The sequence below is a fragment of the Streptomyces pimonensis genome, assembly GCF_041380215.1.
In the GTDB taxonomy this organism is placed as follows: Bacteria; Actinomycetota; Actinomycetes; order Streptomycetales; family Streptomycetaceae; genus Streptomyces; species Streptomyces pimonensis.
The window spans coordinates 1-81,398 of the sequence record NZ_JAHWZY010000032.1 but is presented as its reverse complement, the minus strand read 5'-3'; the positions used below and the strand labels follow the sequence as shown (position 1 = coordinate 81,398).

Genomic DNA, 81,398 nt, shown 5'->3' with positions numbered 1-81,398 from the left:
AATTCTTCAGAAGGGTTGGACCCGGAACTTCGGTTCCGGGTCCAACCCTTTTTTGTTCTGCGTCACTTGGTGTTCACGTGGCGCGACGACCATCCACCCATGAGTACTGCTGCACTGCTCAGGGCCGCCGGTGTCGGAGTGGGTGACGAGGTCGTCGTACCGGCCTTCGGGAACGCGGAAGTCGCCGCAGCCGTAACGATGGCAGGCGCACTGCCGGTGTTCGCCGACATAGATCCGGCGACGTACTGCCTGGAGCCGGCCGCGGTGGAGGCGGCCGTGACTCCGCGGACGGCAGCCGTCGTTGTCGTACACCGCTTCGGAATGCCCGCCGACGTCGGACGGTTGCACGCGCTCGGCCGCCGGCGCGGGCTGCTGGTGCTGGAGCACGGAGAGTCCGAGGCGCCGTACGACGAGATGGCTCAGCGGAGGGAGCGGGCGGCGTTCCTCGATGCCAAGTTGAGGGGTGTGCGGACGCCCGAGAGCGGAGTCGGGCACACCTATCAGCAGTACGTCGTGCGGGTACCGGGTAACGGCCGGCCCGACCGGGACGCCTTCGCGCGCGCCATACGGGGCAGGGGCGTTGAGTGTCGCGTGCCCGTGAAGACCCCCGTGCACCGGATGCCCGAGTTCCGGCGGTGCGTGTCCCTGCCCGAGACCGAGCGGGCCGCCGACGAGACGCTCGCGCTTCCCGTGGACGCGTCGCTGACCAAGCGGGACATGCAGCGGATCGCGGCGGCGTGCAATGCGCTGGGCGGGCTGCTCCAGCCGGTCGGCTGAGCGGCGGTTGGGAGCACAGCCCCGTTCGGGGTATGATCTATTCCGTTGCCGAGGGGGAAACCCCACACACGGCAACAGGCCCCTATAGCTCAGTCGGCAGAGCGTCTCCATGGTAAGGAGAAGGTCAACGGTTCGATTCCGTTTGGGGGCTCGGACAGAAAGGCCCCGCCCATTCGGGCGGGGCCTTTCTCATGTCCTGTGGGAGGACGCCCGCTAATCCGTGTGCAGGCCCGGTACGCGCATGGCGAGAATCGCCATGTCGTCGGACGGGGGCTCGGAGGCGAAGCGTTCCACGGCGCGCATGATGCGGGCCGCGACCGCGCCGGCCGTCAGACCGGTGCAGGTGGTCAGGACGTCGGCGAGGCCGTCGTCGCCCAGCATGCGGGGGCCCTCGCGGCGTTCGGTGACACCGTCGGTGACGCAGAGGAGAACGTCACCGGGATCGAGGGTGACCGTCTCCTCGTACAGCTCCAGGTCCTCGATGACGCCCAGGAGGGGCTGCGGCTCCGCCGCCGGTTCGACCGTGCCGTCCTGGCGCAGGCGGAGCGGGAGGGGGTGGCCGGCACAGACCACCTTCAGTTCCGCGCTGCCGTCGTCCTGCGGACGCATCTCGCCGTAGAGGAGGGTCAGGAAGCGGCTGCGGGCGCCCTCGTCGAGGATCGCGGAGTTGAGGCGCTCCAGGACCGCCGGACCGCTGAGGCCCTCACGGGCCAGCAGCCGGAGCGCGTGCCGGGCGAGGCCGGTCACGGCCGCCGCGTTGGGGCCGGTGCCGCAGACGTCGCCGATGGCGAAACCGTACGCGCCGTCACTGATCGGGAAGAGATCGTAGAAGTCGCCGCCGACCTCGTTGCCCTCGCCGGCCGCGCGGTAGATGACCTCGACCTCGACGCCGTCGATCGTCGGCAGCTCCGGCGGCAGGAGGCTGCGCTGGAGGGACTGGCTGATGGCCGTGCGCTCCGAGTAGAGGCGGGCGTTGTCCAGGGCCAGGGCGGCCCGTCGGGAGAGGTCCTCGGCGAGCTCCAGGACCTCCTGGCGGAAGTGCTCGTCGGACGGCTTGCCGAGCGTCAGCATGCCGATGACCCGGTTGCGGGCGACCAGGGGGAGGACCACCGTCTCGCCGCCGACCGCGGAGGCCGTCGCGAGGGTCGGACCGATGCCCGTGGTGACCTGGCGGGTCGGGCCGCCGCTGAGGCCGAGACTGCGCATGGAGGTGCGCAGGGCCGCCTGGTGGGCGACCTCCGCGGGCGCGGACCAGACGCGGGCGCCGGGGGCGGGGACCGGGTCGGGCGGGTCGATCTTCGACAGCAGGGACTTGATGCCGTCGATCAGCTCCTCGTCCTCGTGCAGCACGTAGGAGAGGTACGGCTCGGAGGACTGGTCGGCGATGGTGTAGACGGCACACCAGGTGGCGAGGGTCGGCACGGTCATCTGGGCCATCAGGGCCAGGGTCTGGTCCCGGTCCAGGGTGCCGGCCAGCAGGTCGGAGGCCTCGACCAGGAAGCTGAGCGAACCGCGGCGCAGGCGCTCCAGCTCGCCCAGGCGGGCCGACTCGACGGCGAGCGCGATGCGGTCCGCCGCGAACTGCAGGCGCAGCGCCTCCTCGTTGGAGTACCGGCCGGGTGTCTCGGCGGCGACGCCGAGGGAGCCGGTGAGGCGGCCCTCGACCTTCAGCGGGACGGTGACGACCGAGCGCATACCGGTGCCGTTGAGGAGGGGGACCGCGCCGGGGACGGCGGTGAGGTCCTCGTGGACGGCCGGCATGCGGGCGGAGCCGTAGCGGCCGGGGCCCGCCTCGACGGGGACGCGGGCGAAGCGCTGGCGGGCCGAGGGCAGGCCGGTGGAGGCGCGGACCTCCAGTTCCGTCTCGTCGTCGGTGGCCAGGAGCAGGAAGGCGGAGTCGCCGTCGAGCATGTCGCGGGCGCGTTCCACCGTGCGCTGGAGCAGGCCGTCGAGGTCGTCCGGGGCCGGGGAGCCGATGAACACCTCGAAGGGGTCGGTGCTCTGGCCCTCGGAGGTGCCGGACTTGTCGGGCGCGGGGCCGCGCGACGGAGTCTGCAGAACCGCCCGTTCGTGGTCCCGCACCAGGAGACAGACCGTTGACGGCTCGCCGTCGGTGTCCCGGACCCGCAGGTGGGAGGCGTACACGGGGATCACTCGGCCGTGGGAGCCCCTGATGCCGTAGCTGCCCTCCCAGCGGGAGAGCTGGAGCGCGTCGGCGATGCCGGTGCCGGTGCCGGGGGTGTGCGGCCAGGCCGCGAAGTCGGTCAGCGGCTTGCCGGTGACCTGCTCGGCGGAGTAGCCGAAGAGTTCCTCGGCGTCCTCGTTCCAGGCGGTGACGGAGCCGGCCCGGTCGATCTGGACGACGGCGACGCGGACCCGGGTGTCGGCGAGCGGGAGGAGGTGGGCCGGCAGGGAGGGGCCGGCGGTGCGGGTGCCGACCGGGCGCTCGGGAAGGTCGAGCCGGAACCAGACGGTCTTGTGGGTGGGGGTGTAGTCCACGCCCCAGTGACCGGCCAGGGCCGCGCACAGCTGGAGCCCGCGGCCGCCCTCGCGGTCGGGGTTGCCCATGCTGACGGCGGAGCCCTGGAGCGGGATCTCCCGCTCCGGATACCGGTCGGCCACCTCGATCCGTACGCCGTCGTCACTGCGCAGGCAGAGAAGGTCGGCGGAGGTGCCGGCGTGGACCACGGCATTGGTCACCAGTTCACTGGTGAGGACCACGGCGTCGTCGACGATGTCGCCGAAACCCCAGCCCTGCAGGGTGTCGCGGACGAAGGAGCGGGCGCTCGCGACCGATCGTCCCACGGGCTCGAAGCTGGCGGCCGCGCGCGCGGTGATCACAGAACTCCTCGACCGGTTCTCGACGGGCATGGCTTCCTGGCCGGCCGGCTCGTGCCGCTGCTGCGGCAGGCCGTCAGCCGGCCGTGGGTCCGGGGGCTGCTCCCCCGGGATCAGTCCCGTGGTCATGTGTGCGGCCGCCCTCCGATGCCCGCTCGTTCCCGTGCCACCGCCCAGGCCGGGCGGACCGGCGTGGCTGGACAGCCGGATGCAAGGTTACTTACCTTCGCGGTCCGAGCTAATGCCGGTCTGCTGTGTTTCCGTCCGTAGGTGTTCCCGGTCCGGCGGGGGCGCGGACGATGTGCGAAGCTGCCGGACTGTTATGGCCTGGTTCGGCGGGGGTGAAACACTGGGCAGGCTCGTAGTGAGGGTCCGGGCAGGCCGTGTGCCTTCCGCGCCGGGTGGGCAGCAGCCCCCTTGGCGGCGCCCCGGAACGTCGGGCAGGACATCGCAGCAGTACGGGAAGAGCACAGGAACATCGGGAACGCCCTTGACGGTGTGCCCAGGTACAGCGGTAACGGTCGACCCCTGCGGGAGGGACACAGTGGAGTCTGGCGCAGCGACGCGGGGCACGGAGACGACGCGCGCGAAAGGCGGACAGTCCCTGAGTAAGCCGGGAAGGGCGCGGGGCGGGACCACCGCGGTGGACACGGTGGCCCTGAACCGGCTGATGACGGCGCTGGTGGCGATGCGGGACGGGAACTTCCGCAAGCGGCTCACGGTGTCCGGCGACGGTGTGATGGCGGAGATCGCGGCGGTCTTCAACGAGGTGGCCGACCGCAATCTCCACCTGACGGGTGAGCTGGCGCGGGTGCGCCGCACGGTCGGGCGTGAGGGGAAACTCACGGAGCGGTTGGAGACCGGGGCCTGTGAGGGTTCCTGGGCGACCGCGATCGACAACTCGAACGCGCTGGTGGACGACCTGGTGCGGCCCGTGTCCGAGGTGAGCCGGGTGCTGTCGGCGGTGGCCGAGGGCGACCTGTCGCCGCGCATGGAGCTGCGGACGCAGACGGTTCCGGAAGGGGCGGGGCACCCGCTGCGGGGCGAGTTCCTCAAGGTCGCGCGGACGGTGAACAACCTGGTCGACCAGTTGTCGACGTTCACCGACGAGGTCACGCGGGTGGCCAGCGAGGTCGGGACCGAGGGCAAGCTGGGCGGTCAGGCCCAGGTGCGCGGCATGTCCGGTTCGTGGAAGGACCTGACGGACTCCGTCAACACGATGGCGGAGCGGCTGACGGCGCAGGTGCGCGACATCGCGCTGGTGACGACGGCCGTCGCGCGCGGTGACCTGTCGCGCAAGGTCACCGTGCACGTCGAGGGCGAGATGCTCGAGCTGAAGAACACCGTCAACACGATGGTGGACCAGCTCTCCGCGTTCTCCTCGGAGGTGACCCGGGTCGCCCGTGAGGTGGGCACCGAGGGCGCCCTGGGGGGCCAGGCGCAGGTGCCGGGCGTGGACGGGGTGTGGAAGGAACTCACCGACTCCGTCAACACCATGGCAGGGAACCTCACCGCGCAGGTGCGCGGGATCGCCGAGGTGACGACCGCGGTCGCCAACGGTGATCTGTCGCGCAAGGTGACGGTGCCGGCGCGCGGCGAGGTCGCGCAGCTCGCCGAGACGATCAACCAGATGACCGAGACGCTGCGGATCTTCGCGGACGAGGTCACGCGCGTCGCCAACGAGGTCGGAGCCGAGGGGCGGCTGGGCGGTCAGGCGAACGTGCCGGGGGCGGCGGGGACGTGGAAGGACCTGACGGACTCCGTCAACACGGTGTTCCGGAACCTGACCACCCAGGTGCGGGACATCGCTGCGGTGACGACGGCGGTCGCCAACGGTGACCTGTCGCAGAAGGTCACCGTGGATGTGGCAGGCGAGATGCTGGAGCTGAAGAACACCGTCAACACGATGGTGGACCAGCTGTCGAGCTTCGGCGCCGAGGTCACGCGCGTGGCGCGCGAGATCGGGGTCGAGGGCGAGCTGGGCGGTCAGGCGCAGGTGCCGGGGGCGGCGGGGACGTGGAAGGACCTGACGGACTCCGTCAACACGGCGTTCCGCAACCTCACCGGACAGGTGAGGAACATCGCCCAGGTGACGACGGCGGTCGCCAACGGCGACCTGTCGCAGAAGGTCACCGTGGATGTCTCCGGCGAGATGCTCCAGCTGAAGAACACCGTCAACACGATGGTGGACCAGCTGTCGAGCTTCGCCGACCAGGTCACGCGGATGGCCCGGGACGTGGGCACGGAGGGGCGGCTGGGCGGTCAGGCGCGCGTGGACGGCGTGTCGGGCACCTGGAAGGAGCTCACCGACTCCGTCAACTCCATGGCGTCGAATCTGACCGGGCAGGTGCGCAACATCGCCCAGGTCACGACGGCCGTCGCGCGCGGTGACCTGTCGCAGAAGATCGACGTCGACGCGCGCGGGGAGATCCTGGAGCTGAAGAACACCATCAACACGATGGTGGACCAGCTGTCCTCGTTCGCCGACCAGGTGACGCGGGTGGCCCGTGAGGTGGGTACGGAGGGCCGGCTGGGCGGTCAGGCGCAGGTGCCCGGGGTCGCCGGTGTGTGGCGGGACCTGACGGACTCCGTGAACGGCATGGCGTCGAATCTGACCGGCCAGGTGCGCAACATCGCGCAGGTGGCGACGGCGGTGGCGCGCGGTGACCTGTCGCAGAAGATCACCGTGGACGCGCGCGGGGAGATCCTGGAACTCAAGAACACGCTGAACACGATGGTGGACCAGCTGTCGTCGTTCGCCGAAGAGGTCACCCGGGTGGCCCGTGAGGTGGGTACGGAGGGAATCCTGGGCGGTCAGGCCGAGGTGCAGGGCGTCTCCGGCACCTGGAAGGACCTCACGCAGTCGGTGAACGGCATGGCGAACAACCTGACCCTCCAGGTGCGCAACATCGCCGAGGTGACGACCGCGGTCGCCAAGGGCGACCTGTCGAAGAAGATCACCGTCGACGCCAAGGGCGAGATCCTGGAGCTGGTGACGACCGTCAACACGATGGTGGACCAGCTGTCGTCGTTCGCCGAGCAGGTGACGCGGGTGGCCCGTGAGGTGGGCACCGAGGGCATTCTGGGCGGTCAGGCGAACGTGCCGGGCGTCACGGGCATCTGGAAGGACCTGAGCGACAACGTCAACCTGATGGCCAAGAACCTGACCACTCAGGTGCGGAACATCTCGCAGGTCTCCGCAGCCGTCGCCAACGGCGACCTGACGCGGCAGGTCAGCATCGAGGCGCGCGGTGAGGTGGCACAGCTCGCCGACACCATCAACATCATGGTGAAGACGCTGAGCGCGTTCGCCGAGCAGGTCACCAAGGTGGCCCGTGAGGTGGGCACGGACGGCATCCTCGGCGGGCAGGCGCACGTGCCGGGTGTGGCGGGGACGTGGAAGGACCTCACCGAGTCGGTGAACCAGATGGCGTCCAACCTGACCGGTCAGGTCCGCAACATCGCCATGGTGACGACGGCCATCGCCAAGGGCGACCTGACGAAGAAGATCGACATCGACGCGCGCGGGGAGATCCTGGAGCTGAAGACCACCATCAACACGATGGTGGACCAGCTGTCGTCGTTCGCCGAGGAGGTCACGCGCGTGGCCCGCGAAGTGGGCACCGAGGGGCAGTTGGGCGGCCAGGCGCGCGTGCGTGACGTCGACGGCACCTGGCGGGACCTGACCGAGTCCGTGAACGAGATGGCCGGGAACCTGACCCGGCAGGTGCGTGCCATCGCGCGCGTGGCGACCGCGGTGACCCGCGGCGACCTGAACCTGAAGATCGACGTGGACGCGTCCGGGGAGATCCAGGAGCTCCAGGACTACATCAACAAGATGATCGCCAACCTGCGCGACACCACGATCGCCAACAAGGAGCAGGACTGGCTCAAGGGAAATCTCGCCCGCATCTCGGCGCTGATGCAGGGGCGCCGTGACCTGGAGGACGTGGCGTCGCTGATCATGAGCGAGCTGACGCCGGTGGTGTCCGCGCAGCACGGCGCGTTCTTCCTCGCGATGCCGCTGGTCGACGGCGAGGACCTGAACGCCGCGGACGACGACCAGTTCGAGCTGCGCATGCTCGGCTCGTACGGCTACTCCATGGGCTCCATGCCGACGTCGTTCCGGCCCGGTGAGGGGCTCATCGGGACGGCCGCCACGGAGAAGCGCACGATCCTCGTGCAGGACGTGCCCAGCGGCTATCTGAAGATCTCCTCGGGGCTCGGGGAGGCGCCGCCGGCGCAGGTGATCGTGCTTCCGGTGCTGTTCGAGGGGAAGGTGCTCGGCGTCATCGAGCTGGCCTCGTTCACGCCGTTCACGCACATCCAGAAGGACTTCCTCAACCAGATCGCCGAGATGATCGCGACGAGCGTCAACACCATCTCGGTCAACACCAGGACCGAGCGGCTGCTCTCGCAGTCCCAGGAGCTGACCGAGCAGCTGCGCGAGCGGTCCGCGGAGTTGGAGCAGCGGCAGAAGGCGCTCCAGGCGTCCAACGCGGAACTGGAGGAGAAGGCCGAGCTGCTGGCCCGGCAGAACCGCGACATCGAGGTGAAGAACACCGAGATCGAGGAGGCGCGGCAGGTCCTGGAGGAACGCGCCGAGCAGCTCGCGGTCTCCATGCGCTACAAGAGCGAGTTCCTCGCCAACATGTCGCACGAACTGCGTACGCCGCTCAACTCGCTGCTGATCCTGGCGAAGCTGCTCGCCGACAACGCGGAGGGGAACCTCTCCCCGAAGCAGGTCGAGTTCGCCGAGACGATCCACGGCGCCGGATCCGACCTGCTGCAGCTCATCAACGACATCCTCGACCTGTCGAAGGTCGAGGCGGGCAAGATGGACGTCTCCCCGACGCGCATCGCGCTGGTCCAGCTCGTGGACTACGTGGAGGCCACCTTCCGGCCGTTGACCGCGGAGAAGGGCCTGGACCTGTCCGTACGGGTGTCGCCGGAGCTGCCGGCCACGCTGCACACCGACGAGCAGCGGCTGCTCCAGGTGCTGCGCAACCTGCTGTCCAACGCGGTGAAGTTCACCGATTCCGGGTCGGTCGAGCTGGTCATCCGGCCCGCCCGGGACGACGTCCCGCAGGCCATCCGGGAGCAGTTGCTGGAGGCCGGTTCGCTGACCGACCCGGACGCGGACCTGATCGCGTTCTCGGTGAGCGACACGGGTATCGGCATCGCGGCCGGCAAGATGCGGGTGATCTTCGAGGCGTTCAAACAGGCCGACGGCACCACCAGCCGCAAGTACGGCGGAACGGGTCTGGGGCTGTCCATCTCGAGGGAGATCGCGCAGCTGCTCGGCGGCGAGATCCACGCGCAGAGCGAGCCGGGCCGCGGCTCGACGTTCACGCTGTACCTGCCGCTGCACCCGAGCGAGCTGCCGCCGCACGGCTACCAGCAGCCCATGCCCGCGCTGGAGGCCGGTGACCTGGTGGCGTCGGCCGAACTGCCCCCGGCGGAGGCCGGGACGCCGGCGGAGGTGCAGTCGTACGGGGAGATCCGGAACGGGCCGGCCGCGCTGTTCCGGCGCCGCCGCAGGACCACGCTGGAACCGCGGCCCGCTCCGGAGCCCGAGCAGTGGGCGGGCGCGGAGCAGCAGGAGCCGGCCCCCCGGCCGGCGAGCCGCGGCATCCGCTTCGGCGGACAGAAGGTGCTGATCGTCGACGACGACATCCGCAACGTCTTCGCGCTCACCAGCGTCCTGGAGCAGCACGGTCTGTCCGTGCTGTACGCGGAGAACGGCCGCGAGGGCATCGAGGTGCTGGAGCAGCACGACGACGTGGCGGTCGTCCTGATGGACATCATGATGCCCGAGATGGACGGGTACGCCACGACCACGGCGATCCGCCGGATGCCGCAGTTCGCCGGGCTCCCGATCATCGCGCTCACCGCGAAGGCGATGAAGGGCGACCGTGAGAAGGCGATCGAGTCGGGCGCCTCCGACTACGTCACCAAGCCGGTCGACCCCGATCACCTGCTGTCGGTGATGGAGCAGTGGATGCGGGGGGAGTGAGGACGGCGTCCGGAGGGGACGCGAACGTGACGGGAAGCTTCGGTGTCCACACCTTGTCGCTGACGCGGTGTGCGCGAAGTCGTGTAGAAGCGCGGGAATCGGGGAACCTTCTGGTCTCCCGCCGCGTTTCTGCTACGTGCACAGTGACATCACGGTGACAGGGTGTGGCGACGGGCGGGGTGCGGCTACGATGACCGGCACAAGGACGGGCGGCGCAAGGGAGTCGTCCCCTGGGGCGGTACCCACGGGTACATCCCCAGGTCCTGAGGACAGGGGAGGCCCCAAGCCGGGGCGAGGAGGGCGGGCCATGGTGCAGAAGGCCAAGATCCTCCTGGTCGATGACCGGCCGGAGAATCTGCTCGCGCTGGAGGCGATCCTCTCGGCGCTCGATCAGACGCTGGTGCGGGCATCGTCCGGGGAAGAAGCGCTCAAAGCACTGCTCACGGACGACTTCGCGGTCATCCTGCTGGACGTCCAGATGCCGGGCATGGACGGTTTCGAGACCGCCGCGCACATCAAGCGGCGGGAACGGACCCGGGACATCCCGATCATCTTCCTCACCGCGATCAATCACGGCCCGCACCACACCTTCCGCGGGTACGCGGCGGGTGCGGTCGACTACATCTCCAAGCCGTTCGATCCGTGGGTGCTGCGTGCGAAGGTCTCGGTCTTCGTCGAGCTGTACATGAAGAACTGCCAGCTGCGGGAGCAGGCGGCGCTGTTGCGGCTCCAGCTGGAGGGCGGCGAGAAGGACACGGCCGAGTCCAGGGAGTCGGCAGGGCTGCTCGCCGAACTCTCGGCGCGCCTCGCGGCCGTCGAGGAGCAGGCCGAGGCGCTCACCAAGCAGCTCAACGACGAGTCGACCGACGCGGCCGCGGTGGCCACGGCCGCTCATCTGGAGCGCAAGCTCACGGGGTTGCGGCGGGCGCTGGACGCCCTGGAGCCCGGAACCGGCAGCGCGTCGTCGGTGCCGTCGCCGAACTGACGCCGGGAGGAAGGGCATTGACCGCACACCCGATGCTCCGTGGGCGTGCGGCCGGGTCAACTACGCGTCAATGTCACGTCTCGGCGAGAGCGACACGAACGGGTGAAGCGTCCGGCACGCGTGTTCCCCACCACCTCCACCGGTAACCTCACACCCATGGCCTCACGTCCCTCCGCAGCCAAGAAGCCGCCCGCGAAGAAGGCACCCGCTTCCGCGAAGGTTCCGGCGAAGAGGGCCGCTGCCAAGAAGGCCCCGCCGAAGAAGGCTCCGGCCAAGAGGGCCGCGGCGAGGAAGCCCGCACCCGCACCGGCCGCCCCGAATCCGACCAGCGGCGTCTACCGGCTCCTCCGCGCTCTGTGGCTGGGCCTCGCCCACGCCGTCGGCGCCGTCTTCCGCGGCGTGGGGCAGGGCGCCAAGAACCTCGACCCCGCGCACCGCAAGGACGGAGTGGCACTGCTGCTGCTCGCCGTCGCCCTGATCGTCGCCGCCGGTACCTGGGCCGATCTGAAGGGCCCCGTCGGCGACCTCGTGGAGGTCCTGGTCGCCGGAGCCTTCGGCCGGCTCGACCTGCTGGTGCCGGTCCTGATCGCGGTCATCGCCGTACGGTTCATCCGGCATCCGGAGAAGCCGGAGGCCAACGGACGGATCGTGATCGGCCTGTCCGCGCTCGTCATCGGCGTGCTCGGGCAGATCCACATCGGCTGCGGCTCGCCCGCGCGCAGCGACGGCATGCAGGCCATAAGGGACGCCGGCGGCCTCATCGGCTGGGGTGCGGCCACACCGCTGTCGTCGACCATGACCGATGTCCTCGCCGTGCCGCTGCTGGTGCTGCTCACGGTCTTCGGACTGCTGGTCGTCACCGCCACCCCGGTGAACGCCGTTCCGCAACGTCTGCGCCAGCTCGGTGTGCGGCTCGGACTCGTCCGCGAACCCGAGCCGGAGGAGTTCGGCGAGGACGACGAGCGCTACGAGCAGCAGTGGCGGGAGTCGCTGCCCGCGAGCCGCCGTGGACGGCGGCGGGCGCCCGAGGAGTACGACCCGGACGGCGCGGAGCCGGAGGCGCTGTCCCGGCGGCGGGGCCGCTCCCGCAGGCCCGCGGTGCCGCGGCCCCCCGTGGACCGGCCCATGGACGCCGTGGACGTGGCCGCCGCCGCGGCCGCCGCGCTGGACGGTGCCGTACTGCACGGGATGCCGCCCTCGCCGGTCGTCGCCGACCTGACCCAGGGCGTGAGCACCGGCGACCGTGAGCCGACCGCACCGACGCCGGTCCCGGCCGCCCGCCCCCAGCAGCGGAAGCCGAAGGCGGACAAGCCGCCGGCCGGCGTCCTGGACATGACCAAGGAGCCGCCCCGCGAACCCCGCGACCTGCCCGCCCGCGCGGAGCAGCTCCAGCTCTCCGGGGACATCACCTACTCCCTGCCCTCGCTCGACCTGCTCACCCGCGGTGGCCCCGGCAAGGCGCGCAGCGCGGCCAACGACGTCATAGTCGAAGCCCTGCGGAAGGTCTTCACGGAGTTCAAGGTGGACGCCGCCGTCACCGGCTTCACCCGCGGCCCGACGGTCACCCGCTACGTGGTGGAACTCGGTCCGGCCGTGAAGGTCGAGCGGGTGACCGCGCTGACCAAGAACATCGCGTACGCCGTCGCCAGCCCGGACGTGCGGATCATCAGCCCGATCCCCGGCAAGTCCGCGGTGGGCATCGAGATCCCGAACACCGACCGGGAGATGGTCAACCTCGGTGACGTCCTGCGGCTCGCGGAGTCCGCCGAGGACGACGACCCGATGCTGGTCGCCTTCGGCAAGGACGTCGAGGGCGGCTACGTCATGGACTCGCTGGCGAAGATGCCGCACATGCTGGTGGCCGGCGCCACCGGATCCGGAAAGTCGTCCTGCATCAACTGCCTGATCACCTCGATCATGATGCGGGCGACCCCGGAGGACGTCCGGATGATCCTGGTCGACCCCAAGCGGGTGGAGCTGACGGCGTACGAGGGCATCCCGCACCTGATCACGCCGATCATCACCAACCCCAAGCGGGCCGCCGAGGCGCTGCAGTGGGTCGTGCGCGAGATGGACCTGCGCTACGACGACCTCGCGGCCTACGGCTACCGGCACATCGACGACTTCAACCGCGCGGTGCGCGAAGGCAGGGCCAAGCCGCCCGAGGGCAGCGAGCGGGAACTCCAGCCGTACCCCTACCTGCTGGTGATCGTCGACGAGCTGGCCGATCTGATGATGGTCGCCCCGCGCGACGTCGAGGACGCCATCGTGCGGATCACACAGCTCGCGCGGGCGGCCGGCATCCACCTGGTGCTCGCCACGCAGCGGCCTTCGGTCGACGTCGTCACCGGTCTGATCAAGGCGAACGTGCCGTCCCGGCTGGCGTTCGCCACCTCCTCGCTCGCGGACTCGCGGGTCATCCTCGACCAGCCCGGCGCCGAGAAGCTGATCGGCAAGGGCGACGGGCTGTTCCTGCCGATGGGCGCGAACAAACCGACGCGTCTGCAGGGCGCGTTCGTGACCGAGGAGGAGGTCGCGGCCGTCGTCCGGCACTGCAAGGATCAGATGGCACCCGTCTTCCGGGACGACGTCACCGTCGGGAGCAAGCAGAAGAAGGAGATCGACGAGGACATCGGCGACGACCTGGACCTGCTGTGCCAGGCGGCCGAGCTGGTCGTCTCCACCCAGTTCGGGTCGACGTCCATGCTCCAGCGCAAGCTGCGCGTCGGCTTCGCCAAGGCGGGCCGGCTGATGGACCTGATGGAGTCGAGGAACATCGTCGGACCGAGCGAGGGTTCCAAGGCGCGTGACGTTCTTGTGAAGCCCGATGAACTGGATGGCGTGCTCGCGCTGATCCGGGGGGAGTCCGAAGGGTAGGCGAACCGGAGGCGGTCACCGCCTCCGGTCACCCGGATGGCCGATCGTGACCCACCTGTGAGCGATCATTGGGCAACCGTTTCCCGGCGACGTACGTCAAGTTGAGGGAAGCGACAAACTGCAGTCCCATCATCGGAGTGTCGGGCCATTCCGATGGCGTACAAAGTGCTACCGCCCGCTTGCCCCACCCTCTTGTACCCCTCCTAGACTGAACCTCCAGCACAGGCGGCTACACGCTCGAAAGGCGCCCCCGTGTCCATCGGCAACTCCCCTGAAGACGAGCGTCCGTTCGAAGACGTTTCCGAGGAAGACCGCCCTTCCGTCTCCGTCGGCCGAGCGCTGCGGCAGGCGCGCATCGCCGCCGGGCTCACCGTCGACGACGTCAGTACCGCCACCCGGGTCCGGATCGCCATCGTGCACGCCATCGAGGCGGACGACTTCACCCCCTGCGGCGGTGACGTCTACGCGCGCGGGCACATCCGGACCCTGGCCAGGGCCGTGGACCTCGACCCGGCACCGCTGATCGCCCAGTACGAGGCCGAGCGCGGCGGCGGCCGTCCGGCCCCGACCCCGGCCGCCCCGCTGTTCGAAGCGGAGCGCATCCGTCCGGAGCGGCGCGGGCCCAACTGGACCGCGGCCATGGTCGCCGCGATCGTCGTCGTGATCGGCTTCGTCGGGTTCACGATGGTCAAGGGCGACGACGGCGGCAAGGCGAACGTCGCCGACGGCGCCGAGCCCACCGAGTCGGCCTCGCCCACCCCCACGTCCCAGAAGCCCGTCGTGCCCGAGCCGGAACCGTCGGACAGCGCCATCGCCGCCGCACCGCAGGACAAGGTGACGGTCCAGGTCAGCGCCCCCGACGGGCGCAGTTGGATCTCCGCCAAGGACCACAACGGCCGACTGCTGTTCGACGGACTGCTCAAGCAGGGCGAGTCCAGGACCTTCCAGGACAGCACCAAGGTCAACCTGGTCCTCGGCGACGCCGGCGCGATCGACCTGTTCGTGAACGGCAAGAAGATCGAGGACGACTGGCAGCCGGGCGCCGTCGAGCGCCTGACCTACACCAAGGGCGACCCGCAGGCCGGATGATCCGGCGCAAAGGGTGCTTCGTCGACGGGGCTGGCCATGATCGGCCAACCCCGTCGACGTGGGGCGTCAGCGGGACGAAGTAGTCTTGAGCCCATGCCTGAACGCCGTACCGTCGCACTGGTCACCCTTGGCTGCGCCCGTAACGAGGTGGACTCGGAGGAACTCGCAGGCCGCTTGGAGGCGGACGGCTGGCAGCTCGTGGAGGACGCCGAGGAAGCGGACGTCGCCGTCGTCAACACCTGTGGCTTCGTCGAGGCCGCCAAGAAGGACTCCGTCGACGCGCTCCTGGAGGCCAACGACCTCAAGGGACACGGGAGAACCCAGGCCGTCGTGGCGGTGGGCTGCATGGCCGAGAGGTACGGCAAGGAACTCGCCGAGGCCCTTCCCGAGGCCGACGGCGTGCTCGGCTTCGACGACTACGCCGACATCTCCGACCGCCTCCAGACCATCCTGAACGGCGGCATCCACGCCTCCCACACCCCGCGCGACCGGCGCAAGCTGCTGCCGATCAGCCCGGCCGAGCGGCAGGACTCCGCCACCGCCGTGGCCCTTCCGGGACACGGCCCGGTGGACCTGCCGGAGGGCCTCGCCCCGGCCTCCGGTCCCCGTGCGCCGCTGCGCCGCCGGCTGGGCGGCTCCCCGGTCGCCTCGGTGAAGCTCGCCTCCGGCTGCGACCGGCGCTGCTCCTTCTGCGCCATCCCGTCCTTCCGCGGTTCCTTCATCTCGCGCCGACCCGGCGACGTGCTGAACGAGACCCGCTGGCTGGCCGAACAGGGCGTGAAGGAGATCATGCTGGTCTCCGAGAACAACACCTCCTACGGCAAGGACCTCGGCGACATCCGCCTGCTGGAGGCCCTGCTGCCCGAACTGGCCGAGGTCGACGGCCTCGAGCGGGTGCGTGTCAGCTACCTCCAGCCGGCCGAGATGCGGCCCGGCCTGATCGACGTGCTGACCTCCACCCCGAAGGTCGCCCCCTACTTCGACCTGTCCTTCCAGCACTCCGCGCCCGACGTGCTGCGCGCGATGCGCCGCTTCGGCGACACCGACCGGTTCCTGGAGCTGCTCGACACCATCCGGAGCAAGGCGCCCCAGGCCGGTGTGCGCTCCAACTTCATCGTCGGCTTCCCCGGCGAGTCCGCGGCCGACCTCGCCGAGCTGGAGCGGTTCCTGAACCACGCGCGGCTGGACGCCGTCGGCGTCTTCGGGTACTCCGACGAGGAAGGCACCGAGGCGGCGACGTACGACCGCAAGCTGGACGAGGAGGTCGTCGCCGAGCGGCTGGCCCGGGTCTCCCGGCTGGCCGAGGAACTGGTCTCGCAGCGCGCCGAGGAGCGGGTCGGCGAGACCGTGCACGTGCTGGTGGAGTCCGTCGACGAGGCGGAGGGCGTGTACGGCCGGGCGGCCCACCAGGCCCCCGAGACGGACGGCCAGGTGCTGCTCACGAGCGGCGAGGGTCTGGGTGTCGGCCGTATGGTCGAGGCGAAGGTGGTCGGCACGGAGGGTGTCGACCTGGTGGCCGAGCCGCTGTTCCAGGGCTCGCCCGCGTGCAGTGAGGAGGCGGGCAGATGACGGGTGTCCCGGCATCGGCGGCGGGCGGCCCCTCCGGCACGAGGAGGGCGGCGGGCGCCGTGCCCGGAGGGATGCCGGCGTCCGGCCGCGCGGTCGCACGGGGCGCGGCTCCGGGATCCCCCGGCGGCGGCCCGGCCCGGCGTGACGCGTCCGGCGGCGTCCGGGCACACGGTGACGAGACGGCGCCGGCCACCGCACCGCGCGACGGAGCCGAAGCCGAGGACGGTGCGAGGCCCGCGCGCGGCGCGAAGATCGCGGCGGCGGCCGTCGACCAGGCCGGCGTCTGGAACATCGCCAACCTGCTGACCATGCTCCGGCTCCTCCTGGTGCCGGCGTTCGTCATGCTGATGCTCGCCGAAGGCGGTCACGACCCGGCGTGGCGGTCGTTCGCCTGGGCGGCCTTCGCCGTCGCCATGATCACCGACCTGTTCGACGGTCATCTGGCGCGCGCATACGATCTCGTCACCGACTTCGGGAAGATCGCCGACCCCATCGCCGACAAGGCGATCATGGGAGCGGCGCTGATCTGTCTCTCCTTGCTGGGCGATCTCCCGTGGTGGGTCACCGGGGTCATCCTCGGCCGGGAACTCGGGATCACCCTGCTGCGTTTCCTGGTCATCCGGTACGGCGTGATCCCGGCCAGCCGAGGCGGCAAGCTCAAGACCCTCACCCAGGGCATTGCCGTCGGTATGTACGTCCTGGCGCTGACGGGGTGGCTGGCCACCCTGCGGTGGTGGGTGATGGCCGCGGCGGTCGTGCTGACCGTGGCGACCGGACTCGACTATGTGAAACAGGCCATTGTGCTGCGCAGGCGGGGAATCGCCGAGCGCAAGGCGGCGTTGGAGGAGACGGAAGCGTGAGTTCCGAGGCCACCGAGGTGGTACGACTACTCACCGTGAACGGGGGGACGCTAGCCGTCGCCGAGTCGCTGACCGGAGGCCTGGTGGCGGCGGAGATCACTTCGGTCCCCGGGGCGTCCAGGGTCTTCCGGGGGTCGGTGACGGCCTACGCCACCGAGCTCAAACAGCGGCTGCTCGGCGTGGACGCCACCCTGCTGGCGGAGCGCGGAGCGGTGGATTCGCAGGTGGCGGCCCAGATGGCGGCCGGCGTCCGCGAGGCGTTGGGTGCCGACTGGGGCATCGCCACCACCGGTGTCGCCGGGCCGGATCCCCAGGACGGCCAGGCCGTCGGCACGGTTTTCGTGGCTGTGGACGGCCCTTTGAGGACGGGCACGGGTGCTGTCCGCGGCGGAAAAGTGGAGCATCTGCGGTTGAACGGCGATCGCGCGGAAATTCGTATGAGGAGTGCACGGAGCGTACTCGCACTGCTTCTGGCGGAGCTTGCGGGCGAACAGACCGGGAATGAGCGGGCACAGGATACGGAACGGAACGGGGGGTTTGGATGTTTGCAGCCCTGAGTGAACACGACATCGCTCCCCGCACGGCCGCGGCGCAAGGCGGTACGGTGGGGCGAGAAGGATGCGGCTACGCGGTCCGAGGAGGGAGCCACCGATGATTCTGCTCCGTCGCCTGCTGGGTGACGTGCTGCGTCGGCAGCGCCAGCGCCAGGGCCGTACTCTGCGCGAAGTCTCCTCGTCCGCCCGAGTCTCACTCGGCTATCTCTCCGAGGTGGAGCGGGGGCAGAAGGAGGCCTCCTCCGAGCTGCTCTCCGCCATCTGCGACGCGCTGGACGTACGGATGTCCGAGCTCATGCGGGAAGTGAGCGACGAGCTCGCTCTCACCGAGCTGGCCCAGTCTGCTGCAGCGACCCCAAGCGAGTCCGTACCCACGCCGGTTCGTCCGATGCTGGGTTCCGTTTCGGTGACCGGTGTGCCACCGGAACGGGTGACCATCAAGGCGCCCGCCGAGGCGGTGGACGTCGTCGCCGCGTGAGCGTGGCGCTCCGCGCACGTGCGGTGTGAAGGTGTGAGATGCCCCGGTAGGGGCCCTCCCGGGAGATCCGGAGGGGTGCCGCCGGGGTTTTCGCATGTGTGGGGGCCTTCTCCTGTGCGTTTGCCGGTGCGGCGCGCGGCGGTCATCGTGGAGGGACGAGGCGGGGAGCCAGCCACGGAGGTGCGGATGTACGTCGTGAAGAGCCCGTTGTCCGACGAGAACCTGAAGACCGTGTCCGAGGCGCTGCAGGGCGCCCTGGTCGATCTGGTGGATCTCGCCCTGGTGGCCAAGCAGATCCACTGGAACGTGGTCGGACCACGCTTCCGCTCCGTGCACCTCCAGCTCGACGAGGTCGTGACCCTGGCGCGCACGCACTCCGACACCGTGGCGGAGCGCGCCGCGGCACTGGGAGTGTCGCCCGACGGGCGTGCCGCGACGGTGGCCGTCGGCAGCGGCATCGGGGTGACACCCGAGGGCTGGGTCGACGACACGGCTGCGGTGGGCGCGCTCGTGGAGGCGCTGAGCGCGGTGATCGCCCGCATGCGGGAGCGGGTCACGGCGACCGGCGAACCGGACCCGGTGAGCCAGGACGTGCTGATCGCGATCACCGCGGACCTGGAGAAGCAGCACTGGATGTTCCAGGCCGAGAACGGGTGACGTGGCCTTCGGGGGCCGTGGCGCCCTCGCACAACGGGTCGGCGGGGGCCCGGATGCGCCCGTGTGCCCTTGGCGCGCCCTGTGCGCGGGGGCGAGCGGTCCCATAGCGTCGGCCCGGGGGTGGGGGCCGTGACGACCGGGCGGGTGCTACGCCGGGGAGCCGTTCTGGGGTTCGGGGCGCTGTGGTGGTGGGCGGCGGCACGGCTGCTGCTGGTGCCTGGCGCCGGGGCGGTGGAAGGGGCGGTCGCGGCCGGCGGGTGGGGGCTCAGCCTGCTGCCGGTGCACTGCGTGCCCAAGGCGCGGGCGGAGGGAGCGCTCGCGGCGGGGCGGTGGCGGCGGGCCTGGAGTTCGGCCCGCCGGGTCCGTGTGCGGTCAGCGGGCGGTTCGGGGGAGGCCGCCGGGTGACCGGGCGGGGGCCGGGCCCGGCTGACAGGTGGGGCACCAGTACGTGGGGCGCTCGCGGGAGCCGTCGCCCTGGTCGGCGAGGTGGACGGGGGTGCGGCAGCGCAGGCAGGGGCGGCGGGCACGGCCGTACACGAACAGGTCCTGGCCGCGGCGGCCCGTGGTGTTGCGGACCGGGCGCTCGCGGTTGAACTCCAGCAGCTTCCTGGCGAGCTCCGGCAGCTTCGCGGACCGGTCGGCGGGCAGCTCGCCCACAGGGAGCCAGGGGGTGACGCCGAGGAGGAAGCAGAGCTCGCTCTTGAAGACGTTGCCGATGCCGGCGAGGTTGCGCTGGTCCAGCAGGGCCTCCCCGAGGGGACGGGCCGGGTCCTTCAGGAGGTTGGCCAGCGCCAGGCCGGGGTCCCAGTCCGGGCCGAGGAGGTCGGGGCCGAGATGGCCGACCGCGCGGTCCTCGTCCGCGGTGCGCATCAGTTCCAGGACGGGGAGCCGGTAGCCGACGGCCGTGCGGTCGGCGTTGCCGAGGACGGCGCGGATCTGGTGGGCGGGGCCGCCGTTCCAGCGCTGCCCTGGCGTGTACACCCGCCAGGAACCGTCCATCCGCAAGTGCGAGTGCAGCGTCAGGCCGCCTTGGACGCGGGTCAGAAGGTGCTTGCCACGCGGGGTGACGTCCAGCACGGCACGGCCGGTGAGGTCGGCCGTGGCGAACCTCGGCACCCGGAGGTCGCTGCGGGTCAGCACCTTGCCGGACAGGGCGTCGTGCAGCCGCCGTGCGGCCTGCCAGACCGTGTCTCCTTCGGGCATGCGTCAAGGGTGGCACGTCGGGCGGCCCGGGCGCCCGGACGGGCGTGGGCCGGCGAACAGATCAGGCGCGCAGGCGCAGGCCTCTGGGCGTGGCGACGAAGCCGACGGTCTCCAGGAGGGCGCCCAGGGAGGACGTCAGTGCCGGGGTGCCGTTGACACGCTCCACCGTGACCGTGCCGAGGGAGCCCGCGCGGGCGGCTGCGGCGAGGGCCTCGGCGGCGGCCGGGCGGCGCGGGTCGTCGGCGGGCTCGCCGTCGGGGCCGGCGGGCCAGGCCAGCAACGTCCTGCCGCCGCGCTCCATGTAGAGCGTCAACTCGCCGTCCACCAGCACCACCAGGGAGCCCGCCTTGCGACCGGGTTTGTGCCCGGCACCGGCCGGCGGCTCGGGCCAGCCCAGGGCGGCACCGTAGGCGTTCGCCGGGTCGGCGGCGGCCAGCACCACGGCGCGTGCGGCGCGGTCCGCACCGGTACGACGGCCGGCGAAGGGGTCGTACGCGGAACGCCCGCCGTTCCGCCAGGGCGGCGGGGACTGCGGGGCCAGGTCGCGCGGGGAGACGTAGTCGCCCGGTGAGAGGCGGGGGTGCGGCAGGTCGTCCGGGGCGGCGGAGCCGTCGTGGCCCGGGGAGGCCCCGAAGGGTTCCGGCCCGTCGTCGAAGGCCCCGGGCGCGTCCGGGGCCCGGAGGCCGTCACCCCGCTCGCGTGCGTTGGCCGCCGCGCGGAGGCGGTCCACGGCCCCGTCCATCGCGAACTGGGCGGCGCCCAGGCCCTCCACCACGTAGCCGCGACGCGCCTGCCCCGTCTCCTCGAAGGCGGACAGCACGCGGTACACCGCTGAGAACCCGCCCTCGACGCCCTCCGCGGAGACGGCCCCCCGGGTCACCACGCCGTGCCGGTCGAGCAGGGTGCGGGCCAATGCGTGGGCGCGGACCGTGGCGTCGGTGTCCGTGTCCGGGAGCAGGGACCAGCGGCCCGCGACGGTGGGCGGACCGGTGCGCGAGGCGCTGCGGGCGGCGGCTGTGAGCGAACCGTAGCGTCCGCGCGGGGCGGAGCGCTTCGCGCGGTGGGCGGTGGAGCCCGCGGTGCGGCCCGAGCCCAGCAGGGAGCGCAGGGGCGTGAGCGTGTCGTTGGTCAGCCGCCCGGACCAGGCGAGGTCCCACAGGACGTCGGCCAGTTGGGGATCGGTGGCCTCGAGGTGGGTGGTGGCACGGACCTGGTCGGCGATCTGGCGGAAGAACAGGCCGTAGCCGCCGGAGAGGACGTCCAGGACGGACCGGTGGAGGGCGGTCGGCTCCAGGGGGTGAGGGGGCGGCAGGAGCAACGGGGCCGCGTCCGCGAGGTAGAGGGAGACCCAGCCGTCCTTCCCGGGGAGCGAACCGGCGCCGGCCCACACCACCTCCCCGGCGGCCGTCAGCTCGTCCAGCATCGCCGGGACGTAGTCCCTCACCCTGGACGGCAGGACCAGCTTCTCCAGGGCGGACGCGGGTACCGAGGCGCCCTGCAACTGCTCGACGGCGCGCAGCAGGCCGTCGACGCCTCGCAGGGAGTGCCCCTTGCCGACGTGCTGCCACTGGGGGAGGAACTGGGCGAGCGCGGGCGGCGGTACCGGTTCCAGTTCGTGCCGCAGCGCGGCCAGGGAGCGGCGGCGCAGCCGGCGCAGTACGGCCGCGTCGCACCACTCCTGTCCGATACCGGCCGGGTGGAACTCGCCCTGGACGAGCCTGCCTGCCGACGAGAGCCGCCGCAGGGCGCCCTCGGTGACCGCCACGCCCAGTCCGAAACGGGCCGCCGCCGTCGCCGACGTGAACGGGCCGTGCGTGCGCGCGTACCGCGCGAGAAGGTCGCCGAGGGGGTCCTTGACCGGCTCGGTGAACGCCTCCGGCACACCGACCGGCAGTGCCGTGCCCAGCGCGTCGCGCAGCCGGCCGGCGTCCTCGACCGCCGCCCAGTGGTCGGCGCCGGCCACTCGCACCCGGATGGCGCGCCGCGCGGAGGCGAGTTCCCGTGCCCACTGCGGCGCGGCGCCCCGCTCGGCGAGTTCGGCGTCGGTGAGCGGACCGAGCAGCCGCAGCAGGTCGGCCACGCCCTCCGCGTCCTTGACGCGCCGGTCCTCGGTGAGCCACCGCAGCTCGCGCTCCAGGTCGGCCAGCACCTCGGCGTCGAGCAGTTCGCGCAGCTCCGCCTGGCCGAGCAGCTCGGCCAGCAGCCGCGAGTCCAACGACAGGGCGGCGGCGCGGCGCTCGGCGAGCGGGGAGTCGCCCTCGTACAGGAACTGGGCGACGTATCCGAAGAGGAGGGAGCGGGCGAAGGGGGAGGGTTCGGAGGTGGTGACCTCGACCAGGCGGACCCTGCGCGCCTCCAGGTCACCCATCAGCTCGACGAGCCCGGGCACGTCGAAGACGTCCTGGAGGCATTCGCGGACGGCCTCGAGGACGATCGGGAACGAGCCGAACTCCCCGGCCACCTGGAGCAGCTGGGAGGCGCGCTGACGCTGCTGCCACAGCGGCGTGCGCCGGCCGGGGGTGCGGCGCGGCAGCAGCAGCGCGCGGGCGGCGCACTCACGGAACCGGGACGCGAACAGCGCCGAGCCACCCACCTGGTCGGTGACGACCTGGTCGACCTCGCCCTTGTCGAAGACGACGTCGGCCGCGCCCACGGGGGCCTGGTCCGCGTCGTACTCCGTGCCGGCCCTGACCGGATCCTGGTCGAGGAGGTCGAGCCCCATCAGGTCGGCGTCCGGCAGGCGCAGCACGATGCCGTCGTCGGCGTGCATCACCTGGGCGTCCATGCCGTACCGCTCGGAGAGGCGGGCGCCGAGCGCGAGCGCCCACGGGGCGTGCACCCGGGCGCCGAACGGGGAGTGCACGACGACCCGCCAGTCGCCCAGTTCGTCGCGGAAGCGCTCCACGACGATGGTGCGGTCGTCGGGGACGTGGCCGCAGGCCTCGCGCTGCTCGTCGAGGTAGGACAGCACGTTGTCCGTGGCCCAGGCGTCGAGGCCCGCCGTGCGGAGCCGCAGTCGGGCGTCGTCCCGGGACAGCGAGCCCACCTCGCGCAGGAACGCGCCCACCGCGCGGCCCAGCTCCAGCGGGCGGCCCAGCTGGTCGCCCTTCCAGAACGGCAGCCGGCCCGGCACGCCCGGCGCAGGGGAGACCAGGACCCGGTCGCGCGTGATGTCCTCGATGCGCCAGGAGCTGGTGCCGAGGGTGAAGACGTCGCCCACGCGGGACTCGTAGACCATCTCCTCGTCCAGCTCGCCGACCCGTCCGCCGCCCTTCTTGGGGTCGGCGCCCGCCAGGAACACCCCGAAGAGGCCGCGGTCGGGGATCGTGCCCCCGGAGGTGACGGCCAGGCGCTGGGCGCCCGGACGGCCGGTGATCTCGCCCGTGACCCGGTCCCACACCACGCGCGGGCGCAGCTCCGCGAACGCGTCGGACGGGTAGCGGCCGGCGAGCATGTCCAGGACGCCCGTGAAGGCGGACTCGGGCAGGGAGGCGAAGGGCGCCGCGCGGCGGACCACGGCGAGCAGGTCGTCGAGCTGCCAGGTGTCCATGGCCGTCATGGCGACGAGCTGCTGGGCCAGGACGTCGAGGGGGTTGGCGGGGACCTTCAGGGACTCGATCGCCCCGGTGCGCATCCGCTCGGTGACCACGGCGGCCTGCACCAGGTCGCCCCGGTACTTCGGGAACACCACGCCCGTGGAGACCGCGCCCACCTGGTGTCCCGCGCGGCCGACGCGCTGGAGGCCGGAGGCGACGGACGGCGGTGACTCGACCTGGACCACCAGGTCGACGGCGCCCATGTCGATGCCCAGCTCCAGGCTCGAGGTGGCGACCACCGCGGGCAGCCGGCCCGCCTTCAGGTCCTCCTCCACCAGGGCGCGCTGCTCCTTGGACACCGAGCCGTGGTGGGCGCGCGCGATGACCGCGGGCGCGCCCTGGGCGGCCCCGGAGCCGCCCATCAGCTCGGCGGGGGAGTGGCGCTCGTCCAGCGGCTCGCCGGTGGCCCGCTCGTAGGCGATCTCGTTGAGCCGGTTGCACAGCCGCTCGGCGAGGCGGCGGGAGTTCGCGAACACGATGGTCGAGCGGTGCGACTGCACCAGGTCGGTGATCCGCTCCTCGACGTGCGGCCAGATCGACGGGCGCTCGGCGCCCTCCGGGCCGTCGGCGACCGGGGAGCCGCCCAGCTCGCCCAGGTCCTCGACCGGCACCACCACGGAGAGGTCGAACTCCTTGCCGGACTCCGGCTGCACGATCTCCACCTTGCGGCGCGGGGAGAGGAACCGGGCCACCTCGTCGACCGGACGCACCGTCGCCGACAGGCCGATGCGGCGGGCCGGACGGGGCAGCAGCTCGTCAAGCCGCTCCAGGGTGAGCGCGAGGTGCGCGCCGCGCTTGGTGCCGGCGACCGCGTGCACCTCGTCCAGGATCACCGTCTCCACGCCCGTCAGCGCGTCGCGCGTGGCGGACGTCAGCATCAGGAACAGGGACTCGGGCGTGGTGATCAGGATGTCCGGCGGCCGGGTGGTCAGGGCGCGCCGCTCGGCGGGCGGGGTGTCGCCGGAGCGGATGCCGACCTTCACCTCGGGCTCGGGCAGTCCCAGGCGCACGGACTCCTGGCGGATGCCGGTCAGCGGGCTGCGGAGGTTGCGCTCGACGTCGACGGCCAGCGCCTTCAGCGGCGAGACGTACAGCACGCGGCAGCGCTTCCTGGGGTCGGCGGGCGGCGGTGTCGAGGCCAGCTCGTCCAGGGCGGCGAGGAAGGCGGCCAGGGTCTTCCCGGAACCGGTGGGGGCGACCACCAGCACGTCCGAGCCCTCCCCGATGGCCCGCCACGCTCCGGCCTGGGCGGCGGTGGGGGCGGGGAACGCCCCCGTGAACCAGCCGCGGGTCGCGGGGGAGAAGCCGTCCAGGGCTCGGTGCGGATCGCTGACCATGCGTCCATCGTGCACCCGGCCACTGACAATCGGGCCGGGGGCCGGGCCGGCGCCGTCGGGGCCGCGTGACAATGGCCGCATGGCGGAATCGCGCGAGGAGCAGGCGCGGCACTGGCAGTACGACGAACTGCCCGGTGTCGATCTGCTGCGTGCCCGGTACATACGGAAGACGTTCGTCCGGCACACCCACGAGCACTTCGTGATCGCCGCCATCGCCGACGGCGTGGAGGTCTTCCACCACGGCGGCGGCGACCAGTACGCGGGCGCCGGGGCCCTCGCCCTGGTGAACCCGGACACCCCGCACACCGGCCGGGCGGGCGTTCCCGAGGGCTGGCGGTACGGGGCGGTGTACCCGTCGCCCGAGGTGGTGGCCGCCATCGCCGCCGAGACCACCGCGCTGCGCGGCACACCGGGGTTCGTGACGCCGGTGCTCGAAGATCCGTGCACCGTCCGTCTGGTCCACCAGGTGCTGCGCGCCACCGACGAGGGCAACGCGCTCGCCGCCGACACCCTGCTCCGGGTCGCGGTGACCCGGCTGCTGAGGCTGAACGGCGGGACGCTGCCGCGGCGCGAGGTGCGCACGGCGGGCGCCCGGATCGCCGTACGCGCGCGTGCCGCGCTGGAGGACCGGATGACCGACCCGCCGACCCTGGAGCGGCTGGCCGCTGAGCTGGGCACCGGCCCGTTCGCGCTGCTGCGTGCCTTCCGGGACACCTACGGGATGCCGCCGCACACCTGGCTCACCGACGCGCGCGTGCGGCGGGCACGGCGGCTGCTGGACGCGGGGACGGCGCCGTCGGAGGCGGCCCTCGCGGTGGGGTTCACCGACCAGCCGCACCTGAACCGGCACTTCAGCCGGATCGTCGGTGTGCCCCCGGGCGCCTATCAGCGCGAGCGCAAGAACGTACAAGACGCGCGCTGCGGTCCGTCCGTACCGTCCGGAGCGTGGCAGTGGAACGGACAGAAGCGCTCGCAGACGTACGGGACGACGGGGGAGGAAAGCCGGACGGCGCCGTCGTACGGGACGCCCTCGGCGTCGGGGTCGCCGTCGGACTCTCCGGGTTCGCCTTCGGTGTGACCTCGGCGGGCAGCGGGCTCACCCTGCTCCAGACCTGCGCGCTCAGCCTGCTGGTGTTCACCGGCGCCTCCCAGTTCGCGCTGGTGGGGGCGCTGGCGGCGGGTGGAGGGCCGTTCACGGCCGCCGCGGGGGCGTTCTTCCTGGGGGTGCGCAACGCGTTCTACGGGCTGCGGCTGTCGCAGTTGCTGGCGCTGCCCCGCGCGGTGCGGCCGTTCGCCGCCCAGTGGGTGATCGACGAGACGACCGCCGTCTCGCTCGCCCAGCCGGGCCGGCGCAGCGCGCGCATCGGTTTCGTGGCGACCGGGCTCAGCCTGTACGTCCTGTGGAACCTCACCACGCTGCTCGGCGCACTGGGCGCCGAGGCCATCGGGGACACCGACGCGTGGGGGCTGGACGCGGCCGGCCCCGCGGTCTTCCTGGCGCTCCTCGCGCCGATGCTGCGCACCGGCACCGAGCGGACCGTCGCCGGGGCCGCCGTCCTCCTGGGACTGGGGCTGCTGCCCGTGCTGCCGGCCGGGGTGCCGGTCCTGGTGGCCGCGCTCGCGGCACCGGCAGTCCTGTGGGGGCAGGGCCGCAGGAGTGCCTCGCGCGGTGACACGGCGGAGGAGGGCCGTTGAGCATCTGGATCGCGATCGGCGTGACCGCTCTCGGTTGCTACGCCGTCAAGCTCGTGGGGCTGATGGTGCCCGCCGGGGTCCTGGAACGTCCCCTCGTGCGGCATCTCGCCGCGCTCCTCCCGGTCGCCCTGCTGGCCGCCCTGACGGCCCAGCAGACCTTCTCCGACGGCCGGGTCCTGGTCCTGGACGCCCGTGCGGCCGGGGTGGCGGCCGCCGCCGTGGCTCTGATCCTGCGCGCCCCGTTCCTGCTCGTCGTCGGAGCGGCCGTCGTGGTGACGGCGGGGGTGCGGGCGCTGGGCGGGTGAGAGGGCGGTGCCGCACGAGGGGACGGGGGCACCGTGCGCCGCCCCGCGGCCGCGGGTGGTCGTGCCGCTGGGGCGATGGGGCCCCGGTCGGGCGGAGCCGGGAGTGGGGGAGGGCGGGCGCAGCAGCGCCCCGCGGGCGCGGGTGAGTGGAGCACCACCTCGGTCAGTGGTCACGCCGTCCGGGCGGAACCGTGCCGCCCGACCAGTCGGCGGTGCGGCCGTACGCCACCGGGGCGCGCAGGGACTCGGTCGCCACCATGGGGCGGTTCTCCACCGGTGCCGCTGCTCCGGGGGGCGGCGGGCGAAGGGGCGCCGCCCGAGCACCCGCGCGGTGAACCGGACGGACCGCTCCGCCGGTACGGGCGGGAGCGGCCCCGGTGCCGGCCACGGGCCCGGCCGTGCGCGGAGAGGGGGGTGCCGGCAGGCGCCCCGGTCCGGGGCCGCCCCCGCAGGCGGGATACTGGGTGCATGCGGTTGACGGTTTTCTGGGAGCGGATGACGGAGCACTTCGGTGCGGGCTATGCCGAGACCTTCGCGCGCGACCACGTCATGTCCGAACTCGGCGGACGCACCGTGCACGAGGCGCTGGCGGCCGGCTGGAACGCCAAGGACGTCTGGCAGGTGGTCTGCGCGGTCATGAACGTCCCCACGGAGAAGCGCTGATCGTCACGGAGGGCGCACGGGAGCGCATGGGCGCGGCCGGCGTGGGCGAGACTTGATCCGTGGCACCCACTGACGAGACCGGGCAGACGGCCCGGCACCCCACCATGCCCGGCGCGCCGCCGCCCGCCGGGCCCCCGTCGGCCCCCATATCCGGGCCGGGCGCCCGCATGCCGCGCTGGCTGCCGCGAGCCATGGTGCTCGCCCTCGCACTGTTCGCCCTGTTCCAGCTGGGCAGCTGGGTCTTCCACCAGCTCGTCGGTCTGCTGATCAACATCCTCATCGCGTTCTTCCTGGCGCTCGCCGTCGAGCCCGCGGTGAGCTGGATGTCCGCACGCGGGGTGCGCCGGGGTCTGGGCACCTTCCTCGTCTTCCTGGCCGTGCTGATCGCCGCGGCGGGCTTCGTCACGCTGCTCGGGTCCATGCTGGCGGGACAGATCATCAAGATCGTCGAGGACTTCCCGGACTACCTCGACTCCGTGATCAACTGGATCAACGCGCACTTCCACACCGAATTGCGGCGCGTGGACATCCAGGAGGGCCTGCTGCGCTCCGACTGGCTGCGCAACTACGTGCAGAACAGCGCCACCGGCGTCCTGGACGTCTCCGCGCAGGTCCTCGGCGGTCTCTTCCAGCTGCTGACCGTGGGGCTGTTCTCGTTCTACCTCGCCGCCGACGGCCCGCGGCTGCGGCGCACCGTCTGCTCCCTGCTGCCGCCCGCCCGGCAGGCCGAGGTGCTGCGCGCGTGGGAGATCGCTGTGAACAAGACGGGCGGCTACCTCTACTCGCGCGGACTGATGGCGCTGGTGTCAGGGCTGGCGCACTACGTGCTGCTGGAGTTCCTCGACGTGTCCTACGCGCCCGTCCTCGCCGTGTGGGTGGGCCTGGTGTCGCAGTTCATCCCCACCATCGGCACCTATCTCGCGGGCGCCCTGCCCATGTTGATCGCCTTCGCGGTCGACCCCTGGTACGCGTTGTGGGTGCTGATCTTCGTAGTGGTCTACCAGCAGTTCGAGAACTACGTGCTGCAGCCCAAACTGACCTCCAAGACCGTCGACATCCACCCGGCGGTCGCCTTCGGCTCGGTCGTCGCGGGCACCGCCCTGCTCGGCGCCGTCGGCGCGCTGATCGCCATCCCCGCCGTCGCCACCCTCCAGGCGTTCCTGGGCGCCTACGTGCGGCGGTACGACGTCACGGACGACCCCCGCGTCCTCGGCCACCGCGGGGCCGGCGGGCCGGGCGCCCTCGCCCGCGTCCGCCGGCTGTGGGTTCCCCGCCAGGCGGGCCCGGAACGGCCCCGCGACGGAGACATGGGGGCTTCCTGAAGGAGGGCGCCGCGCGCGACACACCGGACCGTGGTGTCGTGTGATGCGCTTGACACCAAAATCGAACATCCATTCTTATGGACGTGCCGGTGAGGCTCGGCGTCAGGTGCTCTGTCCCGGTTCGGTCGGGAATGAGCCCACGTTATCCACAGGCCGGAGGTGCGTCGGGGCGCGTTGTCAGTGGCAGGCGTTAGCGTCTTTGACGTGAAGCGATCGAATCAAGCAAATCGGGTGGAACCCATGGCAGGAACCGACCGCGAGAAGGCGCTCGACGCCGCGCTCGCACAGATTGAACGGCAATTCGGCAAGGGCGCGGTCATGCGCATGGGCGACCGGACGAACGAGCCCATCGAGGTCATCCCGACCGGCTCGACCGCGCTGGACGTGGCGCTCGGTGTGGGCGGCCTGCCGCGCGGCCGTGTGGTGGAGATCTACGGGCCGGAGTCCTCCGGCAAGACGACCCTGACCCTGCATGCGGTGGCGAACGCGCAGAGGGCCGGTGGCCAGGTCGCCTTCGTGGACGCGGAGCACGCCCTGGACCCCGAGTACGCGAAGAAGCTCGGCGTCGACATCGACAACCTGATCCTGTCCCAGCCGGACAACGGCGAGCAGGCCCTGGAGATCGTGGACATGCTGGTCCGCTCCGGCGCCCTGGACCTCATCGTCATCGACTCCGTCGCCGCGCTCGTGCCGCGTGCGGAGATCGAGGGCGAGATGGGCGACAGCCACGTGGGTCTGCAGGCCCGCCTGATGAGTCAGGCCCTGCGGAAGATCACCAGCGCGCTCAACCAGTCCAAGACCACCGCGATCTTCATCAACCAGCTCCGCGAGAAGATCGGCGTGATGTTCGGCTCCCCGGAGACCACGACCGGTGGCCGGGCGCTGAAGTTCTACGCCTCGGTGCGCATCGACATCCGGCGCATCGAGACCCTGAAGGACGGCACCGAGGCGGTCGGCAACCGCACTCGCTGCAAGGTGGTCAAGAACAAGGTGGCGCCGCCGTTCAAGCAGGCCGAGTTCGACATCCTCTACGGCCAGGGCATCAGCCGCGAGGGCGGCCTGATCGACATGGGCGTGGAGCACGGCTTCGTCCGCAAGGCCGGCGCCTGGTACACGTACGAGGGCGACCAGCTCGGCCAGGGCAAGGAGAACGCCCGCAACTTCCTGAAGGACAACCCCGACCTCGCCAACGAGATCGAGAAGAAGATCCTGACGAAGCTGGGTGTCGGCGTACGGCCCGAGGAGCCCGCAGCCGAGCCGGGCGCGGACGCCACGGGCACCGCTCCGGCCGAGCCGGACGCCGTACCGGCACCGGCGGCCAAGGCCACCAAGTCCAAGGCCGCGGCGGCCAAGAGCTGACCCGTGGCACGACGAACCGACTGGGCCGAGTACGAGTTCGCGGCCTCGGGTGCCCCACGGGGGAGGGGCACCGGGGGCGGCGACGACTCAGCCGTGGACGGTGACGCGGCGTACGGCGACACCGTCGGCGGGGACGGCCCCCGCAGCGGGGGTGGCGCACGGGCGGGCGGCTCGCGTGACGGCGGGCCGCACGGTGGACGCGGGCGCAGACGCCGGACCTTCGGCGAGGCGGCCGCGGAGGGCGGGGGCGACTCCTCCTCGCCGAGGGCCGAACGGGAGGAACCTCCGGCGGACCCGGTCGAGCGGGCGCGGGCGATCTGTCTGCGCCTGCTCACCGGGACCCCGCGCACCCGGAAACAGCTCGCCGACGCCCTCCGCAAACGGGAGATCCCGGACGAGGCCGCCGAGGAGGTGCTGTCCCGGTTCGAGGAGGTCGGACTGATCGACGACGGCGCCTTCGCCGACGCCTGGGTGGAGTCCCGGCACCACGGCCGGGGACTCGCCCGGCGCGCGCTCGCCCGGGAACTGCGCACCAAGGGGGTCGACCCCACGCTGATCGACACGGCCGTCTCCCAACTCGACTCCGAGCAGGAGGAGGCGACCGCCCGGGAACTGGTCGCCCGCAAGCTGCGCGCCACCCGCGGGCTCGACCGCGACAAGCGGCTCCGTCGCCTCGCCGGCATGCTCGCCCGCAAGGGCTACCCCGAGGGCCTCGCTCTGCGCGTTGTCCGGCAGGCGCTGGAGGAGGAGGGCGAGGACACGGAATTCCTCGGCGACGAGACGTTCTGAGAGGGCGCGGAGCGCGGTGGAACGGCACCGGCCGCTTTCCACGCGACGCCTGCCGCACAGCGGACGAGGTCCATGCGGGCCCTCCGCCACAGGTGCACACAGGTGCCGGTCACAAGGCGGAGCACACGTGTGGCCGCACACCGATTCAGCTCGTCGACACCGTGTGGACCACAGGGCCGCGGCGTCCCGGCGGACCGGAACCCTCAGCGCGACCCGGCCCCCGCATCCGCCCTGGTCTTCGCCTCCGCCGCGGCGGGCCCGCCGACCGCCGTTTCCGCCGCCGCGTACAGGTCCGCCGGACGGACCCCGCTCAGCGCCGTCACCAGGTGCCCGTCGGGGCGCACCAGCAGCACGGTGTGGGCCGCCGCACCCGGATAGCTCTCGGCGACCAGCAGTTCGGCCCGGTGCGGCAGCGCCGAGACGGCCGCCGCCAGCCGGGGCATGATCCCGGCGGACACCCAGTGCCGACGCTCCCACACCCCCGTACCGGGCGCGATCAGCACCACCAGCAGCGCACCCCGGCCGAGCCGGTCCCGCAGCCGGACGAAGGCACCGTCCTCCGCCGTGACCCGTACGTCCGTCACCGCCGCCCCGGGGGGCGTCCGCAGGGGTGTCTCGCCCTCGAGACGGCCGGGAGTGAGCGGCGAGTCGGCGTACGTCCCCGGCGCGCCCAGCGCGCCCCGCCCCAGGTGGCCGTCCATCAGCAGGGTGTCGTGCCCCCGCGCGGACCCGGGAACGCAGGAGCGCAGTCCCCCGCCGCCGCGCACCAGCGGCAGCGCCTGGTCGGCGGCGCGCAGCCGGGCGGCGACGACCGCCCGGCGCTCGGTCTGGTAGCTGTCGAGCAGCGCCTCGTGCGGACCGTGGTGCCAGGCCAGCGCCAGCTTCCAGGCGAGGTTGTCGGCGTCGCGGAGCCCTTCCTCCAGCCCGTGCGTGCCCAGTGCGCCGAGCAGATGGGCCGCGTCCCCGGCGAGGAACACCCGGTCGGCCCGCCAGCGCCGGGCCAGCCGGTGGTGGACCGTGTGCACCCCGGTGTCCAGCAGTTCGTACGGCGGAGTCGGACCGCCTGCCCAGCCGGCCAGGGTCTCCCGGACCCGGCCCAGCAGCAGTTCGGGCGTGACCAGGTCCTTGCCCGGCGGCAGCAACCAGTCCAGGCGCCACACCCTGTCCGGCAGCGGGCGTGCGGTGATCTCCCCGGCCGAGGGACCGGAGGTGCGCCACGGCGGCGCGCGGTGCAGCAGTGCCTCGTCGTCCCAGGGGAGTTCGGTGCGCAGGGCGGCCACGGCGTGACGTTCCACCGCGGTGCGGCCGGGGAAACGGATGTCCTGGAGTTTGCGCACGGTCGAGCGCGAGCCGTCGCAGCCGACCAGGTAGCTGCCGCGCCACCAGGTGCCGGTCGAACCCCGGGTGTGGGCGGTGACGCCCGAGGGCTCCTGCTCTATGGTGTCCAGCCGGCTGTTCACGGCGACCTCGACGAGCCGTTCGCCGGCGAGGGCGGTACGCAGGGCGCCCGTCAGGACGTGCTGGGCGATGTGCAGGGGAGCGGGCTCGGTGTCGCCGAAGGCGACCTCGGCCGTCACCTGCTTGCGCCGCATCGACCGCCATCCGGCCCAACGGACACCGGCGTGTGCGAGCGGCACCCCGGTCAGCCGCTCCATGAGCGCGGCGGTCTCCTCGCGCAGGACGACGGTGCGCGCCGGGCGGGGTTCGTCCTTGCCCGGCCCTTCGTCGAGGACCACGCACGGCACTTCCTGGCGTGCCAGCGCCAGTGCGAGCGCAAGCCCGACGGGCCCCGCTCCGACGATGATCACCGGGTCCACGGCGCGGCGCCCCCTGCTCGGAGTGACGTCTGAAGGGACGTGGAGGAACAGGAAGATGGAGCAGGGTGCACGATCACAGAACGTATGCAACCTATTGCCGGTGCTTGCGTCAAGTGACCGAAGGCCAGTGGCGATCATGAAGCGGGCCGGGGCCCGGCACACCACTTGACCGTTCCTCGCACGGGTCCGGTGCGCACCGCTCCTCCGTACCGCTGGGGGCGGCCGGCAGCGCGGCACGACGGTGGCCCGCCGGGATGCGGCGGGCCACCGTCATGCCGCGCGTCGGGCGTGCGTCACTTCTCCGCACCGGTCTTGTACGCGCTCCCGACCTCGGCCGCGTTGAGGTCGTCCACTTCCTGTGCGCCGACGACCGCGCCCGTGCCCTTCTTGCTGCGCCTGAGCCTTGCCTCCAGCCAGCCGGCGAAGGTCGTCAGGGCGAAGTTGAGCGCGATGAAGATGACGGCCACCACCGTGAAGCTGGCGATGACGTTGGCACCGTAGTAGCCGCTCATCGTGTTGGCCGAGGCGAGCAGTTCGGGGAAGGTGAGGACGGCGCCGCCGAGGGCGGTGTCCTTCACGATCACGACGAGCTGGCTGACGATGGCCGGAAGCATCGCGGTGACCGCCTGCGGCAGCAGGATTCCCCGCATCAGCTGGCCCTTGCGCAGCCCGATCGCCATGGCCGCCTCGGACTGGCCCTTGGGCAGGGACAGAATGCCGGCGCGCACGATCTCCGCGAGGACGGAGGCGTTGTAGAGCACCAGACCCGTGACGACCGCGTACAGCGGACGGTCGGCGGAGCTGACATCGGTGTACTCGGCGAACAGGGCGAGGCCGAAGATCATCAGGACCAGGACGGGGATGGCCCGGAAGAACTCGACCACGATTCCGGCCGGCACGCGGACCCAGACGTGGTCGGAGAGCCGGGCGATGCCGAGGAGCGCGCCGAGCGGCATCGCGATGAGTACCGCGAGCACGGCCGCCTTCAGCGTGTTCTGCAGACCCGGCCAGATGTATATGGACCAGGCCTCGGTGCCGGTGAGGAACGGCTCCCACAGGGGCCATTCCAGTTGGCCCTTGTCGTCGAGAGTGCTGAACACCCACCACAGCAGAGCGGCGAGGGCGACCAGGAAGACCACCGTGAAGATGATGTTCCGCCGCTTGGCGCGAGGCCCCTGGGCGTCGTAGAGAACGGAGCTCATCGCTTCACCGCCACCTTCTTGCCCACCCAGCCGAGAATCAGGCCGGTCGGCAGCGTCAGAACCACGAAACCGAATGCGATGACCGCGGAGATCAGCAGCAGTTGCGCCTCGTTCTCGATCATTTCCTTCATCAGCAGGGCGGTCTCCGCGACACCGATGGCGGCGGCCACCGTGGTGTTCTTGATGAGCGCGATGAGCACGTTCGCCAGCGGACCGACGGACGAGCGGAACGCCTGGGGCAGCACCACCAGGCCCAGCACCTGGTTGAAGCTGAGACCGAGCGCGCGGGCGGCCTCCGCCTGGCCGACCGGCACCGTGTTGATGCCGGAGCGCAGCGCCTCGCACACGAAGGCCGAGGTGTAGAGGATCAGACCGAGGACGGCGAGCCGGAAGTTGATCGTCTCGAAGTCGTCCGCGCCGAGACTGACACCCAGCGTCTGGTTCAGGCCCAGCGACGTGAAAAGGATGATGACGGTCAGCGGGATGTTCCGCACGGTGTTCACGTACGCGCTCCCGAAGCCGCGCATCAACGGCACCGGGCCGACACGCATGGCGGCCAGCAGGGTGCCCCAGATCAGGGAACCGACGGCGGAGAGCACAGCGAGCTGCACCGTCGTCCAGAAAGCCCCCAACAGGTCGTAATCCTCAAGAAAGTCGAACACGATCTCCCGCGCTTCCGCGTGTAGGGATGCCCACCCCGGTGCGCCGCCCCGCATCCGGGGCGGCGCACCCTGTCAGGCGTTGCCTCAGCTCTTGATGTCGCCGATCTTCGGCGCGGGCTCGTTCTTGTAGTTGGCCGGGCCGAAGTTGTCCTTGACGGCCTTCTCCCAGGACTTGTCGGCCACCATCTCCTCGAGGGCCTTGTTGATCTTGTCCTTGAGGTCGCTGCCCTTCTTGACGCCGATGCCGTAGTTCTCGTTGGTCAGCTTGAAGCCGCCGAGCTTGAACTTGCCCTTGAACTGGGACTGGGCGGCGTAACCGGCGAGGATGGTGTCGTCGGTGGTCAGCGCGTCGACGGCACCGTTCTGCAGACCGGGCAGGCAGGTGGAGTACGTCGGGTAGGGCTGCAGCTGCGCCTTGGGCGCAAGCTTGTCCTTGACGTTCTGCGCCGAGGTGGAGCCGGTGACCGAACAGAGCTTCGCGTTGTTCAGGTCCTCCGGCGACTTGATCTTGTCGTCGTCGGCGCGGAGCAGTACGTCCTGGTGGGCGAGCAGGTAGGGGCCGGCGAAGTCGACCTTCTCCTGGCGCTCCGGGGTGATCGAGTAGGTGGCGGCGATGAAGTCGACGTCACCGCGCTGCAGCATGGTCTCGCGGTCGGCGCTCTTCGACTCCTTCCACTCGATCTGGTCCTCGTCGTAGCCGAGCTTCTTGGCGACGTACGTGGCGACGTCCACGTCGAAGCCCTCGTAGCCCTGAGGCGTCTTCTGGCCGAGACCGGGCTGGTCGTACTTGATGCCGATCTTGATCTTGTCGCCGCCGCCGGAGGACGAGCCGTTGTCACCGCCGTCGTCGCCACCGCAGGCGGTCGCGGTCAGGGCGAGGGCGAACACGGCGGCCGAGGCGGCGGTGACCTTGCGGAGCTTCATGGTGCACATCCTTTGGCTGGTGAGGTGATGCGGCCCGGGCGGTGTCCGGTGACGCAGGTCGTCGGGGGCGGGACGCGTCTCAGTGGTGCAGGATCTTCGACAGGAAGTCCTTGGCGCGGTCGCTGCGCGGATTGCTGAAGAACTGGTCCGGCGAAGCCCGCTCGACGATGCGACCGTCCGCCATGAACACCACGCGGTTCGCCGCCGAGCGGGCGAATCCCATCTCATGGGTGACGACGATCATGGTCATGCCGTCCTGGGCGAGCTGCTGCATGACCTCCAGCACCTCGTTGATCATCTCCGGGTCGAGCGCCGAGGTCGGCTCGTCGAAGAGCATGACCTTGGGGTCCATGGCCAGGGCCCGGGCGATGGCGACACGCTGCTGCTGGCCGCCGGAGAGCTGTGCGGGGTACTTCTCGGCCTGCGCGCCCACGCCGACCCGGTCGAGCAGGGCACGGGCCCGCTCCTCGGCGGCCTTCTTGTCCTTCTTGCGGACCTTGATCTGGCCCAGCGTCACGTTCTCCAGCACGGTCTTGTGCGCGAAGAGGTTGAAGGACTGGAAGACCATGCCCACGTCGGCCCGCAGCCGGGCGAGCTCCTTGCCCTCGTGGGGCAGGGGCCTGCCGTCGATGGTGATCGAACCGGAGTCGATCGTCTCCAGACGGTTGATGGTGCGGCACAGGGTGGACTTGCCGGACCCGGAGGGTCCGATGACCACGACGACTTCGCCGCGGGCGATCGTCAGGTCGATGTCCTGGAGTACGTGCAACGCGCCGAAGTGCTTGTTGACGCTCCTCAGGACGACCAGATCGCCGGTCGCGGCCACATCTTCCTTGGCCACCGATACTTCGGTCATCGCTCTCGGGCTCCGTCCTCCTCGGTTTCGGAGGACAGTAGTAACCCGTCAGACCCGCGTCATCACATCTGAGGGGAATCTGAGCATCACGATCCGATAGCGACCGGAGACCTGGCGTAGCACTTGTGAGCAGGGGTGATCCCAGCCGGGTAACGGTACGGAAGAGCAACCGGAACCCTCTTGACGCCGTCCTCGTTCATCGGCGTCACTGCAAGGTGCACGCGCCCGTGCACGCGTCTTCCTACCAGGGGAGAGCGTACGGCCGATGAACCGAAGGGGGCCTTGGTGAGACTGCTCCTCGTCGAGGACGACAACCACGTCGCCGCCGCCCTGTCGGCGGTCCTGGCCCGGCACGGGTTCGACGTCACCCACGCGCGCAGCGGCGAGGAGGCCCTCCAGGCGCTCATCCCCGAAGGCGACGGCTTCGGCGTCGTCCTGCTCGACCTGGGGCTGCCCGACCAGGACGGCTACGAGGTCTGCGGCAAGATCCGCAAGCGCACCAGCACACCGGTGATCATGGTCACCGCGCGGTCCGACGTGCGCTCGCGCATCCACGGCCTCAACCTCGGCGCCGACGACTACGTGGTCAAGCCCTACGACACGGGGGAGCTGCTCGCGCGGATCCACGCCGTCAGCCGGCGCACCGTCCACGAGGAGGCCACGGGCAGGACGGAGACCGAGGTGCGGCTCGGCCCGGTCCGCATCGAGCTGCCGACCCGCCAGGTCAGCGTCAACGGTTCGGCCGTCCAGCTGACCCGCAAGGAGTTCGATCTGCTCGCCCTGCTCGCCCAGCGGCCGGGGGTCGTCTTCCGCCGGGAACAGATCATCAGCGAGGTGTGGCGCACCAGCTGGGAGGGGACCGGGCGCACCCTGGAGGTGCACGTCGCCTCCCTGCGGGCCAAGCTCCGCATGCCCGCCCTCATCGAGACCGTGCGCGGCGTCGGCTACCGGCTCGTCGCGCCGGCGGCGTAGCGGGGCCGGGTGCACACGCGGCTGCTTCCGCTGCTCATCGTCCTGATGGCGGCCGTCCTGCTCGCCCTCGGCGTCCCGCTGGCCGTCAGCCTGGCCGGCGCGCAGCAGCAGCGGGTCGTCGTGGACCGGATCGACGACACCGCGCGCTTCGCGGCGCTCGCCCAGTTCGTCACCGAACCCACCGACCCGACCGGCGCGGACATCAACGAGCGCCGCGAGACGCTCCGCAGCGAGCTCCGCAGTTACCACACGGTCTACGGCATCCGCGCGGGCGTCTTCTACCGCAACGACTCGCCCATGGCGCACGCGCCGGACGACTGGTTCCTGCCCCGCACGGGCGAGGTGCGCGACGCCTTCGAGGAGGCGCTGCTCAGCCGCCGCAGCCACGACCCCGAGCAGGTGTGGCCGTGGCAGCGGCACAGCCTGGTGGTGGCCTCACCGGTCATCCGGGACGGCGACGTCGTCGCGGTCGTGGTCACCGACTCGCCGACCGGACAGATGCGCTCCCGCATCCTCCGGGGCTGGCTGGTCATCGCCGCGGGCGAGGCGGCCGCGATGCTGCTCGCGGTCGGCGCGGCCCTGCGGCTGACCGGCTGGGTGCTCAGGCCCGTACGGATCCTGGACGCCACCACCCACGACATCGCCACCGGACGGCTGAAGTCCCGGGTCGCGGCGGCCGGCGGACCGCCGGAGCTCAGACGGCTCGCCCGGTCGTTCAACGAGATGGCCGACAACGTCGAGAGCGTGCTGGAGCAGCAGCGCGCCTTCGTCGCCGACGCCTCGCACCAGCTGCGCAACCCGCTCTCGGCGCTGCTGCTGCGCATCGAGCTGCTCGCCCTGGAGCTGCCCGAGGGCAATGAGGAGATCGCCTCCGTGCAGGCCGAGGGCAAGCGCCTGGCGCAGGTCCTGGACGGCCTGCTCGGCCTGGCGCTCGCCGAGCACAGCGAGGCCGACCTGCAGATCGCCGACATCGGCGCCCTGGCCGCCGAACGGGTTGCGGCCTGGTCGCCCACCGCCGAGGCCAAGGGGGTCCGGCTGACCGGCGTCTGCCCGCCGACGACCGCGTGGGCCGACCCGGTGGCGCTGTCCAGCGCCCTGGACGCGGTGATCGACAACGCGGTGAAGTTCACGCCCGGAGGCGAGACCGTCGAGGTCGTCGTCGCCTCCGGCCGCGACGTGTGCACCGTCGTCGTCACCGACAACGGTCCGGGACTGACCGAGGAGGAGCTGACCCGTGTCGGCGACCGTTTCTGGCGCAGCGGCCGGCACCAGAACATCAAGGGCTCGGGCCTGGGCCTGTCCATCTCCCGGGCGCTGCTCGCGGCGGGCGGCGGCTCGATTGCGTACGAGCACCACGAACCGCACGGGCTGCGGGTGACCGTGACGGTGCCGAGGAACGCCCCCACGGGTGAGGCGACGGGTCAGGGCTTGACGGACCGGTAGTACCGGCGGGCGCCCTCGTGCAGCCGGAGCGGGTCGGTGTAGATCGCGGTGCGCACGTCGACCAGCTGCGCGGAGTGGACGTGCGCCCCGATGTTGTCCCGGCTCCTGAGCACGATGCGGGTGAGCCACTCGGTGAGGCGGGGGTCGGCGTCGGCCCGGGTGATCAGGAGGTTGGACACCGCCATCGTCGGGACGGCCGAGCCGAGCTGACTGCCCGGGTAGGCCGACTCCGGCATGTTGGTGGCGCGGTAGTGGCGCGTGGCACCGCTCTCTCTGTGCAGCTCGGAGACGAGGTCGGCGTCGATCGGCACGAACCGGATGGCGGACTGCTCGGTGAGCGTCTTCAGACCGTCCGTGGGAAGTCCGCCCGACCAGAAGAAGGCGTCCAGACCGCGCCCGAGCCGTTTTGGGCCGGTGTCGATGCCGTCGGAGGAGGGCCTGATGTCCGTCTCCGGGTCGATGCCGACCGCCCGGAGCACCCGGTTGGCGATGAGCCGGACGCCCGACTTGGGAGGCCCTATGGCGACCCGCTTGCCCCGCAGGTCCGCGACGGAGCGGATGCCCGAGCCGGGCGCGACGGCGAGCTGCACGTAGTCGTCGTACAGGCGCGCCACCCCGCGCAGCCGGTCGGCGTTCGGCCGGTCGCTCAGCCGGTACGTCTCCACCGCGTCGGCCGCGGCGATCGCGAAGTCCGCCTCCCCGGTCGCCACCCGGCGCACGTTCTCCTGCGACCCGTCACTCGTCTCCAGGCGTACGTCGAGGTCGGGCATGTGCCTGCCGAGCGAGCTGCGCAGGAGTTCGCCGTACTTCTGGTAGACCCCCGCGCGGATGCCGGTGCTCAGCGTGATCGTCCCGCCCGGCGGCTCCTCGTCCCAGGGCGCCGGCCACCACAGCAGCAGTCCGAGCACCACGAGACCGGCGGTCGCGCCCCGCAGGGCCCGTCGCCTGCCGATCCGGGACAGCACGTGGGGCATGCGCGCGATCCTGCCAGTCGGGGCGCCCGCTGACCAGGGCGGAGTTCACAGCGGGGAGACCGGGGACGGCCGCTACAGTCGCGGCATGAGTTCTTCGCCTGCCGACCTGGTCCGTGAGTTCCACCGTGCCTTCGGGCTGGACGCCCGGGACACACCGGCCGAGGTCTCGCCGCAACTCGCCGCGCACCGTGGTGAGCTGCTGGCCGAGGAGGCCCGGGAGGTGGCCGAGGTGTCGGTGACGGGGCCCCTCGACCGGCTCGCGCACGAGCTGGCCGACGTGGTGTACGTCGCGTACGGGACGGCGCTGGTCCACGGGATCGACCTCGACGCGGTGATCGCCGAGGTGCACCGTTCCAACATGACCAAGCTGGGGCCCGGCGGCCAGGTCGGTCGCCGCGCCGACGGCAAGGTGCTCAAGGGGGACCACTACGTGGCGCCGGACGTGTCGGCGGTGCTGCGGCGGCGGGGGTGGGTGCCGGGCGGGGCGGCTTGAGCGGCGCTCCGGGTATGCAGCCGGGGCGGTGTGACCGTCGGCATGGGACGGGTCGCGCTGCCCGGCGTTCGCGGGGTGCCTTCCCCCGCTCCCGGCTCCGCTCGAACGGGCGCCCACCGCCCCAGCGGTACGACTGCCCGCAGTTACCGAGGACTGTCCGGGCTGTACCTGCTGCGCGACCCCTGGGGAGGACCCGGCTCGGACCGCCGTCCGGGAAGTACGACATCCCCCTGGTGCTGCGGGACGCGGACTTCGACGACGTCGCCATGGTCCGCACGAGGGACGACGCGCAGAACCGCAGGACCGTCCTGGTCAACGGCCGGCCCTGGCCGTACCTGCGGATCGAGGCCCGCAGGTACCGCTTCCGGCCGGTCGGCTCGTGCAACCCGCGCATCGTCGTCCTGGAGCTGTCGGACGGCTCGGTCACCCAGCACCCCGTGCAGCGGACCGGCACCGACGGCGACCTGCTCCGTCCGCATCCGGCCAGGCCAGGAAGCTGCCTGGCAGGGAGCTGCCCACACGGCGGAGGCGGTCCGCGGCACCGCCTACCCTAGGGGCATGAGCAGCATCGACCGGAGCCAGTCAGTGGGCGGCACGCGCACCTACGAAGTACGCACCTACGGGTGCCAGATGAACGTCCACGACTCCGAGCGATTGTCCGGGCTGCTGGAGGACGCGGGCTACGTCCGCGCCCCCGAGGGCTCCGACGGCGACGCGGACGTCGTCGTCTTCAACACCTGCGCCGTCCGGGAGAACGCCGACAACAAGCTGTACGGCAACCTCGGCCACCTCGCCCCGAGGAAGGCGAGCCGCCCCGGTATGCAGATCGCGGTCGGCGGCTGCCTCGCGCAGAAGGACCGCGACACCATCGTGAAGCGTGCCCCCTGGGTCGACGTCGTCTTCGGCACGCACAACATCGGCAAGCTGCCCGTCCTCCTGGAGCGCGCCCGCGTGCAGGAGGAGGCGCAGGTCGAGATCGCCGAGTCGCTGGAGGCGTTCCCCTCCACGCTGCCCACCCGGCGCGAGAGCGCCTACGCGGCCTGGGTGTCCATCTCCGTCGGCTGCAACAACACCTGTACCTTCTGCATCGTCCCCGCGCTGCGCGGCAAGGAGAAGGACCGCCGCCCCGGCGACATCCTCGCCGAGATCGAGGCGCTGGTCGCCGAGGGCGTCTCCGAGATCACCCTGCTCGGCCAGAACGTCAACGCGTACGGCTCCGACATCGGCGACCGCGAGGCGTTCAGCAAGCTGCTGCGGGCCTGCGGGAAGATCGACGGCCTGGAGCGGGTCCGCTTCACCTCGCCGCACCCGCGGGACTTCACCGATGACGTCATCGCCGCCATGGCCGAGACGCCGAACGTGATGCCGCAGCTGCACATGCCGCTGCAGTCCGGCTCGGACCCGGTGCTGAAGGCGATGCGCCGCTCCTACCGGCAGGAGCGCTTCCTCGGCATCATCGAGAAGGTCCGTGCCGTCATCCCGCACGCGGCGATCACCACCGACATCATCGTGGGCTTCCCCGGCGAGACCGAGGAGGACTTCGAGCAGACCCTGCACGTCGTGCGCGAGGCCCGCTTCGCCCAGGCGTTCACCTTCCAGTACTCCAAGCGCCCCGGTACCCCGGCCGCCGAGATGGACGGCCAGATCCCCAAGAAGGTCGTCCAGGAGCGCTACGAGCGGCTCGTCGCCCTCCAGGAGGAGATCTCCTGGGAGGAGAACAAGAAGCAGGTCGGCCGTACCCTGGAGCTGATGGTCGCCGAGGGCGAGGGCCGCAAGGACGGCACCACCCACCGCCTCTCCGGCCGCGCCCCCGACAACCGTCTGGTGCACTTCACCAAGCCGGAGCAGGAGGTGCGCCCCGGCGACGTGGTCACCGTCGCCGTCACGTACGCCGCTCCGCACCACCTCCTGGCCGAGGGTGCGGTGCTCGACGTGCGCCGCACCCGCGCGGGCGACGCCTGGGAGAAGCGGAACACCGAGAGGACGGCGCGGTCCGCGGGCGTGCTGCTCGGCCTGCCCAAGGTGGGCGTACCCGAGCCGCTGCCGGCGGCCACCGGGGGCTGCGCCGTCGACTGACCGGACCGGGACGGCGGAGCGCACGGCCCCATGGGTCGGCGCGGAGCAGCCGCACGACACGATCCGGCCGGTCGCGCGTTTCGTCGGCACACGCGAGGGGGCACCCGCAGGTTTTGCGGGACGGCGTGCACGCACCGGTTCCCCGGGGGACCGACGCAACGGCGCCGAGAGGTGTGCCGTGGGGACGACGGCACGTACTGCGTGGAGACCAGGGGGCCGGGCGCCCACCACCTGCGGTACGGCCTCACGGAGCGCGTCCGGGCACGGCCCGTGAGGCGGCGATGCCGTTCCGGGCCGCCGCAGTAGGCTGTTGATCATGCTTGTCGCCGCCGCAGTCTGTCCGTGCCCGCCGCTGCTCGTGCCGGAGGTCGCCGCAGGGGCCGCCCTCGAGCTGGACACCGTGCGGGCCGCGTGCACGGACGCGCTGGGCGTGCTCGCAGCCGCCCGGCCCGATCTGCTCGTGGTCGTCGGACCGGGGGACGGCGCCGACCCCGAGACCTACCCGGAGGGCACCCCCGGATCCTTTCGGGGCTTCGGCGTCGGCCTGGACGTACGGCTGGGACCGGACAGGGGCGTGCCGGCCGGGCGGGAACTCCCGTACGGGCTGGCCGTGGGCGCCTGGCTGCTGGGCCGCACCGGATGGGCGGACGCCCCCGTGGAGGGGCTGGCCGTGGGGGAGACCCTCACGGCCGAGCGGTGCGCCGAGGAGGGGGAGGCCGTCGCAGACCGGGCGGAGCGGGTCGCACTGCTGGTGATGGGCGACGCCAGCGCGTGCCGCACGCTCAAGGCGCCCGGCTACCTCGACGAGCGCGCGGCCCCCTTCGACGCGGAACTCGCGCGCGCGTTGGGCGCGGCCGACACCGGGGCCCTGCGTGCGCTGGACACCGGACTGGCGCGCGAACTGAAGGTGTCCGGCCGCGCCCCCTGGCAGGTGCTCGCCGGCGCGGCGGCGGGGAACCCGGTCCTGGAAGGCGTGCTGCTCCACGAGGACGCCCCCTACGGGGTCGGCTACCTCGTGGCCACCTGGGCGTAGGGAGCGCCGTCCGGATCGGTGCGGCTCCGTGTGACGGCGCCGGGGCGGAGCCCCGGCGACCGACGGCAACGCGGCTGAGGGCGCCGCCGACGGCAACGCGGCGGACGGCCGGGAGCCCTCGGTGTGCTCCGCGGCCGTCCGCCGGTGTGCCGTTCAGGAAGCGGGCGGCGGCCCGGCCGGCGGCCTGGTCGTGCCGCCCGCGTCCGAGCCGGGGTCGTTCCTGTGCGCGAGTCGGTCCACGGCGCCCTTGGCCTTGCCCGTACCCGTCTGGATCCGGGCGCTGTACTTGCCCCTGGTCCGCTCGTCGACGGTCCGCGCCGCCCTGTCCAGACCGTGTCGGATCCTGTCCTCGTGCTGGTGCGCGAGGCCGGAGACCTTGTCCTTGGCCGGGCCGATCTTGGCCTTCAGGTTGTCCAGGAGACCCATGACGCACCTTCCCTCGCGGTGGTCTACGTGCGGGCGCCCTCGCCGGTCTCGCTGTCGGCCGCCTCGGCGGACTGCTGCTTCGGGATCTCGACGGTGTCGGTGGCCTCGCCGGTCTCCTTCTCCGCCGGCCCGGCGGCCTCCGGTGCCTCGGCAGGCCCCTTCGGCTCCGCGGCCCCGGCCGCGCTCTGCGGGTCGGCTCCGGCCGCCGCCTCACCGACCCCGGCCTCGACGGTCCGCGTCTCCTCCGAGGCCTTCGACCTCCGGAAGAACCGTGCAAAAACGCCCATGTCCACTCCATACGTTACTCGTGCGGGCGGAATCCCGCGTTGCCCGGTGCGCCCGTTCGTGTGGCCCGGGCCGCCGCCCCTGCGCTCCGGCGGCAGGAACCTCGCAACGGGCAACGACCAGGGGAGCGCCGCGTCACGTAACCCGTTCGAGAGTGGGGCGGGAGGTTTGCGAGACTGGATCAGTGAGCAGCGCACCCCTCGCCCCCCGCGTCATCGCCGTCGTCGGACCCACCGCGGCCGGAAAGTCCGATCTGGGCGTCTTCCTGGCCCAGCGGCTCGGCGGCGAAGTCGTCAACGCCGACTCCATGCAGCTCTACCGGGGGATGGACATCGGCACCGCCAAGCTGACGCCCGAGGAGCGCGGCGGCGTCCAGCACCATCTGCTCGACATCTGGGACGTCACCGTCACCGCGTCCGTCGCCGAGTACCAGCGGCTGGCCAGGGAGCGGATCGACGCGCTGCTCGCCGAGGGGCGCTGGCCCGTCCTCGTCGGCGGTTCCGGCCTCTACGTCCGCGGGGCCGTCGACAGCCTGGAGTTCCCGGGCACCGACCCCGAGGTCAGGGCCCGCCTGGAGGAGGAGCTCACGCTGCGCGGCCCGGGGGCGCTGCACGCCCGCCTCGTCGTGGCGGACCCCGAGGCCGCGAAGGCGATCCTGCCGAGCAACGGCCGCCGCATCGTCCGCGCGCTGGAGGTCATCGAGATCACGGGAAGGCCTTTCACGGCCAACCTCCCAGGTCACGACTCGGTCTACGACACCCTCCAGATCGGCGTCGACGTGGCCCGCCCCGAGCTGGACGAGCGGATCGCCCGCCGGGTCGACCGGATGTGGGAGGCCGGCCTGGTGGAGGAAGTGCGCGCACTGGAGGCGCAGGGGTTGCGCAAGGGGCGTACGGCGTCGCGCGCGCTCGGCTACCAGCAGGTGCTCGCGGCACTGGCCGGGGAGTGCACCCTCGAGGAGGCACGGGCCGAGACCGTTCGTGCCACCAAGCGCTTCGCGCGCCGTCAGGATTCATGGTTCAGGCGCGATCCCCGGGTGCACTGGTTGAGTGGGGCGGCGGCGGACCTGAGGGAACTTCCGCAGCTCGCGTTGTCGTTGGTCGAACGACCGGTTACAGCCTGATCACGTCCTGGCATCGGGACGCCCAGGCCGTCATCCGGGCCTGTGGCGCCGTGCCATCATCGAGCTTCGATCGACCAAGTGAAGTCCTAGTTGGGAGGGCGCGTGGTGATGGAGGCCGGCCCTCGCGACACCGCACACGGCACCGAACACCTCGCCACCGAGCAGGGTGCACCGGAGCAGGAGACGGCCGACCGTCTCAGTCCGGACGGACCGGACGAGACGCAGGGCGGCGTGACCGACGACGGCCCCGAGCCGGACGAGATGTTCGCGGGCGGTGACGAGGTCGAGGTCGAGCTGCGTCCGCAGCGCCGGCTGCGCATCTGGCAGCTCGCGCCCATCGTCGGGCTGGCCGCGCTCGGCTCCCTGATGTTCGCCTTCCCGCTCGCCTTCGACTTCGGTGACAGCGGTGCCGTGATCGCCATGCTGGGGCTGCTGATCTGCTCCTGTGCGGCCGGCTGGGGCATGATGGCCGCCCGCAGGGTGGGCTCCACCTGGCCGGGTCTGCCGCCCCGGGGCTCCGGCCGCAGGCCCGACTGGCGGGTCGTGACCGCCTACACCGTGGTGGTCGCCGCCGTGGTGGCCCTGGCGGTGTGGCGGGTGGCGAGGCTCCGCTGACGTCCTCCCGTGTGTGCCGGTCGGCCGACGTCGACGTGCTGTCACCGGCACCCCTTACGATCGAGGAATGAGCACGCGGATCGCCTTTCTCAAGGGACACGGCACGCAGAACGACTTCGTGATCGTCCCGGACCCGGAGAACGCCATCGACCTGTCCCCGGCCGCCGTCGCCGCCCTGTGCGACCGCCGCGCGGGCATCGGCGGCGACGGGCTGCTGCACGTGGTGCGGTCCGCGGCACATCCCGAGGCGCGGGCCATGGCGGCGGAGGCCGAGTGGTTCATGGACTACCGCAACGGCGACGGCTCGGTCGCGGAGATGTGCGGCAACGGAGTGCGGGTGTTCGTGCGCTACCTCCAACGCGCGGGACATGTGTCCGAGGGGGACATGGCGGTCGCCACGCGCGGGGGCGTGAAGAGCGTGCACATCGCCAAGGAGGGGGACGTCACCGTCGGTATGGGCCGGGCGCTGCTCCCCGAGGGCGACGTCACCGTGAGCGTCGGCGGACGCGGCTGGCCCGCGCGGAACGTGAACATGGGCAACCCGCACGCCGTGGCCTTCGTGGACGACCTCGCCCACGCGGGCGACCTTTTCGTCCCGCCCCCGTTCAGCCCGCCGTCCGCCTACCCGGACGGAGTGAACGTGGAGTTCGTCGTCGACCGCGGCCCGCGGCACGTGGCGCTGCGGGTGTACGAGCGCGGGGCCGGTGAGACCCGCTCCTGCGGCACGGGCGCGTGCGCGGTCGCCGTGGCCGCCGCCCGCCGTGACGGCGCCGACCCGAGTGTCACCGGCACCCCGACGACGTACACCGTGGACGTGCCCGGCGGGACCCTCGTGATCACCGAACAGCCCGACGGCGAGATCGAGATGACCGGCCCGGCGGTGATCGTCGCCGAGGGCGTGATCGAGTCCGAGTGGCTGGAGAACGCCCTGCGTTGACCGGAGCGCCGGCTCGGTAGCGCAGCTCCCGGCCCGCCTGGCGGGCGCGTCCGCAGGGCCGGAAGGGTGTTCGCCTTCAAGATCATGGAAGATCCCCGGCCCGATGGCGTGAAAGGAACCCCGGCCGACCTTCGCTCGAAGGGGTGATCCGTTTCACGCTCGGCCGGAGACGGCCAGCCCGAGGGGGTCCGGCTCGGTAGCATCAAGCACCGGCCCGGACGGGGGACGAACTCCGCCCCCTGAGCCCGAGTCCGCCCTGGGGCGCGCCGTCCGCCGGTCCACGCAGCCGGAGGTGCCCATGAACGCGGAGGCCGTGAATCCTGCGACCCCAGGCCCTGTGACATCTGGTCACGTCGCACCCACGGGGGCACGCAGGAAGGCCCGTCCCCGGCTGGACCTGCGCCGACTGGGCCGTGCCGCGCTGCTCGGCCCCGCCACCCGCGACCGGCTCCCCGACGCCATCGGGCACGTGGCCGACGCCCACCGCGCCCACCACCCCGACGCCGACCTCGAACCCCTGCGCCGCGCCTACCTCCTGGCCGAGTCCTCCCACCGCGGCCAGATGCGCAAGAGCGGTGAGCCGTACATCACACATCCGCTCGCGGTGACCCTCATCCTCGCCGAACTCGGCGCGGAGACGACGACGTTGACCGCCTCCCTGCTTCACGACACGGTCGAGGACACGGACGTGACGCTGGAACAGGTGGGCGAGCAGTTCGGCGAGGAGGTCCGCTACCTCGTCGACGGCGTCACCAAACTGGAGAAGGTCGACTACGGAGCCGCCGCCGAGCCCGAGACCTTCCGCAAGATGCTCGTCGCCACCGGCAACGACGTCCGCGTGATGTCGATCAAACTCGCCGACCGGCTGCACAACATGCGCACCCTCGGCGTGATGCGCCCCGAGAAACAGGAACGTATCGCCAAGGTGACACGTGACGTCCTGATCCCCCTCGCCGAACGGCTCGGTGTCCAGGCGCTCAAGACGGAGCTGGAGGACCTGGTCTTCGCGATCCTCCACCCCGGGGAGTACGAGCACACGCGTGAGTTGATCGTCCGCAACGCCGCTCGCGCGGACGACCCGCTCGCCGACGTCGCCGACAACGTGCGCAAGGTGCTCCGCGAGGCCGACATCGCCGCCGAAGTCCTCATCCGCCCGCGCCACTTCGTCTCCGTGCACCGCGTGTCCCGCAGACGCGGTGCGCTGCGCGGCGCCGACTTCGGCCGGCTGCTGGTGCTGGTGAACGAGGACGCCGACTGCTACGGCGTCCTGGGCGAGCTGCACACCTGCATGACGCCCGTGGTCTCGGAGTTCAAGGACTTCATCGCCGTACCGAAGTTCAACCTGTACCAGTCGCTGCACACCGCCGTGGCCGGTGCGGACGGCCAGGTCGTCGAGGTCCTCATCCGCACCCACCAGATGCACAGGGTCGCCGAGGCCGGAGTCGTCGCCCTCGGCAACCCCTACGCCGCGCCGCCGGAGGAGCAGTCCGCGAGCGACGGCGAACGCGTCGACCCCACCCGGCCCGGCTGGCTCTCCCGGTTGCTGGAATGGCAGCGGGCCGCGCCCGACCCCGACACCTTCTGGTCCACCCTGCGCGAGGACCTCGCCCAGGACCGCGAGATCACCGTCTTCCGTCCCGACGGCGGCACACTGGGCCTGCCCGAGGGGGCGACCTGCGTGGACGCCGCCTACGCGCAGTACGGCGAGGACGCCCACGCGTGCATCGGGGCCAGGGTCAACGGCCGGCTGGCGACACTGAGCACCGTCCTCAAGGACGGCGACACCGTTCAGCTCCTGATGGGCCAGGACGCGGCCTCCGAGCCCTCCCGGGAGTGGCTGGAGCACGCCCACACCCCCGCCGCGCGGATCGCCATCCAGCGGTGGCTGACCGCCCACCCCGCACCGGACGGGGCACCCTGGGCCGCACCGGAGGAGGCGCCCGGGACCGACCCGGAGAGGGTCGTCCGGCCGCCCGCCGGCGACCCCGCCCCGTCACCGGCTCCGGACGCCCCGGCCCCCGGTCGTCCCGGCGCCGCCCAGGTGCTGGCCGACCGGACCGGCGCGACCGTACGGCTCGCCGGCTGCTGTACGCCCGTACCGTCCGACGAGGTGACCGGTTTCGCCGTGCGCGGGGGAGCGGTCGCCGTGCACCGGGCCGGGTGCGCCGCGGTGGGGCGCATGAGGAGCGCGGGGCGCGCGGAGGTCGGCGTGCGCTGGGGGGAGGGCGCCGAGTGCCGGGTCACGCTGGTCGCGGAGTCCTTCGTCCGTCCGCATCTGCTCGCGGACCTCACCGAGGCCATGGCCCTCGAAGGCGCCGAGATCGTCTCCGCGACCGTCGAACCCCCGGACCGGCAGCAGGTGCGGCACACCTACACCGTGCAACTGCCGGACGCCGCCCACCTGCCCGCTCTCATGCGCGCGATGCGCAACGTGGCCGGCGTGTACGACGTGAGCCGGGCCCAGCCGCAGTCCCCGGGCGCCTGACCGAAGCGCGGAGCGTCCGAGCGGCGGTGTGACTACCCGATCGGGTGGCCGGAAGCGTGCCGTCACCGTCGCGCACGTGCGCGCTGACAACCGTGGTGAATGCTCACCCTCACACCCCTGGCCCCTACGGCCGGTCGGCCCCGGACCACGGCCCCGGACCGGGGCGCCCGGCAGCCATGTGCCCCGGGGCCGGTCCGCGCACGGCCAGGACCCGCACGGTCAGTCGCCGCCCAGCCGCCCAGCCGCCGACCCCGGGCCCGAGCACCCCACCGGCAGACCGCGGCGGCCGGTCCCGCCCGTGCGTCGACCGGGCGGGAGCCGGGAATAACACGGTGACGAGGGGGCCGTACCGTGCGACCATCGTCAGGTGCGCACAGCGCGGGGCACGGGAATCTCCCGGGTGCCCCGGACGTTGTGGACAGTGACGGAGAGTCCCACGGACCGGCTCCGTCACCGCAGAAGGTTTACCGACGACGTAAGGACCCAATGACCTCCTCTTCCTCCCCTTCCCAGGACACCAAGCGTCTCGCGCACACCTATCCCGAGGGTCTTCGGGCCGATGCCCTGATGGAAGAGGACGTCGCCTGGAGCCTGGACATCGACGGAGAGCGGGACGGTGACCAGTTCGACCGCTCCGAGCGCGCGGCCCTGCGCCGTGTCGCCGGTCTCTCCACCGAGCTCGAGGACGTCACCGAGGTCGAGTACCGGCAGCTCCGCCTGGAGCGGGTCGTGCTCGTCGGCGTGTGGACCTCGGGAACCGTGCAGGACGCGGACAACTCCCTGGCGGAGCTCGCCGCCCTCGCGGAGACGGCCGGCGCCCTCGTTCTCGACGGCGTGATCCAGCGCCGCGACAAGCCCGACGCCGCCACCTACATCGGCTCCGGCAAGGCCGAGGAGCTGCGCGACATCGTGCTCGACACGGGCGCGGACACCGTCATCTGCGACGGTGAGCTCAGCCCCGGTCAGCTGATCCACCTCGAGGACGTCGTCAAGGTCAAGGTCATCGACCGTACGGCCCTGATCCTGGACATCTTCGCCCAGCACGCCAAGTCCCGCGAGGGCAAGGCGCAGGTCGCGCTCGCGCAGATGCAGTACATGCTGCCGCGACTGCGCGGCTGGGGTCAGTCGCTGTCCCGGCAGATGGGCGGCGGCAAGGGCGGCGGCCTCGCCACCCGCGGTCCCGGTGAGACGAAGATCGAGACGGACCGGCGCCGGATCCGCGAGAAGATGGCGAAGATGCGCCGGGAGATCGCGGAGATGAAGACCGGCCGCGAGATCAAGCGCCAGGAGCGCAAGCGCCACAAGGTGCCGTCCGTGGCCATCGCGGGCTACACCAACGCCGGCAAGTCCTCGCTGCTCAACCGCCTCACGGGCGCGGGCGTACTGGTCGAGAACGCCCTGTTCGCGACCCTCGACCCGACCGTGCGCCGGGCCGAGACCCCGAGCGGACGGCTGTACACGCTGGCCGACACGGTCGGGTTCGTCCGGCACCTGCCGCACCACCTGGTCGAGGCGTTCCGCTCCACGATGGAGGAGGTCGGCGACGCCGACCTGATCCTGCACGTGGTGGACGGTTCGCACCCGGTCCCGGAGGAGCAGCTGGCCGCCGTACGCGAGGTGATCAGGGACGTCGGCGCCACCGGCGTACCCGAGATCGTGGTGATCAACAAGGCCGACGCGGCCGACCCGCTGACGCTCCAGCGGCTGCTGCGGGTGGAGAAGCGCTCCATCGCGGTCTCGGCCCGCACAGGCCGGGGCATCCCGGAGCTGCTCGCGCTGATCGACAACGAGTTGCCCCGCCCGTCCGTGGAGATCGAGGTGCTCGTGCCCTACACCCACGGGAAGCTGGTCGCCCGCGCCCATGACGAGGGCGAGGTGATCTCCGAGGAGCACACCGCGGAGGGCACCCTGCTCAAGGTCCGGGTGCACGAGGAGTTGGCGGCGGAGCTCACGCCGTACGTTCCGACCCCGGCCGGCTGAGCCGCTCACGGCAGGGACGGGCCCTCGTCATGTGCGGTTCACCGGCCGCATGCCGGACGGGGGATCCGCACCTCGCCGGCGTTGCCGGCGGCCCGGGAGACGGTGGCGTCGGGCTTGTCGTCCGCCTCGTCCTTCCCGGAACCACCGCACGCGGTCGCGGTGAGCACCAGGGCGGCGACGAGACCGGTTGAGGTGAGGACGGTGCGAGGGCCGCGCCGGAGTGGCGCGGACACACATGTGGAACGCATGGTGAGCGCCCCCCCCCGTCGGAGCGAGTGAAGGTCCTGCCGCGTACGCGCGTTCCGTTCGGGCTCCGGCACCGGGTGCCGCCACCCTGCCCGGCCCGCGTGCGGCGGCACGCGGGCCGGGCGCGCCGCTCACTGACCGGCGAACTTCTCGCTGACCGCGTCGTACACGCCCTTGGCCTCGTCACCCAGTCGCGGGCCGGCCAGCCAGCCCGACGTCACCGGGCCGATGGAGGTGTTGGACACCAGCGCAGGCTTTCCGTCCGAGCCCGTCGCGACCCAGCCGCCACCGGACGAACCGGCGGTCATGCTGCACCCGATGCGGTACATCGTCGGGTCCGACTCGCCGAGCGACAGCCGCCCGGGCTCGTCCTGGCAGCGGTACAGCGTCTGGCCGTCGTACGGCGGGGCGGCCGGGTAACCGATCGCCGTGACCTCCTCCACCTCCGGTGCCGCGGGGGCGCCGAAGTCCACCGGCAGCGCCGAACCGACCGTCTCCTCCAGCGACTTGCCGCCGTTGCCCTCCTCCGGCGTCACATGGATGACCGCGAAGTCGTACGGGGCGCCGTCACCGCCGGTGGAACCGCCCTGCTCGATCCACCGGTCCGAGGTCTGCGCCCAGTCACCCCACCAGACCCCGTACGGAGCGATCTCCTCCTTCGTGGCGGTCTCCAGCTCCTCCGCCGACCCGCCCGCGTCGTTGTACGACGGCACGAAGGCGATGTTGCGGTACCAGCCGCCCTTCTTGCCCGCGTGCACACAGTGGCCCGCCGTCCACACCATGTTGGACCTGCCCGGATTGGCCGGGTCCTGCACCACCGTGGCCGAGCAGACCATCGTGCCCTCGGGCGAGTCGAAGAACACCTTGCCCGCCGTGGGGGCGTTGGCGTGGTACGACGGGGCGACGGCCTGTGCCTGCACCGGTTCCGGAGCCGGGTCCGTCACGCCCTGGTCACCGGAGACGTCGCTCTCGTCGACCTTCTGGTCCGGCTCCTCGGCCTCCCGCATGCGGTCCGGGTCCCACAGGTCCTCGATGATCGGGTTGACGAAGTCCTGCGCCTCACGCAGCCAGTCGTCCTTGCTCCAGTCCTTCCAGGCGCCGTTCCGCCACGTGTCGAGGTCGATCCCGTGCTCCTTGAGCCGGTCCTTGATGTCCTCCGGGATCCTGAGCTTGCCGTCGTCGGCCGCGGCGGTCGCGGAGGACCCGGCGCTCGCGTCGGTCTCCCCCGACCCGCAGGCGGTGGCGGTGAGGGCGAGTGCCGAGGCGAGTGCGACCACGGCCAGAACGGGGGAGGTCCGGCGCGCCCGCCCCCCTCGGCGAGCGGTGGACGAAGGCCGTATGGATCGCATGATCTGACTCCCCCTGGAATGAACGTACTCGGTGCTTCGACCGTGCTTCCGCCCCTGGTCCGCACGGGGTTCGGGGGCGCCCCCACGGCCTTCGGGAACGGCACCACACACTATGCGCTCGCCGTGGGGGACATCCGACGGAACGGCAACGGTTCGGCTACAAGCCGCCTGACCTGGTCGATCGTCCGGAGATGCGCCGATTTGGAGCCGCCGGGCCCCCGGACGCCGGTCCATGGGGCCGAGGATCCCGGAGCAACCCGTAACCCGGTGGGTGGTCCGCGGTTGGTAGCGGTGGAGGGTCCGCTGCCCGTACGCGGACGCCCCGTGCCGTGATGCGGTGGGAGCGACAGGGGAGGACGGAGGACGGTGGCGGAATCCACGCACGAGGGGCGAGGGACCGGGGCGCTGCCGATCGTCCCGGTACGGGCACGCGGGACGACCACCGAGGGCGCGGACGGACGGCGCTGTCTGGACTGTTTCCCCGGTGCGGGAACCCTCGCCCTCGGACACGACCACTCCGTCGTGCCGGAGCCGGTCCGCGGCACCGTCGACTCGGGCGCGCCGCTCCACGTTCCCGGTCCGGCGACCCCGGTGAAGGACGCCCTCGTCACCGACCTGTCGCGCACCCTGCCACCCGGGCTCGCCGAACGGACCCGCGTGCGCTTCCGCGGACCGGGCCGCGACACGGTGGCGACCGCCCTCCGGCTCGCGCGGACGGCGACCGGACGGGCCGGTGGCGGGCGCGGTGCCGGACTCGCCGACCGACGGCCGGCCGGGGCGATCGTCGAGCCCGTGCGGAACGACGGCGGGGTGCTCCCGGAACCGGACGCCCGGCGGCGGGACCGACTCGCCGACGCCCTCCGCGCGGCGGTCCGCGACCACCCGCACGGAGAACCCCGCGCCCCGGGCCGCCGTCACGCACGGACGGACTGACGACACGAAGCCCCGCCCCGCCGCCGCACCCCTTCTCCGAGGACCCGCCTTGCACACGATCCCCACGCCGGCAGACCGCACCGACCCCTTGGTTTTCCACCAGGAGCGAAGCCCGTCCCGTGCCGAAGGGCCCAGAGGCACCGGCACGAGCCCCTTGGACCACCCCGACCCGTACAGGGCGGCCCAAGCCGCGGCCACGGACAACCTCCTGCGCTGCTGGGCACGCGAAACCGGCCTGCCCGCCCCGGACGGCGCCACCTTGCGCCTCCCCCTGCCGGCCAGCGGCGCGGCCCTGCTCGTGCCCGTCCTGTACTGGTCCCCGACCGGCTGGCACCGCTTCGGCCCTCCCCGCCTGGCCGACGCCCCGGACCCCGCCCCACCGGTCGACGCCGTCCTGCTCGCCGCCCTCCTCGGCAGGGAGAGCGCCGGCCTCCCGGAACCGGTGCGTCCGTCGGTGAGCGACGGCACCGCCCTGGTTGCGCGCGTCGCCGACTCCCTACGCCGCGTCGTCGCCTTCGTCACCGACCGGCGGGAGAACACGGCCGACCACCCCGACCTCTTCCTCGCCGCCGAACAGGCACTCGTCCTCGGGCATCCGCTGCACCCGGACCCGAAGAGCCGCGAGGGCCTCTCCGACACCGAGGCACAGCGGTACTCGCCCGAGTCGCGAGGTTCCTTCCCCCTGCACTGGGTGGCTGTCGCCCCCTCCCTGCTCGCCACCGACTCCGCGTGGACCGAACGCGGGCGTCCCGTCACCGCGGCCCACCTCACCGCACGCCTCGCCGGCACCGGGCTGTCGCTGCCCGACGGCTACACGGCTCTCCCCGTGCACCCCTGGCAACTGGGCCAGGTCCGCCTCCGTCCCGAGGTCGCCGCCCTGCTGGACGCCGGGCTGCTCCGCGACCTCGGCGGCCACGGCGCCCCCTGGCACCCCACCTCCTCCGTGCGCACCGTCCACCGGACGGGCGCCCCGGCCATGCTCAAGCTGTCGCTGGGACTGCGCATCACCAACTCCCGCCGGGAGAACCTCCGGAAGGAACTCCACCGGGGGGTCGAGGTCCACCGTCTGCTGCGCACCGGACTGTCCCGGCGGTGGCGGGCCGCGCACCCCGGCTTCGACATCGTCCGGGACCCGGCCTGGATCGCCGTGGACACACCGGCCGGTGACTTCGTGCCCGGACTCGACGCGGTGATCCGGCACAACCCGTTCCAGCCGCACGACGACGTCTCCTGCGTCGCCGGGCTGCTCTCGCCGCGGCCCCTCCCCGGTGGCCGTACGGGATCCCGGCTGGCCGGCATCGTCACCCGCCTCGCCGCTCGCACGGGTCGGCCGTCCGGCGCCGTCGCAGCCGAGTGGTTCCTGCGGTACCTGGAACACGTGGTGCGGCCCGTGCTGTGGCTGGACGGAGAGGCCGGCATCGCCCTCGAGGCGCACCAGCAGAACACCTTGTTGCTGCTGGACGCCGCCGGCTGGCCCTCGGGCGGACGCCACCGGGACAACCAGGGCTACTACTTCCGCGCGTCGCGACGCGCGGAACTCGACGCCCGGCTGCCCGGCGTCGGCGAGCACAGCGACACCTTCGTCTCCGACGAGGTCACCGACGAACGCTTCGCCTACTACCTGGGCGTCAACAACGTCCTCGGGCTCATCGGCGCCTTCGGCTCCCAGCGCCTGGCCGACGAACGGCTGCTGCTCGCCGCCCTCCGCCGGTTCCTCACCGGAGTGTCCGCCGGACCGGCCCGGACGCGCAGCACGCTGCCCGCCCGTCTGCTGGACTCACCCGTCCTGCGCTGCAAGGCGAACCTGCTGACCCGGCTGCACGGCCTCGACGAACTCGTCGGCCCGGTCGACACCCAGTCGGTCTACGTCACCATCGCCAACCCCCTGCACTCATGACGTCCGGTCACATCGGTGACTGGGGCCCGGTCAGGACCTGCGCGGGTCCGTTCCGGCTGGTCCCCGTCCGTGTCGAACGCGACCTGCCCCTTCTGACGCGGTGGATGAACGACCCGGCCGTCGCCCTGTTCTGGGAACTCGCCGGACCACCGGCCGTGACGGCCGACCATGTGCGGTCCCAGCTCGCCGGTGACGGACACAGCGTTCCGTGCCTCGGTGTCCTGGACGGAACGCCGATGAGCTACTGGGAGATCTACCGCGCGGATCTCGATCCCCTGGCCCGCCACTACCCGGCCCGACCGCACGACACCGGACTCCACGTCCTCATCGGCGCCGTCGGAGACCGGGGACGGGGCCTCGGCAGCGTCCTGCTCAGGACGGTCGCCGACCTCGCCCTCGCCCGGAGGCCCGCCTCGCCACGCGTCGTCGCGGAGCCCGACCTTCGCAACATCCCCTCCGTCACTGCCTTCCTCAACGCCGGCTTCTACTTCTCGGCCGAGCTCGACCTGCCCACCAAGCGGGCCGCCCTCATGGTCCGGGACCGCTCCCTGTGCCGTCTGATGTAGCGCTCCGTCACTGCGCCCCCCTCCTCTGGTACACCGCTCACGCCGCCGCGGCTCCCACCCGCGCCGCGGCAACGTCCAGGCCGCGGGCCCGGCAGGATCCCCCGTTCCACGCCCCGGCGACTTTGCAGCCCTCACGCCGTCCGACACAGGAGCCCCGTCTTGATCACGTCCCCAGCCTCCGCCGTGACCGCACGGATGTCAGCGCCGGGCCGTAGGGTGGTTGCGCTATGACGAAGCCCTCACTCCCCGAACTCCTGCACGCCGCCGTCACCGCCGTCGGCGGCACGGAGCGCCCCGGCCAGGTGGCCATGGCCGAAGCCGTCGCCGAGGCGATCGACGACGGATCCCATCTGCTGGTCCAGGCCGGCACCGGCACCGGAAAGTCGCTGGGCTATCTGGTGCCCGCGCTCGCGCAGGGGGAGCGGGTGGTGGTGGCGACGGCCACCCTGGCCCTGCAGCGCCAGCTGGTGGAGCGGGACCTGCCGCGCACGGTGGATTCGCTGCATCCGCTGCTGCGCCGCCGCCCGGAGTTCGCGATGCTCAAGGGCCGCTCCAACTACCTGTGCCTGCACCGGTTGCACGAAGGCGTGCCGCAGGACGAGGAGGAGGGGCTCTTCGACCAGTTCGAGGCGGCAGCCCCCACCAGCAAGCTGGGCCAGGACCTGCTGCGCCTGCGTGAATGGTCGGACGAGACGGAGACCGGCGACCGGGACGACCTCACGCCGGGCGTGTCCGACCGGGCATGGTCCCAGGTGTCGGTGTCGTCGCGGGAGTGCCTCGGCGCCACGAAGTGCGCCTACGGCGCCGAGTGCTTCGCCGAGACCGCCCGCGAGCGTGCCAAGCTGGCCGAGGTGGTCGTCACCAACCACGCCCTGCTCGCGATCGACGCCATCGAGGGAGCGCCGGTGCTGCCGCAGCACGAGGTGCTGATCGTCGACGAGGCCCACGAGCTGGTCTCCCGGGTCACCGGGGTCGCCACGGGGGAACTCACTCCCGGGCAGGTCAACCGCGCGGTGCGGCGCGCCGCGAAGCTGGTCGACGAGAAGGCCGCCGACCAGCTCCAGACCGCCGCCGAAGGGTTCGAACGGCTGATGGAGCTGGCCCTTCCGGGCCGGCTGGAGGAGATCCCGGAGGACCTCGGATACGCGCTCATGGCGCTGCGTGACGCCTGCCGCACCGTCATCTCCGCCATCGGCAGCACCCGCGACAAGTCCGTCCAGGACGAGGACGCAGTCCGCAAACAGGCGCTGGCCTCCGCGGAGAGCGTCCACGACGTGGCGGAGCGGATCACGAACGGCTCCGAGTGGGACGTCGTCTGGTACGAGCGGCACGACCGCTTCGGAGCGTCCCTGCGTGTCGCGCCCATGTCGGTCTCGGGACTGCTGCGGGAGAAGCTCTTCACCGACCGTTCCGTGGTCCTGACCTCCGCGACGCTGAAGCTGGGCGGCGACTTCAACGGCGTGGGAGCCTCACTGGGGCTGGGCCCCGAGGGGACCGAAGGCGATGATCTTCCCCGGTGGAAGGGCGTCGACGTCGGTTCGCCGTTCGACTACCCCAGGCAGGGCATCCTCTACGTCGCGAAGCATCTGGCCCGCCCGGCCCGTGACGGCGACCGGGGGGACATGCTGGACGAGCTGACCGAGCTGATCCAGGCGGCGGGCGGTCGCACCCTGGGGTTGTTCTCCTCGATGCGGGCCGCCCAGCTCGCCGCCGAGGAGCTGCGCTCCCGCGTCCCGGAGTTCCCGATCCTCCTCCAGGGCGAGGAGACGCTCGGCGAACTGATCAAGAACTTCGCGGCCGACCCGACGACCTGCCTCTTCGGCACACTGTCGCTCTGGCAGGGCGTCGACGTACCGGGTCCGAGCTGCCAGCTGGTGGTCATGGACAAGATTCCCTTCCCGCGTCCGGACGACCCCTTGATGAGCGCCCGCCAGAAGGCCGTGGAGGAAGCCGGCGGCAACGGCTTCATGGCCGTCGCCGCCACCCACGCGGCGCTGCTGATGGCGCAGGGAGCCGGCCGTCTCGTACGAGCCTCGGGGGACCGGGGCGTGGTGGCCGTACTGGACCAGCGGTTGGCCACCGCCCGGTACGGAAGCTATCTGAAGGCTTCGCTGCCCGACTTCTGGTACACCACGGACCGCAACCAGGTCAGGAAGTCGCTGGCCGCGATCGACGCGGCAGCACAGGAGGCGGAGGCCGGTACGGCGGCGCAGTGAGGGAGGTGGCGTGCTGCGGCACGCCACCGACCGGAAGCAGCAGCCGGTCCGTCCGGACAGCGCAGGACCCCGGAACCGGCGCAGGGGTTCCGGGGCCCGGTCGGGGGCGGGACGGCGGTCCGGGCCGGCCCCGCGTCGTGCTCAGACGCGCCGCAGAACGGCCACCACCTTGCCCAGGATGGTCGCGTCGTCGCCCGGGATCGGCTCGTAGGCCGCGTTGTGCGGAAGCAGCCAGACATGGCCGTCCTCCCGCTTGAAGCGCTTGACGGTCGCCTCACCGTCGAGCATGGCCGCGACGATGTCCCCGTTCTCGGCGACCGGCTGGCGGCGGACCGTCACCCAGTCGCCGTCACAGATCGCGGCCTCGATCATGGAGTCGCCCACGACCTTCAGCACGAACAGCTCACCATCGCCGACGAGCTGCCGGGGCAGGGGGAAGACGTCTTCGACGGACTCCTCGGCGAGGATCGGGCCACCGGCGGCGATACGGCCGACCAGTGGCACGTAGGACGCGGCCGGCTTGCCGGCGGTGTCCGTGGGCTGCACGGAGGCGGCCTGGTCGGAACCCCGTACCTCGTAGGCGCGGGGGCGGTGAGGATCGCGGCGCAGGAAGCCCTTGCGTTCCAGGGCCATCAGCTGATGGGCCACGGAGGAGGTGCTGGAGAGACCGACCGCCTGGCCGATCTCGCGCATCGACGGCGGGTAGCCGCGACGCTGCACCGAGTCCCTGATGACCTCGATCACCCGGCGCTGGCGGTCGGTGAGCCCGGAGCTGTCCGCCCGGATGCCGGGAGGTCGGCCCGGCAGGGAGCGCTTGTGCCCCTCGGGATTCGTGGCTTCGTTCATCGCATGCACCGGCTCGATCCGGCCCTGGGGGCTGTCCTGGGCAGTGATGGCGGCACTGTCTGCGGTGGTGGTCACGTCGGCCCCTCTCGATGGTCTCCCTGCAGCACAACGGTAGTTGCTTTCGAAAGGTTGCGCCAAACACACGTTCGAGTGAAAAAACGCGAATTGCTGTACGCAATCTCTCGCCGGGGTGTATCTGGTCGCCACGCTCCCTGTCGGGCGAACGGGCCGATCGTTGTACTCTTCACCGCCGAGGTGTCGGCCTCGCGCTCGCGGACCCAGTCTGTCACCGGGTGCCCCGCGGCGCGTGAAGCGGCTCGCGCTCTCTTCGGGAGTCGCGCACCCCCTCCCCGCCTCCGGCGCGGCGCCCCCGTCGCGCGACGGCCCGGCGTCTCCTGCCCGCCCCGATGCGCGCGACACGCGTGCGAGCGTGGATGTGTGAGCCAATCCCCACATCTAGTGGTTGGATTGCGGCAGCGGCCCAGAAGTTGTGGTCCCCCGGGTCTTCGGGCTCTCTGAGATCGCCTATGCTGGTGCTGCTTCGTGAGGCCCGAGAGACCTCGCGAGGTCGTTGAGTCTGCTGTGAGGAGGGTTGGGAGTTCATGCACTGCCCCTTCTGCAGGCACCCCGACAGCCGTGTCGTCGACAGTCGTACGACCGACGACGGCACGTCGATCCGCAGGCGCCGCCAGTGCCCGGACTGCTCCCGTCGTTTCACGACCGTGGAGACGTGTTCGCTCATGGTGGTCAAGCGGTCCGGAGTCACCGAGCCCTTCAGCCGCACCAAGGTCATCAACGGTGTGCGCAAGGCGTGCCAGGGGCGGCCCGTCACCGAGGACGCCCTCGCCCAGCTCGGGCAGCGTGTCGAGGAGGCGGTGCGGGCCACCGGGAGCGCCGAGCTGACCACCCACGACGTGGGGCTGGCCATTCTCGGGCCGTTGCAGGAACTCGACCTCGTCGCCTACCTGCGGTTCGCGTCCGTCTACCGGGCGTTCGGCTCGCTGGAGGACTTCGAGGCCGCGATCGCGGAACTCAGGCGGGCGGAGCGGCCGGCCGCGGACGACGGGGACGGCGAGGGAGCCGACCCGGGGGACCGGGAAGGCGACAGCGGGTCCGCCCGGGTCCCCGGACCCGCTCCCGCCACCGGCTGACCGGAGGGTCGGTCCGGCACGCCGGACGCGGGCCCGGCCGGGCGGCGGCGATGAGAAGACCTGCTGCGGGCGGACGAGTGGGCGCCCGCAGCATCAGACAGAACACCGTGCCACGGGAATAATCGGGGCACTTCAGGGCGTTTTCGCCCGTACAGGGAGGCGGCATGACAGAGACGGCGAGCGGTCCGGCACGGAGTCCCCGCGCCAAGAGCAACAAGGCCGGCAAGGGACTGCGGGTGGAGCGCATCCACACCACTCCCGGAGTCCACCCGTACGACGAGGTGGCCTGGGAGCGCCGTGACGTCGTCATGACCAACTGGCGCGACGGCTCGGTCAACTTCGAGCAGCGCGGCGTCGAGTTCCCCGACTTCTGGTCGGTGAACGCGGTCAACATCGTCACCAGCAAGTACTTCCGGGGCGCCGTGGGCACCCCGCAGCGCGAGACCGGCCTCAAGCAGCTGATCGACCGCATCGTGAAGACGTACCGGAAGGCCGGTGAGGACCACAGGTACTTCGCCTCGCCCGCCGACGCCGAGATCTTCGAGCACGAGCTGGCGTACGCCCTCCTGCACCAGATCTTCAGCTTCAACAGCCCCGTGTGGTTCAACGTGGGCACGCCCCAGCCGCAGCAGGTCTCCGCCTGCTTCATCCTGTCCGTCGACGACTCCATGGAGTCGATCCTCGACTGGTACAAGGAAGAGGGCATGATCTTCAAGGGCGGCTCCGGCGCCGGCCTGAACCTCTCCCGGATCCGCTCCTCCAAGGAGCTGCTGTCCTCCGGCGGCAACGCCTCCGGCCCGGTCTCCTTCATGCGCGGGGCCGACGCCTCCGCCGGAACGATCAAGTCGGGTGGCGCCACCCGCCGTGCGGCCAAGATGGTCGTCCTCGACGTGGACCACCCTGACATCGAGGACTTCATCGAGACCAAGGTCAAGGAGGAGGAGAAGATCCGCGTCCTGCGCGACGCGGGCTTCGACATGGACCTGGGCGGCGACGACATCGCGTCCGTCCAGTACCAGAACGCCAACAACTCGGTCCGTGTCAACGACGAGTTCATGCGGGCGGTCGAGCAGGGCGGCAAGTTCGGCCTGCGCGCCCGGATGACCGGCGAGGTCATCGAGGAGGTCGACGCCAAGGCGCTCTTCCGCAAGCTCGCCGAGGCCGCGTGGGCCTGCGCCGACCCGGGCATCCAGTACGACGGTGTCATCAACAACTGGCACACCTGCCCCGAGTCCGGCCGGATCACCGCGTCGAACCCGTGCAGCGAGTACATGCACCTGGACAACACGTCCTGCAACCTGGCCTCGCTGAACCTGATGAAGTTCCTCGAGGACGACGGCCAGGGCAACCAGTCGTTCGAGACCGAGCGCTTCCAGAAGGTCGTCGAGCTGGTCATCACCGCGATGGACATCTCGATCTGCTTCGCGGACTTCCCGACCCAGAAGATCGGCGAGAACACCCGCGCCTTCCGCCAGCTCGGCATCGGCTACGCCAACCTCGGCGCCCTGCTGATGGCGACCGGCCACGCCTACGACTCCGACGGCGGCCGCGCCCTCGCCGGCGCCATCACCTCCCTGATGACGGGCACGGCGTACCGGCGCTCCGCCGAACTCGCCGCGATCGTCGGCCCGTACGACGGCTACGCCCGCAACGCCGACGCCCACAAGCGCGTCATGAAGCAGCACGCCGACGCCAACGGCACGGCCGTGCGCATGGACGACCTGGACAGCCCGGTGTGGGCCGCCGCCACCGAGGCCTGGCAGGACGTGATCCGCCTCGGCGACATGAACGGCTTCCGCAACGCCCAGGCGTCCGTGCTCGCCCCGACCGGCACCATCGGTCTGGCGATGTCCTGCGACACCACCGGTGTCGAGCCGGACCTGGCGCTGGTGAAGTTCAAGAAGCTGGTCGGCGGCGGCTCGATGCAGATCGTCAACGGCACCGTCCCGCAGGCCCTGCGCCGCCTGGGCTACCAGGAGGAGCAGATCGAGGCGATCGTCGCCCACATCGCCGACCACGGCAATGTGATCGACGCCCCCGGTCTCAAGCAGGAGCACTACGAGGTGTTCGACTGCGCCATGGGCGAGCGGGCCATCTCCCCGATGGGCCACGTCCGCATGATGGCCGCGATCCAGCCCTGGATCTCCGGCGCCATCTCCAAGACGGTCAACATGCCGGAGACGGCGACCGTCGAGGAGGTCGAGGAGATCTACTTCGAGGCCTGGAAGCTGGGCGTCAAGGCGCTCGCCATCTACCGCGACAACTGCAAGGTCGGCCAGCCGCTCTCCGCGAAGACGAAGGAGAAGGAGAAGGCCGAGGTCACCGAGAAGGCCGAGGAGACGATCCGGGCCGCGGTCGAGAAGGTGGTCGAGTACCGCCCGGTCCGCAAGCGCCTCCCGAAGGGCCGTCCCGGCATCACCACCTCCTTCACGGTCGGCGGCGCCGAGGGCTACATGACCGCCAACTCCTACCCGGACGACGGTCTCGGCGAGGTCTTCCTGAAGATGTCCAAGCAGGGTTCGACGCTCGCGGGCATGATGGACGCCTTCTCCATCGCCGTCTCGGTGGGCCTCCAGTACGGCGTGCCGCTGGAGACGTACGTCTCGAAGTTCACCAACATGCGCTTCGAGCCGGCCGGTATGACGGACGACCCGGACGTGCGGATGGCGCAGTCGATCGTCGACTACATCTTCCGCCGCCTGGCGCTGGACTTCCTGCCCTTCGAGACGCGCTCCGCGCTCGGCATCCACTCCGCCGAGGAGCGTCAGCGCCACCTGGAGACCGGTTCGTACGAGCCGTCCGACGACGAGGTGGACGTCGAGGGCCTGGCCCAGTCGGCGCCGCGGACCCAGGAGCTGAAGGCGGTCGCCACGCCGAAGGCCGAGGCCGAGGCGGTCAGGACGGCCCCGAAGGAGGCCCACACCAGCGCCGAGCTGGTGGAGATGCAGCTGGGCATCCAGGCCGACGCCCCGCTGTGCTTCTCCTGCGGCACGAAGATGCAGCGCGCCGGTTCCTGCTACATCTGCGAGGGCTGCGGCTCGACCAGCGGCTGCAGCTGACGCGTCCGGGCGCTGCCCGGGTGCGAGGGAACGACTGAGGGCGGTGGCGCCGGGTCACCGGCGCCACCGCCCTCGGTGTTCCCGTGGGTCAGGCCCGGCGCGACGTCCCCATCACACGGGTGAAGGCCGCCGGGTCGCCCTCGAACCCCTGGACACCCGGGCGGAACTCCCAGGGCCCCGACCCGTCCCGGACGAACTCCGCGACCGTCGCCGCCGTGGCCCCGAGGACACCGCCGAAGTCGTCCTCGGCCAGCACGGTGTAACCCTCGCGGATGCGCAGACCGGGGTTGTCCACCCCGGAGAACGTCCGCCGCCCCTGGTGCTGCTGTATGACGACGCCGACCACCACGCGGGCGTACCGCTGGTCGAGCCGGTCCAGTTCCAGCGTCATGACCTCGTCGTAACCGAAGCCCTGGCCGTCCTTGCTGTCCCGGTTGAGCGTGATGGTGCCGTCGGGGGAGCGACTGTCGAAGTGCACCACGTAGGCGGGAGCACCATGCGGTTCGTCCGCAGTGTAGGGCGCGGCGACGAGGTCCAGATCGGTGGAGGGCTGCCCCGACGGATTCGGGTCCCACCTCAGTGCGATCTCGACCTTGCGGATGCCCTTGTTGAGGCCGTTCACCAGTCTTCCCCTTCCCCGTGACCGTGCTGCCCGCTCACCCCGACTGCCGGGTCCTCCCGGCAGGTTGTCCATCCTGCCACGCGTGTGGCGGCGGGCGCCGGTAAGCAGTCGTTCCGGGAGCGGCCGACGCCACGCTCCTGGCCTTACGATGGCGCGGTGCTGGTCAAGTGGATACGCTGCACCGTGGTGGACCGCCGCGGGTTCGAGCGGGGGCAGCGGAAGTGGGCGGGGCTTCTGGGGGAGCCGGGGTTTCGCGGGCAGGGCGGAGGATGGAGCCGGGGGCGGCCGGACGTGGCGCACCTCTTCTCCTTCTGGGAGAGCCGGGCCTTCTACGACTCGTTCATGGCCCGCTCCCACGACCGGCTCGCCTCGGCCCAGTCGGGCACGTTCAGGGACGCCCAGGTCAGGCTCTTCGACCACCGTTTCGACGTGAAGACCGGCTTCGAACCGCGTTTCACGGACGCCGACCTGCTCAGGGTGGCGCTGTGCCGCGTGCACGAGGAGCGGTCGGAGCACTTCGTGCTGATGCAGGAGAAGGTCTGGAACCCGGCCATGGCCGGCTCGCCCGGCATGGTCCGGGGACTGTTCGGGGAGGCGCCCGGGCACGAGTTCCTGGTGCTCTCGATGTGGCGGTCGGCCGCCGAGCACGGCAAGTACCGCACCGAGCGGGTGGAGCGCCTGGCGCTGAGGGCGCAGACGGAGGCCGATGTCGCGGCCCTCACGGGGGACATCGTGGAGATGGAATCGTCCTGGACGGTGTGACGTCCGGAAGCGGAACGGTGCCCGCCGGTGTGACGCGGGGTGCGGGATGTGTGTGACCTGCGCCGTATGGGGACCGCACGAGTGCTCGTCCGACCGTCACCCGATCTAGGGTTTTGGCATGGCACGACCACGGCGCATCGTCCTTGTCCGACACGGCGAATCAACGGGCAATGTTGATGACTCCGTCTATGAGCGCGAACCCGATCACGCCCTGGCCCTGACCGCGCGGGGCAGACAGCAGGCGGAGGAGGCGGGGGAGAGGCTGCGGGAACTCTTCGGCCGTGAGCGCGTCAGCGTCTACGTCTCCCCCTACCGTCGCACGCACCAGACGCTGAGCGCCTTCCGGCTCGACCCGGAGCGGATACGCGTGCGCGAGGAGCCGAGGCTGCGTGAGCAGGACTGGGGCAACTGGCAGGACCGTGAGGACGTGCGCCTGCAGAAGGCCTACCGGGACGCCTACGGGCACTTCTTCTACCGGTTCGCCCAGGGGGAGTCCGGAGCCGACGTCTACGACCGGGTCGGCGGCTTCCTGGAGAGCCTGTTCCGCAGCTTCGAGGCCCCCGACCACCCCCCGAACGTCCTGATCGTCACCCATGGGCTGGCCATGCGGCTGTTCTGCATGCGGTGGTTCCACTGGACCGTGGCGGAGTTCGAGTCGCTGTCGAACCCGGGGAACGCCGAGATGCGTGTGCTCGTTCTGGGGGAGAACGGCAAGTACACCCTCGACCGGCCCTTCGGACGCTGGCGGGATCCGGAACCCTACGGGATCACCGGATAGACAGAGGGTCACCGGATGGAGTGGCAGAGCGATGACCGCTGATTCCTCTTCCGCCGGGCGCCTGGACCGCGCCCTGGCCAGCCTGCGTGGCGTGTCCGTGGGGGACGCGCTCGGCTCCCAGTTCTTCGTGCCGGCGAACTACCCGCTGCTCAAGCGCCGCGAGCTGCCGCCAGGGCCCTGGCAGTGGACGGACGACACGGAGATGGCGTGCTCCGTCGTCTCCGTCCTGGCCGCGCACCACCGGATCGACCAGGACGCCCTCGCGCTGTCCTTCGCCACGCACCACGACTTCGACCGGGGCTACGGGCCCGCGGTCGACCGGCTGCTGCGGCTGGTCCGCCAAGGCGGCGACTGGCGGGAACTCGCCGCCGCGCTCTTCGACGGGCAGGGGTCGTGGGGCAACGGCGCCGCGATGCGGATCGCGCCGTTGGGCGCCTGGTACGCGGACGACCCGGAGCAGGCCACCCATCAGGCCGAGATCTCCGCTTACCCCACGCATCAGCATCGTGAGGCCGTGGTCGGTTCCATGGCCGTCGCGGCGGCGGCCGCGCTGGTCGCGGCCCCCGGCGGGCCGCCCGGCCCGGAAGCCCTCCTCGACGGGGTCATCGCACTGGTGCCCGCGAGGAGCGCGGTGGGCGCGGGGCTGCGCCGGGCCCGGGACATGCTCGACTACGGCGACGCGGCCACCGTCGCGGCCGTGCTCGGCTGCGGGCGGCGTACGACGGCGCATGACACCGTGCCCTTCGCGCTGTGGTCGGCGGCCCGGGCCCTGGGCGACTACGAGCGGGCGTTCTGGACGACCGCGCAGGTGGGCGGGGACGTCGACACGACCTGTGCGATCGTGGGCGGTGTGGTCGCCGCCGGGGAGGCGGGAACACCGCCCGCCGAGTGGGCCGACCGGGTCGAGCCCCTGCCGGACTGGATGCGGGCCGCGGTCTGAGGACGGGGGTCGGACGCGGCCTCGGGCCGAGGGTCCTGCGGGCGGAGTCCGGAACTCTCCGTGCGTACCGGGAACTCTCCGTCACCGGCCGTCCGTTGTCAGGGCATCCGCCGTGCGAGGTGTGAGCCCTGGCATGTGCGGATGTCTCCGTCGTGCGGGAGCGGTGCGGGGAGGGGTCGTGCCGGTGATCACGAAGACGTTGCCCGGGGTCCTGCCCGCGACGCGATGTTCTTCCGGTCGGGTGCGCTCTGCGTTCGGTGATTCACGAATGTGACATCCGCCAGGCCGAGCGCTTCCACGCCGTCATCCTCGACGGTCTCGTGGAGTCCACGGCAAAGATGCCGCGCACCGCGATCCGACGTGGAACCGAGCAGGGAGAGGTGCGTGCCGACGCGGCGAACGGATGTGTCCTCGACGCCATTTCGGCGATGACTACGTATCACTCGAAGATGTGCGGCAGCGAATGGCCGGACGCCGATCCGGAGGAGACGGCCGAGCGGTTGATGGTTCCGCTGCTGCGACCGGCCGACTCCTGACCGTGGTTTCCGTGAGTCACCGGCACCGCTCGGGGGCCGGGGTGTCGCGGGCTGTCGCGGGCGGCGTACGCTAAGGGCGTCATGCCGTACGAACCACCTACTCACACCGTCGAGCGCTCTCTGCGCGCCACGACCGGGGCGAAGATCGTTGCAGGTGTCGACGAGGTGGGGCGCGGCGCGTGGGCCGGCCCTGTCACCGTCTGCGCGGCGATCACTGGACTGCGCCGGCCTCCGGAGGGGCTCACCGACTCCAAGCTCCTCACCGTCAAACGGCGCACCGAGCTCGCCGGGACACTGCGGAGCTGGGTGTCCTCGTACGCCCTGGGGCACGCCTCCCCCGAGGAGATCGACGCCCTGGGGATGACGGCCGCGCTGCGGCTGGCGGCGGAACGTGCGCTGGGGGGGCTGCCGGTCCGTCCGGACGCGGTGATCCTCGACGGCAAGCACGACTATCTGGGCACGCCCTGGAAGGTCCGTACGGTCATCAAGGGCGACCAGTCGTGCGTGTCCGTCGCGGCGGCCTCGGTGATCGCCAAGGTTCAGCGCGACAAAATGATGGCCGAACTGGGCATCGACCATGCAGACTTCGGTTTCGCGGACAACGCAGGGTATCCGTCGCCCGTGCACAAGGCCGCACTGGAGGTCCGGGGACCCACCCCGTACCACCGGTTGTCGTGGGCGTATCTTGATGCGCTGCCCCAGTGGCGGCACCTCAAGAAGGTCCGCAGCTGTACGGAAGGGCGTGTTCCGGAAATCGAGGGTCAGCTCGGCTTCGACTTCTGACGGACCGCTCGCACTGATGTGCCACCCGGCGGCGCGAGCCGTGCCAACGTTTGATAAAAATCAGCTCATGCCTCTCATTCCCGAGGAGCCTCAGATTCACGAGAGTGCCCAGGGTCCCCGCACCGCGCCGACCCCTCGCCCCGTACCCGGTCCCCGCCCCGCGGCTCCGTCGCGTCCCGGTCGTCCCGGCCCGCCGCGGCCCGCGCCGCCGGTGCAGCGCGCGTCGCGCGACGCGGCCAAGCCCGTCCCTCCGGGCCCGCCCGCGCCCGCGGCGGCCGCCCCGCAGCTCCAGTTGATCCCGTCCTCGGCCCAGGGGGCGCTCGACGCCGCCGAAGGGGCCGTGGACCTGCTGCTGGACGCGGGCCGCGCCCCCGGCGACGTACTGGTGATCACCACCGGAGACCCGCATCCGTGGGCCACCCACGAACTGTCCTTCGGTGAAGCCTCCTACTGGGCCCAGCACGACGCCGGCGACGACGTCTTCTACACGGACGCCAAGGTCGCCGAGCGTGCCGGTGCGCGCCCCGTCGTCGTGGTCGCCGTCAACGGAGGCCCGGAATCCGCGGCTGTTTCCGCCCTGTCGGTGGCGCACGCCCGGGCCGGCGCCCTGCTGATCGTCTGCGGCGATCCGCAGCGCATCAACTCGATGCTGGCCGCAGGCGTCTGAACCACCACCACGGAGTCCGGCCGGGCGCCGAGGGGGGACGCGGACGCCGAGGTCGTGGCGTTCCCGCGATCGGGGACCCGGCGTATCCGGGGCCGGAGCGGCCGATGCTCTCGCGTCTGCGCCGTCCCGGCACCGGGTCGGGTCCGGCACCGTGCGAACGCGCCGCGCCGTGGTGCGGCGCGTCCCGCACCACTCCATGATGCCCGGGTGGCGTCTTCGTGGTGTCAGCGTGCCGCCGCGCGGCGCAGAACCTCCGACGCGGCGCCACCCGTACGCGGTATCCGGGGCGGTGCCGCGGACGTGGCGAACGGTTCCGGCGCCGAGCCGGCGCTGGGATGGCGGCCGCCACGCCCCTCACCGAGGACCTGCCACCCGTCGCGGGTCAGCGTGATGTACGCCCCGCAGCGCAGCCCGTGCAGGGTGCAGGCGTCCCGCAGACCCCACATCCAGGCGCCGTCCTCCTCCGTCCAGCGCGCGTCGCCGTCACGGCAGTAGAGCAGCACGGCGGTGCGCACCGGGGTGCGGCGGCGCAGGTCGTGCGGGATCACCCGGCGCAACTGGTCCAGCAGCACATTGCGGAGCAGCCAGCCGTCCGCGGAGTTGGTGCGTCGGGTGAACGACGCGCTCGCCCGCACACGTTCGTCCGGATCGAGCACGGCGACGACCGCGGTCGCCGGACCGGGACGGTGCCGGGCGTGCAGTCCGCTGACGACCTCCCGCGGACTGCCCAGCAGCGGGATTCCCGCGGCGGCCCACTCCGCAGGTTCGAGTACACGGTTGGCGGAAGCGGCGGACGTCGACAGCGATGCCGCCGAGGACGGAGCGAATCCGAAGGTCACGGTCCTCCCTTCGGCTACGCCCGGACTGCGGGCAGGGTCGGATTCGGGGGAGCGCGCACGCGACGGAGCCTTACCTGATCGGCGGGCGAGCCGTACGGGTGCGTCCTTCAATTCTTCCTGTCGAACTTGGATGCGGCAACGAGCAATTGAGGCAGCGGTCCGGTATCGGGTGTTCCACGGCTAATATCCCCACTCGTTGGGCGGGGCGGGCCATCAGCCCTGTACGGCCAGCACCAGCGGCAATACGCCCTGTGCACCGGCCCGCCGGAGCAGTCGCGCCGCGACCGCGAGGGTCCAGCCCGTCTCCGTGTAGTCGTCCACGAGGAGGACCGGGCCCCGCGCTCCGGCCAGCGCGGCGGCGAGGTCGGCCGGTACGGTCAGCGCCCCGTCGAGGGCCTTGAGGCGCTGGGCGCTGTTGCTCCGGGAGACGGAGTGCGCCTCGCCCGTGTAGGCCACCGACCCCAGCAGCGGCAGCCGCCCGATCTCCGCGATGCGCGCCCCGAGCGAGTGGATCAGCCGGGGCCGGCTGCGGGAGGCGAGGGTGACCACCCCCACCGGCCGGGGCTGGGGGTCCGCCGCCCCCGGAGCCCAGCCGCCGGGCCCCTTGGCCCAGTCGGTCAGCACACCCACCACGGCCCGGGCGACGTCGTCCGGCACGGGCCCGTCCGGCGCCTGCGGCGCGAACATCGGACGCAGCCGGTTGCCCCAGCCGATGTCCGACAGACGCCCCAACGCCATGCCCCGGGCTGCCTGTTCCCCCGCCGGAATGCGTCCCTTGAGGTCCATGCCGATCGCCGGAAGCCCGGTGGGCCACATCTTCCGGGGCTCCACCTCGACGCCCGCCCGGCCGAGGTCCACACGGGCCGCCTCAAGGGCGGTCGAGGAGGCCTCGGGGGTGTACCGCGGGCCGGCGCAGTTGTCGCAGCGTCCGCAGGGCTTGGCGCCCTCGTCGTCCAACTGGCGCTGCAGGAACTCCATCCGGCAGTCCGTGCTCGCCGCGTACTCGCGCATCGCCTGCTGTTCGGCCCTGCGCTGGCGCGCCACCCACGCGTACCGCTCGGCGTCGTACGTCCACGGCCGCCCGGTCGCGATCCAGCCGCCCTTGACCCGCCGCACCGCCCCGTCCACGTCGAGCACCTTGAGCATGGTCTCCAGGCGGGAACGGCGCAGTTCCACCAGCGGCTCGAGGGCCGGCAGTGACACGGGCCGGTCGGAGCGTGCGAGGACGTCGAGCGTACGGCGCACCAGCTCCTCCGAGGGGAAGGCGAGCGATGCGAAGTACTCCCAGATCGCCTCGTCCTCCTTCCCCGGCAGCAGCAGCACCTCGGCGTGCCGGACACCGCGCCCGGCGCGGCCGACCTGCTGGTAATAGGAGATGGGGGAGGACGGTGAACCGAGGTGCACCACGAAGCCCAGATCGGGCTTGTCGAAGCCCATGCCGAGCGCGGAGGTGGCGACCAGGGCCTTCACCTTGTTGGCGAGCAGGTCCTCCTCGGCCTGCTGCCGGTCGGCGTTCTCCGTCCGGCCGGTGTACGAGGCGACGGTGTGCCCGCGCTGCCGCAGAAAGGCGGTGACCTCCTCGGCGGCGGCCACGGTGAGCGTGTAGACGATTCCCGAACCCGGGAGATCGTCCAGGTGGTCGGCGAGCCAGGCCATTCGGTGCGCCGCGTCCGGCAGGCGCAGCACGCTCAGGCTCAGGCTTTCCCGGTCCAGCGGCCCCCGAAGCACCAGCGCGTCCGACGAGCCTCCCGTACCCAACTGCTCCGCGACGTCGGCGGTGACACGGGCGTTGGCGGTCGCGGTGGTGGCGAGGACGGGCACGCCGTCCGGGAGGTCGGCGAGCATGGTGCGCAGCCGGCGGTAGTCCGGGCGGAAGTCGTGCCCCCAGTCGGAGATGCAGTGCGCCTCGTCGACCACCAGGAGCCCGGTCGCGGCGGAGAGCCTGGGCAGCACCTGGTCGCGGAAGTCCGGGTTGTTCAGCCGCTCCGGACTCACCAGCAGCACATCGACGTCGCCCGCGGCGATCTCCGTCTGGACGGATTCCCACTCCTCGCTGTTGGAGGAGTTGATGGTGCGGGCGTGGATTCCGGCTCTGGCCGCGGCCTCCACCTGGTTGCGCATGAGCGCCAGCAACGGGGAGACGATCACGGTGGGACCGCTGCCCTGCGCCCGCAGCAGCGAGGTGGCCACGAAGTAGACCGCGGACTTGCCCCAGCCCGTGCGCTGCACGACCAGGGCCCGGCGCTTGTCGGCGACCAGGGCCTCGATCGCCCGCCATTGGTCCTCGCGCAGCCGGGCCACGCCCGAGGCGTCCCCGACGAGGCGGGCGAGAACCGCGTCGGCGGCCGTACGGAGATCCGCGTTGCTCGTGTGCTCCATGGGTCCATCCAACAGGACGCCACTGACACACGGACGGGTGCGCGGAAGAGACCCCACGGCCCCGAGGTCGATGGCATGTCCCTGGTCGGACTTATCCACAGGGCGAAGCGGAGGTTCGCAATCCGCGAGATCGTCTTCACATGACGAACCACGGCGAAACCACTGGATCCCCCGAAAACGATGACATTCCGGGGCGTGACACCGGTCCCCGGACACCCGGCGGCGAGGAGCGCGCACCGCGTCCGCAGGACATCACCCGCACCGCGTACGACGGCGCCGACGGACAGCAGGTCACCCTGCGTTCCCCGGCCGAGCTCGCCGACGCCCTGCCCTACCTGCTCGGCTACCGCCCCGAGGACAGCATCGTGCTGGTCGCCCTGCACGACAAGGACGGACGGGGCCGGTTCGGCGGCCGCGCCCGGCTCGGCATCCCCGCCAACCCCGACGACTGGCCCTCCGCGGCCCGGCAGCTGGCCCACGGCCTGGTGACGGGCAGCGAGCGCCGGGGCGCCCGGCCCGAGCAGATGGTCGTCTTCCTCTGCCGCGAACCGGGCCGGGGCGAATCCGGCCGGCAGGTCAAGGAGCGGCTGGGGCCGCTCGCCCGCACCCTGCGCCTGGAGTGCGGTGCCCTGGACATCCCGGTGGTGGAGGCCTTGTGCCTCTCGGACGGCCGCTTCTGGTCGTACTGCTGCGACGACGAGGGCTGCTGCCCGGCCGAGGGGACACCGATGGGCCTGCCCGGCACCTCGGTGCTGGCCGCCGCCGCCACCTACGCCGGGCTCCAGGTCCGCGGCACCCTGCGCGAACTGCGCGCCAGGCTCCAGCCGTGGGAGCACTCCGCCGCCCGGGAACAGGAGGCCGCCCTGGACGCAGCCGGTCTGGCGCTGGTCCCCAGGATCCTCGACGCGGAGGGCCGGTGCGAGGTCGCCGAGGAGACACTGGGGCTGGCCGGGCGGATCCTGGGCCGGCTCGCCGACGCCCCGCCCGCGCCCGGCACACTCCCGGCGGACCTGCGGGACGACGAACTGCTCGGGCACGACGAGGCCGCGGCGCTGATCCTCGGCCTGCAGGACCGTACGACCCGCGACCGCGCGGCCGAGTGGATGGAGGGCGACGAGGCGGGCCCGGCCCTTCGTCTGTGGCGCGCCCTGGCCCGCCGCTGCGTCGGGGCGTACCGCGAACACGCCGCGGCGCCCCTCACCCTCGCCGGGTGGGTCGCCTGGTCCACCGGTGACGAACTGGAAGGCCGGGAAGCGCTCGCCATGGCCCTGGGCGCCGACCCCGACTACCTCTTCGCCCGGCTCCTGCACCAGGCCTGCAACGAGGGACTCGACCCGGAGTCGGTCCGTCGCTGTCTGCGGTCCGAGCGTGAGGGCCGTGGGCGGGCGACGCCGGACGGGCCGGCGGCCGTGGCCACGGAGCCGAGGCAGCGGGACGGCTGCGAGCCGTCGGCTGCCGAACCCGCGGATCCCGATCCCGAAGCGGTGCCCTCGCCCCGTCGACGCCGCACGCGTGCGCCCGGCACCGGCAGCGCTCTCCCCTGCCGGCTCCGCACGGAAGGCGGCCGACCGGGACGGCGGGTTCCGCACCTGCGTACCTCGGTGGTGAGTGCCCGCTCCGCGGCGGACGGCGGCACACGCCCGAGCGGTGCGGACGAGAGCGGAACACGTCCCGGAGGTGCGCGCCCCGGCACGGCGGGACCCGGCGCGGGGCGTCGCCGCGGTACCTCGCAGCCGGGCGCGCGGACCTGTCGCCCGGGCGGTGGCAGGGAGGGGTGAGCGAGCGGCGGAGCCGTGCCCGTCGGGCCGGCGCGGGCCCTCGCGGAGGCGTGGCGGACAAGTGGCAGGGCTGCTGTCCGTGCCTTCCCCGCTCACGGGGATTCCCCGCTCGAGCGAAGCCGGGAGTGGGGAGGCGTCCCGTGGACGCCGGGCCGCACGGCCTTCCCGTCCGCCCCGGACGGTCGCCACCGTGGACGCTGCTCTTCCCTCCCCCGGCCGAGGCCCGCCTCGTTCCGCACCCGGGCGCACCTCCTCGACACCGGACTGCCGGGCGTGGCGGACTCGCGCCCGACCTGGACTTGAACTGGAGTCCGCGCGTAGCGGGCGTGAAGGAGGTGGACCACCGGCCATTCGGACACGGCTCTGGCGGCGCGCGGGGCCGCGAGACGGCACTCGTCGTCACGGGACTCGCGGCCACCGGCTACGAGAGGACGGCGATCCTGCTGCGCGGTGTGTTCGGGGTGGCGGAGGTGTTCGGCCGCCGATTGCCCGAGAGGTGCGCGGGGGGAACAGCGGACCGAGGGGAGCGTTCCGCTCCCGCACCCGGCGGCCGCCGCAGTCTGTGGCCGACCGCGCTCGTGGGGGTCCGCTCCGGCGCCCCACTCCGGACGGTCGCGCTGTGACCGGTGCACAGCGCCCCACTGGGCGGGAGGGGCCCGACGGGACCGTGCGCGGCGGTCGCCCCCTTCGCCGTACGGGCCAGCCGGCTCGGTCTCGCCATGGTCGAGGAGGCGGCCGGGGGACTCCGGCCGGGAGACCGACCTGGTGGGACACGTTCCCTCAGGACGGCGGGAGAGCCCGGCGGCAAACCCGCCGGGCCGAAGCGGATCAGTCGGCGTCACGCCCCGGGAAGGGAGTGTTTATCGTCAGGCAGACGACTATGATCGCCGCATGCCCTACGACCCGTCAGCCTTTCCGCCCTTCGCCGTCACCGTGGACCTGGTCGTACTGACCGTACGCCGCCACGCTCTGTGTGCGCTGGTGGTGCGCCGGGGCGAGGCGCCCTTCCAGGGGCGTTGGGCCCTCCCCGGCGGCTTCGTGCGGGCCGACGAGGATCTGGCGCAGGCGGCGGCCCGGGAACTGGCGGAGGAGACGGGCCTGCGGGTGCACGATCCCGCCGTCCCTGCCCAGGACAACGGCGCTCACCTGGAACAGCTCGCCACATACGGCGATCCCGAGCGCGACCCCCGGATGCGGGTCGTGAGCGTCGCCCACCTCGCCCTCGCCCCCGATCTGCCCGCGCCCCGGGCGGGCGGTGACGCCAGCAACGCGCGCTGGGCGCCCGTCGAGGAGGTGCTGCAGCAGGGTGGCCACGGCCGGGACGGCGAGCCGGTGGCGCCACTCGCCTTCGACCACGCCCGGATCCTGGCGGACGGGGTGGAACGCGCCCGCTCCAAGATCGAGTATTCGTCGCTGGCGACGGCCTTCTGCCCGCCCGAGTTCACCGTCGGCGAGCTGCGCCGGGTCTACGAGGCGGTCTGGGGCGTGGCGCTCGACCCGCGCAACTTCCACCGCAAGGTGACGGGCACACCGGGCTTCCTGGTTCCCACCGGCGGCACGACCACCCGGCAGGGCGGTCGCCCCGCCCAGCTCTTCCGGGCCGGCGGAGCCACCCTGCTCAACCCTCCGATGTTGCGCCCCGAGGTCTGACGCGGGACGACCGGACCACGCCAAAGGGTCCGGCGGGGGGTGCTCTTTCCCTCAACCGGGTCGCGAGATGTCCGGAAAACCCGGTATGGGGCGCTATCTTGCATCGGGTGATTCAGGCCACCGGATTGACCAGCAGCCCCCGCAGAGAGCTTCCGCCCGCCGTCGACGACGTCTCCTTCGAGGCGCACGCGGGCCGCGTCACCGCGTTGCTCGGAGCGCCGGGCGCCGGCAAGACGACGGCGATCCGGCTCATGCTCGAACTCCAACGCGGCCGTGGCGTCACCTACTTCAGGGGCCGCCCACTGCACCGCATCCCCCATCCCTCCCGTGAAGTCGGCGTGCTGCTCGGCGATGTGCCGGGCCACCCCGCCCGCACCGTCCGGGGACACCTGCGCATGCTGTGCGCCGCCGCGGGTGTCCCGGCCCGCCGGGCCGACGAAGTACTCGAGGCGACAGGGCTCGTGAGCCTGCGCGACGAGCGCCTGGGCATCCTGTCGCGCGGCATGGACCGCCGCCTGGGGCTGGCCTGCGCCCTGCTGCCGGACCCGCACACACTCGTGCTCGACGAGCCCGCGCGGGGGCTCTCCGTCGCCGAGAACCGCTGGCTGTACGACACGCTCCGGGCGTATGCGGCCCAGGGGGGCACGGTGCTGTGCACCACGGCCGATCCGAAGGAGGCGGCGCGGATCGCGGACCGCGTGGTCACCCTGGAACGGGGCAGACTCGTCGCCGACCAGGAGGCGGCGGACTTCTCGCGGACCCGGCTGCGTCCCCGCGTCGCAGTCCGTAGTCCGCACGCCGCCCGCCTCGCCGTCCTGCTCGCGCAGGAGGCCCGTGCCGCCCGGCGGTCCGTGGAGGCCGTGCACGAGGGCGGCAATCGCCTCCGCGTCTACGGCAGTACCTGCGCGGACGTCGGTGAGATCGCGTTCCGGAACGGCATCGTCGTGCATCAACTGACGGACGAGATCGGGGACATGGGGCCCGGTGCCGGAGCGGGCGACCCGGTGCCGGGCGCCCCGGCGAACCCGGCCGGCGCCGCCGGGGGACCCGTGCGGCCGACCCCCGACGCGCCCCCGCCCGCGGACCACACGGCCCGCGGTCCGGACCACCACCCCGGCGCCCCGGCCGGCGAAGGCTCTTCCGCGTCCGTGTCCCCGACGCGGAAGGCGCCGGACGCATCCCTCGCCGAGGAGACCCCTCCGGCCCCCTCCCGCCGGACCGCCTCCGCGCGCGACGCCGCCGGGCTCCCCCCTCCCGTCTCCGTCCGCCCCGCCCCCAGGCCTCTTCGTCCGCTGCGTTACGAGATCCGCCGCGCCACGGGTGTCGCTACGGGGCTCCTCGTCGGGGCGGCCGTGCTCGTCGTGTCCGCGCTCACCGCCGTACTGCTGGCGCGGGTCGGGCACACCCCACAGCCGCGCCTGCTGGCCGCGTGGCCGAGGGAGCTGCCGCTGCCGCCCGCAGCGCTCGGCGCGGGACTGCTCGGCGCGCTGGCCTTCGGCGACGAGTTCCGTCACCCCGCGCTGGCGGCGGACCGCGGCACCGTGCCCCGGCGGCTGGGGCTGCTGGTCGCCAAGCTCCTCGTGGCCTCGGCCGCCGCGGTGGTACTGGCCGTCCTGACCGTCGGGTGCGATGCCGAGCTGCTCCACCTCGTCTACGGGCGGGAGGCCGTCGAGGTTCCCGCCGACTGGCTGCCGTTGAGTGCGGGGTGGCTCGGCCTCGTGGTCGGGTGCGCCTGCACAGGCGTGCTGGCCGCGGGCGTGTTCCGGTCCGCCACCGCCGGTCTCGCGGTCGTCGTCGCCGTACCCCTTCTCGTCGTGCCGCTCGTGCGCAAGATGACGGAAGGGCCGGCGGTGCGCACCCCGGTCCCGCTCGCGTCGCGGCTGCGGGACGGTGCGCCGCTCCGGTGGCCCTTCGGGGCCGAGCACCACCTGGACGCGGTCCTGCGTCTGGTCGCCCAACCCGTCGGCGGCGCGCTGACGTTGTCGCTGGCGACGCTGCTGTGCGCGTACGTGCTCACCGGCCTGCGGAGCAGAGTCCGATAACGACCGTCCGCGAGCACATCGCCCCGCCTCTGTCTGCAACTCATCACAAAAAGCCCATTTCTTTCCGATAAGGCGTCAATTGCGACGAGGTGAGCGATCACCCTTTCGTGTGCTTTTCACCAAAGACCTCAAGGGAGTTGGAAGCGAAGCCGACAAAGGATGCGTGAGTACCCTTGCGCACACCATGATGACCGCCGCCCGCTCCGCAGACTCCGGCCTCGCGAGCCCGGGCGAACTCGACCGCTACCCCTACGCCGAGACGCCCGCCGTCGACCGCGTCGGGGCCCCTGCCTGGGAAGGCACGGATCCGGAGCTGGGCCGTGTGGGCCGACGGGCCACGGGCAGCCGCGGGCGCGGGCTGCACGGCCAACTCGTCCAGCAGTTGGGTCAGATGATCGTTTCCGGGGACCTGGGCGCCGACCGCCCGCTGGTGCCCGAGGAGATCGGTCAGCGCTTCGAGGTCTCCCGCACCGTCGTCCGTGAGTCGCTCCGTGTCCTGGAGGCCAAGGGCCTGGTCAGCGCCCGGCCGAACGTCGGCACGCGTGTGCGCCCCGTCAGCGACTGGAACCTCCTCGACCCGGACATCATCGAGTGGCGGGCCTTCGGGCCGCAGCGCGACGACCAGCGTCGTGAGCTCAGTGAGCTGCGCTGGGTGATCGAGCCGCTCGCCGCCCGCCTGGCGGCCGGCCACGGACGGGAGGACGTCCAGCAGCGGCTGACCGACATGGTCGAGATCATGGGCCACGCCATGGGGCAGGGCGACGCCCTGACCTTCGCCCGCGCCGACGCCGAGTTCCACTCCCAGCTCATCCAGATCGCCGGCAACCGCATGCTGGAGCATCTCTCCGGGATCGTGTCCGCCGCCCTGCAGGTTTCGGGCGGCCCGGCCACGGGCTGCGAGCGTCCGAACGAGACGTCCCTGGCGCAGCACGGACGGATCGTCGACGCCCTCGCCGACGGCGACGGCGCGGCGGCCGAGACGGCCATGCGTCAACTGCTCACGGTCCACCCAGAGGTGGAACGCGTGGTGCCCGCCCCGCGCGAGCACTGACCGCGTTCCGCGGGCGGCGCGGTCCGGCATGCCATCCCCCTCCTGTGGCAGCGCCCCGCCGATGAGCCGCCCCCCGTCGGGCCCCGCGGGATCGTCGACGATCCCGCGGGGCCCGATGTCCGGAACGACGTGGCAGACTCGGAGAGGTGACCTCCTCGCCCCCGAGTGGATGCTTTCGCGATCATCTGACCGATTCTGTGCGCTTATGGGGTGTGACTCGGGCCACGCGGATTGGACGTAACGCTCCTGGAAAGAACGCGATGACCTAAGAGGTGACAGCCGCGGAGGGAATACGGACGCCGTTCACGGCGCTGTGCATCCTCCCCGGCCCCCGCCCGCGCCGTCGGCCCATCTCCAAGCCGGCGGTCGGCTCCTGTCCATTGCGGACGGGGCCGGAAGCCGTTTTCCAACGTTCCGAGAGGTTGTTCGTGTCGGCCAGCACATCCCGTACGCTCCCGCCGGAGATCGCCGAGTCCGTCTCTGTCATGGCGCTCATTGAGCGGGGAAAGGCTGAGGGGCAGATCGCCGGCGATGACGTGCGTCGGGCCTTCGAAGCTGACCAGATTCCGGCCACTCAGTGGAAGAACGTACTGCGCAGCCTCAATCAGATCCTCGAGGAAGAGGGTGTGACGCTGATGGTCAGTGCCGCAGAGCCCAAGCGCACCCGCAAGAGCGTCGCAGCGAAGAGTCCCGCCAAGCGCACCGCCACCAAGACGGTCGCCGCCAAGACGGTGACCGCCCGGAAGGCCGCCGCCACCGCGGCTCCGGCGGCGCCCGCCGCCGACCCCGCCGCCGGTGAGGAGACGCCCGCCAAGAAGGCGGCTGCCAAGAAGACGACCGCGAAGAAGGCGGCCGTCAAGAAGACCACGGCCAAGAAGACGGCAGTCAAGAAGACCACCGCCAAGAAGGACGACGCCGAGCTGGGCGACGACGAGGTCCTCGAGGACACCAAGGTCGCGGAGGAGCCCGAGGGCGCCGAGAACGCCGGCTTCGTACTCTCGGACGAGGACGAGGACGACGCGCCCGCCCAGCAGGTCGCCGCCGCCGGCGCCACCGCCGACCCGGTCAAGGACTACCTCAAGCAGATCGGCAAGGTCCCCCTGCTCAACGCCGAGCAGGAGGTCGAGCTCGCCAAGCGTATCGAGGCGGGTCTGTTCGCCGAGGACAAGCTGGCCAACTCCGACAAGCTGGCCCCCAAGCTCAAGCGCGAGCTGGAGATCATCGCCGAGGACGGCCGCCGCGCCAAGAACCACCTGCTGGAGGCCAACCTTCGTCTGGTGGTCTCCCTGGCCAAGCGCTACACCGGCCGCGGCATGCTCTTCCTGGACCTCATCCAGGAGGGCAACCTCGGTCTGATCCGCGCGGTGGAGAAGTTCGACTACACCAAGGGCTACAAGTTCTCCACGTACGCCACCTGGTGGATCCGCCAGGCGATCACCCGCGCGATGGCCGACCAGGCGCGCACCATCCGCATCCCGGTGCACATGGTCGAGGTCATCAACAAGCTCGCGCGCGTGCAGCGCCAGATGCTTCAGGACCTGGGCCGCGAGCCCACCCCGGAGGAGCTGGCCAAGGAACTCGACATGACCCCGGAAAAGGTCATCGAGGTCCAGAAGTACGGCCGCGAGCCCATCTCCCTGCACACCCCGCTGGGCGAGGACGGCGACAGCGAGTTCGGTGACCTCATCGAGGACTCCGAGGCGGTCGTCCCGGCCGACGCGGTCAGCTTCACGCTGCTGCAGGAGCAGCTGCACTCCGTCCTGGACACCCTGTCCGAGCGCGAGGCGGGCGTCGTCTCCATGCGCTTCGGTCTCACCGACGGCCAGCCGAAGACCCTCGACGAGATCGGCAAGGTGTACGGCGTCACGCGCGAGCGCATCCGCCAGATCGAGTCCAAGACCATGTCGAAGCTGCGCCACCCGTCGCGCTCCCAGGTGCTGCGCGACTACCTCGACTAGGTCCGCCCGCCACGACGCACCGTCGTGCGAAGCCCCGCGTCAGGCCCGGTTCCCGTTTCGGGAACCGGGCCTCCGTGTCGCCGCGCGGGTGCGGGCTCGGGCGGGTTCCCTCACTGTGGGTGCTTCAGGATCACCCCAGTGTGAGGAGCGTGCATGCGACGTCGTCTTGCCCGGGCCCTGGTCCGGCCGCTGACCCTTGCGGCAGCCGTGTCCGTCGTACCGCTGGTCCCGGCTGTTCCGGCGGCCGCCGACAGCATCGTCGTCGGTGGCTTCCCCGTCGACGTCTCGGAGGGTCCGTGGACGGTGGCGCTGTCCAGCCGTGACCGGTTCGGGGGTACGCGGGCGGGGCAGTTCTGCGGGGGTGTGGCGGTCGGCCGTACCACTGTGCTCACCGCGGCCCACTGCATGGACGAGGAGGTGCTGGGGGCGCCCCCGGAGCGCGTGGGCGATCTCAGGGTGATCACCGGGCGTACGGAACTGCTCTCGGAACGCGGCAGGGAGATAGCCGTACGCGGGACCTGGGTGAATCCGGGCTACGACGGCGTCACCAATTCCGGCGACTACGCCGTGCTCAGTCTGGCCGAGCCGTTGCCCTCGAACTCGGTGATAGCCATGGCCGGGGCCGGTGATCCCGCGTACCGGGCGGGTACCGAGGCCACCGTCTACGGGTGGGGGGACACCACGGGGTCCGGGTCCTATGCCGGCAGTCTGCACGCGGCACGCGTGCGGGTGCAGCCCGACGCACTGTGCGAGAAGGCGTATCCGGGTGGTTCCGAGGGCACCTACCGCGCCGAGACGATGCTGTGCGCGGGGGAGGTGCGGGGTGGCCGGGACGCCTGCCAGGGGGACAGCGGGGGACCGCTGGTGGCCCAGGGGCGGCTGATAGGCCTCGTGTCCTGGGGGACGGGGTGCGGCTGGGCGGGCAGCCCCGGGGTGTACACGCGCGTCTCCGACATCCTGCGGGCCCTCGGGTGGCCGCAGGGCTGAGAACGGCCGAGGGGCGCCGACGGGCCGCTGGGCGGTCTCCGGCGGGCACGAGACGGGCGGCCGCCGCCCGGGCGGGGGGGGCCCCCCCCCC

The 81,398-nt window shown here is 71.9% G+C and carries 62 protein-coding genes, 1 tRNA gene and 2 pseudogenes; 48 read left to right on the top strand and 17 right to left on the bottom strand.

All coding sequences use genetic code 11. From position 1 onward, the window contains the following. Positions 1 to 114: 114 nt before the first annotated feature. A complete protein-coding gene (locus tag KYY02_RS26190) occupies positions 115 to 777 on the top strand; it encodes a DegT/DnrJ/EryC1/StrS family aminotransferase (protein ID WP_371242056.1) in 663 nt (220 codons plus the stop codon). Positions 778 to 855: 78 nt separating this feature from the next. After that, positions 856 to 928, top strand: a tRNA-Thr gene (locus tag KYY02_RS26185). 62 nt (positions 929 to 990) lie between these two features. Here the strand turns inward: KYY02_RS26185 and KYY02_RS26180 are convergent. Further along, complete coding sequence (locus tag KYY02_RS26180; protein WP_371242050.1) at positions 991 to 3,744, bottom strand: SpoIIE family protein phosphatase; 2,754 nt, start codon at positions 3,742 to 3,744, stop codon at positions 991 to 993. A 415-nt stretch (positions 3,745 to 4,159) separates the two neighbouring features. On the opposite strand from KYY02_RS26180, the gene KYY02_RS26175 reads away from it, so the two are divergent. The 10 genes from KYY02_RS26175 (at position 4,160) to KYY02_RS26130 (ending at position 19,105) form a co-directional block, all read left to right on the top strand. Then, entirely contained in the window at positions 4,160 to 9,631 is a 5,472-nt protein-coding gene (locus tag KYY02_RS26175; protein WP_371242048.1) for a HAMP domain-containing protein, read from the top strand. A 307-nt stretch (positions 9,632 to 9,938) separates the two neighbouring features. Continuing rightward, positions 9,939 to 10,616 (top strand): response regulator, encoded by a 678-nt coding sequence (locus KYY02_RS26170; RefSeq protein ID WP_371242046.1) that lies wholly within the window; start codon positions 9,939 to 9,941, stop codon positions 10,614 to 10,616. A 156-nt stretch (positions 10,617 to 10,772) separates the two neighbouring features. After that, positions 10,773 to 13,493: a DNA translocase FtsK gene (locus tag KYY02_RS26165; RefSeq protein ID WP_371242044.1), complete on the top strand. Its 2,721-nt coding sequence runs from the start codon at positions 10,773 to 10,775 to the stop codon at positions 13,491 to 13,493. Between the two features lie 252 nt (positions 13,494 to 13,745). Next, on the top strand, positions 13,746 to 14,582 hold the full coding sequence (locus KYY02_RS26160; RefSeq protein ID WP_371242042.1) for a helix-turn-helix domain-containing protein: 837 nt from the start codon (positions 13,746 to 13,748) through the stop codon (positions 14,580 to 14,582). Between the two features lie 93 nt (positions 14,583 to 14,675). Continuing rightward, positions 14,676 to 16,151: a 30S ribosomal protein S12 methylthiotransferase RimO gene (gene rimO, locus KYY02_RS26155; RefSeq protein WP_371242040.1), complete on the top strand. Its 1,476-nt coding sequence runs from the start codon at positions 14,676 to 14,678 to the stop codon at positions 16,149 to 16,151. Further along, positions 16,148 to 17,011 (top strand): CDP-diacylglycerol--glycerol-3-phosphate 3-phosphatidyltransferase, encoded by an 864-nt coding sequence (pgsA, locus tag KYY02_RS26150; protein ID WP_371242038.1) that lies wholly within the window; start codon positions 16,148 to 16,150, stop codon positions 17,009 to 17,011. The genes rimO and pgsA overlap by 4 nt, the downstream gene beginning before the upstream one ends. Beyond that, entirely contained in the window at positions 17,008 to 17,568 is a 561-nt protein-coding gene (locus tag KYY02_RS26145; RefSeq protein ID WP_371242036.1) for a CinA family protein, read from the top strand. The genes pgsA and KYY02_RS26145 overlap by 4 nt, the downstream gene beginning before the upstream one ends. 94 nt (positions 17,569 to 17,662) lie before the next feature. Then, positions 17,663 to 18,043 carry a helix-turn-helix domain-containing protein gene (locus tag KYY02_RS26140; protein ID WP_371242034.1) on the top strand — a complete coding sequence of 127 codons (381 nt, stop codon included), beginning with the start codon at positions 17,663 to 17,665 and terminating at the stop codon, positions 18,041 to 18,043. Between the two features lie 186 nt (positions 18,044 to 18,229). Continuing rightward, a complete protein-coding gene (locus tag KYY02_RS26135; RefSeq protein ID WP_371242032.1) occupies positions 18,230 to 18,700 on the top strand; it encodes a Dps family protein in 471 nt (156 codons plus the stop codon). Positions 18,701 to 18,829: 129 nt separating this feature from the next. After that, positions 18,830 to 19,105, top strand: a complete 276-nt coding sequence (locus tag KYY02_RS26130; RefSeq protein ID WP_371242030.1) for a hypothetical protein — start codon at positions 18,830 to 18,832, stop codon at positions 19,103 to 19,105. Here KYY02_RS26130 and KYY02_RS26125 read toward each other — a convergent pair. Next, positions 19,073 to 19,903, bottom strand: coding sequence for an Fpg/Nei family DNA glycosylase (locus KYY02_RS26125; protein ID WP_371242028.1), 831 nt, complete (start codon positions 19,901 to 19,903; stop codon positions 19,073 to 19,075). The two genes, KYY02_RS26130 and KYY02_RS26125, sit on opposite strands and share 33 nt — an antisense overlap. Positions 19,904 to 19,964: 61 nt before the next feature. Then, entirely contained in the window at positions 19,965 to 24,836 is a 4,872-nt protein-coding gene (locus KYY02_RS26120) for an ATP-dependent helicase (protein WP_371242024.1), read from the bottom strand. On the opposite strand from KYY02_RS26120, the pseudogene KYY02_RS26115 reads away from it, so the two are divergent. From KYY02_RS26115 to recX, 7 genes and pseudogenes are all read left to right on the top strand, one after another. Then, a pseudogene (locus tag KYY02_RS26115) lies at positions 24,724 to 25,716 on the top strand (AraC family transcriptional regulator); the annotation flags it as partial. The gene KYY02_RS26120 and the pseudogene KYY02_RS26115 sit on opposite strands and share 113 nt — an antisense overlap. Positions 25,717 to 25,781: 65 nt before the next feature. Next, positions 25,782 to 26,531: an AzlC family ABC transporter permease gene (locus KYY02_RS26110; RefSeq protein ID WP_371242022.1), complete on the top strand. Its 750-nt coding sequence runs from the start codon at positions 25,782 to 25,784 to the stop codon at positions 26,529 to 26,531. Beyond that, positions 26,528 to 26,836, top strand: coding sequence for an AzlD domain-containing protein (locus KYY02_RS26105; protein ID WP_371242019.1), 309 nt, complete (start codon positions 26,528 to 26,530; stop codon positions 26,834 to 26,836). Before KYY02_RS26110 ends, KYY02_RS26105 begins: the two co-directional genes overlap by 4 nt. Positions 26,837 to 27,304: 468 nt before the next feature. After that, positions 27,305 to 27,499 (top strand): DUF3046 domain-containing protein, encoded by a 195-nt coding sequence (locus KYY02_RS26100; RefSeq protein ID WP_371242015.1) that lies wholly within the window; start codon positions 27,305 to 27,307, stop codon positions 27,497 to 27,499. Positions 27,500 to 27,558: 59 nt separating this feature from the next. Beyond that, positions 27,559 to 28,821, top strand: coding sequence for an AI-2E family transporter (locus tag KYY02_RS26095; RefSeq protein WP_371242013.1), 1,263 nt, complete (start codon positions 27,559 to 27,561; stop codon positions 28,819 to 28,821). A 240-nt stretch (positions 28,822 to 29,061) separates the two neighbouring features. Further along, positions 29,062 to 30,180, top strand: coding sequence for a recombinase RecA (gene recA / locus KYY02_RS26090; RefSeq protein ID WP_371242011.1), 1,119 nt, complete (start codon positions 29,062 to 29,064; stop codon positions 30,178 to 30,180). Between the two features lie 3 nt (positions 30,181 to 30,183). Next, positions 30,184 to 30,969, top strand: a complete 786-nt coding sequence (recX, locus tag KYY02_RS26085) for a recombination regulator RecX (RefSeq protein WP_371242009.1) — start codon at positions 30,184 to 30,186, stop codon at positions 30,967 to 30,969. 203 nt (positions 30,970 to 31,172) lie between these two features. Here recX and KYY02_RS26080 read toward each other — a convergent pair whose 3' ends face one another. From KYY02_RS26080 to KYY02_RS26060, 5 genes are all read right to left on the bottom strand, one after another. Next, a complete protein-coding gene (locus tag KYY02_RS26080) occupies positions 31,173 to 32,786 on the bottom strand; it encodes an FAD-dependent monooxygenase (protein ID WP_371242007.1) in 1,614 nt (537 codons plus the stop codon). A gap of 293 nt (positions 32,787 to 33,079) precedes the next feature. Further along, positions 33,080 to 33,988 (bottom strand): amino acid ABC transporter permease, encoded by a 909-nt coding sequence (locus KYY02_RS26075; RefSeq protein WP_371242005.1) that lies wholly within the window; start codon positions 33,986 to 33,988, stop codon positions 33,080 to 33,082. After that, on the bottom strand, positions 33,985 to 34,650 hold the full coding sequence (locus tag KYY02_RS26070; protein WP_371242055.1) for an amino acid ABC transporter permease: 666 nt from the start codon (positions 34,648 to 34,650) through the stop codon (positions 33,985 to 33,987). Before KYY02_RS26070 ends, KYY02_RS26075 begins: the two co-directional genes overlap by 4 nt. An 84-nt stretch (positions 34,651 to 34,734) precedes the next feature. Continuing rightward, complete coding sequence (locus KYY02_RS26065) at positions 34,735 to 35,574, bottom strand: glutamate ABC transporter substrate-binding protein (protein WP_371242003.1); 840 nt, start codon at positions 35,572 to 35,574, stop codon at positions 34,735 to 34,737. 79 nt (positions 35,575 to 35,653) lie between these two features. Beyond that, positions 35,654 to 36,430, bottom strand: coding sequence for an amino acid ABC transporter ATP-binding protein (locus KYY02_RS26060; protein ID WP_371242001.1), 777 nt, complete (start codon positions 36,428 to 36,430; stop codon positions 35,654 to 35,656). 285 nt (positions 36,431 to 36,715) lie between these two features. Here KYY02_RS26060 and KYY02_RS26055 point away from each other — a divergent pair, with 285 nt between their 5' ends. Together KYY02_RS26055 and KYY02_RS26050 are read left to right on the top strand one after the other, a co-directional pair. After that, entirely contained in the window at positions 36,716 to 37,402 is a 687-nt protein-coding gene (locus KYY02_RS26055) for a response regulator transcription factor (RefSeq protein WP_371241999.1), read from the top strand. Between the two features lie 9 nt (positions 37,403 to 37,411). After that, entirely contained in the window at positions 37,412 to 38,845 is a 1,434-nt protein-coding gene (locus KYY02_RS26050) for a sensor histidine kinase (protein WP_371241997.1), read from the top strand. On the opposite strand, the gene KYY02_RS26045 is transcribed toward KYY02_RS26050, so the two are convergent. After that, a complete protein-coding gene (locus tag KYY02_RS26045) occupies positions 38,824 to 39,819 on the bottom strand; it encodes a TAXI family TRAP transporter solute-binding subunit (RefSeq protein ID WP_371241995.1) in 996 nt (331 codons plus the stop codon). The genes KYY02_RS26050 and KYY02_RS26045 overlap by 22 nt on opposite strands. A gap of 85 nt (positions 39,820 to 39,904) precedes the next feature. On the opposite strand from KYY02_RS26045, the gene KYY02_RS26040 reads away from it, so the two are divergent. From KYY02_RS26040 to KYY02_RS26025, 4 genes are all read left to right on the top strand, one after another. Then, a complete protein-coding gene (locus KYY02_RS26040; RefSeq protein WP_371241993.1) occupies positions 39,905 to 40,312 on the top strand; it encodes a pyrophosphohydrolase domain-containing protein in 408 nt (135 codons plus the stop codon). Positions 40,313 to 40,545: 233 nt separating this feature from the next. Then, the gene (locus KYY02_RS26035; RefSeq protein ID WP_371241991.1) at positions 40,546 to 40,866 is read left to right on the top strand and encodes a cupredoxin domain-containing protein; all 321 of its coding nucleotides are present in this window, start codon (positions 40,546 to 40,548) and stop codon (positions 40,864 to 40,866) included. A 4-nt stretch (positions 40,867 to 40,870) separates the two neighbouring features. Then, a complete protein-coding gene (gene miaB / locus KYY02_RS26030; protein ID WP_371241989.1) occupies positions 40,871 to 42,388 on the top strand; it encodes a tRNA (N6-isopentenyl adenosine(37)-C2)-methylthiotransferase MiaB in 1,518 nt (505 codons plus the stop codon). A gap of 316 nt (positions 42,389 to 42,704) precedes the next feature. Beyond that, the gene (locus KYY02_RS26025) at positions 42,705 to 43,421 is read left to right on the top strand and encodes a class III extradiol dioxygenase subunit B-like domain-containing protein (protein WP_371241987.1); all 717 of its coding nucleotides are present in this window, start codon (positions 42,705 to 42,707) and stop codon (positions 43,419 to 43,421) included. Positions 43,422 to 43,574: 153 nt separating this feature from the next. Here the strand turns inward: KYY02_RS26025 and KYY02_RS26020 are convergent, their stop codons facing one another. Further along, on the bottom strand, positions 43,575 to 43,847 hold the full coding sequence (locus KYY02_RS26020) for an antitoxin (protein WP_371241985.1): 273 nt from the start codon (positions 43,845 to 43,847) through the stop codon (positions 43,575 to 43,577). A 23-nt stretch (positions 43,848 to 43,870) separates the two neighbouring features. After that, positions 43,871 to 44,134 carry a hypothetical protein gene (locus KYY02_RS26015; RefSeq protein WP_371241982.1) on the bottom strand — a complete coding sequence of 88 codons (264 nt, stop codon included), beginning with the start codon at positions 44,132 to 44,134 and terminating at the stop codon, positions 43,871 to 43,873. A gap of 182 nt (positions 44,135 to 44,316) precedes the next feature. On the opposite strand from KYY02_RS26015, the gene miaA reads away from it, so the two are divergent. The 5 genes from miaA (at position 44,317) to hflX (ending at position 51,272) form a co-directional block, all read left to right on the top strand. After that, positions 44,317 to 45,255 (top strand): tRNA (adenosine(37)-N6)-dimethylallyltransferase MiaA, encoded by a 939-nt coding sequence (gene miaA / locus KYY02_RS26010; RefSeq protein ID WP_371241980.1) that lies wholly within the window; start codon positions 44,317 to 44,319, stop codon positions 45,253 to 45,255. A 108-nt stretch (positions 45,256 to 45,363) separates the two neighbouring features. Beyond that, complete coding sequence (locus KYY02_RS26005; protein WP_371241978.1) at positions 45,364 to 45,870, top strand: hypothetical protein; 507 nt, start codon at positions 45,364 to 45,366, stop codon at positions 45,868 to 45,870. Positions 45,871 to 45,937: 67 nt separating this feature from the next. Beyond that, positions 45,938 to 46,807, top strand: a complete 870-nt coding sequence (dapF, locus tag KYY02_RS26000) for a diaminopimelate epimerase (protein ID WP_371241976.1) — start codon at positions 45,938 to 45,940, stop codon at positions 46,805 to 46,807. 298 nt (positions 46,808 to 47,105) lie between these two features. Beyond that, positions 47,106 to 49,292 carry a RelA/SpoT family protein gene (locus tag KYY02_RS25995; RefSeq protein ID WP_371241974.1) on the top strand — a complete coding sequence of 729 codons (2,187 nt, stop codon included), beginning with the start codon at positions 47,106 to 47,108 and terminating at the stop codon, positions 49,290 to 49,292. Between the two features lie 486 nt (positions 49,293 to 49,778). Continuing rightward, entirely contained in the window at positions 49,779 to 51,272 is a 1,494-nt protein-coding gene (hflX, locus tag KYY02_RS25990) for a GTPase HflX (RefSeq protein ID WP_371241972.1), read from the top strand. Positions 51,273 to 51,310: 38 nt separating this feature from the next. On the opposite strand, the gene KYY02_RS25985 is transcribed toward hflX, so the two are convergent. Next, positions 51,311 to 51,505 (bottom strand): hypothetical protein, encoded by a 195-nt coding sequence (locus KYY02_RS25985; protein ID WP_371241970.1) that lies wholly within the window; start codon positions 51,503 to 51,505, stop codon positions 51,311 to 51,313. Between the two features lie 144 nt (positions 51,506 to 51,649). Beyond that, positions 51,650 to 52,867 (bottom strand): trypsin-like serine peptidase, encoded by a 1,218-nt coding sequence (locus KYY02_RS25980; protein WP_371241968.1) that lies wholly within the window; start codon positions 52,865 to 52,867, stop codon positions 51,650 to 51,652. A gap of 366 nt (positions 52,868 to 53,233) precedes the next feature. Here KYY02_RS25980 and KYY02_RS25975 point away from each other — a divergent pair, with 366 nt between their 5' ends. The 4 genes from KYY02_RS25975 to KYY02_RS25960 all read left to right on the top strand — a co-directional run bounded on the left by KYY02_RS25975 (position 53,234) and on the right by KYY02_RS25960 (position 58,479). After that, on the top strand, positions 53,234 to 53,800 hold the full coding sequence (locus KYY02_RS25975) for a PLP-dependent aminotransferase family protein (RefSeq protein ID WP_371241965.1): 567 nt from the start codon (positions 53,234 to 53,236) through the stop codon (positions 53,798 to 53,800). A 49-nt stretch (positions 53,801 to 53,849) separates the two neighbouring features. Continuing rightward, entirely contained in the window at positions 53,850 to 55,697 is a 1,848-nt protein-coding gene (locus KYY02_RS25970; protein ID WP_371241963.1) for an IucA/IucC family protein, read from the top strand. Further along, positions 55,592 to 56,263, top strand: a complete 672-nt coding sequence (locus tag KYY02_RS25965) for a GNAT family N-acetyltransferase (RefSeq protein ID WP_371242053.1) — start codon at positions 55,592 to 55,594, stop codon at positions 56,261 to 56,263. The genes KYY02_RS25970 and KYY02_RS25965 overlap by 106 nt, the downstream gene beginning before the upstream one ends. A 227-nt stretch (positions 56,264 to 56,490) precedes the next feature. Further along, positions 56,491 to 58,479 (top strand): ATP-dependent DNA helicase, encoded by a 1,989-nt coding sequence (locus KYY02_RS25960; protein WP_371241961.1) that lies wholly within the window; start codon positions 56,491 to 56,493, stop codon positions 58,477 to 58,479. A gap of 141 nt (positions 58,480 to 58,620) precedes the next feature. On the opposite strand, the gene lexA is transcribed toward KYY02_RS25960, so the two are convergent. After that, positions 58,621 to 59,400 carry a transcriptional repressor LexA gene (gene lexA, locus KYY02_RS25955; protein WP_371241959.1) on the bottom strand — a complete coding sequence of 260 codons (780 nt, stop codon included), beginning with the start codon at positions 59,398 to 59,400 and terminating at the stop codon, positions 58,621 to 58,623. Positions 59,401 to 59,927: 527 nt separating this feature from the next. Here lexA and nrdR point away from each other — a divergent pair. Then, the gene (gene nrdR / locus KYY02_RS25950; protein ID WP_371241957.1) at positions 59,928 to 60,476 is read left to right on the top strand and encodes a transcriptional regulator NrdR; all 549 of its coding nucleotides are present in this window, start codon (positions 59,928 to 59,930) and stop codon (positions 60,474 to 60,476) included. A gap of 164 nt (positions 60,477 to 60,640) precedes the next feature. Then, positions 60,641 to 63,535: a vitamin B12-dependent ribonucleotide reductase gene (locus tag KYY02_RS25945; RefSeq protein ID WP_371241952.1), complete on the top strand. Its 2,895-nt coding sequence runs from the start codon at positions 60,641 to 60,643 to the stop codon at positions 63,533 to 63,535. A gap of 88 nt (positions 63,536 to 63,623) precedes the next feature. Here KYY02_RS25945 and KYY02_RS25940 read toward each other — a convergent pair whose 3' ends face one another. Next, the gene (locus KYY02_RS25940; RefSeq protein ID WP_371241948.1) at positions 63,624 to 64,157 is read right to left on the bottom strand and encodes a TerD family protein; all 534 of its coding nucleotides are present in this window, start codon (positions 64,155 to 64,157) and stop codon (positions 63,624 to 63,626) included. Positions 64,158 to 64,313: 156 nt separating this feature from the next. Here KYY02_RS25940 and KYY02_RS25935 point away from each other — a divergent pair, with 156 nt between their 5' ends. The 6 genes and pseudogenes from KYY02_RS25935 to KYY02_RS25910 all read left to right on the top strand — a co-directional run bounded on the left by KYY02_RS25935 (position 64,314) and on the right by KYY02_RS25910 (position 68,623). Further along, positions 64,314 to 64,919: a YdbC family protein gene (locus KYY02_RS25935; RefSeq protein ID WP_371241945.1), complete on the top strand. Its 606-nt coding sequence runs from the start codon at positions 64,314 to 64,316 to the stop codon at positions 64,917 to 64,919. 118 nt (positions 64,920 to 65,037) lie between these two features. Continuing rightward, on the top strand, positions 65,038 to 65,697 hold the full coding sequence (locus KYY02_RS25930; protein WP_371241942.1) for a histidine phosphatase family protein: 660 nt from the start codon (positions 65,038 to 65,040) through the stop codon (positions 65,695 to 65,697). A 31-nt stretch (positions 65,698 to 65,728) separates the two neighbouring features. Continuing rightward, positions 65,729 to 66,637, top strand: a complete 909-nt coding sequence (locus KYY02_RS25925; protein WP_371241939.1) for an ADP-ribosylglycohydrolase family protein — start codon at positions 65,729 to 65,731, stop codon at positions 66,635 to 66,637. A gap of 213 nt (positions 66,638 to 66,850) precedes the next feature. Continuing rightward, positions 66,851 to 67,173 (top strand): annotated as a pseudogene (locus KYY02_RS25920) (TetR-like C-terminal domain-containing protein); the annotation flags it as partial. Positions 67,174 to 67,254: 81 nt separating this feature from the next. Next, complete coding sequence (rnhB, locus tag KYY02_RS25915; protein WP_371241937.1) at positions 67,255 to 67,956, top strand: ribonuclease HII; 702 nt, start codon at positions 67,255 to 67,257, stop codon at positions 67,954 to 67,956. A 67-nt stretch (positions 67,957 to 68,023) separates the two neighbouring features. Further along, positions 68,024 to 68,623 (top strand): hypothetical protein, encoded by a 600-nt coding sequence (locus KYY02_RS25910; RefSeq protein ID WP_371241935.1) that lies wholly within the window; start codon positions 68,024 to 68,026, stop codon positions 68,621 to 68,623. A 224-nt stretch (positions 68,624 to 68,847) separates the two neighbouring features. On the opposite strand, the gene KYY02_RS25905 is transcribed toward KYY02_RS25910, so the two are convergent. Beyond that, positions 68,848 to 69,462: a hypothetical protein gene (locus KYY02_RS25905; protein ID WP_371241933.1), complete on the bottom strand. Its 615-nt coding sequence runs from the start codon at positions 69,460 to 69,462 to the stop codon at positions 68,848 to 68,850. 213 nt (positions 69,463 to 69,675) lie between these two features. Beyond that, positions 69,676 to 71,841, bottom strand: a complete 2,166-nt coding sequence (locus tag KYY02_RS25900; protein WP_371241931.1) for a RecQ family ATP-dependent DNA helicase — start codon at positions 71,839 to 71,841, stop codon at positions 69,676 to 69,678. A gap of 140 nt (positions 71,842 to 71,981) precedes the next feature. Here KYY02_RS25900 and KYY02_RS25895 point away from each other — a divergent pair, with 140 nt between their 5' ends. The 6 genes from KYY02_RS25895 (at position 71,982) to KYY02_RS25870 (ending at position 81,307) form a co-directional block, all read left to right on the top strand. Then, positions 71,982 to 73,619, top strand: coding sequence for a DUF4192 domain-containing protein (locus KYY02_RS25895; RefSeq protein ID WP_371241929.1), 1,638 nt, complete (start codon positions 71,982 to 71,984; stop codon positions 73,617 to 73,619). 891 nt (positions 73,620 to 74,510) lie between these two features. Beyond that, positions 74,511 to 75,269: an NUDIX hydrolase gene (locus KYY02_RS25890; RefSeq protein WP_371241927.1), complete on the top strand. Its 759-nt coding sequence runs from the start codon at positions 74,511 to 74,513 to the stop codon at positions 75,267 to 75,269. A 107-nt stretch (positions 75,270 to 75,376) separates the two neighbouring features. Then, positions 75,377 to 77,311 (top strand): ABC transporter ATP-binding protein, encoded by a 1,935-nt coding sequence (locus KYY02_RS25885; protein ID WP_371241925.1) that lies wholly within the window; start codon positions 75,377 to 75,379, stop codon positions 77,309 to 77,311. A gap of 163 nt (positions 77,312 to 77,474) precedes the next feature. Next, positions 77,475 to 78,362, top strand: coding sequence for a FadR/GntR family transcriptional regulator (locus KYY02_RS25880; protein ID WP_371241923.1), 888 nt, complete (start codon positions 77,475 to 77,477; stop codon positions 78,360 to 78,362). Positions 78,363 to 78,790: 428 nt separating this feature from the next. Continuing rightward, positions 78,791 to 80,320: an RNA polymerase sigma factor gene (locus tag KYY02_RS25875; RefSeq protein WP_371241921.1), complete on the top strand. Its 1,530-nt coding sequence runs from the start codon at positions 78,791 to 78,793 to the stop codon at positions 80,318 to 80,320. A 153-nt stretch (positions 80,321 to 80,473) separates the two neighbouring features. Next, positions 80,474 to 81,307: a S1 family peptidase gene (locus KYY02_RS25870; RefSeq protein WP_371241916.1), complete on the top strand. Its 834-nt coding sequence runs from the start codon at positions 80,474 to 80,476 to the stop codon at positions 81,305 to 81,307. Positions 81,308 to 81,398 lie beyond the last annotated feature (91 nt).

Coding starts and splice junctions, on each gene's coding strand:
- rnhB (WP_371241937.1), top strand. CDS start 67,255: ATGCCGTACGAACCACCTACTCACACCGTCGAGCGCTCTCTGCGCGCC.
- KYY02_RS26020 (WP_371241985.1), bottom strand. CDS start 43,847: ATGGGTCTCCTGGACAACCTGAAGGCCAAGATCGGCCCGGCCAAGGAC.
- KYY02_RS26120 (WP_371242024.1), bottom strand. CDS start 24,836: ATGGTCAGCGATCCGCACCGAGCCCTGGACGGCTTCTCCCCCGCGACC.
- KYY02_RS25910 (WP_371241935.1), top strand. CDS start 68,024: ATGCCTCTCATTCCCGAGGAGCCTCAGATTCACGAGAGTGCCCAGGGT.
- rimO (WP_371242040.1), top strand. CDS start 14,676: ATGCCTGAACGCCGTACCGTCGCACTGGTCACCCTTGGCTGCGCCCGT.
- KYY02_RS25895 (WP_371241929.1), top strand. CDS start 71,982: ATGACGAACCACGGCGAAACCACTGGATCCCCCGAAAACGATGACATT.
- dapF (WP_371241976.1), top strand. CDS start 45,938: ATGAGCACGCGGATCGCCTTTCTCAAGGGACACGGCACGCAGAACGAC.
- KYY02_RS26025 (WP_371241987.1), top strand. CDS start 42,705: ATGCTTGTCGCCGCCGCAGTCTGTCCGTGCCCGCCGCTGCTCGTGCCG.
- KYY02_RS26180 (WP_371242050.1), bottom strand. CDS start 3,744: ATGACCACGGGACTGATCCCGGGGGAGCAGCCCCCGGACCCACGGCCG.
- KYY02_RS26140 (WP_371242034.1), top strand. CDS start 17,663: ATGATTCTGCTCCGTCGCCTGCTGGGTGACGTGCTGCGTCGGCAGCGC.
- miaB (WP_371241989.1), top strand. CDS start 40,871: ATGAGCAGCATCGACCGGAGCCAGTCAGTGGGCGGCACGCGCACCTAC.
- KYY02_RS26065 (WP_371242003.1), bottom strand. CDS start 35,574: ATGAAGCTCCGCAAGGTCACCGCCGCCTCGGCCGCCGTGTTCGCCCTC.
- KYY02_RS26100 (WP_371242015.1), top strand. CDS start 27,305: ATGCGGTTGACGGTTTTCTGGGAGCGGATGACGGAGCACTTCGGTGCG.
- KYY02_RS26125 (WP_371242028.1), bottom strand. CDS start 19,903: ATGCCCGAAGGAGACACGGTCTGGCAGGCCGCACGGCGGCTGCACGAC.
- recA (WP_371242011.1), top strand. CDS start 29,062: ATGGCAGGAACCGACCGCGAGAAGGCGCTCGACGCCGCGCTCGCACAG.
- KYY02_RS25925 (WP_371241939.1), top strand. CDS start 65,729: ATGACCGCTGATTCCTCTTCCGCCGGGCGCCTGGACCGCGCCCTGGCC.
- KYY02_RS26060 (WP_371242001.1), bottom strand. CDS start 36,430: ATGACCGAAGTATCGGTGGCCAAGGAAGATGTGGCCGCGACCGGCGAT.
- KYY02_RS25960 (WP_371241961.1), top strand. CDS start 56,491: ATGACGAAGCCCTCACTCCCCGAACTCCTGCACGCCGCCGTCACCGCC.
- KYY02_RS26170 (WP_371242046.1), top strand. CDS start 9,939: ATGGTGCAGAAGGCCAAGATCCTCCTGGTCGATGACCGGCCGGAGAAT.
- KYY02_RS25930 (WP_371241942.1), top strand. CDS start 65,038: ATGGCACGACCACGGCGCATCGTCCTTGTCCGACACGGCGAATCAACG.
- hflX (WP_371241972.1), top strand. CDS start 49,779: ATGACCTCCTCTTCCTCCCCTTCCCAGGACACCAAGCGTCTCGCGCAC.
- KYY02_RS26015 (WP_371241982.1), bottom strand. CDS start 44,134: ATGGGCGTTTTTGCACGGTTCTTCCGGAGGTCGAAGGCCTCGGAGGAG.
- KYY02_RS25945 (WP_371241952.1), top strand. CDS start 60,641: ATGACAGAGACGGCGAGCGGTCCGGCACGGAGTCCCCGCGCCAAGAGC.
- KYY02_RS26075 (WP_371242005.1), bottom strand. CDS start 33,988: ATGAGCTCCGTTCTCTACGACGCCCAGGGGCCTCGCGCCAAGCGGCGG.
- KYY02_RS26005 (WP_371241978.1), top strand. CDS start 45,364: ATGGAGGCCGGCCCTCGCGACACCGCACACGGCACCGAACACCTCGCC.
- KYY02_RS25980 (WP_371241968.1), bottom strand. CDS start 52,867: ATGCGATCCATACGGCCTTCGTCCACCGCTCGCCGAGGGGGGCGGGCG.
- KYY02_RS26165 (WP_371242044.1), top strand. CDS start 10,773: ATGGCCTCACGTCCCTCCGCAGCCAAGAAGCCGCCCGCGAAGAAGGCA.
- KYY02_RS25890 (WP_371241927.1), top strand. CDS start 74,511: ATGCCCTACGACCCGTCAGCCTTTCCGCCCTTCGCCGTCACCGTGGAC.
- nrdR (WP_371241957.1), top strand. CDS start 59,928: ATGCACTGCCCCTTCTGCAGGCACCCCGACAGCCGTGTCGTCGACAGT.
- KYY02_RS25900 (WP_371241931.1), bottom strand. CDS start 71,841: ATGGAGCACACGAGCAACGCGGATCTCCGTACGGCCGCCGACGCGGTT.
- KYY02_RS26040 (WP_371241993.1), top strand. CDS start 39,905: ATGAGTTCTTCGCCTGCCGACCTGGTCCGTGAGTTCCACCGTGCCTTC.
- KYY02_RS25870 (WP_371241916.1), top strand. CDS start 80,474: ATGCGACGTCGTCTTGCCCGGGCCCTGGTCCGGCCGCTGACCCTTGCG.
- KYY02_RS26045 (WP_371241995.1), bottom strand. CDS start 39,819: ATGCCCCACGTGCTGTCCCGGATCGGCAGGCGACGGGCCCTGCGGGGC.
- pgsA (WP_371242038.1), top strand. CDS start 16,148: ATGACGGGTGTCCCGGCATCGGCGGCGGGCGGCCCCTCCGGCACGAGG.
- KYY02_RS25995 (WP_371241974.1), top strand. CDS start 47,106: ATGAACGCGGAGGCCGTGAATCCTGCGACCCCAGGCCCTGTGACATCT.
- KYY02_RS26135 (WP_371242032.1), top strand. CDS start 18,230: ATGTACGTCGTGAAGAGCCCGTTGTCCGACGAGAACCTGAAGACCGTG.